The organism is Acinetobacter dispersus (genome assembly GCF_009884975.1).
Lineage (GTDB): Bacteria > Pseudomonadota > Gammaproteobacteria > Pseudomonadales > Moraxellaceae > Acinetobacter > Acinetobacter dispersus.
The window spans coordinates 403,700-519,042 of the sequence record NZ_CP041970.1 but is presented as its reverse complement, the minus strand read 5'-3'; the positions used below and the strand labels follow the sequence as shown (position 1 = coordinate 519,042).

The following is a 115,343-nucleotide window of genomic DNA, read 5'->3' as shown; positions in this document are numbered from 1 at the left end:
TTGCACGTCTTGGGTTACTCCCATTTACTGCTCCCAGATATATAACATTAAAAAGCAATATATCATCCAAACCATCTTGATTATAATCTACTATTACTTTTTGATAGGCAAAAATAGCATTTTTTAATTTAGCAGATGACTCTGAGATTTTTTGATTATTTTCGCACCCTTTAATTACCCTATTTTCTTTAAGTACATAACCATAAATATTATAAGTACATAAATATAAATCTGAGTTGTGTTGCGCAAAACTTAGGGCATCATGTGACCCATCTCTTTTAAATCGGCCTAACTCAGTTCCGTTAATAAAACCACTTTGCAAGCTATCGTAGACTGTAGGGTCAAAAACTGTTGATTTAACAGAAATCACATTCCCAAGTGCATCTAACTTAATCCCATCATATCGACCTGGATTAGATTTATTACGTCCACCGTATGATACAACTAAATCCGTAATACCATCATTATCAAAATCTCTTGCTACAAGATCTTTTAAATAAAACTTTGGTGTCGGAATATCTTTTAACTCTTTATAGAAATCAAACTGCCTCATCCCATTACTATTAAAGGATGAATTAAAAAATAGTATAGAGGAAATATTACCTGCACTCCCCAATCCATAAACAATCAAATCCTCAATGCCATCACCATTAATATCAGCAGTAGTAACCAACCAATCACTATACCCTGCAATTGATGGATGACTAAGGATCGTAGAAATCCTCGCACCTTCCAAGTCAACATTTGTAGAGTATAATTTTAAGCTATTATCTTTTTTAGTTATATAAACCACTTCTTTAGAAACTACATTATTTCTTGTTTTTATTCTTATCGTTTTCATTCCTTCAGCCTCAGGAAGCTTTTCAGGCATGTCACGAACAGGCGTCATCATTAAGTCTTTACCATAAGAATTCCATTCTATTTTAGTAGGTACGACACATGAATTATCCACTCCATCAAAAGTACAGTAATGAATGCTTTTCAGTCGAGTTGTGCTCGCTGTATTCTCATCTATCGAATCATATTGAAAGCTATATTCTCTTTTTAAAATATTATTAGATTTTATATTTATCTTTGCTAACTTTTTATCTAATAGCCTTGTTGCACCATCTTCAATAAACCCACTCTTTTTCTCAGCCTCACTTCGATCGATATATTCAAATTCAATTGAGTTAGTTGCAGCTACAGCACTTGCTCCATTATTGCCCGTATATTTAATCGCTTTGGGATACAGCATCCCTTTAAGCAAATCTTGATACTCTACAGTCCAATAATTACCATTTACATCAGTTACAGAAGTTAAGCCCCATTCGTAAATAACAGGCGCGGCTGTATTCTCTACATATCCACCAGCATTATTTTTAAGGTTTCCTTTTACTGCAGCAGAAAATTCCTGAATGACTCCATTTTTATGTTTTACAATAAATTTTTTGATTACAGAACTACTAGCAGATTCAAGCTCGATGGTAACTTTTGCAAAACTATCACTTTCTAACCGAAATTCTGTCTTAGCTAACTCAGTGCCATCAGGACTGACTCGAATTAATTTTTGGCCATTCAAACTGAAACAAGAATTAGAAAATAAAACTGCACTCAGCTTTTCTTCACGTGAAGATAATGCTGGTGTATAAAGCTTACCATTCTTAAGTTCATTACAACGAATTATTGAGGACAATCCTGATACGCCCCATCCCATACCTAATATTCCATTAGGTGATTGGCCATTATAATTTATACTTAATTGTGGTACGAACCCATTCAACGAAGATGGGATTACAATTGGAATCGAGTGATCGACAACACCCAATGAGTCAATACTCGTAGCCCCCTCCAAACTACTAGCCAACTCTAATTCAGCAGCGTGGCTCTGATGAATTGCAATCAAAATCGATAAGAAAAGTAATTTATATTTCATTTTTTTCGGCTTTCAAAAAGACAATGCAATATAACAAAAAATATATTAATTTACATAAAAACAACGATAAAAAGCCAACCACTTCCACGTGAAATGAGTCCAAAAAACTAAATTAATTAAATTTTTTCTTAAACTATTAGTATTCGTAGTAACCATAGTGCTACAATGCAGCTAAAATATATAACTCTAAGAGACTTCATATGCGTGTGATTTTTTTATCATTATGTTTAGCTTTAAGCTCAACAACACTGTTACATGCTGCTTCAGCCACTTATAAATATGATACTTCAGGCAAACTCATCGCGATTGAATATGATGATGGTACAAAAATAACTTATTTATATGATAATCAAGGCAATATGATCTCTTCAACTTCAACAAAAGTTGACCCTAAAAATTTAGCTTGGTTGCCAGCTGTATTGGACCTTATTCTTGAAGATTAAATTCTAAAATTACCATACATCATACAAACTCTATAATAACGATACCACTAAGTTAATTGATGGTATCGTCATTAAAAACTTATCTATGACAAGCAAGTTTTCACTCTTGCCAAATTGAAACAGTATTTATATCCTCACCATCACCCCAACGTGTACAAGTACTATAACCCTCTATTAAAACTCTTTTATTCATTGCTTGAGCCATCATCAGGGTTGCTAATTGTCTTTTACCTGCTGCACTATTTTCATTTTTTACTATGAAATAACTTTTTGTCGCACATGCAGGTACAGTTCCTTTTCTTGTTCCTTCTACATAAATCCAAACCAAACCATCTACATCTCGTACATGGATTGCAGTAACTTTACCGTCAAATGTACTGGCCCATACAGTATTACCCAGTAAAACTGTTATTATCAAACTCAAGAATACCAATATTTTTTTCATTTCAATAAAACCCAACTAATTTTAAACCTACAATATATACAAAAAAAAACGTAAATATAAATATAAACAAATAATTCGTATATAATTTTTAAAATTTTTTGATCCTATCAAACAAACCACTTCTCTGTAAGTAAAATTTAATAATGGTGCAAAATGTTTAAAAGAATAGTAATTCTCATGTTATTTATTTTAGGAATGACTAGCCAAACCTATGCTGGCGAAGATGTTCAAGGCAGAAAAATCATAGATATAGGCTGTCACAGAGATATTGGTACCTGCTATGTCACGTTAGATGGTCCTGCATTTGGATCATCTTTAAAGTGTCTCCACGGGGCCACAAATCAGTTCCGTTTTGATGATTCAGATAGTGTCAATGGTAGAAGAGCTTATGCATCCTTGTTGGCTGCATTTCTCCAAGGAAAAACAGTTGATGTATTCCTTGATGGATGTAGCGTACAAGGCGCACCTTTAATGCAATATTTTCACATTAAATAATTTACTAAAATATAGTGGTGTTTTTACATGCCAATGTAAAAACATCACTATAACCATAAAATTAATCATTCAATGTGTAATGATAAAAACTAGGAGCTAATTTCCATGGCTCAAAAGCAGAACAATTTTCCACATTAGAGAAATAGAGAGTAACCGTTTATTTGTAAGTTGTGCAATTAACAACATAGCTAAAAAATTTACTGCAGTTCGCGGGAGGAATTTCATTTACTACAGATGAGGTACTAGATAATACTGGATAGCCTAACCCACCAACTGACTGAGCTAAAATATTTCCAGTTTGAGGATTAACTGATACTCCCGAAACAGGTCCTGTACACATTAATGCCATAGCATTACTAGTAGTAAGAATAAAAATTAAAAAAAGTACAATGCGTTTGTATACTTTACTCACAACAACCCCAAAAAATTTAAATAAATCTATTGAATGTTACTTTCTCAGATCTAGCAGAGTAAGCAAAAGTAATTTTACCCAATCAGAAATTAGTTTATTCATAGAAAAAGCTGATAAAAATATAACATACACATATTTAAACAATGGTAGTTCTTTTTCAAGACGAGCTATTGATTCTTTGGAGCTATCTCCATTACTGACAGGCTCATTAATTTACTGATAGGCTCTTTAATTCAAGAACAGTCTCAGTACTATAATTATGAACGATTAATGTATTAATATTAACGAAAAAAATAATATTCACACGAATAAAAACTGTAGTCAATACGAGTAAAAAACATAATACCCGCATCAACCCAACTTAACTTCCAAGCATAATCTTACTGCGTGATTCTAATCATATAAGGTTTAGTATGATAATCCGTTTCATCACAACTATATTGCTGCCCAGTATAAAAAAACCTTAAAACAACTTCTTTATCCATAGCAAAAGCTTGTTGTGCAACTGCCTGAAAAGGTTTAGTCGATGGATTTTGCCAGCTCCCCAAACTTTTCCACCGTTCTTTTCCCGCTTTATCGACAAGTAAAACAATTATTCCCCCATCTTCAGCTTGTATGCTTTTAATTTTATAACTACCACAGTCAATCTGCTCAGCATGCGAAAAAGATGCAACCAAGAGCAAAGCAAAAATAATTTTTTTCAAGATCACCTCGAATAATAAGTAAATTCTCAACAAAGTAGGATTTTTATGGAGACCATAATTATGATACAATATTGTTACAAGAATTAATCATATTTTTCATAATATGTTTGATTTTTAAATATCACTCTTTTCATCATTAACGATATCAAATAAAATGAAGAAACTAATACCGCTTTTTCTTATACTTGCTCAATCTACTTTCGCTGCTGAGACATGGGTTTCTGGAAAAATTACCAATATTACCAGCATAACTGAAGGTCTATTGATTAAATTAGAAGAAGGAAACTTACCTACAGTTTGCAATGGTCATGCAGCATTTGGATGGTTCTTGATTCCTCAGGAAAGAAAAACAATAATTGCGTTAACATTGATTCATTGGTCTCAAGGAAATCGACAAGTAGATGTATACGTTGATCCCAATCAGAGTACAAATAATTACTGTACTGTTCAACAAATCCATCCTCTTTAGTTTTTATTAAAATATAAAGAATAAAACGATAGCTATTTTAAAACTTTCGTTTTATTCCTATAGAAATAAAATTCCTAAAGATGCTAAACATGAGACTAAAATTCAACTATCGACCGATACAATAACGTTAACTATTTTAAGTTCAACGCATAAAAATTTATAAGGTCCATTTTCTAAAGTATAAATCTCAGAATCACTTTCTTAATTCATCAATCTAGCTAGTCGCCCCCCTCATGATCCATTACAATAGCTTCCTTTTGTTCAGCGCATCTTATTTTGAGTAATTCTTCTCCCCAATTAAAACGTGGACTAAAAAACCGCCATATCCAATTGATCGCAATGGGTGGCGCTGTGGGTACAGGTCTGTTTTTAGGTTCTGCTCAAGTGATCCAATCTGCAGGCCCTTCGATTATTTTGGGCTATGCCATTGTTGGCCTGATCGCATTTCTGATCATGCGTCAAATGGGTGAAATGATTGTAGAAGAACCTGTCGCAGGCTCTTTTAGTTATTTTTCACAAAAATATTGGGGAAGATTTGCTGGTTTCTTATCGGGCTGGAATTACTGGGTGGTTTATATTTTAGTGGCAATGACTGAGCTGACAGCCATTGCCAAATATATCCATTATTGGTGGCCACATATTCCTGCGTGGATCTCGACTTTATTTTTCTTCATTGTTGTGACCTGCTTAAATCTAGGCAATGTGAAATTTTATGGTGAATCAGAATTCTGGTTGGCCATTATCAAAGTCGTTGCTGTCATTTCAATGATTTTATTTGGTTTGTTTCTTTTGCTCACAGCAGGTACAGAATCAACTGCAAGCTTCGCAAATCTTTGGCAACATGGCGGATTTTTTCCACATGGTTTCTCAGGCCTGTTTTATATGTTGGCCTTTTTAATGTTTGCTTTTGGCGGCATTGAATTGATTGGTATGACTGCCGCGGAAGCTGAGAATCCAGAAAAAAGTATTCCTCAAGCCATTAATCAAGTGATCTTCCGTATCTTGGTTTTCTACGTGGCTTCACTTGCCATCATCATGTCACTGATTCCATGGAATCAACTTGATCTGGGTGGTTTGGACAAAAGCCCTTTCGTGATGATTTTCAGTCAACTCGGGATTAATTGGGCAGCACATTTACTTAATTTCATTATTTTAACAGCCGCGCTTTCAGTCTATAACAGTGGTATGTATGCCAATAGTCGTATGTTGTACGGGTTGGCGGTACAAGGCAATGCACCTAAAGTTTTTGCAAAAGTCAGTAAGCAAGGCGTACCTATGCCTGCGGTGATCTTTTCATCTGTTTTGATTTTTGGCTGTGTATTACTCAATTATTTTGTGCCAGAACAAGCCTTAAGCCACTTGATGTATATGGCAGTTGCTGCCTTAGTTTTAAACTGGGCCATTATTAGCTTTACCCATTTAAAATTTAAACGCGCCTTTCAGCAAGAAGGCAAAACCGTCAAATTCCCAGCCCTATTCTCACCCCTGAGTAATTATCTGGTTCTGGCATTTATCGTGATGATTTTATACATCATGTGGACCCAAGGCTTTAAGGAATCAGTGATTTTAATTCCAGTCTGGATCATGTTTATGTTCGGCCTATTCAAATTTTTGAAATGGAATAAATCACTTTAATATCTGAACCAAAACACGCATCTACAGCAATCTGTAAATTAAACTGTAGATGCGTTATCTCTCAACAAAAATAAATTAAAACAATATAGGTCTTATTTGTTATCAAGTTAATCCATTTGCTACTATAGCGCTATCCTATTCATTGTCTGACCTAATGTCTGAACCGCAACTTTCTCTAAGCGACTACCTCGCAACAGTACAGGAAATCATTCGCCTGACTTTTGAAGAGCCTGTGTGGGTAAAAGCTGAGATTCGGAATCTGAGTATCAAAGGTGGGCATTACTATCTTGAGCTTGCTGAAAAAGAACAAGGCACAGACAAAGTCATCGCAAGTTGTAAGGCCACGATTTGGAAATTTACTGCGGCTAAAATGGTACTCAAATTTGAGCGTGAAAGTGGCATTGAACTTTCCAAAGACTTGAATGTACTGATTAAAATCAAAGCTCGCTTTGACCCTCAATATGGTTTTTCAGTCAATATTGAAGATATCGACTCTAGTTTTACTCTAGGCGATATTGCCAAACGTTACCAACAGATTCTTGCTCGACTCAGCAGTGAAGGTTTACTTCCTCTAAATAAAGCCTTACCTACCCCTTTTGATATTGAGCATGTGTTAGTGATTGCACCTGAAAATGCTGCTGGATTAGGTGATTTCAAGAAAGATGCCGATGCATTACATAAAGCAGGTGTTTGTGATTTTGTCTATCATAATGCGACTTTTCAGGGAAATACCGCTGCGCACAGCATCATGGAATCTTTAGGTGCAGGACTACGTCAATGGGCAACAGACTACAACTTTCCACCCGACCTGATCGTAATCATTCGAGGTGGCGGTGCAGTCAACGATCTGGCGTATTTAAATGACTATGATCTTGCCGCCCTGCTGTGTAAACGCAAAGTGCCGATTTGGGTCGGGGTTGGACATGAAAAAGATCGAACTATTTTAGATGAAATTGCCCATCGTTCTTTCGATACGCCAAGTAAGGTGATTGCAGGTATTCGTAATTTGATTTCAGAGCGTTCTCTAGAAGTGATGGAACATTTTCAAACTATTAAATTGCTTTCTCAACATCAGATTACTGCTTATCAAAGCCAGAATGACCAATTGATCAATCGCATCAAGTCACAGGCTGAGAATCAAATCAGTACCAGCGAATTGCACCTTCAAGTGGCCAAATCAACACTACAATATTTTGCCAAGCAACAACTAAAAACAGCCTCAACTCAAATCGAGGCTTTAATGCGAGAAACCTTGTTGCAAAACCCGAGAAATGTACTGGCTAAGGGTTATGGCATTCTCCGCTGTGAAAATAAAGCGATTCGCTCAATCCATCAAGCGAGTTCATCCCTATCTATTGAAATGCAAGATGGTTATATCCATGCCAAGCTCACCGAGGTGATTGATCATGACTAAGAAAGAATTAAATTTTAAGGAAGGCTATGCATTATTAAAAAAGAATGCCGCTCTACTCGAAACACAAGAAGAACCTGATATCGATAATTTAATGAAAATCGTCGAAGAGTCAATGACGGCTTATAAAGCCTGTAAATCCAGAGTCGATGCAGTGCAACAGGCCTTGAATGAAACCTTTAAGGACAGTGAGTCATAGAGAACCTAAAAGCCACTTGCTGTGATTAACGATCAGCTTTGACTCACGCCCTATTGTCTTATGTAACAGTCAATTCAAGACTTAAATTAATAACCATAGGTGAATGGCAAACGGCCCAACCAGCACCATCAAGATACCTGCAATCACCATGGTTAAGCTTGCAATCACGCCTTCCTCATTATTACGTTGCTGTGCTCTTGCGGTGCCAAAACCGTGTGCGGCATTACCAAATGCAGCACCATTTGCCACAGCAGAACGAATTTTGGTGATTGCTAGAATGGCATCTCCGCAGATCATGCCGACCAAGCCCGTAATCACGGTGAATAGCGATACTAATGCTGCCGAACCATGAATATCTTCGGCTAAAATCATTGCAAAAGGTGTTGAGATAGAACGAGCCATCAAACTGTTGGTGACTTCTGGACTGAAATGAAAAAGTTGTGCCATCTCATAAGCCGACATTACCCCGACACTCATGCCAACAACAATCGCGATGGATAAAACACCGAGATTTTTACGGATGGTATCGCGATAACGATAAATAGGCACAGCAAAGGCAACCGTTGCAGGCCCAAGCAAATTCACAATCCATTGGGTATCTTGGGCATAGGTCTGATAAGAAATACCAAAAATCGTCATTAATACAATTGTCAGCACTGGCACGCTAATCGCGGGAGAAAACCATAATTTAGGATGTTTCTGATAGAGACGTTTTGCAACCGCATAGGCGACCAAAGTCCAGATCAGACAAAGGATTGACCAGAGATTCATGTGAAATGCCTTTAGATATGCTTATGCTGGAAAGGTTTACCTGTTTGCAAATAGCTTTTAAGACGGTTGTAGTAATGAATAGTCAGGCAGGTGCTCAACATTACCAAAATCGTCCCCAGCGCAATACTCAGTACAATTTGCCAGCCTTCGGTCATAAACAGGGTTTTGTACTGAACCACAGCGACAACCACAGGCACAAAAAACAGTAATAATTCGCCTAGAACCACTGAAGCCCCCATAGCCACTTGATCCATTTTAATAATCTTTAGAAATAGACAGATCAGCAATAACAACATACCTAAAATCCCTGCGGAAATCGGGACACCTAATTGTTGATGTAGGAAATATCCTATACCCCAAAAAGCCGCCAGAATTAAAATCTGTTTGGCCAATGTGAAGAAGCTGTTTGGGGAAGAGGTTTCAGAAACTGAATCAGTACTCATGACAACAAATAAGATGGTGAACTACATCATTATGTTATCCCAGTGGTCTTGGCACAATATGAATTATTCATGTTAAAATTATGCCAAAATGGAATAATATTTTATTCATGATGCTCTCATTCAAATCACTGCAATGCTTTGTCACTTTGGTCAAAACCCAAAGCTTTACCCGTACCGCAGAACAACTCTATCTGACGCAACCGACCATCAGTAAAATTTTGCAGCAGCTTGAGCAACAACTACAGGTACAGCTCTTGGTAAAACCTGAACATGGCCGCAAGAGACAGGTTGAACTGACGGAAATTGGCCATCGCATCTATCAGCATGCGCTTGAGCTTTTGCAAGCCGAACAAAATATTTTTCTGGAAATCGAAAACTACCAGCAATTAAAAACAGGCACTTTAAAGCTTGGGGTTCCACCTTTAGGCTCTCAGCTGCTGACCACTGCCCTGTTTGATTATCATCAACAATGGCCAGAGATCGAGCTTTCCTTCCTTGAAGTCGGTTCCAAAGGAATTGAACAAGCATTACTGAATAATGAACTAGATGTGGGTGTGTTGCTGCATCCTTTTGATCAGCAAATTTTTAATAGCATTGAATTGTGTGATTATCCGTTGATGGTACTATTAAGACGAGATGCAACATGGGCCACACGCAAGAAAATACATCTAGAAGAATTACAGCATCAATCCTTTTTAATGTTCCCTGAAAATTTCTCGCTCAATCGCATTATTCTGGATGCATGCCAGCAACATGGTTTCTACCCAAGCATCGCATGCCGTACCAGTCAATGGAATTTGCTAGCAGATATGGTGCTACAACGTATGGGGATTGCCCTATTGCCGCAATATTATACCGACATGCTTGATCCCGATTTGTTTGCAGCCATTCCACTCGAAAGACCAAATATTCAGTGGCATCTCGCTATGGCATGGAAAAAGAATCTGCCCATCTCTCCCGCAGTACAAGCTTGGCTTGCCGTTATTCATCAACACTTTCAATTGATTAAGTCAAAAATTGATGAATGAAATATTCAAATAAAATTTGCAGAAAAATTCATAAGGCTTTGCCACAAAAATGCTACCCAATCTTGGATTAGCTCACCTACACTGGATTGATCTATTGATGAGATGGCAAATCATAATGAATGATTCAAACTATATTCCAGCCAAAGTTTGGCAATGGACTGGAGACAAAACCGATTTAAATCAACCAACATCAGGTAGTCGCTTTGAGCAAAAATTACCTGTTGGCAAACATCCGCTCCAGTTATATTCGCTTGCCACGCCTAACGGACAAAAAGTTACTATTCTGCTTGAGGAACTGCTCGCATTAGGACATATAGATGCTGAATATGATGCATGGTTAATTAAAATTGGTGAGGGTCAGCAATTCGGTAGTGGCTTTGTGGAAATTAACCCAAATTCTAAAATCCCCGTCTTGGTTGATCATAGTCAAAATCCGCCACTCAGAGTGTTTGAATCAGGTTCAATTTTGCTCTACTTAGCTGAAAAATTTAAGGCTTTCATTCCCACTGATGTTGCTGCACGTACTGAATGTTTGAATTGGTTATTCTGGCAAATGGGCAGCGCACCTTATATTGGTGGCGGTTTAGGACATTTTTATGCCTATGCACCCGTAAAAATTGAATATGCCATTAATCGTTTTGCTATGGAGACAAAGCGCTTATTGAATGTATTAGATCAACATTTGGCAAAGCACGAATACTTGGCGGGTGATGAATATAGCATTGCCGATATTGCCGCTTTTCCGTGGTATGGCAGTGTTGTAAAAGGCTGGGTTTATAATGCGGATGAATTTTTAAGTGTCGATCAGTATAAACATGTGCAACGTTGGGCCGATGCCATTTTAGCGCGCCCAGCCGTACAACGTGGTCGTATGGTGAATCGTACTTTTGGTGATTTAGCTACCCAGCTACATGAACGTCACGATGCAAGTGATTTTGAGAGCAAAACCCAAGATAAGTTGCAATAAGTATTTTTCATCAGATGAAAAAAATAAATAAAAGCCTTTGTTTTTCACAAAGGCTTTTTGAATTTTTGCTGAGGCACAATGCTGGCTCATACGATACATACTTTATTCGACTCCCCATTGGTCAGGGATAAAACGGATTTTCCTCGTGAAGTATGTGAGCATTTGCTTGCCAAACTTTCCAGATGAGGTTAAAGCAGCTTATTGACCTAAAGCCTACCTTGACGCTGTATTACTAGCGAATAAATTCTCATCAAATTTAAATCTGAAACGAACATAAGCACCCTGAATGGTAGTGTCACTATCGACCAGATCATCATCTTTATAACCTGAGAAATTATAACCACCAGACAACCATAGGTTTGCTGCAACGAGGTATCCAAGCTCAGCACCAACGAGAACTCTACGCCCAGAACTCATATCGGACCATAATACGCCAGTATGTACACCAGCATCCCATCTTTCATTGATGTCATACATTGCTCTTGCGCTAAACATATGTGTCATACCCGTAGATGCTAAACCAGAGAATGTGGTTTCCACATTTTTCACAGCATATTGACTCGACAGCGTAAGATCTCGTGTTGGATGATAGTTCAAATGATTCGAGAAAATATAAACATGTTTAAGATAAGGGTTACTTAAATCTGTTTTATTATCATCATAACGGTATTCAACTTTGGCCAACGCATCAAAACGATTGTGCTCCGTATCTCGATAAGCTAATCCTAACTGGAAGCGATCTATTAAACGGTCACCGCTACTGTCATTCTTGCTGTCGGTAAGGCTCACGACATTTTTTGCTAACAATGTCACATCATCTGAATATTTATAAGCAGCACCTAAATTATTCAAAATCGTATCTGACTGATCTGACCAACGTGCTTCAATACGGGCAACAGCTTTCCAGTTTGGATTCTTTAAATATTCAACACCTAAAGATGCCGCTGTACTATCAGAACTTAAATTATTTGCACTTGATAAAGACTTGGTTTGTTCAAAACTTGTATTCGCATAAAAACCTTTTTCAAGTTCCCAACGATTACGCAAACCGATTGCTGCCTCAGCTTCTCGTGCACTAATACCATCGCGAATACGATATTCACTAAAAGCTGTGCCGTTATTGTTATATTTACTATCAAGACCGAATACAGTTACATTGCGTCGTTGATTACTATTGAGATCATAAAGACCGCTAAGACTAGAAACTAATTCATGGCGACCATAGGCACGAAGTTTTGAATTAATTTGATAATTTGCACCCAGTGCAAAAACACGGCGATCGGCTTCCGAAATGTCTTGTTCATATTCAGCAAATACATTTGAACCTTGCCAAGGAAGTTGACTGGTTAACTTAGATCGAACAGTCACACCGTGATATGGCGCAATTTGCGTGGTGTTTAGCGTTGCTGGATTAGATGATTCATCATAATATTTTAAACCAAGCTCTACAGCTAAAATACGATTTATTGCACGCTCAATACTTGCTGAAACACCTTGATTTACGCCACTTAGTTGATCTTCAGTACGAATCGCTTCTAGCTTTGCCAAACCAATTTTATTGAGTTGTACCCGCCCTTTAATTCCACTTTCTTTACGACCCGCTGTAATAGGAGCTGCAGTATTATAAAAACCAGTATCTGCTTGATTATGATAAACCTTCATTTCCAAGTCTTTATAAGCGTAGTTAAGTTCAACTCGCGCAGCATTACCTGATAATTTACCGGTCGCATCAGGTGCGACATTAATCTGTGTTAATGAATTCAAGCCATCATTAATATTCTCTGATCGAGCAAATTCAGCAACTAACTTACCTTTATCATTCGCAAATTTAACAACCGTATTTACACTCGCCAACTGATCTTGAGTCTGTGGATTATTGCTCTTGACATAAGAAGCCCCCACTTTTACTTTATCGGTGACTTTTACAGAACCAGATACGCCACCTACAGTATATTCTTCGCCGCCCTGATCAGATTCAACCGTAATGCGTAGAAATACTGGATTTAAATCAGCATCAACACTTGGAACTGGATCTTTGAGATAAATACTATTACTGAACGTATCGACTTCATAATCAGTAAAACGGGCCAAGGTTGTACGTGCAATAATTAAACCAGAATTGTTCCGATCACGCGTAATAACTTCTACTTTTTCACTATTTTCACGTACATCTTGAGCATTAACACCACCTAAACTATATGGACCAGAAATCCCCATAGCTCGTTGCTCATTAACAACTTGTTGTGTATTGGTCTGTGCAGCAAATGCCGTAACTTTATATTTATCAATTTCGACAGTACTACGCACACCTGTTAAAGAACGGTTATATTGACCTAAAGATAAACCTTCATCATTTTCAGTCCGTGTGACGTAATCACCATACATAGCATATGAACGGCCTTTATCGACACGAATATACAATTTGCTGGTTGATTGAGCATCAAAGCCTTTGGCAGCAGAATCACCATAGACTGGATAATATTCATCAGGACGAATATCACGGAATAATCGTTGCTTCTTATCTTTGTCTGAATCATATGCAAGTGTCAGAAGATATTCACCTTTGACCTTACCTTTCAAAAATAATGCAGCCCGACCCGTTAAATTACGCTTACCATCTTTTGAAGCTGAAATTTCATTTAATTCCTCTTCAAAACCATCGTTTGAATTGGTGCCACTCAGTTCTTTAGGATCAAACTTTTTAAAATTAAGTGAACCTTCAACCATACCCACAGCAATGATTGGTCTTAAATCAGGTAAGAAACGAATAGGTGTGCTTGAATGGAAGATACCACTTTCAACAGATAGAGTGCCTTCACCCGCTTCAATTGGTGCTTGAATTGGAACAAGTAAAGTGCCACCTTCAACAAATACTTGAATACCCGGCTGTTTTGGATCTAAATCAACTAAATCAATTTTACCAATTGAACTGTCTAAGGTAATTGGTGTGCGACTTGATACCAGCGTGCCATGTCGGTCCACAATTTTTAAATTCACATTAAAACGATCACGACCATTCGCTTGCGGAATCGTTTTACTTGGCTCAAGTTGCAGTTTATCTAATTGGTCTGGTGCAATTACTTGAATACGTTTGGTGTCACGTGTGTTCCCCATCATATCCACTTGGCGTACTTCAATTGTGTTATGGCCTGCATTTAAGTCCACACCAATAAAGTCTAAACCTGAAACCTGCATATTCGGTAATACAGCACGTTTACCAATACGCTTTTCAGGCACACGTGTTTCATTTACCCACAGTTCAAGTTGAGTACCAGCCGCACCTTTAACCTGAATAGATGTTTGAGGATAAGGCAATACTTGCCCATCTTTGAGGTTCAAAATTTCTAATTGATTATTCACAGCTGCTTCTAAAGCTGTTTCAAGGTTAATCATTTTTGCAGTATTAGCAGAATCTACAGGTACTTCATTTGGCAATACCAAAGTTGAAGAACTTGGTAAAGCTACAGAAGGCTGTACGCCCGATTTTTCAGGCTCAAATTGTATTTGCTTAATTTCCTTGATTTGTTCTTTTGAAAAATCAAGATTACAGTTCGCCTGAACTCCAACTGCTGAAATACACCCACTCGACGGTTGCCCGCGGACATCAGTAACTTTAGAGAAAATTGGATCAGCTGTTAAATCTGAACGTAATATTTGCTCTAAATTTGTATTATCCTGTTCAATGCTTTTTTTACGCTCTAGCACACGTTCAATTAGAGATTCTGAACATTGCCCTTCACCTTGAGCAATCGCAAAATCTGCCCGATGCAACTCACCACGTTTTAAATCAACAAAACGGCTATTTGGGTCACCAGCTTGACGATTACTAATTAATACCAACTCAGAACCAATAGGTAAACTAGTCCGATCTACTTTTAAAATATGGGTTTTAGCACTAATTCCATAGAAGTCATATTTACCTTCACTATCGGTAATAACATAGCTTCCATCCTCTAAATAGATACGAACACCAGGAACACCTATTTCGCCAGCATCTTGAACACCATTGCCATCACAGTCAGTGAAGACTTTACCTACAATAAAACCATCGGAAATCATCGCACCAGGTGTTACTTCTACCTTTGCCGAAGCTTCATTTGACTCGATACCTTTCGCATCTTTGGCACGCACACGGTTAATCCCATCACCATTGAGTGCATTAGGTCCAATATAAACACGATATTGAACTTTGACTTCTTTATTTGGCGTGAGCGTGCCTAATCCAAGCTTTAAATAAGGACCTTTGCCACCCAATGGATCTTCAACTTTGGTACCGTCAACACGCATCGAACCTTGTACATAAATAAAGCCTCGAGGAAGCGTATCGGTGATTGAGACATTCGCCGAATCTGCAGTCCCACGATTTGCAACAGTAACCGTATATTCTTCAAACTCACCAATCTCAGCCGTCTTATTTGAAGCAGCTTTTTTAACAAATAAAGATGAACTGGTATTTGCGACTTCTGGGTCGATTGGAATATCAATATTAAGTGCTGGATCACCATTATTTAATGTAAACTGCCCCGCATATGACCATTTTAAATCGACTGCTTTGTCTGCTGGAAAGCTTGGATATACAGCGCGATCACTGGCAAAGGTATAACGTGTATTACCCGGAATTGTCTTGGTATCAACAACAAAACTATATGTTCCCGCCTTGACAAGTGGATAAATAAATTCACCTGCACTATTGGTCACTTGTGTTGCGGGTATAGAAGTCTGCTCACCAGTTTGAGCATCAATTTCAAAAGCAACATTACTGCCAATTGGCTGACCATTTTGATCTAATAAAGTAACTGTAGCTCCAGCCACAGGTAAACCCGTTTTAGCATCAAATACAGTGCCATACGGATCCATCAAGACATTTGTATTAATGTCCGTGATTGTTGCTGTAGATTGGCCTTGCGCATCCAAACAATCCGTTAAACTAATATCAACTTTATCGCGTTTAAGCGTTTGTAAAACTGCATCAAATGAAATGCCTTTGTCTGATAACGTGGTTGGTAATGTATAATGAAATACACCAGTATTCACACCCGTTTCGACACCAATAACTTCTTCTACATCACTAGTCTTTGTTGATTTAATTCTAATTTTTACACGATCAGCCGTATAGCGATCAGCATTACAACTTGCATTTTTAGCCTCAATATTCAGCGGTTTATTAACGCTACCCGTGGCTAAAATGTTCTTAAAATCACTTGAGTTATTTGTAATATCAGCAGAGCCACTAACCAATGTAGATGCTACATTTGATAAGATATCTTTCTGGCTATCAGTAACTGCATAAGAAACTTTATAGGTATTTTTTACAGTGGTTTTTGCAATATTGCGATTCATACTGACGACAAGATCAACTTGCTCAGAGGTATTCGCGGCAATTTGTGGAAAACCAACAACAAGCTGGTTGATCTGTGTTACGTCACTTGGGGCGATCGTACTATAACTATTATTTGCAAGCTTATATAAAATTTTAGCTTGCGCATTTTTCGCTAAAGCAGATTTGAATGTGGTATTCGGTGGCAACTCATCGACCAATAACACCATTTTTTGTGTTTGACCATCTACCATTACATCAATAGGACGAGCTGATTTTTTGCCTTGATTGCTAATATTTAATGTGTAATTTAAATCGTAATTCGCACTTGCTGAAGGCTCAAAGGTTTTTTGTTGTACTTCTTTGGTTGCAACTAATTTCGCGCCATAGCTAATTGCACTATCTATCGCATTTGCTGTTGCATTGGTATCTTCAATAACAGTTGCTTTAATCGGCAAGTTAAATTGCTGGCCTTCAGTTAGATTTGAATTTGTGGTGGCAACGACCCACAAATTGACACTCTGTCCTACTTTTAAAGATACAGGTTGCATGACTTGCTGATCAGTTGTATCAAACTGACCATCTTTATTTGTGTCTATGTAAATTTTTATATTGTTTAATTCATTAATTGTTACTGCATCTAGCTGTACATTAACTGGTGCATTACTATTATTCGATAAAGTATTTGCCCATATTACTCTTACATTTGGCTCAGTATCGAGCACAGGCGGTGTAGTTAGAGTAATGGCATATAATGCTGAAACGTTGACTTCTACAGTATTTGAAACCGATTTTTGTTCTTTACCATTTGCAGTGGTAAAAGTTGCATAAGCAACGTTTTGAATCGTACTACCAACTTCAGGAATATTCGCGGCATGACTATACTGCGCAGACAATATAGATATTGTCAGCGTTGATAACATGAAAGACATGTTTTGACATGCTCGAATTTGCTTCTGTTGTAGCACAGCGCTCTACCCTTCAACTAAATAGTCTAAAAAATAAAATTAAAAAATTATGGTATGAGGACACCTGCAAAGCACAATGTCCTCACATTTAATTAATTCATTCCTAATAATCTAAATTTTTGGATGAATATTAATTATTTACTTTGATTACGAACTCCAACACTGCACTTGTATTTGGCACAAGAGGTGTTTTCTCTGCTGCAATAGTTCCTGTTGAACCATCAGTTAACGCTGCAGTTGAAGTACTTAAAGTCGCATTTGTTGCTACTGGAGAAGCACTTGCAACGACTTTTAACGTTGTATAAGCAGGTGTAGCATCGCTGATCACAACATTTGTTACGTCTGCATTACCTTCGTTAGTCGCAGTGATCTTATACTTCACACACTCGCCTGGCTTCGCAGAAACGGTATTTTGAGTATATGAACCTGTAGCAGCGCCAGTTGAACAGTTTGCTAAAGATTGCTCTTTCACTAAACGTACTTGACCACTTGTAACAGTCGTTAAGTCTGTGTTCACTAGATCAGCAACCGACTGACCACCAACAACTGTTGGTTTAATCGTTAATACGACTGCACTTGGCGTTCCAGCTGTTGCATTTGTTGGAGCTTGAACTTTGATGAGTAAGTTTACAGATGCACCACGAGCGATAGTGCCTGATACTGCTGCTAGATCATTACCTGTAACCAATTCGTTCGCATCAGCTACACCGTCATTGTTCAAATCAACGAATAAGCTAGTCACCCAACCATTTGCAGCCTGATCATTGGTAAGTGTAAATGGCAAGCTACCTGCAGCACCCTCAACGATGTTACCGTTGTTGGTTAATGTATGCTTGTAAACAACCGTACCACCCGGTGCAACTTGACCAGTACGGTCATTTTGCAGACTAAGTTTGCGATTCGTTTCTACAGTTACACGATCAGACATTACGTCTGTTAAGCCAGTTGCAGGAGAAGTAACTTTGAAGATAACTTCTTGATCACCAGCTGGAGCATTTGCAGGAGGAGTTACAACTGCAACCAATTGAACACTGCCACCACTTGGGATGTTACCAGTGTTGGTAATTGGGGCACCTGTTGGATTACCAGCACCATCTGCTAAGTAATACTGAACCGTCCAACCTGCTGGTAATGCAGGTGAAGTAGATAAATTATAGTTATCTCCAGTTGCACCTTTATTATCAACAGTTAATGGGAAATTAGTCGCTTGACCTGGTTTAGTAGACTTAGTATCGATATATTGGCCAGTATCCTTACCAGATGCGCCTGCAACGGTACCAGTACTGTTAGTCGCATCACCATTATGTAAGTCAACTGTAGACGCAACGACTTTATCAATCACTAAAGTGATGGTATCGGTACCAGTAGAATTCGTAACAGGTGTTGATGTTAGGATCGTGCTAATTGGTGTCGTTGAAGAATAACCAGAAGGCAGAGTTACCTTAGCAACAACTTGGTAAGCAGCACCACTTGCAACTGGACCAGTATCCGCAATGCCATCACCATTGGTATCAGTTAATGGTGTTACACCATCAGCTTTGAATAATTCAACAATGCTACCAGCAGGTAAAGAGTTTTTATTCACTGTAATGTTAAATGCTTCTGTTACATTACCTGTGTTATGTACGACGATTGGCTCACCGCCACCCGCTGTAATACCAAAAGTAACTGGCGTACCTTGTGTTGTTGACTTGGTAATCACGTCATCAGCTGGGGCTGTAGAAGCTTGTCCATCAGCAAAGGCATCGGTCGTACTATCGTTAATCGTACCTTTTTTAACGCCTAATACTGTTACATCATTCGGGTTAGATGGTGTTTTACCTTCAGTACCTGGACCATCTGGATCTACTTCAGCGATGTTTGTAATTGTGCCAGCTGGTGTATTTTGATTTACGCGAACTTTAAATTTCAACACACCACTACTGTTTGCAACAACAGTAGGAATAACTAATGTAGTGGTTCCTGAAGCGAAGCTATAGCCGTCAGAATCAGCGGTACCATCATTAACCGCAGTACCATTTACTGTCGCAGAACCAGCAACATACGTTAAGCCAGCTGGAAGTACGTCTGTAATGGTAACGTTGGTTGCCGTTGTATTACCTGTGTTTTGGTAAACTAAGCTATATTCAACTTCACGTGCCGTTGGGTTTGATAAAGTTGCATCTACATTGCTAACACTTGCAGATTTTACTAAGCTAATTACAGCACCATTGGTAATTTTAACAGTATCAACGTTTTTGGCAGTTACGCTTGTATCGAAACCACTAATTGCTGAAACAGTTAACTTACCAAGATCACCAGCAGTCACGTTGTTACTGGCTGTTGTCGCTTGTACGATTAAATTAACAGATTCACCAGCCGCCAAAGTAATGCTAGTAACAGGAGTTTGGCTGTCTGGAATACCATCTTTATTTGCGTCAAGATAGACTTTCAAACCACTGAAATCAAAATTATCTGTCGTGTTGTCACGCGTGTCATTGTTCGCGACAGCCACGTTAAAAGTATCACTACCATTACCGGTGTTGGTTAATGTATGAGATAAAGATACCTGACCATTCGCGTTAGCTGTTTTGGTTTGATCTGAGATCAAAGTAAAACTAGCCACTTGCAGTACAGTCGTAGTAACTACGTTTGATGTAACAGTTTTATTAGAACCATTGCTATCAGTATAGCTTGCAGATGCAATGTTACTAATGTTAGTGCCTGCGCTAGGAGCGGCAGCGTGTGCAGTTGGAAGAAAAGCTGCACCACCCGCAACTAATGCAACTGAAGCTGCCAATTGCGTTAGTTTTAAACGTTGAGTTTGATTTGACATTTGGAACTTACCCCTGTTGATATTCAATGTCAGTTTGTTTAATTTTTGGTTTTGTCACTGTTAATACGCGTTTGGGCTGAAACCGTTACAGATTTCCCAGCAGGAAGTTCTGCAATCGTCCAACGTAATGCACGATAATCTTTCAGTGGAACGTTCACCATTTGATTACCCTCTTTGCGTTTTAAAGGCATCGGGGCAAAATTTGTACCGTCTGTACTTGCTTGCGCATTTTCTGGCTCAGACTTAGCCAAAAATAGCGTTTCTACTGGTATTGGCAGCGTAGCAGCCAAGTTTTTAATTTTTCCCGATGTATTATTTGTATACGTTGCACGATACTCGATCACATCGTTTGGCTTTACCTTATTCACCAACTTCGCATTTGGCTTACCTTCAGAATTAAGACTGATAAGGTAAGTTTTCAGCTCCACTGAAACAGGATCTTTAGCTGCTTTTGTTTCAGCAAAAACATTCACAGCTAAAAATAAAGTTGCCGTCCCTAGTAAGTATTTTTTCCATTTACTTTTTAAGTGCATCTCTTTGGCTCCCAAACTAATTTCCAGAGTTCTTTGAACTTTGCTTAGGGCGCTTTTCAAAGAAACTAACAACGGTTACAAAAATACATCATTTACGTGTATTTTTGTTGAAAAAAATCACATTTTTGTAAAAAAAACTTCTACCAGTTCAAGCATTAGCAACTTTTGTACCAACTTTTTAATCAAAGTATGCTGGACCAGTATTTTTTTCGACATATGTGCTTAACTACTGATTACTGCGACACACAAAACCTTAAAGTCCCTGAAGCAGAGGGATTTAAAAGCCCTGTGAGATTCCACTCAAGATAATCGCCAGAACGGCTTGAATTACAAGTATTTCCACTCGGTGTAATGACACAGTTGACACTGCCAAAATTAGTACCAGTTGGTAAACTATCCTTGATTTTGACATTCTGTAATTTCTTCACACTATTGTTCTTATATGTGATTTCATACTCTAAATTATCTTGTTTATTTGCCTGATTATTTGTAACAAACACATTTTGGTCCGCTGAAGTGGATGGACAGCTGGCTACAGCACGGACTTTTTTTGTCAACGTCAAACCGGCACTGCCAATAAGTGTCACATCCTGACGTTTACCTGTTTGCCCCGAAATGGTCTGCGCCGGATTGGTTAGGCTAAATTGATAACCCGCTTGGAGTGTTCCGATATGTTGTGCTCCAGCAACAACATTGCTCGGCACATGCACGCGTTGCACTAAACAAATATCAGCACTTGGCTGTAATAAAATAGAATTTGATACAGTTGGATTAAATAAAACCTCTCCCATATCAACCTGACCATTACAATTTAGGTCACGATAAATTAATGCTTGCCATGGCTGATCAGCAATAGAGTTTGGCTGCTGTGTTTGTGTTTGCAATAGCTGAGTCAGTTGTACTGGAATTTGCGTGGTTAAACGGTGAGGATAATCTGTCACATCGCCAGCAATCGCTGTATGTTGCCCATCCTCATTCAATACAACATTTACAATCACGTCTCCAAAGTTATTTGCCGAATAACTTGTGGCACTGGTCTTTGTTAACGTAATCGTATCTGTTGAGCGCGTGTATCCATTACTGCCACTCACAGAAATATATTCAGGTAAATTCTGCTGAACGATACAGAAAGATGAAGGCAGCTGACTTTGCTCTATTGAAAAAGCATAATCCCCATTAGCATTTGTTACAGTTGAAGCCAATTGTGTGGTACCACAGTTGTTCAGACGAATCGTGCTATTCGCAATTCCAACCTCTCCAGCATCTTGAACTGCGTTATATGCTTTACTTGCATCAAGCGTTGTCCCACTATTATCAACAAATACTCGTCCGGTAATATCCACATAAATAAGCTTGGTATTTGTAAACGTACAGGTAATGTTGGCCCCTTCTTTAATTCGCGCAGCTGGGATCGTCACAATATTATTTACAAGTGTCCAAAAAGTTCCGGTATTACCTGTTGCAGCACTATTCGCATCTGTACAGCTTACACCTGATAAAACATACCCAGCCAAAGCACTTTCAGTGATCGACACATCCGCATTTAGGGTTTGGGCCCATAACTGTTGTGCTGAAATTGCTGTTGTTCCTGCTGTAACAGTGGTTACAGCATCTGTTGTGACTGCTGTTGTACTGTTTGCAAGGTTGGAAAGATTAATATAGTTAAATGTACCTGTGCCATTCACAGAATTTTTAGCAATCTTAATTCTTGCGCCATCAATAATATTAATACTGACGGGAATACCAGTGCTGGTTGCAGTATCATAGTTTGCCGTCGTACAACTGCCACTCAGTGATAATCCAATCGCCCCATATCCACCTGCAGCTCGCTCACTCGCTCCAGAATAAGTGTTGCGGTTGGTGATACGGTAAGTTATTCGGTGATAACCTGGTGTTAAGGCTGAAGACGTAGATGCTGAAACACCTCCACTCAAATAGCTATTTGAGCTATTAACAACAACACCATCCACCATAATATAGCCACTATCATCAATACCAATACTGGTATTACCCATACACATCGTTATCGCTTGTGAGTTGGCAATGTAGACCCCTGTTGTGAATTCCCACGCTCGACGGTTATCACCGATATCTGGCGTATCAATTAAATTGAGCTGTACAGTTGAATTTGCATCTGAGCTCATATTGGTAATAATTCGTTGAATCATTGCAGAAGCATTTGTACTTGATGCTCCATACGTTGAATCACTCGTGCCATTATTACCAGAAATTAAATATCCACCTGTTGGGCTGGCTTGATTAGCAGGCCATGCACTCACAATTGATGAACTCTCATCAGCGTAAGCACCAACCTTAGCAGTCCCCCCCGTACCCTCATAACCGACCCAGAATGCACCATTTCTACGATATTCATTTTGTTGATTCGTCCCCCAAACTTTATAAAGGGTCTCACCAACACCACTACCTGGGTTGAACTCATCACTGGAAACCTTAACTGTCGCTTGCTGTGCTGTCCCTAATGAAGAAGCTGTTGTTGTGCTATAGCTGACTGATAATTGTTTTGTCGCTCCATTTGCCACACTTCCCAACGGACATGTCCAGTTACTACCACTTTGAGTACAAGCTGCTCCCCCAACAACACTAACACCTGTGACTGTTACACCAGTTTGTAGCGCAGCAACATAAGTAGCGATTGCATTGGTTGCATTGTTAGGTCCTTCATTTTTAATATCAATAAGCTGAGAACCAACTCGCCCACGAACAATAGTAGGTAAATTAGGTGTGACGCTGAAGCGCGCTTCCAAAATAGCTGTATCTGCCGTTACTGGCGTTGGATCTACGATAATCGCGTTTACAGAGCTGCTATCATTTGTAGTAGCTGAATCGGTTGAAGTTGCTTCAATCGTTGCTGTATTGGTAATTGTTCCTGCCACTTTGGCAGTTGCTTGAATCACGATGGTACATGTGGCCGAACTTGCACCACTAAATGTCCCCGTTAAGGTATAACCATTCGTATCATTACCAGACAATGTTGGTGAACATGTCGTACCAGTACCTGTCGTTGTTGCGGTTCCAACAAGACTGACTGCCTTTAAATTAGAAGGAATTACATCAGAGAAAGGAGCTAAATAGGCTGAGCCACCAACTGTTGCACTTGTTGGTTTAGTATTACTAATCAACAGCTGATATTGCATAATCGAGTTTATAGGAACATTATTTAATTGAGTTTGTACAAAAGTTCCAGAAGTCCCGACACGTTGACTTTTCACAATAGAAATATCACTATCGGCATCCATACTCGAAACACCGAAGAAAAAGGCATCTGCCCCTGTTGTTGACCATGTTGAACCACGACCATCACCGCGAACATATACATCAAAAGTTAATGAGGTAATTCCCTTACCTTTAATATACACACTTCCGCTCGCACCACCATTCCCACTGGCTGCTTTGATTGTCGTTGCATTATTTGTAATATTATTCCCACTAACCGTAAGCTCTTTACTCCCTGCAATACGGCTCATCACTACAGGTACGCTACTACTTGTTAATGTAAATTCAGCGCCAAAACCCAGTCCAGTAGATGTTTCAGCACCTAAAGCACTTGCTTGTAATATTGGGTTAGTAACAGGACGATTAAAACTAATAACAATCGTCCCCATTTTTACTCTAGAGTTGGTTGAAATCCCCGAACTATTTAATCCACGTGTGGTAATTTCCATAGCCACACCATTATTCGAGGTCACACTGATCCCACCATTTGTGCTCAAACAATCTGCACCATTAGTACAACCAGTTGGTGCATTTTGAAGAGAGGCAGCAAACATATTATCAGCAGGATTACCATACCCATTCAGTGGTTGAAGGATATTTACAGGAGCAACTACATTACTACTATTTGTATCACCGCCCATGAAAAAATCAGGTTTATTAAATTGATTACTATTAGAAGTATATGGAGTCGCGTTGTAGACAGAGTTAGTAATGGTATAGCTTACTGTTGTTGTAGGCGCATATGTCTCACCCGTGTTATCTGATGGGTTATTTCTGTTGAGTAAGAATGTGTGCGTACCTGAAGAAGTCGTTGGCCCCTGTCCAGACCCCGAGCCTGAAAAAATCTCAATTGTTGGAGGCGCAGCTAAGACAACTTGACTGCATAACAAACAACTTATAAGAAGTAATATCCATGTTTTCATCTGAGTAACTGTCTGATTTACCAAACGACCTTTAGAAATATTTTTTTTCATTTTTTGCTTACTGGCCAACATAGCGCACCCCAAAATTAAATTCGTAACTTTGATTTGCAGCCACACTATTTAATGTCCCTGAAACCGCTCCAGCATTCCCAACTGTTGGTGCTGTCATACCACTACATGCTGTACAAATTGGTGATTGAGATAAAACTGTATAGGCGGGTGTCATATCTCTAAAAGTAAATGCACTACTCAAACTTGTTGCACTGGTATTTGTTAAAATCACCTTGTACAACACACACTGGCCTTGACCATTTGCTTGCTTGCCAATATTCAAACTATTTGCTGTAAAAGATTCATCAGCCGTACCATTACAATCAAAGTCACGTGCTTGTAATTTAGTTAGCTTGAGTTGCGTTTGACGTACAGTTGTTACATCAGTAATAGATGCCAATACCTGACCATTGGTGTTATTGGTTAAATTAATCGTGCTGTTATTCGCTTGGGCAAGATTATTCGCCACCAGATTTTTAACTTGAAGCAATAACTTCACTTGAGTATGCGCCGCCAATTTACCTCCAGGTAAGTCAGCTAAGCTTCTTATTGCCAAATCCCCAGCATCAAAAATGCCATTTGCATTCACGTCATAAAATAGAGTGCTATTAAATTCGACCTGATCATTATTCGTAAGAAAACTATAGTTTCCTGTATAGTCCACATCCGTATTATTGGTTAATAGATGACTATAAATAACGGTACCAAGCGGTGAAACCTGTCCGCGTGAATTTGGCGTAAACTCTACTTGAGCGACTGAATTAACACTCTGAATCGTAATCGCATTTTTAATAATATCTTGGCTTGGATTACTACTATTGTTCCCACTGACATAACTTGTAGACAGCACGCGAAAATAGATCGGTGTAGTCAGGCTACTATTCAACTGGTCCACGTCAACAACAGCACAAATCAACTGACTTTCAGCATTATTGAGATATATTGTTTTACCTGTCTCACTACCTAAAACAGTACAATTTGAACCATTTGCAGAAATATAAAAACGAACGCGATTTACACCATTAGGCAGAGCTAAGCTCGTAAAATCACTGCTTGCATTTGCACTAAGCAAATATTCAGTTCCAATGCCTGTATGACTGACTTTTAATGGAAATATAGCTTGCCCACCCGCGACAGGATTGATACTCGTTGATACAGTAACGGTTTTCCATGGATTACCAGCGTTATCAACATTTCCATTACCTAATCCATTGTTTTCTGGACTATTGGTTAAATCAACTAAACGCGCTACGGTTGTGGCAAGTAAATTACCTTGATCTTTAATCAAACTTGTTTTGGTCAGATCACCTAAAGACTGGGCCTGAGGTGAAACTTCAAATGTAGTATCAGCGGTTACAGCATAACTACTCGGTAAACGCACTTTAACAACAATCGGTAAATTAGCGCCTACCGATAATAATCCCGTATCAGGAATACCATCGCCATTACTATCCAATAATGGCGTTACCCCATCCGCACGATAAAATTCAATTTGACTGCCCGCAGGGAAAGTACTTGCTGTCAAGATTAAATTAAATCGATCAGTACTATTACCTGTATTCCAAACATAGTTATTAAAAGTAAGTTGTCCGCCCTGTGCTACAGAAGTCGCAACAACCGTTGCACTATTATTTACATCACTCACACTGCCATTAATTTTGACAGCATAAATTGGAGCGACATTCAGTACAGCAATATTACTTAGATCAGAAATGGTTGCTGTTGCAGCATTATTGTCATGATCATATTGAAAATTGACAGTATTGTTGATTGCACCTGCTGTTGTTTTATTTACTTTAATTTTGAACTCGATATAACCCGTCGCATTTGCCGCAATTGAACTAATCACAGCAGTTACAGTATTTGAAGTAACACTGTAATTTATCCCTGCTGGATCATTGCTGCCTGTGTTCGGATTAACCGTTGTACCATTCCAGTTTTCACCACTGTTAGGTTGATATACCAAACTAGAGTCAAGTGCATCTGTTAATGTTACAGAACCTGTAGCTGTGCTACCTAAATTCTGATAATCCAAACGAACGGTAACGACATCACCATTTGCTACAGTAGTTTGAGAAAACTTTTTACGTACAACTAAAGCAGACTGATTAGTAACGGTTGCCGTATCTGTATTAGTTTTATTCCCAGTCGCATTATTTAAAGAATTTACAGTGAATGTTAATAACCCATTTTGATTAACCGTTGCCCCACTCGGCACATTCGCCGCCACAATAAGGCCAACAGACTCACCTGCACCTAAAGAATAAGAACTAATCGCTGCACCATCAGGTACCCCATCATTATCTTTATCTAAAAATACGGAGAGATTACTAAAGTCATAGTTATCCCCCGTATTATTTGTCACTGCAAAGTTGTATTGATCGACCTCATTACCCGTATTAGTCAAAACATGGTTAAAATATACTGTTTGGCCAGCGACGACATTTTTGCTGTTGTTTGCGGTTAAATTAACAGAATAAACAGGGAGAATAGTCGTTTGGACTAAATTAGAACGGCTCACCTGAACCACAGTAGAACCTTCTTCGGTATATTCACCGATGGCCATATTACTGATGATTTGACGCGTCGGAACTGCAGCAAAACTTGACTGATGTATCCCCAATAAAGTAACGAGCACAATCACCAAAGCGATTATGTTATTGCGGATATTTTTTAATGCATTGATTATATTCATCTTATAGTATCCGCTTAACTTAAGGTGCAACCCGAATAGAAAAATACAATGCAGCCTGCTCCTGTGGTGCAAGTGCTCCAATATTTCCTGATATTTGATCCCCACTCACCGTTACAGAACCTTTACTAATTGAAGGAGGCAAGGTAGTTCGTAAAATACTATAAGCGGGTACAACGTCATTAATCACAACATTCGCTGCTGGTGTTGAACCATCATTTTTAATGGTCAATCGATAAGTTACACATTGATTTGGCTTAATCGTCAATGGGTTACTGGCATACGTCGCGGTAGTGACATTAATGAGTACACAAGCTTCATCTTTAGCCTGTTCTTTCGTTAAACGGAGCTGCGTAGGATCAACTGTTGTTAAATCAGTATTCTGAATTGATGCTAGGTTTAAACCTTGAATTATATTTGTTGCCGATACCACAATATTCACAGCACTGGAAACACCATTTGTCGCTGTGAGTGGTGCTTGAGTTTTTAAAAGCAATTGAACAGAACTTTGTGGATTCAAACCACCTGTAATAGATAAATCTGTAGCAATAGGATCTGTAGGGTCTAATACGCCATTATTATTTGCATCGTAATACAGGGTATAGATGAACCCATCATTGATATTTTGTGGAACTACACTAAGACTTACTTTTCCAGCTGTATCCCCTTCAACAAATGTACCCGTGTTTTTCAATGTATGTAGGTAAACAACCGTACCACCAACATTAACTCGACCTTGTTGGTCATTCGCCAAAGTTAATTTACGTACGGCCACATCAACCTGATCTTTAATGCTGTCACCCTGTGCATTCATAGGGGATTTCATCGCAAACCAAATTGGCAAGCTTGTCAAAGTCGTATTCGCAGGAACCGTTACAACAGCACAATATTGTTTAATCGCACCAGCAGCTAAATTTCCAGTACTTGTAATTTCACCCTGTAAAGTTTGACAAGTTGCATCACCATTATAAAACTTTACTCCCCAATCTGATGGTAAAGTCGTATTGATACTATTGATGTCAATCGTTGTACTTGAAGCGTACAGATTATAATTATTTGAGACAGTGCTATTATTTCGAATAACAAGTGAGAAAACAGCGTTTGCCCCCTTAACAGCATTTTTTACCAGTAATGCCTGTCCACCAGAAGCGGTGACATTTCCAACACCCACACCAGAATTATTACTGTTATATAAATCACTTTCTCCAACAGCCACCGTATTAATCAATCTATCACGTGTACTATTTTTGACACTTGTATCTGTCGCGGAGATCGCCGTAATATCGAAATCCATTGTACTTGTTGAAGTACAATTAGATGGGAAATAAACCCCTAATTTAATTCTTTTTGAGGTGCCATAAGCCAATCCACCAGTGTCGATTATGCCATCACCATTTGTATCTGTGAGCAAAGTACGGCCATCTGCATGATATAAACGAACAACAGCACAACTGGGTACATTACTTTTAACGAGACTTAAATTATAAGTATCCGTCGCCTGTCCTGTATTCCAAACATAGTTATCAAATTGGATTTCTTTTGCTACGCCTCCAAAAGTATTATTTTGGACTTGCAAATTATTTAAGCCACCATTTGGCTCACCATCATCACTTGCGCCACTAGGACTATAGTTAAGTACAACACCTAAGCTTTGTTGAACATTAAAAATTACTGTATTCGTTAAAGTATTTTTCAAAATAGCATTTGATGTATTGTATTGCTGATAATCTGCGGTGTTAGGAATTTTTTCAGCAGCATTCGGATTAACTGTTACTTTAAAACTGACTGAACCCTTGCTCAGCGCAGCCACACTTGCAAGTTCTACATCAACTTGCCCATTATTCACTTTATATTTTATAGGTACATTTGCACCTGTCTCTGCATCATCCGCATCTGTCAAAGATCCAGAACCGTTCCCCCAACTACCACTACCAGATTTATAAGTAACATCTGTGGCCAAGATATCTCGCAACACCAATCTTGCTGCTGCAGTCCCTGTGTTGGCATAGCTCAAAGTGTAGGTAATTTCTGTACCAGTTTTTCCAGTACTGATATTTTGCGATTTCGTGACTTGAATGACAGCATCATCAACCACTTTCGCGGTGTCATTTACCGTCATCACGATTGTATTATCGTGTTGACTTGTTGCCGTTAAAGTAAAGTTAGCAACGTTATTTGCACTCACATTGGTTGGAATACTTCCAACAACAATCAAGGAAGCAAACTCTCCAGCTTCTAAACGAAAACTCGTACTTGAATTAAGTAAATTATTATTGTCATCAGGCTCCCCGTTTTGGTCCCGATCGATGTAAACAGCAATATTTTCTAAATTAAATTGATCATTGGTTAACTGAATAAGGCTTAATTTATAATCATCTACGATGTTCCCCGTGTTTGTTAAAACATGTGGAAAATTAACTTTACTGCCAATAGTGCCAATATTCTGTTGATTACTTTGTAAAGTTAAAGAATAGATCGGTTGAACAGTTAAAATAACTGCATTTGAATTAATAACTTGGAGATTACCTTGCTCATCATAGAAGTCACCACTTGCAATGTTAGTGATTCTACTTCCTGCTTTAGGTTGAGCAAATACAATAGAGCTATGAAATGCTATCAATAAGCCAAATAAAGCGATAAATGAAGTTTTTGAGACAGCACTTTTCTTGAATCGGCTTATCATGTTCCAGAACCCACAAAAATGTAAAGATAGATTTCTTATTGGCAAATTGTACGGATTTATTGACAATTTTCACAAAAGAATACTACAAAAATACAAAGTTGAACACATAAATTAACAAAAGCGTGATTTTTTCACAAAATATACCGCTTGGTAAAAAAAGTTATCGACCACTGCTATTTTTCAAGAAAAGTTTATCGATTAGGGCTATAGACTTACCCGCCCCTTTTATTGTTTTTATTCAAAAATCTGTTGATCTTAAATTTTAAGAAGCTGTCATAGATAAAATTGCATTACTGCCTATTTTAATAACAGTTTAAACTTTTTTAGATTTCATAATCTCTATGTATAAACCCTTCGTTAAAGGTATTTTGACTATATAACTCTTAGATGAAGCAACCGTACAACACAAATTTATCGTACCGCTAAGTGACATTCTTGTAATAACGCTTTGATCAATTGTAAAAATAACGTATCCAATTTTACTTGAAGGTGGCATAACTCTGTTGTGTGAGTTAAAAAAGCTTTTAAACAATTAAAAATGAATTTTATCTTGTTGTTATTATTAAATAATTACCATCTAGTCGCTTTAATAACTTAAATGAGTTAGACCATGTCTATGTCATTTATCAACTTGGTGATAGTGTGGTGATGCTAATGAAGCATTATGTGGAGTAAATCAACTCAGAGAACAATAAAGCAGAGATCACTAAAATTTCGAATATTGCCAAATTTTTTCCAAAGAAAAAGGGAATCAAACTATATGTTTGATTCCCTTCTAAATATTTGGCGGAAGCGGTGAGATTCGAACTCACGGAGGACTCACACCCTCGTCGGTTTTCAAGACCGGTGCATTAAACCGCTCTGCCACGCTTCCATGTGCGTAAGAATACAAAGCTTGCCCTCGTTATACAAGAGAAATTTAACTGCAATGTATTCAAATGCATATTGTTTCATCAATTTTAGAGTTTAGCGGCTAATTCAGCACCATCTCGGATCGCGCGCTTGGCATCTAGCTCAGCTGCAAGCTTTGCCCCACCAATAATATGGTAGTTTGCCGAAGTATTTTCACCTTCTTTTGGCATCAAATCTTTAACAGATTCTTGTCCTGCACAGACCACAATGGTATCCACGCGCAACAATTGATCATGACCATTATGCTCTACCCATAAACCTTCATCGGTCACCGCTTTATATTGCACACCACGTAACATACGCACTGCATGCTTTTTCAACTGTGCACGATGCACCCAACCAGAGGTTTTACCCAAACCGATACCCAATGGTGTTGTTTTACGCTGTAATAAATAAATTTGGCGAACAGGTATTTCCACTTCTGGGCGTTGAGTTCCCCCTTCAGAAATATAATTCGGATTTGGATCAACCCCCCATTCACGTTGCCAGTCTGCCAATGGTTGTGGCTGTGGTTGATGTGGCGGTTTTAATAAAAACTCAGAGACATCAAAACCAATACCACCAGCACCAATCACCGCAACTTTATGCCCAACTTCGGCACCACGTAATACTTCAGCATATGACAACACTTGTGGTGCTGTGCTGCCTTGAATTTTTAGTGCGCGCGGTACAACACCAGTTGCCACGATAACTTCATCAAAACCTTCACGCTCTAACTGTTCGCGACTAGCACGTGTATTTAAACGGACATCCACACCCGTTTGTTTGAGTTGTACTTTAAAATAACGAATCGTTTCATGAAATTCTTCTTTACCAGGCACCACTTTCGCCAAGTTAAACTGACCACCAACATCGTTATTTGCTTCAAACAAAGTTACCGCATGGCCTCGACTAGCAGCAACCGTGGCAGCAGACATACCAGCGACACCACCACCGACAACAGCAATACGCTTTGGCTTTTTAGTTTTAATATAAACCAATTCTGTTTCATGACACGCTTGCGGATTGACTAAACAGCTTACACGCTCATTTTTAAATGCATGATCTAAACACGCTTGGTTACACGCAATACAGGTATTAATTTCATCAACACGATTGGTTGCAGTTTTATTTACCCAATATGCATCGGCCAAGAATGGACGAGCCATTTGCACCATATCAGCCTTGCCAGAAGCAATAATATCTTCAGCGACATCAGGCATATTAATACGGTTTGATGCAATCACTGGAACAGAAACGTGCTGTTTCACCGCAGCGGTATAATCGACAAACGCAGCTCGAGGAACGGAAGTAACAATGGTTGGAACACGTGCTTCATGCCAGCCAATCCCTGTGTTTAACAGCGTAATTCCTGCTTTTTCTAATGCTTTGGCAACCACGATCACTTCTTGCATGGTATTGCCATCATGTACTAAATCAAGCAAAGACAAACGGAATGCAATAATGAATTTTTCACCCACTTTAGCACGGATTGCTTTGACGATCTCCACAGGGAAACGCATACGATTGTCGATATCACCGCCCCAACGGTCAGTACGCTTATTCACATGGCTGCTGAGGAACTGGTTAATTAAATAACCTTCTGAACCCATAATTTCTACGCCATCATAGCCTGCTTTTTTCGCTAAGCTCGCACAACGTGCATAATCTTCAATCGTTGCTAATATCTGAGAATCAGACATTTGGCGAGGTTTAAATGGATTGATCGGTGCTTGAATCGGTGATGATGAAACTGAAAATGGATGATAACCATAACGGCCAGAATGCAAGATTTGCATCAAAATTTTTGCGCCATGCTTATGCACTGCATGGGTAACTAAACGATGATGAGGAATATCCGCCAAGCTATTCATCGTTCCGCCTGCAGGCAGCAACCAGCCCTGACGGTTTGGAGAAATTCCGCCAGTAATGATCAAGCCAACACCACCCTTTGCCCGCTCACCAAAATAAGCTGCAAGTTTAGGATAATTAAAAAAACGATCCTCTAAACCTGAGTGCATTGAGCCCATTACGACACGGTTTTTAATGGTGGTAAAACCCAAATGTAATGGTTTTAAGATATTTGCATAGCTAGTCATGGTATTCCTTCTATAATTTTGGCTTTGCAACTTGTTGCATAGTACTTTAATACTTTTTTATTTATTTGGGATGACTATTTATAAAATTTTCGGTGTTGAAAGAGTCAATTCGACCCTATTCTGTCAATCTTTATGACCTAAATAAATCACAATGCAAATAACCCAGCTGATAGCCGCCCCCAACATTCATCTAAAAAATAAAAAAATCAGCCATATAGAACATGGCTGATTTTGTTTGAGTAAATATTCAATGCTTGTGATTTATTACAATTTATTTTTAGATCTTATAACAAACGCTGTATATCCATCCTTTAACGTTGTTGATTACCTGAATAAGCTAAGCGATTTTTCTGCACTTTCATTTTCAAAGAACTCATCACTATGCCTAAGCAGATAAATGCTGCACCAATTAGGATATTGAGCGTCAAAGCTTCATGCCAAATTAACGAACCAAAAAACAGACTGAGTATTGGAATACACATAATTGAAATTGAAGCCACAAAGGTATCCACCTGACTGACGATCCAGTTCCAAAGTACAAAGGCAAATCCCGTTCCAACCACTGCAATATAAAACAATGCAGACTCACTTAAAGGATTTAACCAAACTTGTGCATCGACAGGTTCGAACAATAAGGCCATAAAAAACATTAAACTTCCACCGAGTAACAGTTGCCAAATGGTCAGTTTGATTTTGTCATAAGCCGCAAAATTCTTTTTGATATAGACTGTCGATAGTGCCCAGAAGAAGCCTGAACCAATCAATAAGACTTGTCCAAGCAATGACATATTCATATGCACATGATGTAATTGAGGCCATAAAATTGCGATGAGTCCTAAAGTTCCTAAAACGAGACCCAAGATTTTCTGCGTATTCAACCTTTCATTTAAGAAGTAATGCGCTAACACAGCAATAAAAATCGGCATAGTAAACACCAGCACAGCTGATAAACCTGAACCCACAAATTGCATGGCAAAGGTTTGTGTTGCATAAAAACCAAAACAGATCAATAAGCTTAAAATGATCAAAGGTTTCCACTCATGGTGTTGGGGAAGAATAGATTTTTTTAAAATCCGTTGTATCAGCATTAATGTCAATGCCGCTAAAATCAACCGTGTAGAGATAAATAGAAATGGTGGAAACACTTGTAGGCTATGTTTGACCAAGCCCCATAAAGATCCCCACACCAAGCATAGCAACGCGATTGCACTCACGACTCTAATATTCACGTGTTGTACTCAACCGATAAAAAGTAAGCTTAGTGTATAAAATAAATAACATCATGAATAATGCTATGTTTTAATAGATACATCATTTTTTTGATACCTGATTCGATTCATCTTTTTTGATAGCACCTTTCGAATTGAAATATTGAGGACTTACCGTGAATATTGATATTAGCGATATCCGATCATTTGTCACTGTGGCTGAGCTGAAAAGCATTACTGCTGCGGCAAATAAGCTCAATTATTTACAGTCCAATATGACTGCGAAAATTAAAAAGATTGAAAATCACTATAAACGCCAACTGTTTATTCGTAAGCCTAAAGGTGTCGAACTGACTGAATCGGGTATGAATTTATATGCCCAATATAAAAAGATGATTTTCACTTGGGAAGAAACTGAAAATAAAATCTATCAGCAAGAAAGCGTTTTACGCTTTGGCACCAATACCAGTCTAGGCGGGATGCGTTTCTACCCCTCTTTTAGTCAGCTCTATGAAGCCTACCCTGGCCTTTCCATCACCATGAAAACAGGTCCAACAGGTTACATTGAAGATGAGGTTTTAGCGGGCAATTTGGATATCGCTTATGCCCTAGGGCATCCTAAACATAAAAATCTGCAATATATTCAAAAAGCGGATGATCAACTGGTGATTATTGGTAAAAACATGATCAACCATGACAGTCTGGAAGAATGTCTGAATCATCAAAATATCTTGCTGGCTTCTGAACAATGCTGCTATGCCACCACCTTAGACAGTATTTACGCGGACTATAATCTCAAAAAGGGTGAACTCACCCATATTTACGATCATGAGGCCTTAATTCACTTTACCCAGTTAGGCATGGGTATCTCGATGATTGCCAAATCCTTGATTGAAAAATATAACATTCAGTACTATCGCGAAACACCTGAACAGTATCGGGATATTGGTCTTTATCTGATTGCACGTCACGATCATGTATTTACCCCGATCGAGAAGCAATTCATTGGCTTAAATGATTCACTCTGAGCTAATTTTAAATGAAAGGTTTAACTTTTTTGAAGTTCAATTGGTAATTTAAAAGTTGGACCTTTTTCCCATTTAAATAAAGAGAAAAACAGTATCATTACTGCAATAACAGTTCCAATTGGAAAATTATTGAGCATAAATACAGTCATAAAGATTGATCCAAATCGGCTGCTTGTACTCCCTGTTTTCACACTTCTGGCACAGACAAAATGAGCAAAAATTAAGGCAGATACCCCCAGAAAATACCCAATAGAATATTGAGGAATATCCACATAGAATCGATAAACAGCTTTATAGATAAAAAGCGTAATTACCACAATTGCTGCCATTTTATGCAACCTAGAAAGAATTTGATTTCGCTGATTGAGCATTTTTATCTACCTTTTTATCATCTTATTCAGATAACTTCACTTATCGTAAAACTTTATATTTTTCCGATGTTAATCTATTTTTCAAATGAAAAAAAAAGAATTCCTTTCCGAACAGAAAAAAAATCGATTTGAAAAGTGATATAGTACGGGACGTATAAATTCTCTTTGGTCACCGAAATATTAGGGTGCCTATTTCGAAATAGTTAGGACTAGCAATGACTGATAATGCAACGATCTTGCAGCATGTACCAGTAGGTAAAAAAGTTGGGATTGCCTTCTCTGGTGGTTTAGACACTTCAGCAGCTTTATTATGGATGAAACAGAAAGGCGCAGAGCCTTATGCATATACTGCAAATCTGGGTCAACCTGATGAAGATGACTATGATGCTATTCCAAAGAAAGCTGAACAGTACGGCGCAGTCAAAGCTCGACTAATCGATTGTCGTTTACAACTTGCGCTTGAAGGTATTGCCGCGATTCAGTGTGGTGCATTCCATATCAGCACGGGTGGTGTTCCTTATTTCAATACCACACCTTTAGGTCGTGCAGTAACAGGTACCATGCTTGTTACCGCAATGAAAGAAGATGACGTCAACATTTGGGGTGATGGTTCAACTTATAAAGGCAACGATATTGAACGTTTCTATCGTTACGGTTTATTGACCAACCCTGCCCTAAAAATCTATAAGCCTTGGCTAGACCAAACCTTTATCGATGAGTTAGGCGGCCGTGCCGAAATGTCGCAATTCTTAATCGATAATGGTTTTGACTATAAAATGTCAAAAGAAAAGGCGTATTCTACTGACTCAAATATGTTGGGCGCGACACACGAAGCCAAAGATTTAGAATACTTGAATGCTGGTATTAAAATCGTAGACCCAATCATGGGCGTTGCATTCTGGAAAGATGATGTTGAAATCCAACCAGAAGAAGTAAGCATTACCTTTGAACAAGGTATGCCAGTTGCATTGAATGGTCAACGTATCGAAGATCCAGTTGAATTCATTCTTGAAGCGAACCGTATCGGTGGTCGTCATGGTCTAGGGATGTCTGACCAAATTGAAAATCGTATTATCGAAGCGAAATCTCGCGGTATCTATGAAGCACCAGGTATGGCTCTGTTACATATCGCTTATGAGCGTTTGGTGACTGGTATTCATAACGAAGATACGATTGAACAATACCGTATTAATGGTTTACGTTTAGGTCGCCTACTTTACCAAGGTCGTTGGTTCGATTCACAAGCATTAATGCTTCGTGAAACAGCACAACGTTGGGTTGCTAAAGCCATTACAGGTACAGTGACTTTAGAATTACGTCGTGGTAATGACTACACCATCATGAACACTGAATCTCCAAACCTCACTTATGAAGCTGAGCGTTTGACCATGGAGAAAGGTGATTCAATGTTTACGCCAATGGATCGTATCGGTCAGTTAACTATGCGTAACCTTGACATTACCGATACCCGTGCAAAATTGGGTATCTATACCGAAACAGGTTTACTCGCAGTTGGTCAAGGTTCTGCAATTCCACAGTTGGAAAACAAATCAAAATAACAGATTGGTAAATTAATTTACCTACTTGAAAAGGCTGAATATTTTTATTCAGCCTTTTTTATTTTATCCAAGAAAATACACAATATTGAATCATTTCATTTATAGAACAATATGTCGCAATTAAAGACTATTTATCATCATTATGAATCGATAATATAAGCATCAAGCAAAACATAATAATTGGGAGATGAAAGATGAATGCTTATCTACATCGTAGTGAAAACCGTGGTCATGTCAAAGCAGGCTGGTTAGATACCTATCATAGCTTTTCATTTGGTAGTTGGTACAACCCGAAATATATGGGGGTTAGTGCCCTTCGCGTGATCAATGATGATACGGTTGCCGCCCATAATGGCTTTGGTACCCATCCCCATGACAATATGGAAATTCTAACCTGTGTACTTGATGGCACCATTTCTCATAAAGACAGTATGGGCAATGAAGGTCAAATCAATGCAGGTGAATGGCAATTGATGAGTGCTGGAACTGGGGTCACCCACAGTGAAATGAACAAGCATGATAAAGCGGTGCATCTGTTACAGATTTGGATTCAACCGAATGTACAAGATGCTGAACCAACTTATCAGCAAATTCATCTAAACCCGAAAGATCATCCAAACCAATGGCACTTGATTGCTGGTGATGAATCTGCGCCAATGTCGATCCGTCAAAATGCTGAAGTGAAAACTGCAGTAATTGAGAAGGATCAACACTTAGAAATTACAGCACAGAAAAAAGTAAACTATGTGCATGTGATTTCAGGCGAAGTGATGATTGCCGATCATTTGGTTAAAGCAGGTGATGCTTTACTGTTTGATGAGACTGCAACGATTACTGCATTACAAGACAGTCAAATGATTTGGTTTGACCTACCTTAAACTCGGTTTAACGTGTACCTCTTACCCTCAAGGGGTACACGTTTTTTTTTAATCATTATTGCTACTACTGCCACAACCGCTTGAGTCTGAACTCAAGTCTGCATTAGAACCACAATCATCTATACGTTGATCATTATTGTCTTGAAATGAATCACAGTTCGAAGTTGTGGAAGAATAAGGATAACTATAATCAGATGTATCCTGTGTAGAATCTGTTTTCTTTGCGAAGAAGGCGAATAAGACTAAGCCAATCACGACGACCAAAATAATAAACATCAGCATCACAATCCCCTATTGCTCCTCCAATCTTTATTTCACTATAGCCTAAATTTCATTCAAAAATAATCGGCATTAAAAAAGCCCGATTAACGGGCTTTTCTACAACCTTGAACATTTTTAAAAACGATCTAAACCGTTTCGTTCGTTGTTAGCTGTGTGTTCAGGTTGTCATATCTTTGTTCATTTAGGCAAGATTTCTCTTAAATCCCAAATAGTATATGACTTCCTTATTGATTAAATTAGCACCAATATTTCACTGGGTCAAGCACCCTTTTGACACTAAAAAAAGCTAGAAAATAATTGATAACCATATCCAATAGAACACTTTAATCACTGAGTACAATAAGAGTTACTCTCTTTAGAGAACTTATAAACTATTTCTTTTTCCGCTCTTTATCAACAAGATATTCAACCACTTGAATCACTTTTTCATCGCCACCCTGAACAATATATTTACCATTTACCACGACAGCAGGTACGCCTGTAAGTTGGTATTTTCGAGCCAATTGATTGGATTCAGCAATTTTTGCCGTAATTGCAAAAGAATCAAACATCGAATTAAATTGTTTCTCAGGTACTCCATATCGAGTAAAAAATTTAGCAAAAGCATCCTTTTGCAAGATCTTTTGATTGCCTGAAAAATTGGCATGGAATAATGGCAAATGGGTACGTTTACGTATACCTAACGCCTCACTCACATAATATGCCCGTGCACCTTGCTCCCACATTGGAGTCATTGCCGCTGGTGTACGCAGAAAATAAATATCATTTGGAATTTTCTTTAACCACGTTTGCATATGTGGTTCTAATTTAAAACAATAAGTGCAACCATACCAAAAGAACTCACGCACCTCGATTTTATCTGGAACAGACGTTTTTTCTGGATTTTGTACAACTGTATAATCTTTACCTGCAACAAAATCTGCTGCCATTGTCTGGGTAGAAAGTACTGCAACAATTGCAGTAAGGCCCGTTAAAATAAATTTTTTCATTAATTCCGCTATCCTCAAAGCCATTTTATAGCGCTTGGGCATTCATAAAAAAGTCATAATTCCAATACTTTATCGTACAAATCTGTTGATATCCTTATAACAGGCGAGTTAGGAGACGATGTAAATATTTTACTCGAGGAACATGTTAGAGTTGCGTGACTTGTAAATTTTTCATTAAATTCAACAATTAAGAAACAGAAAAACAACAGTATAGTAAATCGTTTGTTTATGCTCTTATGTTAGGAAGTATTTTATTGTGGTATAAAAATCCCCAATGAAAAAATTGGGGATTTTTAAGTTTGAAGGAAAAATCTTGATGTAACTAACTTTTATAAAATAATCTACCTACATGTTTGATTGTTCAAAACAACATTACCTAATGTTGCTCCAACTTTATTTTTATATAACACGTCAACTTTATGATCATTTACACCCATATATTTAGAATTGAAAAGCTCTTTACACCATACCTGAACAGCTTCCCTTGTACTCATAAAATCAACTAAATCTTTCTCTTCAGCTTCAGATACATCTACAGTAGGGCTAAACGTTACTGAGGAATAGTGTGGTGTCGTCGAAGCTGATGTAATTTTTACTAGTTCATTTGATTTATAAGCCCACGAACTTGATACTTTCTCATTTGCATTTTTAAAAAAATCCGTAGCTCGCTCAAGATCTATAAATTTAAAATCTGGTCCAATAATCCCTAATTTTGTCAACTCATCATCAGTATTAAAATCTGAATTAGCTGTTACATTTAAACTAAAGGCCAATAGCATTGAAGCAATTAAAATTCTTGTCATAATACAACCCCTATAAACTAGAGATAATTTATCAAAAGGCTAAATTTAAGTCATTAAAAAAAATCATTCTCAGTGAATTTTATTTATATCAAACCATCTGTGTAATCATTCTCCAGTAATTTTAAAATAAATATGCCTTCTAGTTTCTTCTTTTTTTTATCAAACTTAGAACACGATTGAACATCACAAGTAACCTCATGCTCTATTTAAAAACACTTTATCTAAAGCTCAATAAATAATGGCAATTAAAATAAATCCTAAGTATTTGAATATGTAATTATTATTTTTCTCTATCACCAGTGATACAAAAATATTTTACTAACCTTGCATTTGTAGTATGTCAGTACCTCGTCATTCTTATAAGGGGGATCTATTGCTCAAGCAATTCGCTACTTCTCACCTATTCTCCACACTTTAGGTTATATAGTTTAAGAAGCCATTGAAATCTAGAACTTATGGAGTAAAGCTTTCTAAGCAGTAACCTTTCAGGAATAAAGAAAGGTTACCGCTTCTTACGCTTACACTATCATCATAAAGACTCTTCTTAATCTAATAAAAATCATACTTATAGATATGTTGATACTATGACTAGATCATAGTAAATATAGAGAATTCATTAAACATTGGATAATCACTATGTGCCTATAGTGGAATTAAACATTCATAGCTGGAAAATCCAAATAGCCCTCAAGCCCTCCACCAAAAAGCCGTTCAGCATCTAACTTAGCAAGTGGCCAGCCATTTTTTAAACGCATTGGCAGATCTGGATTAGCAATAAATGGACGTCCAAAACCAATCAAGTCGGCCCATCCATTTGCTAAAGCCGTTTCAGCCCGTTCTAATGTGTATTTACCTGCATAAATCAAGGTTCCTTTATAAATTAGTCTTAATGCTTCTTTGAAAGTAATCGGCATTTCAGGTGCATCCTCCCAATCAGCCTCAGCAATGTGAATATAAACGATACCTAATTCATCCAATATTTTCGCTGCACCCAGATAAGTTGCCTGAGGAGTATCATCAATCGCACCTTGAAGTGTGGTCAATGGGGCTAATCGTACACCAACCCTATTCTTACCCACCACATCAACCACTGCTTCAGTCACTTCTCTCAAGAAACGCAATCGATTTGATAATGAGCCACCATATTCATCAGTCCGTACATTAGCCTGAGAATCAATAAACTGATTAATAAGATAACCATTTGCAGCATGTAACTCTACACCATCAAAACCTGCCTCTAATGCATGACGTGCGGCAACTGCAAAATCACGAACAATTTGACTAATCTCACTTTTGGATAAAGCTCGTGGCATTGAATGTTGCACCATTTCCCCTATACCAGCTAAAGCGCCCTTACCCTCAGGATCAATAAATACCTTAACGCCTTCAGCCCTTAGTGCTGAGGATGATACAGGTGCCATACCATTAGGTTGCAAGGAAACATGAGAGATCCTACCTACATGCCATAGCTGAGCAAAAATACGCCCCCCTGCTTGATGCACTGATGATGTCACTTTACGCCAACCAGCGACTTGTACTGATGAATGAATGCCTGGTGTCCATGCATAACCTTGACCCTGCTGGCTAATCTGTGTCCCCTCACTCATTATTAAGCCTGCTGATGCACGTTGAGCATAATATTCTGCCATTAATGCCGTTGGAACATTACCAGCTTCGGCACGTGAACGTGTCATGGGCGGCATCACAATACGGTTTGGTAAAGTTAAATCCCCTAGATTATAAGATGTAAACAACATGGCTCAATGCTCCGTTAATACTTTTGGAAATTTATTCTGTACGGCTTTTAGCTCAGGCAATACTGCATGAAGGTCAACAGCCTCAGCCATTGCATGGTTACCGACATCCCCTAAATGCAAATGGTCACCAGAATCAAAACGTGCGGCTATCTGTGTTGGTTTTTGGGGATCTCGTATTACAGCATCAAAATCAATCACAGCATCAAATACACCACTATGGCGAATCCAATCATTTACTTGTTGACGTAAGTTCTCCTTATCTTGTTGATAATAATTATCTAGTGGCGTCTTTGGTAATGCCCCTTTAAAAGGAGTCAATGTTGCAGCAATCACACGAACACCCCGAATATGTGCTTGTGCTACTAGTTGGCTATAACCTGCAGTTAAAGCTTCTAAAGTCGGCTTTTTTGAGGTCTTGGCAAATGCAGTACCAGGCCAAGAAATATCATTAATTCCCAGCATTATAATCATGCTACTTACCCCAGGTTGAGCCAATACGTCCCGATCCAATCGAGCCAACGCATTCATCCCCATGCCATCAGACAATAATCGCCCACCTGAAATCCCAGCATTTACGACTGCAACACCATGTGGTACTAAACGCTTGGCAAGATAGTCAGGCCATCGTTTATCTTGATCTAAACTTGCAGTTGCACCATCAGTAATAGAATCACCCATAACTACAACTAAGGGTGTTGATTGTGCTATTTCAACTTGGATGTCCGTCAGCAATGGCCGAGCTGTCGTGCTTGTCATAACATCAACACCTTTAAATGTTGATGATGCTGTCTGATCACCTGCAACAATCCAACCCGTCTGGCGACCATCCCAATGAAATGTACTGATTGGCGTTTGATTTGGCAGATAAATACTCACTGCCATTTGAGCTAATGCGGGTAATGTTAATGGCACAGGATCACTTATCACTGATGCACCAGCAGCAATAGTTACACCTGCTTTTCCCGAGAAAGTTACCATCTGCAAACCATCAACTGACATAGCTCCATCTTGCTGTGGACGAGCAATAGTTGCTTTACCAATAATAATTGGCTGTTGACCATAAGTATTAGAGAGTACAATTCTGAAACGTTTTCCACCTACGCTAATTCGTGCAATCTGACGCACAGTCTGGTCATGTAGTGATACTGGCAAGTTAGTAGGAAACAGAAAATCTGTTCCCCACACGGGTTGAGGGCTTGCTTGCCAGGTTGCTACCCAAGATGACATATCTTCTGCAAGTGCTGATTTACTCAGCAATGTACTGCCACCCGCCATTACAACAACCGTCAAAGCTATTGAGACAAGGGATTTAGTACGAGAATTCATCACATTATTCATAACAGTAAATTAATAACTCTTCGAAGATTAAATCATAAATTTAAAGTCAATATTGGAATAGATAGACTCATGGAATATAATTTATGAATTAAATTCACAAATAATGATTATGGCTCGACAAGACATCAATCGCTCTGGGGAGCTAGAAATATTTATTCGAGTCATTGAGTTAGGTGGTTTTTCTGCTGCTGCTCGTGCATGTGGTATGACACCCTCAGCTGTCAGCAAATTAGTTGCACGTCTAGAGAAGCGTTTAGGAACTCGATTGCTTAATCGCTCAACTCGGCAACTTCAGCTCACCCCTGAAGGCTGTGCTTTTTATGAGCGAGGCATACGTATATTGGCAGATCTAGAAGAAGCAGAACGCTGTGCCAGCGAACACAGCACACCAAAAGGTAGATTACGTGTAAATGCCAATGTACCTTTTGGTCATTACTTTTTACTGCCATTAATCCCTGAATTCTTACAATTACAACCTGACATTACATTGGACCTTGTACTCTCCGACGAAGTCATTGATATTTTAGAGCAACGTACAGATGTGGCCGTGCGTGCTGGCCCACTAAAAAGTTCTAATCTAATCGCACGTAAGCTAGGTAGTACACGGAAAATTATTGTGGGTGCTCCAAGCTATTTGGCATGTAAAGGGACACCGACAACTCCATATGAACTCATAAAACATAATCTTTTAGGCCCCAACTATGTACGTGTACAAACAGGTTGGCCTTTTCACGTCAATGGTGAAAAGCTTACTATTCCCATCACTGGTAATACACAAGTGAGCGATGGCGAAGCTTTGCATAAGTTAGCCTTATCAGGTCTTGGTCTAGCTCGCTTAGCTATTTTTCAGGTACAAGATGACATTGCAGCAGGACGATTAGTTCCGATATTGGAAGCCTTTAATCCAGGTGACGTTGAAGAGGTACATGCTGTCTATGTTGGCCAAGGTGGTCATTTACCATTAAGAGTCCGTGCTTTTTTAGATTTTTTAGCGGATAAAGTCATAATTTAAAATATGTAACTGATCCATTGAGATACAAAATCAGCGATGTTGTGCCTGATAGTGGATGCTTCTTTATTGCTGTTCATTTCATATGGCATGATACGAACTTGTATCATGAGTTAAGTATTCAGCCATGATACAAGAATTTTACTTCTGTATAGATTTAAGAGCAGCTATAGAAAGGCATAAAAAAAACCCTAAATCGTTATGATTCAGGGCTTTGGAGTTCATGTAACTTCATAAAAGTTATATGACTTTAATATCTTGGTAGGTATATCCAGACTCGAACTGGAGACCTCTACGATGTCAACGTAGCGCTCTAACCAACTGAGCTATACACCTAGAATGAGAAGCATCATATTCATTTTTTCTGCGCTTCACAAGTTTTTTTGAGATTGTTTCAGTGCAATTGCGCAGTCTTTAAGCAAGCACTTAAAATCTTGAGTATTTACGCTATTCTGCTGCTCTAAAAAAACAATTTGTTGATATAACACAATCGCTTGTTCAAATACCTGTTTGTCTTCAACTTGCGTTGCCAAACGCTGCATCCACACTTGAAAAGTTTCTGCAGGTTGCTTTTGCAGATTTTTGGGCAGTTTCTTTTGAAATTTGAATATAGCTTTTTGATAGCTGTGTTGCTGCCTTGTTTGCTTCCACCAATAGATACCCACATATACCAGCAAAATAGCGAATACACCAACAATCAGCACAATCGCATATGCATAACTTGAATCTAGTCCTAAGCGAGATAACCAGTTCTTCTGTTTTTCTGCATCATAACCAACTACTTTGCTTTGCCATTGATAACTTAAATAATCACTCCAAATCCGCATATTTTTTAGAAATTTAAATTGTTGCAAACGCCAAGCTTTACTTTCATCTCCCCATACAGTTTGATCTTGTGCCAAATAATCCTGCATACCCGTATCAATTCGTTGCGGTGCAATCATGGCTGTTGGGTCAATTCTTTTCCATTTTCCATCTAGATAGACCTCACTCCAAGCGTGCGCATCCAGTTGACGAACCTCCCAACTCTGCCCATCAGGCGCCAATTGTCCACCTTGATAGCCCGTCACTACTCGTGCAGGAATACCTGCATAGCGCATTAACATGACAAAACTAGATGCATAATGCTCACAAAACCCTTTCCGGCTGGAAAACAAGAATTGATCTATACGATCACCGCCTAAAGTCCCTGGCGTCAAAGTGTATACAAAACCATTTTTTCTATACCACGACAACACAGATTGTAGATATTGTTCAGGTTGCTTTTGACTTTTTTCAAACAGCTCATGCGCCAATTGCTGCGCTTTAAGATCCCGCCCCTCATCAAAATTAAGATTTAACTCAAGTTGTCGCGGTGATAAGTAAACCTTTTCAGTCGACATGCGTCCTAACCACAACATTTGTATCGGTACATTACGCTTGATCAGCTTAGATGGGCGAATACTATTGTCTTGATATAACTGTAAATAACGTTCCCGTGGAATCGAATATTCCAAACCCATGATCCAATTGGCTTGCTCATCTGCTGCTAAATATTGATAAGGCACGCTCCTTGGAGTTGACCGTACACTTTTAATTTGCTGATTGAAAAAACTGCTGGTCCATGTGGTTCCATCATATTGATCTAAAACCAAAGCTCTCCAATACAATTCTGGTCTGCTTGGAAACTGCGACATATCTGCCACCACCCGAAAAGCCAATGCTGAAGATTGCGATAATTGCGCAATATCTCCAGGCGACATCCGGTCACTGATTCCTGTCGTAGCCTGATCCTTCTGAATTGGAACCGCCCAAAGCGGTGGCAATCGAGGAAAGAAAATAAATAAAATGAGAAAGAAAGGAATTGCTATACCAACAAATTTAAAAATTTGCTTCACATCTTGTTTAAGTTGGTTTGATGATAGTTTCGTTTGATTAAACAACCCCGTCTGTATCCGATACAAACCCAATAAACACATCACGAAGGCTGTAAATACAATCAGTGCCATCCAAAAAGCTTGGCTATGTAACAATAGGCTGGCACTGACAAATAGAGCAAAATTAAAGACAATCAATAAATCACGGGTGTTTTTAGCTTCTAAACATTTGGCAAATAAACAGGTACTTAAAAAGGCGACGCCCGCTTCTACTCCAAGGATGGTTTGATAATTGATATAAACGATACCTAAAGACAATAGAATAAAAAACACCAAAAACCATTTAGGAAAAGGCACCCAGCTCTGCTTACGATATCTGCGAACCAATAACAGCCAAACTACCGCCCATAATCCCGTTAAAGCAGCAGGTGCAAAAGCGGTTTGCCCAAGTAATACAAAAGCTAAGACAGCTAAAACACAGAAGTAGATTTGCTTAGTCATCATTATGCCTGCGCTAATAAAAGTTTTGCCTTAATTAACTGAGATTGTCCCTGCCCACTTTCCAAGCGTGCATGCGGCAAAATAAGTGCATAATCATCACCTAACTGTTCACATTGCTCGACCAAACCCATCATAAAGCTTAATTTATCTTCATGGCTTTGAGCTGGGATCTGCTGATAGTCAATTTCCAGATGCTGGTGATTGGCCTGAGCTTCAAAGATTTTGGTCAGAAATCCCTGCCCACGTGCGACCTGTTTCCATGCCACATTTTGATAAGAATCACCGTGTTGAAAGCTACGTAACTCTTTAAACTCATCTAAGCTATCTTGGGCAGAAGTTGGCTTATTTTTATGTTCTTTCTGCCAGTCATAGCCCTTTGGGGCGACCCAGACTTTATGTTTTGGATATAAATAAGTCCATGCGCGGACTAATCCTAAGGGATAAGTAGAATAAATTTTAATGGTCTCAAATTCATAAAGTCCGCGTTTTTCTGCGATAACAGGCAACTCAATGCCATGCTGGGTTTGATCTAGATAAACCAATTGCTCTTGAGTTTGCCACTGGATCCTTAGATAACGTGCAGAACGAACAGGTTGTTTAAATAGCAGCTTTAAAATGATTGCTTGATCGACTTGTCCGACTTCAGGAAGCACAATATCAATTTGTAAATCATGTAATTGCTTAAAGGTCAGATAAAAACTAATGCACAGAATGGCGCTGATTAGAAAGCAAAATCCTAAAATCAGATTGTTTGCATAGTTAATTCCAGCAATAAAGGTAATTAGAATCAGGACCAGATATAGAAAGCCTTGCTTATAGATAAAAACCAAAACGTCCTTTTGTCGCAAGATTTTACTGCGATCCACTTGGAAACGTTTTGCGATCCATTGATTGACCTGTTGTTTAAGTCCAGTTTGCATAGTCTGTACTCACCTACATTGCATCAACTGACTGCAACAGTTGTTTTACCTCCATCTCACCCAAACTTAAACGATGTGCAACCACAGCCACAAATACCGTTTGTACATCATCCGTGGTCACGAAGCTACGCCCTTCAACCAACGCATAGGCTTGTGCTGCAGCTTTCAATGCCAATACTCCACGTGTAGACAGGCCATGGCGTTGCTTACGTGTTTCAGCAGCTAAGTCTAAAATATAATTAAGTACGGCGTCACTGAGGAAGATCTGTTTGGCCAATTCACGTAAATGCAAAATATCGGCTTGGTTAAACACAGCATCTAATTGATGAATCAAGACTTGGCGTGAGCTTTGTTGTAACAGTAATTTTTCTGCTTGACGAGATGGATAACCCAATGACAATCGCATCAAAAAGCGGTCTAGTTGAGACTCTGGCAACGCATAAGTTCCACTTTGAAAGAGTGGGTTTTGCGTAGCGAGTACCCAAAAAGGTTGTGGCAACTCATAATGCACGCCATCTACAGTGACAGCCCCTTCTTCCATCGCTTCCAACAAAGCACTTTGAGTTTTGGGACTACAGCGATTAATTTCATCTGCGAGGAGAATTTGGGTAAAAACAGGACCTTGCTTAAATTCAAATACATGTTCTTTCTGATTAAAAATATTGATGCCAATCACATCACTGGCCAACATATCATTGGTGAATTGAATCCGCTGAAAATGTAATCCAGCCAAACGCGCCAAGGCACTGGCTAAGGTTGTTTTACCAAGTCCTGGTAAATCTTCAAACAATACATGACCACCTGCCAGCAAACAGGTCAGTGCCAGTTTGGTTTGTTGCGGCTTATCTAAAATGAGCTGATTGACTTCAATTAAAAATTGCTCAATCTTTTGACCAAAGCTTTTAATATCTAGTTCTAATGCTTGATTTTGTCGTTTTTTGTCTTGAACTGAAGCTTGATCCGTGCCCCACATAATTTTATCCCCAAAATAAAACAGTGCATGTTTCAACATACACTGTTTTGGTTTTTTTTCAACGAAATCAATTGATTTCTAGCAAGGGCATTTTTTCATATTACCGCCCGCAGAAGGATAACGTGCATCGATACAATGACGATAAAATGTCTTTGCATCCATCGGGGTTAAATCTGGATGATGCGCTTTCATATGCTGCACATAGGTTTCGTAGTCAGGCACACCGACCATCAAACGAAAACTCTGCTGCAAACGTTGCCATAACACAGCAATCCGTGACCAATTCTTGGGTGATAACAGCAAATGTTTTTGCGACATGATGGTGAATTTAATAATCTTCACAATCACTGCGCTGCCTCGTCGAGCAATTTTAAAATCCATCGCTACTCTCCTTTGATGCTATTCGCAGTCATCGGGGTTTCTGAATAAACTGCTGGTGCCTCGTTCACTGTTGGTGTAGGGCTCGCCAATGCTCTGCGTACAATACCAATCGAAGCAATGATCATCACAATCGCAACAATCATAAAGAAGCCACACAGTGCAGCATTGATCTGATTTGACATTACAATCGTTTGCATTTCAGCAACGGTTTTGGCTGGTGCAAGCACCTCACCACGCGCAATTGCATCCGAGAAACGATTCGCTTGTGCAAGGAAGCCAATTTTTGGATTTTCATGGAAAATCTTTTGCCAACCTGCTGTCATTGAGGTAATGAATAAGAAAATCGTCGGGACGATCGTAACCCAAACATACTTCTCTTTCTTCATCTTGAATAAAATGACGGTTCCTAAAATTAAAGCCATCGAGGCAAGAATCTGGTTACCAATACCAAATAACGGCCATAATGAGTTAATCCCACCAAGCGGATCAACCACACCTTGGTAAACGAAGAAGCCCCAACCTGCCACCGCGACAAAGGTCCCAACCAAGTTCCCAAAGAATGAACTCGATTGTTTAATCGCTGGAACCACGATACCTACTGTATCCTGTACCATGAAACGACAAGCACGTGTACCCGCATCTACCGCAGTTAGAATAAATAATGCTTCAAACAGAATCGCAAAGTGATACCAGAATGCCATCATTGAGCGGTTGTTGAAAATCTCTGAAATGATATGTGCCATACCAATTGCAAATGTAGGCGCACCACCTGTACGAGATAAGATTGAACTCTCACCGACTTCCTGAGCCAATAAGGTCAACATTTCTGGACTCACCACGAAACCAAGATTACGCACAGCTTCCGCAGCAGTCTCTACCGAGGTTCCTAAAACTGCCGCTGGTGCATTAATTGCAAAGTAAATGCCTGGATCGAGTACTGTCGCACAGATCATTGCCATGATGCCGACGAAAGATTCCATCAACATACCACCATAACCGATCATACGAATATTGACTTCGTTATCGACCAATTTAGGTGTTGTACCTGATGCAACCAAGGCATGGAAACCTGAAATCGCACCACAGGCAATGGTAATAAATAGGAAAGGAAATAAACTACCCGCAAATACAGGGCCTGTACCATCAACAAAATGGGTCACTGCTGGCATTTTCAAATCAGGCATCGCAAAGATAATCCCGATCGCCAAGCCTGCAATCACACCAATTTTAAGGAAGGTTGATAAGTAGTCACGTGGTGCTAATAACAACCAAACCGGTAAAACAGAGGCGATAAAACCATAAATAATTAAGGCCCATGTCAATTGAGTACCACTGAGGGTAAATAACTGCCCCCAATATGGATCTTTTGCAACATCCCCACCATATACAATTGCCGCCATCATCAATACAAAACCAATGATAGATACTTCTGCAATTTTCCCTGGGCGTAGATAGCGCATATACACGCCCATGAATAAGGCGATTGGAATGGTTGCAGCAATACTGAACACACCCCATGGGCTATGCGCCAATGCTTTCACCACGACCAAAGCCAGCACAGCAAGGATAATAATCATCACCCCCAACGTACCTAGCATCACAATCACACCCGCAAAAGTACCGAGTTCTTGTTTTGCCATTTCGCCTAGAGAGCGACCATCACGACGTGTGGAGATAAATAAAACCAGAAAATCTTGTACAGCACCCGCAATCACCACACCGACTAAAAGCCAGATGGTGCCAGGTAAGTAACCCATTTGCGCTGCGAGAATTGGACCGACTAAAGGCCCTGCACCTGCAATCGCGGCAAAGTGATGACCGAATAAAACGAACTTATTGGTCGGAACATAATCCAGACCATCTGCGAGACGATGAGCTGGGGTTAACCGTTTAGGATTTAATTCAAAAACTTTGTTTGCAATAAATAAACTATAGAACCGATATGCAATGCTATATACACAGACTGCGGCAAGAACTAACCAGACCGCATTAACATGCTCACCACGACTAACCGCCAAGATCCCAAATGAAATTGCCCCAACGATGGCAACCAAACTCCAAAGGAGTTTCGAGGGAAGTGTTGACTTTGCTTGTGTTGTCTCCATTCAAAACCTCTCAAATACATAATGCGTGGTTAGGGTCTGTTGACATTTCACTTTACGAGCTATAGCTATCATTGCGACAGAGAACATTTTTAGAAGACATAAAGCATGTCTTATGCAATTTAGCTATTCTAAATAATGAGTAGCGATTACAGCTACGCAAGATAATGTAGTGGCAACAAAAAATGTCAGCAAGCCCTATTAGATTTCCCTTTCCATATTTTCTGTAGAAGAAATATCTTTGTAAGTTTACCTTCTAGCTTCAATTATTTATCTAATACTTTGGCATAAAAAAAGGGATGATTGTTTAATCATCCCTTCGATAATTGTATATCTTGAGTAGCTTGGCTACTCATTCACAATTATGCACGTTCTAGGTAGTCACCAGTACGTGTGTCTACACGAACGCTTTCTTCTTGCTGTACGAATAATGGAACACGTACAACTGCACCTGTTTCAAGCTTCGCTGGCTTACCGCCACCGCCAGAAGTATCACCACGTACACCTGGATCAGTTTCAATAATTTTCAACACAACAAAGTTTGGTGGATTTACGTTCAAAGGTACGCCATTGAATAACATGATCGTACATTTTTCATTTGAATCATCTTTTAACCATTTCGCAGCATCGCCCATTGCTGTTTTATCAGCAGCAATTTGCTCGAAAGATACAGGATCCATGAAGTTCCACATTTCGCCATCGTTGTAGAGGTAATCCATTTCAACTTCTACAATATCAGCTGCTTCTAAAGAATCACCTGATTTGAATGTTTTTTCTAATACTTTACCAGAGCGAAGGTTACGTAATTTCACACGGTTAAACGCTTGACCTTTACCTGGTTTTACATATTCATTTTCCATGATTGAACATGGGTTACCATCAAGCATAACCTTAAGGCCTGCTTTAAAATCATTTGTAGAATAATAGGCCATGAAAGGCGCACTCCAAACTTAAAAATCAAATCTTATGGGCTTGTTTAACATTCATATTTGGTTGCGACAGAGGAGATTTTTTCGACGATACAAGGCATGGATGGTGAAATTTAGTTATTCTAAATGAACCATACATAACGCAGTAGCTACAAAAAATATCCCTGTCCCGTAGGGTTATGGCTAAAATTTCCTCATACTTCGTTATGAAACTTGGCAAGGGAATAGCCATTCCCTACGTTTCACGCCTCGCATGATTAAATTTTAACCAATAACGCAATTCATATATGAACGTTAAACAAGCCCCAATGCTAGACTAGGCACACAGCTGCGGCTAACACTATTTTTACGTATGGCATGATAAACTATTTACATCAAGAGCAAAACTGGCAATCACAACTCAGTGACCTAATTACTGATCCTTTAGAGCTGTTAAATCTGCTTGAGTTATCTACCGATCAACTATTATCAGGGGCAATCCTCGCCTCTGAACAGTTTAAATTGCGCGTCCCGCGTGCATTCGTCGGAAAAATGACCGTTGGCGATCCGCTTGACCCTCTGCTACTACAAGTTTTACCCCATCATCTCGAATTGGAAGAACATCCTGAGTTTGTGACAGATCCTTTAGGTGAAGAAGCAGCAAATCAAATGGCGGGAGTTCTACATAAATATCAATCACGTTTTTTGTTGACCTTAACTGGTGCATGTGCGATTCACTGTCGCTACTGTTTCCGTCGTCATTTCCCGTATCAGGAAAATCTTCCTAAAAATGACGATTGGTTAAATATCAAACAGTATATTGAGCAAAATCCACAAATCAATGAAGTAATTTTGAGTGGTGGTGACCCCCTTACGCTAAACAATCGAAAAATTTCATTGTGGCTAGAACGAGTCGCATCTCTCCCTCAGATTAAGATATTGAGAATTCATTCACGGGTTCCGATTGTGATCCCGAATCGTATTGATGAAGAGCTGATTTCTATATTAAAAAACAGTAGGCTACGTATTGTAGTAGTGGTACACTCAAACCACGCAGCTGAACTCGATGATTTCACTTGCTCGAAGTTGCTACAGTTATCATTCCAGCATATAACCGTTCTTAATCAGGCAGTTTTGCTCAAAGGTGTGAATGATTCTGCAGAAACTTTAAATGCATTGAGTAGCCGTTTATTTGAAGCACGAGTAATGCCCTATTACCTTCATGTTTTGGATAAAGTTAAAGGTGCTCAGCATTTTGATTTAAGATCTTCAGAGATAGATCAGATATACAGTGATGTATTAGCGAGTTTACCAGGATATCTCGTCCCGAAACTCGTCAGGGAAATTGCGGGCGAAAAAAATAAAACACCGCTTTTTGGGGTTCAAACATTCTGAGATTGATAACACAATGATGAATAATGCTTTTTCGGATATTTTCCAAATTCCAACAGTCTTAAGACGGGACAAACTTAGCTTTTGTGATACCAATTCTAAAAGTCTCAATGAATGGATTTCAAATCTATCCATTATGCAGTTGGGTGATACCTCCAAAGCACTGTTTGCAGCTCTGTTAGAGCTGAGTGAATTAGAATGTTCGGAAACTTTACGTTTTGACTTGGTTCAGGTTCTGCATCCGACTATTGAAAATGTTTTAGGTAGCCTAGAAAAGAACTTTTTTAATCAGGGTGTGATTAGCTCAGATCGGAATGAACATATCATTGAACTGGCAATGTTATTGCGTTGCTACTTCGCAGCAATCTATATCAATATTGTGCGTCGCAGTAATGATCAACTTGATCAGCAAAAGTTTTCTATTTTCGCACTGAATCAAAAGAAAAATCTGCAAACGGCGAGAACCTTAGCCACCTTTCAATCGCTACAGCAATTAACCCAACTTCTCTATCAGCAACATATGTTGTATAGCGAACCAGTTGCTGGACAATGGTTAATTGCCCATCAGCTCTATGATGCAGCAGTGACACATAAATATCAGCATACCAACTTAGATCAGTCTCAGGGCAAACCAAGTTCGATTACCAATATTACGCAGGCCTATGCTCAACTGATCTTGATGGATATTTTTAATACCAATCAAATTCGTCAATCTGAAATACAGGCTCTGTTTCAGTGTAGTTTTGACTGGGCAAAAATGGTTCAGATTCTGGCGAAGGAAACCGACCTGACCAAATATGTAGTTGATACCAGCAAAGACCATCCACCGATTTATAATAAAAAGCAAAGTTCTGGCTTCAACCCAAACATCTTTATCAGCACACATAGTTTGTTGGATCATGTCACAGCAACACTTCATAAAAATGCTGAATACATTTCCAAGAATGAAAAAATCTATTTAACACCAGCACTAAAGTTTCATGTGCAAACCATCTTAGGTACAACTGCAGAACGTCGACATGAGCGTTATGAATATTCAGCGCAACTGCATATCTGCTTTGGTCTGCTGACCGCTCACTTCTATTTATCTAAAGCTAAAAACTTTTCCGAAACGTTATTATTAGATCATGGTTATGGCCTGCAAAACGAATCAAAGTTTATGTCGGCTTGGGATAAAAAAAGTACTTCAGATAATCAGGAATCAGCTATTCAGCGCTTGAGCCGTGAAAGCAAAGCCGTTTACCAAGCAGATATACTCGATATCAGTGTGAACGGTTATCGTATTAAATGGTCAGGAGAAGCACCGAAAAACCTAAGAACAGGCGAATACATATTAGTCAAAGAAACATCACATGGACACTGGCGTGGAGGAGTAATTCGTTGGCTCAAACAATCGAGCGAGAAAAGTTTAGAACTTGGTTTAGAAGTATTAGCGCAGGAAATTTTCCCTTGCGCGGTTCGCATACAGGCGGATCGACATGTCAGCAACTATCATCCAACACTTTTATTAAAAAACCAAAATTTGGATGAAACAAAAACAACCTTAATTTTACCAGGTTCACAAATTTTTAGAGAACACCAAGCTGTTCATTTAAGATTGGGGAAAGAGGAAGTCAAAGTGTATTTATTAAACGCACAATTAATTACCCAGAGTTTTGTTCAATTTGAGTTTGAACTGCTAAATGATGAGGAACTCCCTGTTCTTCAAAAATATATGGCACAAAAAAATATGGACACAATTGATCAAGATTTATGGGAAGCATTAAAGTGAGAAATTCTTTACTCTCTAAGAAACTCAAACGGACGGAAACCCGTTTACTGATTATTGATGATAACCAATTACGTTATAATCAAATTGCAGCAATTTTTACGGCACAAGACCATCAAATTCATGCGACATTGCTGGATGATCTTAAAACATTTGAGAAACAGCTGAATTTACCATGGGATATTGTCATTTTTGGTCGTGCTTATGACCTAAAAATTGAACAAACACTTTCTTTGATTCAGGCATCATCACAGCCGAGCCTACCTGTACTACTGTTAGAACCAGATGACTATAATGCTGATCAATATCAGACCTATATTCATAAAGGTATCTATGATGTATTAAACCTTAAATCTCCAGAAAAATTCTACATCAGCATCGTCCGTGCGCTTTCCTATAGCCGCCTAGTACAAGCTGAACATCGTTTATTAAACGAATTGGAAGCAGCACAGTCTCAAGCGCAGTCTTTAGTTGCAGAGAGTCACAAAGCTGTTGCCATTTTACAGGAAGGTATTCATATCAATGTGAATGCTGAATATGCCAATCTCTTTGGTTTCAGCAATGAAGATGAGCTGATTGGTCTACCTATTCTAGACGTGTTACAACCCGAAGATCTAAGTCAATTTAAACTTCGATTTAAAAAGATTTCTCAAGGGCAATTCGAGCATGGTAGCTTTGAGCTCCGCACCCAGAATCCAACAGTAAAAATTAATCCATTACATCTTGAGTTTTTACCTTCAGGTAATGAAGAAGAAATTCAACTGAATATCGAATGCGGCATCCCCTCTCAAGCTATAGCTGCGACACCAGCTGCAGCTGTTACTTCTGAAAAAGTATCAAATTTAAATACAGCGTTTCAGCAGATTAATCGGCAATTGACCAATCACCCTGCCAATGCCAATGCAGTCGTACTATTCAGTCTGAGTAGCTGCCCAAATGAAGTCTTCCAAACAGACTGGCGCGGAACAAAAGCTTATTTTTCCAATATTCAGAACTTTATTAAAGAACAAGTGAATGTCCCTGTTTATCAGGTTGATAGCGCGATATATGTTGCTTTATTTCAAGCTGAATCTAAGAACGTATTAAACTCGCTTCTGATTGGCTTAAATAGCTTGCAAAAGCCACAACTTTTATCGACAGCACAACACACCTTCCCCTTGCATCTTAAGCTGGGCTATTGCGAACTTGCACAAGCAATTCCAGATGAAGCACGCTTTGAACAAATTCTCAGCAAAGCATTTGCGGAAGGATTGCCAGTCTTTAATACGCCAAAAATTGATGCGGATATTGGTCTCACCACAGAACATATTCCAACAGCAGTTCAATTAACTTTATTACAAGGGCTGAAACAGAAACTTGATACAGGTGATATTCATCTTAAATATCAACAACTCTATGATAAGCAAGATCAACACACCCATACTTATGAAGTTTCTGGTGGCTTCATCTTTGATAATCAATGGCAGGATTTAAGTGATCTTGGCGATCTGAAAGATGATCCTGAGTTATCCATTCAACTTGATCGCTGGATACTTGTAGAAGCTTGCAAGCAATTACACAACTTTATTACTCAATATCCAAAAGCCAAGCTGATTGTAAACCTCAACCATCATGTGCTGTTGAATGATAAGAAGTTGCCTGAATTGGTTGCCAAGTTACTGACTATTATTGGCAGTAAACAAGCCCACCCATTGATTTTACAGTTCTCAGAACAGGCACTTCAACAGAACTTATCTCAAGCCCAACCACAAATTGCCTTACTCCGCCAACACGGCGCAGAAATCTCGATTCGTGGCTTTGGTGATTCCTTATATAGCGACACCATGCTACAACAAATTGATGTTCAGTATTTGAGCTTGCATAGCAAACTAACCAAGATGCTAAGCTCAGATAAAGACATGGCAACATTACAAGAGAAAATCCTGCACTTTATTGGTCAAAAGCCAGTGGAAATTTTCTTGATGGAGCTCAATGACATGAATCTATTTGCAAATGCATGGAATGTAGAGGCTCGCTACCTACAAGGTAACTATTTCCAGAAAAAACTTGATCGCTTAACGGATGTACAGGATCAATAACGCCTTCTCAATATTGAGGAACTACTGCAAGTTCCTCAATAAAATAACCTACAGGCATAAAAAAACGGGCATATTGCCCGTTTTTTTCTTTCTTGATATTAACGTTTGATAGAACGTGACATACCAGAGAAACGTTGTTTGAATTTGTCGATACGGCCGCCAGTGTCCACATTCTTTTGTTTACCAGTATAGAATGGGTGGCAAGCTGAACATACGTCAAGGTAAATTGTTTCTTTACCAAGAGCAGATTTAGTTTCGATTACGTTACCACATGAACAAGTAGCAACTAAGTTTTCGTATTTAGGGTGAATATCGGCGCGCATGCTCGATGCTCCTATTTAGTAAGAAAGGCTTAAGCTGTTATCGCAATTGATCACTCTCAAAACGAGGAAAGCAAAGTGTTCACACACTTGCAGATCAACACCACAACAGACCATTTCTTTTGACTCACCGAGACTCTAACGGTCAGAGCAAAGCCAACAAGTGGCAAGCATTATACGCCAAAGAATTAAATTTTGCGAACTATTCCTGCTTTGATTTTGCCCAATGATTCGCAATCACACCACATACCATTAACTGAATTTGATGAAAAATCATGATTGGCAACACAATCATACCCAAAGGTTGCCCAATAAATAGAATTTGGGCCATGGGTACTCCACTCGCCAGTGTTTTCTTTGAACTACAGAAAAAGATCGTTACCTGATCAGCTTGATTAAAGCCCAACCATTTTGGTACATACAAGGCAAGCAGCATAACGATGGTTAATAGCACTGAACACGCAAGCACTAGATACAACAAGGTTAATCCACTGACTTGATGCCACAGACCTGCAACTACAGCACTACTAAATGCACCATACACCACCATTAAGATCGAACCCTGATCAAATGCTTTGACGATACTAGGGACTTTGACCATATATGGAAAAATATAAGGACGTAATAATTGCCCAAGAACAAATGGGACAAGCAACAATAAAGTAATTTGGATAATCGATTTGGTTGGATCAAAACCATGCTGACTTTGACCTAAGATAAAATAACTCACCAAAATCGGGGTAATAAACATACCAATGATATTTGAGAAAGAAGCACTACAGACAGCAGCTGCTACATTGCCCTTAGCCATAGAGGTAAATGCGATTGAGGATTGTACTGTTGAGGGCAAGAAACACATAAACAGAAAACCCCAATACAAGGGCTGTCCTAACAGAGGCTCCAAAACAGGCCTAGCGAGTAACCCAATGACAGGGAAAATTGCGAAAGTAAAAGCAAACACCAACGCATGCATTTTCCAATGCATCATCCCCTCAAGTACCGCCTCACGTGACAGTTTCGCACCATGTAAGAAGAAAAGTATTGCGATTGCGACGGTGGTTAGAATATTAAAATAATGTGCAATTTGCCCCGAAACTGGAAAAAACGTCGCCAGTATTACCATGGTAACCAACAGTATGGTAAAGCGATCCAATGCCAATAATTTCAACATAACGTATCCCTATCTATTCTCTAAGAACTATAAAGCCCAGCATGACTTGTTGACCATTTGATCGAATCATCATACTGGGCTATATAAATAAAGCTAGAGCTTTAGATAAGAAATCTTGGACTTATTTGACCAAAGACTAATTATTATAAGCATCCTGATCTTGTTGAATAAGTTCAACTTTATAACCATCTGGATCTTCAACAAAAGCAATCACCGTAACGCCACCTTTCATTGGACCTGCTTCACGTACAACTTTACCGCCACGTGCCTTGATGTCTTCACATGCTTTATAAGCATCATCAACACCAATCGCAATGTGACCATAGGCATTGCCGAGCTCATAGCTGGTTGTGTCCCAGTTATGGGTAAGCTCAAGCACAGTGTTGCTTTTCTCATCACCATAGCCAACAAAAGCCAATGTAAAACGCCCTTCTTCATAATCACGTTGGCGTAGCAATTTCATACCAAGTACCTCAGTGTAGAACTTTAAAGATTGTTCTAAATTACCTACTCGTAGCATCGTATGTAACATGCGCATAGTTATTCACCTGTCTGTTGAGTTGTTTGGTTTTCATGGTCGCGTAAAAGTTTAGCAACCCAAACCACGAGAATTAAAATTGGAATACCAATTAAAGTTGTCATTAAAAAGAAATTCGGATAACCGATATTGCTGACAATTGTTCCTGAATAACCACCTAATAACTTAGGCGTTAAAGTCATTAATGAACTGAAAATTGCATACTGAACCGCTGTAAATGATACGCTGGTCAAGCTAGACAAGAAGGCAATAAATGCAGCACCAGCAAGACCAGAAGCCAAATTATCCACAATAATGGCTAAATATAACCATAAAGAGCTATAGCTTTTTATCACCTTACCAGAAAGTTCAACGGTCCCTTGCTGAGCAGGATCAATCACAGCAATCGGTTGAATATCTACATTTAAAGCTGCATCAGCATGAGAGGCAGTATCCACACGATATTGTCGCGTTGCTAACAATTGATTCGTAGAATTACTTTTTAAGTTTGCCATAGCTGTAATGGTCTTAGTTGGCGATGCCTGCAAAATTTTGCCATCGATAACGCCAGTAAATAAGCCCTGTTGATCTACCTTAGCCACAAACTCCTGACCGTCTAAAGATAAAATCACTGGACGTTCAGTATCTAAATCTTCAGTTTTAATATTCGCGAGCTGACCTTTAATCACCAAACTTTGTTTTAACTCTTTTGGTGTGAGTTGATCATCACCACTCATTGGCAACAATTGAATCTGAGGCTGTTGCGAACTGATTAAATACGGCACCGCCAATTGAATTTTAGAATCGGCTTGGTTTTGATATTGGGTACTCACCTGAACTGAATCTGCTTTTAATAACGCTTCATTCGGTACTTGTAATTTCCAATAACCGACCTCATCGGTCTGAACTTGATAATGCTGATCACCAACTTGTACTTCTACTTGATCGAGTGGCTTACCCGATTTTACCAAACCGATAAAAATCAAATTGGTCGAGCTAGCTAAGACTGCACCCACAAACATCAATTTCATAATGTTCATGCGTTGTGCCAACAAGCCACCTAAGAAACCACCCACCAAGCTAAATAGCACGCCGTAAATCTTAACGGCTTCCGCAATCTGTTCCTTACTAAAGTTTAGATCTTGATAGAACACATTGGAAATTACCCCTGCAATAATATCAGAGATGCGGAAGAAACCGATCAATAACAATAAAACCAATGCCAGTTTAACGCCATAGCGCTTAAAGAAATCTAGAATCGGTGCAACCCATGTTTCTTTAGCCATTTGCTGATTGACTACACCAGTCTTAACCAGCCCAAAACCAACCAGTAAAGCTGTTGCCGTAGCCGTTAAAAAGCGTAGTGCTTCTAAACCAAATAATGCAGCTGTGTCCTTAATTTCTGCTGACTTTGCGATTGCATCAGTGACATTGCCTGAATAAATATAACTGACAACAAACGTTGCAACCGCAATAAAAAATACAAATACCAAGCGATAATAGTCAGTGGTTTTATAGTGTTTATAAACACGATTCACTTGTGGTTCACGAACACACAAAGTGGTGATAATCCCAACTACCATCACCGCAGCCATGGTCAAATAAGTGTATTTCCAAGCTTCGTAGATGTAATTACCTTTTGCTGTGCCCAAATAGGCGGCCAAAAACAGCGCACCAGCACCAGCAACGATCATCCCAATACGATAACCTGCATTGTAGGTCGAAGCCAAAACGGTTTGCATTTCAGTTTCGGCCAGTTCAATACGGTAAGCATCAATAACAATATCTTGAGTCGCTGCCGAAAAGCCCAACAGTACAGCACCAACCGCCATCTGGATTAAATAGCTTTGACCCAAAGACGGATCAGAAAATGCCATGATACAAATCGCACAGATAATTAAGCATTGTGCAATCAGCAACCAAGCGCGGCGACGACCTAAACTCTTAGTTAAAAATGGAACGGGCAATTCATCAATTAAAGGCGCCCAAACAAATTTAAAAGAATAACCGAGTGCAGCCCAACTAAAGAACGTGACCGCACTTTTATCGATTCCAGCCTCGCCTAACCATAAAGATAGGCTAGAAAAAATCAATAAAATTGGAATCCCCGCAGAGAAACCAAGAAATAACATAATTAGAGCACGGCGATCTAAAAATGCTTTAAATGCAGATGCCCAACTAGAGGCTTGAGTGGTCATTGGTTATTATTTTCCATGAACATGCGTGAATGTGCTTATTCAATCGTTTCTTGCCCTTGCTTGCAAGTTGCTTTATGCAACCATTGTTTTGTTTTGTCGATAAAAAACACAAGTTCGCTTGATCTTTAGACCTAAAACTGTATACCTTTAATTACTCAACTTTAGTTTAATTTGTTGGACAGCAACAGTGACCCAAAAACTCGATCAAATGACGGCAACAACTTTATCTTTAACACCAACAAACACTATTACTGCAAACCTTAATTCATTACCTAGCGCTTTTGAGCAGACGGACATACAACCAACACTGACTAAAACAGCACTACGTGCTGATCAACTGACTCATATCCCAGATTTAGCTGAGATTCCAAGCTCAACCAAACGGATTAAACCGCTCAATAATTTTTTAGGGCAAGATCGAGCCCGCGCCTCAGTTGAAGCTGGAATCTCCTTACCTTATTCAGGTTATAACATTTTTGCTGTCGGTACTGCTGGTCTTGGTAAACGCACCATGATTAAGCGTTTGCTGCAGCAGCACGCCAAATCTATGCCAACACCGAATGATTGGGTCTATGTTAACAACTTCAAAAATCCAAGACAGCCCATTGCATTACGCTTTCCAGCAGGACAAGGCACTAAATTTCAAAATGCGCTGCAACAAGCATGGCAAATCATTTTAAAACAGTTAGAACGTCGTTTTAGCGCAGAAAGCTATCACAATCGTATCGAACGTATCCGTCAAGATACTGGGGACGTACAACAACAAGCTTTGGTTGAACTCACGAAAGAAGGTGAGGAAATCAATTTGAAATTGATTTCTCGTAATGACAAACATGTCTTTATCCCAATGCAGCTCAAAGAGAATGAATATCATGAGTTAACTCAAAATGAGTTAAATGCACTCCCAAGCAAAGAGCGTACAGAAATCAACGCCAATATCCGCTATATGGAAAAAAAGCTTGAGCGTTTAGGCCTACATCTAGGTGATTTAGAAGATGATGCACGTGATCGAGTTTCAAGCTTAAATCGCGATATTGCAACACAAGTCGTGATGCCGCGTATCGAGTCAATCTTAAATAAAAATAAAGAAGTCAGCGGATTAGAACTGTTCTTAAAACATTATGCTGAAGACATTATTGATAATGTTGAGCTGATCTTAGAACAAGAAGAAGATGATTTTACTCCAGCGTTATTTAACCGTGTTCCTTCGCGCTATCAAGCCAATGTGATCATTGCCAACAAACCGAATAGCGGTGCACCTGTCATTTTTGAAGACTTTCCAACGCACTACAACCTATTAGGTCATGTTGAACAATTAACCCATAACGGTACGATTACCACCGATTTCACCTTGATTCGCCCGGGCTCTCTACACCAAGCCAACGGCGGCTTTTTAATGCTTGAAGCTGAGCAGCTACTTGAGCAACCTTATGCATGGCAAGGTTTAAAGCGTGCTTTAAAATCAGGGCAACTGAAGCTCTCATCACTCGAACACATGCTCACCTTAACAGGGAGTATTTCAATTGAACCAGCTTCTGTTCCACTTGATATTAAAGTCATTTTATTGGCAGAACCTGAAATTTATTATGAAATTTTAGAGCTTGAACCAGAGTTAGGCAGTGTCTTTAAAATCCGTGCCGACTTTACCGATACATTACAACGTAATGACAGTAATGAACAAGCGTATATGCAGTTGATCGCTGATTATGTTCAAGCTGACAAGTTACTTCCTTTTGATCGCTCGGCACTTGCAGCTTTACTCACTGACTCTAGCCGCCAAGCCGAAGATCAAAGTTCATTATCACTACATGCCTCAACACTTGGTGATTTAATTCGTGAAGCCCATCATCACGCTTTTAAAGCAGATGACAAGATCGTTATCGATCAGCACGTAAATCAAGCACTGCACCATCGCCAGTATCGTCTCGGTTATTTACGTGAGTTATATTGGCAGGATCTGTCGCGTGGTACTCAGTTGATAGAAACGTCAGGACATCGCCTAGGTCAAATCAATGCGCTTTCTGTGATTCACTATGCCGATGTAGAGTTTGGTCTACCTTCACGTCTGACCGCATCTGTTTATCAAGGCGGCGGTGATATCCTCGACATTGAACGTAGCGTTGAATTAGGTGGTTCACTACACGCCAAAGGTGTACTACTCATGTCCAGCTTCTTAAAAGCACATTTCGGTCGTGAACAAATACTCCACTTCTCTGCAGCTTTAGCATTTGAGCAAAGTTACGGACAGGTCGATGGTGATAGTGCTACCGTTGCTGAACTTTCAGCATTAATTTCTGCTATCTGCCAAATCCCAATTGATCAATCATGGGCAATTACAGGTTCGATGAACCAGTTGGGCCAGGTACAGCCAATTGGTGGTGTCAATGCCAAGATCGAAGGCTTCTACGATGCATGTAAACTGCAAGGCTTAACTGGCAAACAAGGGGTGATTATTCCACGCCAAAACATGCAACACCTGATGTTACGTCAAGACGTTATTGATGCAGTACAAGCTGGGCAGTTCCATGTCCATGCAATTGATACGATTGATCAAGCTTTAGAGATTCTAATGGCACGCCCTGTCGGAACCCTCGACAAGAAAGGACGCTATAGCAAAAACTCGATCTACGCTGCGGTGATGGAACAATTAGAGTATTGGCAAGCGATCGAAGATGGTGAAGCAGTTGAAGATGATGAACCAAAGAAAAAGAAGAAGCGTAAGAAAGCCAAAAAAGAAGCTGCTGAAGTGAAAAATTCAGATGACACAGCTGTCGAAGCAAAAAGCTTAAAATCTCTTAAGCAAAAGAAAAAGCAATAAAAGAAAAAGCCATGTTCCCTAAGGAGCATGGCTTTTTTGTTAGGCTACACCCTGCAAGGAACGCCCACCAGGTAACTGAGCAAAATATTGTTTCAACGCATCAATACAACGATGGACTTTCATTGGGTATTGTTCACGTTTAGACGTCAACGCATGCAAAGTATATGCAGGTAGTTGCCAATCTGGTAAGACCTCAACCAACGAACCACTCACCAATTCTTTCTGAATATCCATATACAAAATACGTGCGATGCCATGACCTTGCTGGCATAAGGATTTTGCTACAAAGACATTATTGGTGCCTAAACGTGATTTCATATCAATGTTTACGACTTCACCACTAATACCATGACGGAATGCAAAGTGTTGATAGCCTTGCATTAGAGTGATTGGCAGTAATTCATGATGACGTAAGTCTTCAGGACGTGTAATCGGTTGTGCTTGATTTAAATAACTTGGCGAAGCAACCAGTACCTGATCTACTCGCGCTAAAGGCACAGCAGCCAGTTGATGATCATCAACTTTTAAGCTCATGCGAATCGCAATATCAATACGTTCTTCAATTAAATCAATATAACGGTGATCCGCTTCAAAATGAATTGCCAAGCCTTTGTGTGCTGACATCCAATGAGAAAGCGCAGGAATGACATGTAAAGCACCCAGTTCAGGCGTTGTTGCGATACGCAGATCTCCGACCAGATCATCACGTAATTCATTAATTCGGATTTTGCCGCGTTCAGCCGCAGCCAACATTTCTTGGCAGCTTAAGAAGAATGCTTGTCCAGCCTCAGTAAGACTGAGTTTACGGGTTGAACGATGAAGTAAAGTGACATCCATTTCTTGTTCTAAAGAACGGATTTGTTGGCTGACCGCGCTGGTTGTAATCCCTAAGTCTCTTGCAGCACCACTAAAAGAGCTCTTTTCTACAACACAGGCAAAGACCCCCATTGCACGCAATTGATCTAGCATAGACTTCCCTCTTACCCTTAATTTATTAATATGCTTATTGTTCTAATGAAAGCAATCTAATTTGAGTATACAAGGAAGTCTATTTATGCACTAGTGGATTATTAATAAATAATTGAAATATTGTTAATAATCCTAGGGTTAATTTGGTAAAACCGTGACAGGGTTCACAGGTTTTCCATCTAAACGGACTTGGAACTCCATCATGACTCGAGAAGCCCCTGAAGAACCCATTTCTGCAATTTTTTGACCAGCAGTCACATTGTCACCACTTTTTACCAACATCTTACTGTTATGTGCATATGCAGTGATATAGCCATCAATATGTTTGACTAAGACCAGATTGCCATATTCCTTTAAGCCATCCGCAGCATAGACGACCTGTCCATTTGCAGCAGCAAAAATTGGATCACCCTCATTACCACCGTAACGCGTTCCTTTTACATTACTCGCCATATTATAGCTTTGAATAATTGGTCCATTTGATGGTTTCACCCAACGTAAACTTGACGCCAAGGTCGTTGATGGATTCACAGGCACGACTGGAACAACAGGTCTTGGTATGACAGGCTGTGTTTTTGGTGCGACAGGCTGCTGAGTCGGCAAGTTAATACTTTGACGCTGAATTGGAGATGTTTGTGTCATTGCTTGCGTAGACGTTGTACGCTGTGCCACCGAGCCCTTTAAGCGCAAAGATTGATTGACATAAATTCGATAAGGCGAAGCAATATCATTCAGCGCAGCGACATCTAAATAGTTCAAACCATAGCGATTTGAAATCGCACTTAAAGTATCACCCGAACGAACGGTGTAGTAGTTCGGTGCTTGCACAGAACGTGTGCCACCATTCACCTGCGGTTTAGATGCACACCCTGTCATCACTGTCACTGTTGCAACCGCCATAGACAAAACGATTGTTTTAATCATCTTCTGTGATATAAAAACCGAGACATGGTTTAAGTGCATCTTCGCCCTCATCGAAAAAACCTTAATATATTTGCGCCTAAGAGTACCAAAAAAGTAAGAAAAAACGAGTTCTGACCTCTTATATTCACAAAGTTATAACATTCAAACGCCTAACCATTTACATGGGCATGTAAATTTTCCAGTACCGCATAGTTCGTCGCATCCATTTGAATTGGAGTAATACTGACATAACCATTCGAAACTGCAAAAAAATCAGACTGAATATCACTAGATACCGCTTGTGGATCCGTAATCGCTTCACCAGCCAATCCAATCCAATAAACTTGACGACCACGTGGATCAACATGACTACTAATTGGCTTTGATTGTGCACGACGACCTTGATAGGTGACCTGCGCCCCTTTAATTTGCTCAACATCAGGAATGTTAATATTAAAGATATGACGCGGTGGCAAAACAGGCAAACCTTTTGCGATAAAGTCATGTACCCATTGTGCAGCGACCGCATAATGCTGTGGATGCTCATAAGCACGTACATTTGATCCAGCTAGCGATACCGCAATTGCAGGATGCTTCATCAATCGTCCTTCAAAAGCAGCGCCTACCGTACCAGAATATAAAACATCATCTCCGAGATTGGCACCACTATTGATTCCACTGACCACCAGATCAAATTCAAAATCAAATAAGCCATTCATGGACAAATAAACACAGTCTGCAGGCGTACCATTCACAGCCCAAACATCTTCAGAAATTTGTATAGGACGTAATGGACGATCTAGCGTTAAAGCACTTGAATAACCACTTCGTTCACTTTCAGGCGCAACCACCACCACCCGACCCAACGGCTTTAATGCTTGTGCCAAAGCTTGTAGTCCTGGTGCGAACACACCATCATCATTTGCAATTAAGATATTCACTAAAATTAATTCTCTATACGGTATCTGCTGGCATCTTCAGCTCTGCCTTGAATGAACAGCTGAAATAACTCAAATAAGGCATGAAACCTAGGCAATGATAACGCTGTTGTCAAGCTTAGTAACCAAGGCACTGCAATTTTTAACCTTGAAGTCCATAAAGACCAAGCACTCAATAATCGCAATATAAAACGAATTAGCACAGGCTAAATAGATCTAACTCATGCTGTAAGCATCAATCAAATGTCAACAACACTTAGATTACTCAACAGTTTTCCCAATTGAATTATTCCTTAAATTATATATATTTATGACTTCATAGTATTAGAAATTTACGTAGCCATGAGACATTTATCTAATTTTATTCGAGTTTTCGGGGTTAGTTTCACACTTTTAACAGCACCAGTTGTTTTTGCTGATGAAGCGGTTTCAATTAAAGAAGCTGATGCATTAATTAAAGATGATATCGCCAATGCACAAGTGCTTATCGAAATGTGTCCTAATTTAATCGGCAAGAATGCCAAGTTTGATCAAAATATCAAAAAAATGATTGGTTCATATCTCAGTAACTATTCAGATAAAACTGCCTCATTAGATAGTTTACAGAAAGATGGCGAGTTCAAAACTTTGTTGAAAGATGCACGTGAAGCAGCGACAGAAGTAGACAAAGCTGAGCAAAAGTCAGTATGTGAAGAAGTTTTAAATTTCGAAGGCTAATCTGCCTTTAAAATTCTGATGTGGTTTTAACGATTGAATAAGTTAAATCCACATCGCTATATCTAATTGATAAAAAGTGCTGATGCTGCTCAAATAACCATTACCAAGCATCAGGTTCACGTACCATATGAATGATGTTGGCTGGGCTAGTAATCCACCCGCCTCGGAATCCTTCAGCTAAGGGTTCAATTGCATCACAACGAACCACACCTGCTGCTTTCAAATATTCAGCAGCTTCTGAAAAATTATCTGTAAACAGTTCAAGCCAAAGTTCAGCTTGACTCATCTCAGGTGCCGCAGCAATCCATAATTTAACAGGTCCAAGTTCAAAGCCTATATCAGGTAGTTTGTCTGTAATTTGTTTAAGGCCAATCACATCACGATAAAATGCAATGGTGGCTTCGAATTGATGTGGTGGAAGTTTAAGCGCGATATCAACACCGCCTGTGAATTTTGGCTTCATCTTATTACTCCTGTTGCATACAGAATTATTATTTTCTTGAGCATTTTTTTATTTACTTCGCGAGCTCACCCTATCGTACGAGCGGTGCAACTCATTCGTATTACAATCCAGTAAATAGATATACCTATCTTAAAACAGCCTACGTTTTAAGCAAAATATGTGCAAGCAAGGATATCAAGACAACTGTACTAGACTTTCATAAGATAGCTGCATTTTATATTCCGTATATTTTCACCCACACTTTCTCCACGGTTCCTACAGCAAACATACATTTTTTAACATGCTTTTATGCTATAAGTTATTCAAATTCTTTAAGTCTTGTTTTGAGTTTGATTTCTTATGAAGAAAAATGTTTTTAAAACACTAGGTCTATCATTGCTCATCGCTTCGAGTGCACTTACTTCAACAGCATTTGCGGCTGACAAAAAGTCAGAAACTGAAAAGATTGAAGTCACGCCAATGTCTGACAGCGTAACCAAGCAAGAACTTGCTGCAATCTATGTGCTTTCTGAAATTTGCCCAAGTCTAATTGGTAAAGATTTAAAATTTAATAAAGCCTACGACAATTTAGTCAAAGCCTATTTGAGCAACGATGCCAATGCTGTGGAAACGCTCAATAAACGCGTGAAAGGCAAAGATTTTCAGGAAGCTTTAAAAGAAGCACGTGCTGATGCAAAAGCAGCTTCTGATAACGACAACCGTCAAATTTGCGATGATGTTCGTAATTATTATTCGAAATAATCCGACCAATTAAGCTTCAGGTTACAATACTGTATGAAAAAGCCGATTTCCCCCATAGAAGTCGGCTTTGCTTTATCCTAAAATGCTAGGCTCGTCTGCTTCATACAAGATATTGGAACCACCTAGAATGACTCAAAAAAGCGCTCTTGCTGCATTACTCCTTTTGCCAAGCTTTTCATATGCAGCAACTGTCCTATCTGCCCCACCAGAACTAAATAATAAATCCTATGTATTAATGGATTATGAGACAGGACAGATCCTCGCTGCCAAAAATGAAAATGAAAAACTGGCACCTGCTTCAATGACAAAAATGATGACAAGCTACATCATTGAGCAGAAACTTTTAAAGGGTGAATTGACTGAAAACGAACAAGTACGCATGAACGAATCTGCGTGGTGTCGTGGTAGCAGTTCTGAATCATGTATGTATGTTCCATTAAATGGTACGGCAACAGTTTTAGAAATGTTACGCGGTATTATTATCCAGTCAGGTAATGATGCTTCTAAAGCAATGGCTGAGCATATTGCGGGCAATGAAGGTACTTTTGCTCACATGATGAACCAAGAAGCAAAACGTGTTGGTATGGTGAATACTCATTTCATCAACTCAACAGGGATGCCAGCTGATGGTCATTATTCAACTGCAAAAGATATGGCGATCCTTGCTCAGCATATTATTAAAGATAGCTCGAAGTACTACCCAATCTATTCTGAAAAAGAATTTACTTTCAACGGGATTAAGCAAGGTAACCGTAATGCTTTGCTTTATACCGATCCAAGTGTTGATGGTTTAAAAACAGGTCATACCAATGAAGCAGGTTTCTGCTTAACCACCTCAAGTAAACGCGGTCCAATGCGTTTGATCTCAGTGATCTTTGGTACACCAAGCATGAATGAACGTGCTAGCCAAACGCGTACATTATTAGCATGGGGCTTTGCAAACTTTGAAACTGCAAACGTTCAACCAGCTAATCAAGTTCTTGCTAAAGCCAAAGTATGGTTTGGTAAACAAGATGAAGTTCAAATCGGTTTAGCTGAAAACTTCAATGTCACCATGCCTAAAGGTCAAGTAGACAAAATCAAAACTCAGCTTGTGGTTCAACCTAAACTGAATGCACCTTTAGCGAAAGGTCAAGTGGTTGGTAAGTTAGTGGCTAGCCTTGATGGCAAAGTGATTGCTGAAAAACCGCTTGTTGCATTAAAACCCGTTGAAGAAGCTGGTTTCTTTGCACGTATGATTGACCATATCAAAATGTTCTTCAGCAACTTATTCTAATTTTTAGAATAGTGAGATTAAGCATTCGTGCTCTTGGGCATGAATGCTTTTTTATTTTATAATTACTCTAAATTTTCCAATCGAAAGCCAATATGCCAAAGAACATTCGTCCCTATCTAGACCAAAAACCTGATGTTGATCCAAGCTGTTACGTAGATGAAATGTCAGTTGTGGTAGGTGATGTCAAATTAGCAGAGAATGTTTCTGTCTGGCCTTTTGCTGTAATTCGCGGTGACGTAAATTCAATTCAAATTGGTAAAAATAGCAATGTACAAGATCACTGTATGTTACATGTCAGCCATAAAAATCAATCTAAACCGAATGGTTCTCCACTCGTCATTGGAGAGGATGTAACCGTTGGGCATCATGTAACTTTACATGGCTGCACCATTGGTAATCGTGTCTTGATCGGAATTAATACCGTTGTTTTAGATGACGTGATCATTGAAGATGATGTGATGATTGGTGCAGGCAGCCTTGTTCCGCCACGTAAAGTGCTAAAAAGCGGTTATCTCTATGTCGGCAGCCCGGTACAGCAAGTTCGTGCACTGACTGAAAAGGAAATGGAATTTTTACCTTATTCAGCACATCACTATGTCAAAGTGAAGGATAATTATAAGAATAGCGAAGTCTAGCTTCGTTATTCTTTTCTTCAATCCTTTATAAATAATAAAAAAATAATGAACTTTTAGAGATATCTAATGAACACTGATCATCCACATAATTGCCCTACTCCTGATGCACTCATTAATACAATTAAACTCAATATTGAAAAGTACGGACTGGAAGTTATAGGAATTAGTGCGACAGACTATTTACCCTCTTTTAGTTATAGTATCGGTTTATTTGAAAGCTATCAGCACCCTGAAATCATATGCTTTGGGTTACCAACGGACTTAGCACATACCATCATCAATGATGTCGCCAATCTGATTAAAAATGGAGAAAAAATTGCTCTCAATCAAGAGTATGGCGATCAAATTTTTAAAGAAACTCGTGCTCAATTTTTGCCTGTAGATGTTAAAAATATTGAAGATTATTTTGGTGCTGCTTTAAATTACTATCAACACGACAATTTTTCCGCTTTGCAATTGGTTTGGGCAGATCGTAATAATAAATTGCCTTGGGAAGATGGGTTTGAGGAAGAATTTATTTATGATCAACCACTCTTAGACCGAAATGCTGATTTTAAGTTCAGAGAAGCTAAAAACCTCGGTATTTTTACCACTCGACAATGGCTAGAGTACGATCAACCAATCTTACGTGTTGTTCACGATACCGATGGTGATTGGCAGTTTTTAACTGGAGATCAACAACCCGATGATATTCGCTTAGTTGCCTTGGAACAAATGATTTTAAAAGACCCGAGTCTGAATGACATTTTTGATCTTGGTTACGGTCAAGTGGCTGAAAGAAATTTCATCGGTGATGGATGGGAAAGATTAGATCTTGATGAACATCAAGAAGAATAATACGATCCCTAAAGACAGATTATCAAGCTTATATGCATGCCACCCTAGTACAATAAAATGTACAGGATGGCACATCAACCTTACTTTCAAAGCGAAGTCACTCAAACCTCACATAAAGAACAATTCACACCTCGGCAGTTATGCAACACCGATGTGCGAGCACTTTTTTTTCTTGTTCCAGGTCCCTCAACCAACGGCCCCGCAAGTTGCTCTGCACTCGATGAGGGTCGCCATTTATTTTTGACTGAGATCTTTTGATGTCCGGTAATCATCGGTTTTAATAACATGGATTGCTGGCAATATGGGCAAGAGGTGTTATCCCTTGCAATACTGGCCATTGGGACATTCTGCTCGAAAATCCCTTCACAATGTTCACATCTAAAATCATACAGTGGCATCTTAAAATCCTTCTTTAGCGATCAATCTTGCATTCACCCAAGACTAACGATGTCCCCAAAACTTATTTTCGTTTAAGGCACCTTGCGGCAAAATATTCTTCTCAAAGATCGAGGTTGGTAAAGAAATTGTGCAAGCACAGTTGGGAATATCCACAATGCCACCAATACGCCCTTCAACAGGTGCAGCGGTCAGCAACATATAGGCTTGAGATCCCGTAAATCCAAAATTCTCAAGATATTTAATCGCTTTTAAACAGGCTTGACGATAGGCAACCGTGGCATCTAGATAATGATTTACCCCATTTTCCACGCTGATCCCTTCAAAGGTTAGCCACTGATCGTAATTAGGTCTGACATTGCTTGGAACAAAGATAGGCGAATCAATATTATATTTTTCCATTCCTCCTTTAATCAGGTCAAAACCAACGCGCGTTACCCCATCCATTTCAATCGCACCACAGAATCCGATTTCGCCATCGCCTTGTGAGAAGTGTAGATCACCCATCGAGAAGCCAGCACCTTTCTGATACACAGGAAAATAAATACGACTGCCCGCAGCTAGATCTTTAATATCGGTATTACCACCATGTTCACGCGGCGGCACTGTACGAGCCGCTTCAACTGCCATCCGATCAAACTCTGCCCCAGTCACACCTCGTAACACCGCAGTTCTTGGATCAGGTGGATTTGCCTGTCCCTTAGGTACCAATAACGCTTCTCTATGGTTCCACTCTTTTAAAAGCTCATGTGAAGGAAGCGTCCCAATTAATCCAGGATGTTTTAAGCCAGCAATACGAACACCAGGGATATGACGTGATGTTGCAAATAATCCTTTTAAATCCCAAATTGCCTTATCTGCTTCAGGGAAATAATCCGCTAAAAAGCCACCGCCATTTTCTTTCGCAAACACACCTGAAAAACCAACTGCTGAGATCGGTTGAATATCCAAAAGATCAATCACCAATAAATCTCCCGGCTCAGCACCCTCAACATAAAAAGGTCCTGTCAAAGGATGTGCTCGAGTAAGATCAACATTTTTTACATCAGAAACATCATCGGTATCTTTAATTTGTGCATCTAGAAAATCTAGACTTTCGATGAGAATTTCTTCTCCGGGTTTTACCGATGTTAAAAATGGAATATCTGGATGCCAGCGATTATGGCCAATCTCTGCTTGTTCTGCTAAAGCGACACCAGGTTTAATTTTAATATGTTGCATAATACTTCAACTCCGTATGCTGTATATGAGTCTAATTCTTCATCTGTTCTACTTCTAAATTGTTGAAAGGCCTGAGCAAACAATACATCGCTTAGACGGAATTATTATTTTTACCTTGCGGTCAAAAAACACACTAGCACATTCTGTTTTTTTGAAGCAATTTCTTTTCGATTCTCAACACATCAAATACACACGGATGGCAGCAAATATTTTTCTTTCACTTTAGCGAAGGAGCCTTCCTATGTAGCCAAAGACAGTCAAATTTTATACCCTTAGGTAAAGGGTATTTATTTCAACCAGTAACTAAATCTGATTGACCAACAACCGCTTTCCCTTTCGCGACACTTCCATAAATATAAAGGCTATCAAGCTCTGTCGTGAATTCTCTAGCAAAAACCGAGATCAAATCTTTTAAAATTGGCTGATATACCTTTTGAATCATCTTTCATTCCTACAAATAAGAGCAACCTCACAGCCTTAAGCTAGTGCTTTGGATTCATGAAACATTTAGATTATTAGTTTAATTGCGCCCCACAAAACTATTTTTGGTATATATTTGGCTGATTTATTTCCATAAAATTTTCAGGCTTTGCCAAATAAGTGAATCCAAACTTACGGTACAAACCATGAGCATCAGCTGTCGCCAAAAGAATCCTTCTTAACCCTTTTGAATCGCACTGATCAAGCAAGGCATTGACGATAAGCTCAGAGTAACCTTTTCCACGAAATGGTGCTTCAACAAAAATATCTGCAAGATATGCAAATGTTGCATAATCCGTGATTGCCCGACCAAAACCAATAATTTGATTATTTCGCATCAAACCTACACATAAAGAGTTTTCAATCGCGCTCTGAACAGCAGTCTTTGGAATACCCTTCGACCAATAAGTATTTCTGAGAAATTGATGAACTACATTAATATCCATTTCATTTTTATTGAGTGTGATTCTAATCTCATCCATATCTTCTGCCTCCTAGCTTTAAAACTTTGTGAACTAGATGTTCCTGACTTCAATTTCAGTGGAAATTGATGATATTTTCTATACAAAAACCTACTCTAGAAACTCACCATAGCCAAAAACTCTTAAATTTTGTAGAATACATTTTTTAAAACCATGATGCTTTCTATGACCGCTTGGACACCTCATGTCACAGTCGCCACTGTTGTCGAAAAAGACGGACGTTTTCTGTTTGTTGAAGAACACAGCGAAGGCTTTGTACATACCGTGTTTAATCAACCGGCAGGTCATGTCGAATGCGATGAAACCATTATTCAAGCAGCGATCCGTGAGACCTTAGAAGAAACAGGTCATCATGTTGAAATTGATCATCTGCTTGGGATTTACACCTATACGCCACCAATGTTTCCCGACCGCACTTATTACCGTTTTTGCTTCTTGGCACATGTCACAGCAGTTGAAGAAAATGCGCAACTGGATACAGGTATTGTTGGTGCAGTATGGATGAACTTGGATGAATTACAAGAAACAGCACGTGCACGTAGCCCACTGGTTTTAAAAGCTGTTGAAGATGCCCTTGCTGGCAAAAAATATCCTTTATCGCTTATTTATGAGCACCCTTTTTCTCCCTTATTAACTTCTCATTTGGATGCTTAATTAGATGCAACAACGTGTCATCGTCGGTATGTCTGGTGGTGTAGACTCCTCCGTTTCTGCCGCATTATTACTTCAACAAGGATATCAAGTTGAAGGTCTTTTCATGAAAAACTGGGAAGAAGATGATGGTACGGATTACTGCACAGCATTGGAAGACTTGGCAGATGCTCAGGCCGTTGCAGATAAAATTGGCATCAAGCTGCATACAGCTAACTTTGCTATGGAATATTGGGATCGTGTCTTTGAGCATTTCTTAGCTGAATATGCTGCGGGCCGCACACCAAACCCAGATATTCTATGTAATAAAGAAATTAAATTCCGTGCCTTCCTCGATCATGCCATGACTTTGGGTGCAGACTTTATTGCAACAGGTCACTATGCACGTCGTGGCACAAGCACACAGAACTCACGTGGCGAAACTTACGCCCCATTGCTCCGTGGTGTTGATAATAACAAAGACCAAACCTATTTCCTGCATGCAGTTCATGGCCGTGAAATTAACAAAACCCTGTTCCCTGTGGGTGAAATTGAAAAGCCAGAAGTTCGTCGTATTGCAGAACAACTTGATTTAGCAACAGCGAAGAAAAAAGACTCAACTGGTATTTGTTTTATTGGTGAACGTCGCTTTACTGACTTCCTTAAACAATACCTACCTGCCCAAGCTGGAAAAATTGTTTTGGAATCAGGTAAAGAAGTTGGTGAACATCATGGCTTGATGTACTATACGCTGGGTCAACGCGGTGGTATCGGTATCGGTGGTATGAAAGGTGTACAAGAAGGTGCATGGTTCGTATTACATAAAGATATTGCCAATAACCGACTGGTGATTGGTCAAGGACATGAACATCCATTGATGCAAAGCACACAGCTTTGGAGTGAGTCGATTGATTGGGTTGCAGGTGAACAGAACATTCCATCGTCTGGATTCCGCTGCACAGCGAAAACCCGTTATCGCCAGCCAGATCAAGCGTGTACAATTTATCGCGATGAACAGACTGAAAATGGTATTCGTGTTGAGTTTGATGAGCCGCAACGCGCCGTGACTCCAGGACAAAGCGTGGTGTTCTATTCTGGAGAGGTCTGCTTAGGTGGTGGTGTCATTCATCATACCAATGCACCTGAACCAGATTTTATTTAAGGAAATTGGAAGCGAAGCATGGTCGAGTTACCCTTTCAGCACACTCAAGCGTTGAATGTTAGACAGAACCGTGCTCTAGCATTGGCCGCAGTCTTTCAGGCAACTCAGTTAACACATATGACTGCGATGGCTGGCCAGCAAAGCATTGGCGATAGTGGTAATTTCTATTTTGAGCTATTGATTAAAGCCAGTCTGAATATACGTCCTACCGCTAACAACGCCACTCAGACCTTAGATTTTTTTAATCAACTTGCAGACATTTCACTCGGTTTAAAAACATTAGAAGGCTGTATTACCCAGCCTTTTAATACCGCACCGAAATCCCGTGTTCCTAAAATGTCGACTGCTAAATTACCCATGTCCTATGCAATGGCTCTGTTGCAGTTGGAAAAGAAAGTTTATAGCAATCCTGAATATGTCAAAATTATAGAAACTGCCCAACAAAAAATATTAAAGCAACTCTCTTTTTTCGATAATAACTATTTACACCCAAGCATCATCGCCAATTTAGCCCAAACCTATGTCGAAACTGCAGGACAAATCAATCCTCGTATTTTAGTCCGAGGCAATGCCGAAGCATTTAAAGACATCAATCATACCAACCGTATTCGTGCAAGCTTATTTACAGGCCTACAGCTGGCACATTTATGGAAGCAGTCAGGTGGCAGCTCATGGAGTATGATCTTTAGTAAACGCAAGTTATTGCAAGATATTCAAGCTCTCGCTCGTTTGCAGTATCAGGTGGTATAGACCGATGCTACAACGAATTTATTTTTATGTTTATTCCAAAATTAAGGAATCTGTATGAATGCTTTAACCGCACTCTCGCCACTTGATGGACGTTACGCTAGCAAATGCGATGCCCTACGCCCTTTTTTGTCTGAGTTTGGTTTAATCCACGCTCGTGTCACGGTTGAAGTGCGTTGGTTACAAGCACTTGCAAATCGTGCAGAAATCATCGAAGTTGCACCGTTTTCAAATGAAACCAATGCAGCTTTAGATGCAATCGTTTCAAACTTCTCTGAAGAAGATGCAAACCGCATTAAAGAAATTGAGCGCACCACTAACCATGATGTAAAAGCGGTTGAATATTTCCTTAAAGAAAAAATTGCCAACATTGATGAATTACAAAATGCAGGCGAATTTATTCACTTTGCTTGTACTTCTGAAGACATCAATAACTTGTCTCATGCTCTTATGCTGAAAAATGGCCGTGAAGTTTTAGTTTCAAGCATGAAGCAACTTCTCAATGCAATTTCAGCTTTGGCAACAACGCATGCTGAACAACCAATGTTGTCTCGTACGCACGGTCAAACTGCAAGCCCAACTACGCTGGGTAAAGAGATGGCAAACGTTGCTTATCGTTTAGCACGCCAAATCAAGCAATTCGAAAATGTTGAATTATTAGGCAAAATCAATGGTGCGGTAGGTAACTACAATGCACATCTTTCTGCATACCCAGAAATTGATTGGGCTGCACATGCACAAGCATTTGTTGAATCTTTAGGCCTAAGCTTCAACCCATACACTACACAAATCGAGCCACATGATTATATGGCTGAATTGTTTGATGCTTTACGTCGTTACAACACCATCTTAATCGACTTTAACCGTGATGTTTGGGGTTATATCTCGCTTGGTTACTTCAAACAAAAGTTAAAAGATGGTGAAGTTGGTTCTTCAACCATGCCGCACAAAGTCAACCCAATTGACTTCGAAAACTCAGAAGGCAACTTAGGTATTGCCAATGCTGTTTTAGGTCACTTAGGTGAAAAACTTCCTGTTTCTCGCTGGCAGCGTGACTTAACTGACTCTACTGTATTACGTAATATGGGTGTTGGTTTTGCGCAAAGCTTAATTGCTTTTGATGCTTGCCTAAAAGGTGTTGGTAAACTTGAACTCAATGCTGCTCGTTTAAATGAAGATTTAAACCAAGCACAAGAAGTTCTTGCCGAGCCAATTCAAACTGTTATGCGTCGTTATAACGTTGAAAAGCCATACGAGAAATTAAAAGCACTTACTCGTGGTCAAGCAATGACACGAGAGATGATGGTGAACTTTGTCAATGGCGATGAACTTGCACAAGTTCCAGCTGATGAACGTGCTCGTTTAGCTGAGTTAACACCTGCAACTTATACTGGTAATGCAGCTGAACAAGCAAAACAAATCAATGATTTGATCAGCAAGATCTAAAACTGATTGACTCGAAAAAGCAGAGCTTCGGCTCTGCTTTTTAGTTTAAGATTGGCAAAAATTTTATTTCAAGTCATCCCCCCAACTCAATTATGGAGGACTCCTCTCAAATTTGGTAATACGATTATTCCCCAGACATAGTCGGCTTGATGAGATGGATGTTGGACACGATGGTCTGGTGCTAAATGAGCACTATATTTGTCTAATAATCCTTCAGCATATTGAATCAGCTCCTCCCATAACTTTACCGTTTCATAGTAATAGTTATATGAAACAAATTGTTCAATTGCATAGATCTCTTGCGGAAATAACTCTAATTTTTGCTGATCAATCATTTAAATTATATAAATCTCAAAATTTTAAATGCCCCGAAGGGCACTTTAGTTATTCTTCACCATCCCAATACCAATACACTTCACCCCAATCTGTTTCTGGCAGCGTTGGCGATATTGCACCTTACGTAAAATAAAGTCTTGTATCTGGTTGTGCAGGAGTAGACCAATAGCCTGTTTTCGTTACTTTTTCTCCACCTTTTTGAGATATTCTTTCTTCATTAAATGCCGAATTGCTGCCACCGTCCTCAACTACTTTTTCCACCAGTATCCATGCCGTTTCTACTTCTTCTGAATTTTCAATTATATCTGGTGTCGTAAAAAGGTCTGGATTCATTTTAAAACACTGAACCGTTGGAGCTAATTTCCAGTCTTCAGGATGCTTGGCAGACATTTTTGTTTCATGTATCAAAAACTTACACGCTGAATATGGTTCAGTAGAACGATAAAAACCTGTCACCATAATTGGTTCATCTGTTTTTACACTTATATTAGGATTTAAATAATATTTAGGTAAAATTGGAGGATACTCTATACCCACATCTCTTTTATATACATCATTTTTTAATAGATCTTTATAGTCCCATTGCGAGTCATAGTAATCACTTGCAATAAAGGTATTATTAGCTCTTATTGATACAATATCCTGTTTAGCTTTATAAATAGCAGCTGAGCCTTTTTCAACATGATCCATCCAATCATAAGGATAATCTCTCCATTGAGCAATAAGAGCATTACGAATGCTACTCATTCTTCTTAATATAGGCAAAAAGCCCTCTTTTAAGTCATCTAAACCATCAACTAAATGATGTAAAACTCCTTTAAAATTTGGTAGTACAATTGTTCCCCAGACATAGTCGGCTTGATGAGATGGGTGCTGAGCACGATGATCGGGCGCTAAATGAGCACTATATTTATCTAATAGCTCTTCAGCATATTGAATCACCCCCTCCCATAACTTTACCGTTTCATAATAATAGCCATAAGAAAGAAATTGCTCTAATAAATAGATTTCTCTTGGGAATAGCTCTAGTTTATTTAAATCAATCATTTAAATTATATAAATCTCAAAATTTTAAATGCCCTGAAGGGCATATTAATTATTCTTCACCATCAAAGACCCAATATTCTTCACCCCAGTCTTTATTATATTTGGGAATTAATGTTCCTTTGGTAAAGTACAAACGCTTCTCCTTTTGGCTAGATAAAATCCAATAACCTGTTCTTGGACATAATTCTCCACCTATAACTTTTAAATGAGGTGTAACGAAAACATCTGTCTCCTCTCCACCAATATCCTCAAACTCACCTTCTACTAATTCAACAAAATACCAACTACAATCAGCCTTAGAAAAAACATTATTTGCAATCAGCTCTGGGGCCAATCTTAATTGGCTATCATAATTTAATTTTACATAACCAAAATCGTCATCTATTTTCTTCTTTTTAATATTTTCAATTGCGAATGTTCTTAGTTCTTCAGATGGAGTCCATGCTGTATATTCATTAAACTTAGAAAACAATTGCTTGCCTAAAGAATTTATTGTACGGCATTCTTCTAACCATCCTCTTTCAAATGTATCAGACTCCTGATAGGTCCAAGCAAATTGTGGTACGCCATATTGATCACCAACAGGGATATATATGCCTGTTTTTGAGATAGGTTCCCCACTATTTACTCGTATATCTGTACGAATTTTAAGCTTAGGTACTTTATGTTCAAAAATTCCCAGTTCTTTAATCACCTCAAATAAACTATATAAATTCCATGATTTTGGAGGCTTAACACAAGAATCGTAATAACTACATAATCTATATAATTCATCAAAGCGCATTTTAAAATCTGTTTCTTCTTCTTCTGACATCCAGTTGGGTTGAAACTCGCCTAACATACGTGCTGTATTATATGCAGGTGTCCAGCCATATTTTTCCTGTTTAGTCTGTTCTATAATCCTAATCAAACCTAATCTGAAATCGAGTAAAGATGGGTAAGCATAGGTGCTCCAATTGGCTGAGGTATCCCCCATTCCCCAACCTTCTTGCAATAGGACACGATCTCGATATTGTTGATCAGCGAGATCAATTACTCCGCCAGTATATTGAATCAAATCGTCCAGTTTGGTCAGTAACATCTCTAAATAGGATCGTGAAGTAACATAATAGATTAGGGCAACTGATTGCTTTTGAAAACGAGTCAATTGCTGTTCTATATTCTGCATTATGAGCATCTCTCAGTTTTATCTATTAATGACTTGTCCAGATATATTTGGAAGACCAATTCTGACATCTTTTAACTGCTCATCAAAATCAGTCATTCCCCAATTTGTATCATAAGGACCATGAATATTCTGTTCTTTAATTTTGCTTCGTACTGCCTGATATTTAGCTTTGTCAGCTGGAGACAAACTATTATAGGCATCTCGTCTTATTGGGGATTTAAGCGATAAACGTCCATAAGTATCCACGGGATAATAAATGGTATTATCAAACTTTCCTTCTTTGAAAATAACCTGTTCCCAACCACCTGATAAATGATAACTATCTCCTAAGGCATCTTTTGTCTGGCTTGAGGCAGGGCCACGCCATACCTTAATTGATTGACCAGCAGGAATATCATAAATTACAAACTGCCCATTTGCGTTCCAATCCGGCCATACTGCAAGATATTTACGCCAAGCTGCTTTCGGATCAGGACTATTTTTAATTTTAATAAAGACTTCTTCTGTGACCCAACACTCACCAAACGCACCATTTGCAGGTGAAGTTACACGGTATAATCTGGCAGGTCCAGTAATAATATCTGCTGACAACCTAGTAAATGAAGCAATATTATAATCAGCCAAAGGAGGATAACCATCCTTTACCATTTCATTAACCATCTTTCTTTTACTAGCAGGCTCTAATGGTGCATGTTCTAAATTCCCCCTACTTAACCAAGTCGGCCGTGGCTTTTTAGTACGCATTAACGTAATGGCACGCGCTTCTGGCAATGTACCTCTAAAGTGAACATTAGTAGTATTTCTCACTGCTGTTCTTTGTAGATATGACTCCATATCTAATCTATAAATAACTCTTGCTAAGGCATCATTAAGTGGTGCCAAAGCTTTTGCCAATGGGGCATCTGCAGCATTTCGAATTTTTCTAACAATGGCGACAGTATTTCTAATTTTATCTTTTAAACCAGGAATATATTTGGCCTTATTTGTTAAATTATCCAATAGCTGAATCCCTCGGTCAAAAGCAGCCAATAGCTCCTTTGCACTAAGCTTATTTTTTACTTTTATAATTTCATTCTTTAAATAAACGAGAATATCCACGTTCGGTAGATATTTTTTAATATAATCTTGTACTTGTTTTTTTCTTAAAAAAGTAATAACCCATGTCATAGCTGAATCGACAGCTTTAACAACGGCTTTTCCTCCGCTTCGTCTTACAAACAAGAAGAAGATTTTTAGAACCCCTTTAACCAAACTCCCTAGGCTTGGAAATAGACCAATTAAAGTAAGGGCCAATGCGACCCAAGCCCACTGATCCGAAATATCTTCATTTAACTTCTTACAATTTGCCACCAAATCGCGAACATCACATATCTGATCCACAAATGGGATCATGGAAATTGCAGCATCAAATACAATTTGCCCTGTACTACGATTATCATTGAAGTCTCCTTCTATGGCTTCTACCATCCACTCCCATATACTTTTTTCCTCTTGAATATCTTTTTGCTCACCAGTCATCCAAGCCAATGCATCTCTAGCTTGTGTAGCATTAGGAATATTATTTGCCATTATTTACATCCCCATAACTACGGATTGATGAGTCGTCTTCAATTTCTAATAACTCTTCTAATCGATTGGCAATTTTTTCTTTACCTTCTTGAGGTTCATATACTACTTTTTTTATGGTTTCAGGTGGTACATTTTCATGCCTAGCAAATCCATTAGCATCTAGTTTTCCTGCTAATGTTGTTCCATTTTTAAAGAAAATTTTATAACCATTATTTGCAATACCCTTTCTTGTTTCAGGGTCACGATAATCCAATTCAATCCAATTCTTTATTTCAGCGCCTGGTAAAGTTATTGGTGTTAACTGAACATTCGCCCCACCCATAAACAAATGCTGCCCTGCCTTCACCTCAAACTTGCCACTGGTAACTGGAAAAATACCTGAACCATTCAGCTTGATCTGAGAACCACCCGCAGTAATTACAATCTCTTTCGGACTGCTGATCTCAATACGATCTTCGGTCGAAATAATCTGAATCCCTTGCTTGGCCAGTAAATCCATACCATCCGACTGAGCATGTGCTTCAAACTTGCCTTTAGCAGCCACTTGCTTAATACCATTCTGTGCAGCAAACACACTGATTCTGTTTTGCGCATGCGTAATCAGATTCTTTTGCGTGCTTAGATTGATACTGTCGCCTGCAAACTGGTTGATCTGTCCCTCTGCAGAAACATGAATATCTTCACTGGTACTTAGACCGATCCCCACAGGTGAGCTTAATAGCAATAAGGCTTTATTAAATTTAGCAATTTTTGCTTCAATCTGTTCTGCAAATGCTTTCAATTGTTCAACGGATTCAATTTCATCGGTCTGCTGGTTTTTGGCCACTTCACTCAGTGCCTTGGCATTGTTTTGATTAGCTTCAAATTGCTGCTTAGCGGATTGAGCATCGAGATGTTCGCCTTGGGCTTGATCCTGTTTATACGTGGAAACAAGTAAGCCTTCACCTGCGCGTACGGCTCCCCATTGATCAGTACGTAGTTCAAAACCTTCGCCACGATCTTCACTTTCTGCTTTGTCTTTCGGATGACTGAGTTTACCTAAGTTAAGTTGGCTGGCAGCATGACTGCTTTGGAGCTGGGCGCTGATCTGTCCAGTGGTGTCATCAAAGCGCAGTTGGTTAAAGCCTTCACCCTGATATTCCTTGGACTTGATCCCTGCCAGTTTCTTGGTGTCTGGCAGCTTACCTGCATTGTCGAACTTGGTTGGACTACGATGTGCTTCATGGATACGTCCCACTACAAATGGACGGTCAATGTTGCCATCAAAGAAGTCGATAACTACGATTTCATCGATACGTGGCAGGAAGCGCGCCCCATAGCCTTCACCAGCCCAAGGCGTCAGTACATCGACCCAAGCTGAATCGGTGTCGTTGTCATTAGCGCCTGCACCACCATCATGGCTATGATCATCATTTCGGGTAAACAGGAAACGAACTTTAATACGGCCCCATTCATCTACATGGATTTCTTCACCACTTGGTCCGACCACTTTGGCACGTTGCGGTGAAGCGGCTGGACGGTGTTGCAATGGGTTAAATTCGGGTACAGTTTTGATGTTGCGGCGTTGCAGGATTAACTGGTTAGCTTGGCGTTCTTCTGTGTTGCTTTGTTGGGTTGGCTGCCAATTGCTTTGTGCTAATAGTTGATTGATCTGTTGATGTAGATCTTTAGGCAAGTTATTTTGGTTATAGAAGTTTTTGCCTGTAATCAGGAATTCTTTGTCTGCACCATCGTGTTGATCAATTTCAGGATGTTCGGCTAATTCAAACCAGTAACCCACATGGGTGTCTCGCACCGTAGTATTCGCAACAAACTGCTTGGATTGTAAGTCGTAGTATTGACTGAGATTCTGATTCAGTTTTTCAATTTGGGCATTGCCCGATTGGGTCGCACCATCTTCACCATTGATATCTTGCATCCAAGCGGGAGAGAAATGCCATGCCTGTTCTAGACCAAGACTGGCATTGTCATGCTGATCACTGTGCTTATGGGTGCTTTGTACACTACCTGCACCTTCTTCCTGTTCTAAGGCATCGGCTTGCCAACGTTGTACATGGACGCTACTGGGCTGTAATGAACGTTGTCCAACTAGGCTGGTCATACTGTCATATTGTTCAGTGGCACTGCTACGGTGATAACGAATCTGTCGACGATCGAGCGCTTGATACTGGCTATTGTCATCAATCAAACGCATTTTTTGTGCTTGGATAGCGGCACTGCTGAGAGGAACTGTGCGCTCAGCTTCGTCGATGAGCCAGTTAATGCCTTCGCTGCGCATGAGACGGGTGAGAAAGTCATAGTCGCTTTCATTGGACTGCATAATGAAAGGTCGGACATCATAGTCTTGACTGAGCCCACTTAAATCTAAACTTAAACTTGATGCAAAGAGTGGACTCTTTTGTTGCCATTCTTTAAAAATGATTTCCACCACATCTCGTACGCTCTTGTTCATAAACACGCGGCTGTTACGGCGTTGTTTCCACAGTGCAGTTGGGTCTTCGAGTGTCAGCTTATATAAAGTTAAGCTACCGTCGGATTGTCCCTGTAAGGCTTGAGTGATAATACCTGTGACACGGGTCAATTGACCTTGATCAGTCACGCTATCAACCGCCGCTTGGCTACCAATAAATTGTTTTAGTGGAATAGTGGCATTGGTCGATAGGCAGATCAATTCTGCCTTAAATCCATCATTCAGTTGATGCTGACCATCAATACGTTGCAGAAAAACCTGCGAATTTAAATTTTGATTAGAAAATTGAATATGAATCGCACGTTTTTGTGCTGTAAGGCCGAGGCTCTCTAACGCTTGAAAGATGTTGTTCAACATTTTTATAGATTTTTTTGCTTAAATTTACGGCATTTTACCGATAGCAATATGCATCTGTCTATACAGTATTGTCTGTTTATGACATTTTTCGTCACCATTATTTCTTGGTTTAAAATAATACTTTTTATATTCATAGATATAAAACATTCTTCAAATACTCTAACTCTAAAAATAATGTAAAAAAGCAAAGCCGAAGCTCTGCTTTATTTAATATGAGTCAGAATGTAGCCGTAGATTAATTCCACTTAAACATAATCAGCCCTACTTGCCTTTAAGATATCCAGTTCTAACATTTTTTTCTTTTTATAACGATAAGCGATCAATAGGCCAATAAACCACACTGGTGAAAGCCCCAATGCAATAAGGGTATCGTGGTCTAAAGCAAGAATCACAATTGTAAATACCAAAAATAGCATCGTCAGCCATGCCATCACCAAACCACCTGGCATTTTAAACTTCGACTGTAAATGTAACTCTGGAAATTTCTTACGATAGCCAATATACGACAGAATAATCAGCATAAAGGTAAATACACATAGAATTGAGGTCAATGCTGAGATAATCGTAAATGCTGTCATCACATTCGGCACAATGAACAAAATAGAGGTTCCAATGGTGACGCAAGTCATTGAGAAAATCAGACCTCGAATTGGTACTTTTTTCTTCGATAATTTACTAAAGCTCTTTGGTGCATCATTATCCAACGCCAAACCATAGAGCATACGACTGGTCGCAAAGATACCACTATTTGCAGAAGATAAGGCTGAGGTTGCAACGACAAAATTAACTAGTCCAGCAGCAATCGGCAAACCAATCAAGGTGAACATTTCAACAAATGGACTTTTTTCAGGTGAAATTTTTGCCCAGGATGTGACCGCGATAATGCATATCAATGCACCAACATAGAACAGTAAAATACGTAATGGGATCGAATTGATGGCTTTAGGTAGAGATTTATGCGGATCTTTAGTTTCAGCAGCTGTAGTTCCAACCAATTCAATTCCGACAAAGGCAAAAATCGCAATTTGGAAACCTGCTAAAAAGCCTGTGACGCCATAAGGAAACATCGATTGAGTTTCAAACACATGGCTCATCGATGCTTTAATACCATTGGGTGAAGTAAAGCCGGTACTGATTAAATAGATACCCGCAAGGATAAACAGAATAATGGCGGAGATCTTAATCAACGAAAACCAAAACTCCAGCTCACCAAACATTCGAACAGCAACAAAGTTCAGTATGGTCAGAATAGCCAACGAGGTAAATGCAGGGATCCAGACAGGAATATCGGGATACCAAAACTGCATATATCCCCCAATCACGATGACATCGGCTATCGCAGTAATAATCCAGTTACACCAATAAGACCAACCAAGGAAAAAACCTGCCCAAGGACCGATATAGGCCGTCGCAAAATCGGCAAATGTTTTAAAGTTGGTATTTGCTAGCAGCAGCTCGCCCATTGCCCGCATAACAAAGAAAAAGAAAAAACCAATAATTAAATAAGTTAAAACAATTGAAGTACCTGAAATACTTAAGGTCTTCCCAGAACCCATAAATAAGCCTGTACCAATTGCACCGCCAATTGCAATCATTTGAATATGACGATTGGTCAGCGAGCGTTGTAATTTTTCTTCGTCTTGCGAACTTTCCTGCAAATCTTCATCCAGAAGTTGCGTTCCTTTATTCTGACTCATGTCATCCTTACTCCAGTTTGCAGCAACCGTTATAAATGCTTCATAAAAATAAAATATTTTTAAAATGCTTTAATTTAAAAGTTCCATCTTTCTAAAATTATTTTGAAATTAATAGCTTAATTAACCCACCTCACTTGTAAATAGTTCGTATTAAATCCCTTTTCTGCACACTAAAACCTGTTGTTATTGATCAAAAGTATTTTAGCCGCAAGCATCATATCTCATCCCCAAACGAGTTGAAGATGATGCTTTTCATTTTCGCTTAATTATTACCCAATTAACATGAAATATACTCTATTATCCTAATCTCACTCCATCTGAGAAAGATATGAATATCGAAGATAGTAAAAAATTATGCATCGATATAAATAAAGAATATGGCTAAAAAATACAGTATAAGTGTTGTGAATTAACATCTAAATCTGTGAATTTTCTACTTATACATAGCCCATCAACGCTTGTTCTGATTTGCAATATTGATATTGAGCAAACGTACCGATGCCCCCTCTTTCACATGTAACTGATGGGCTTGCTCCACACTCAACGTCACTTGGTTTGAGTCTGGCTGACTATAGATTAAAATGGCGCGATAATTTTCATAATCATCATTGGCGACAATATAAGGTTCATCACCGAGCATAATGAGATCAGATTGTTCAATATGGACAGTTAACACATGGCTGTCTTTGATGGCTCTTAGATTCTCGATATCCGCCTGCAAGGTTGCACCCGCATCAAAGATATCGACATAGCCCTTATAACGCAGCCCTTCTTCAATCAAAAGGTTATACGCGGGTTCGGTATTCGGATGAACTGCTCCAATCACCGCCTTCGCTTCATCAGGCAGCATATCGACATAAAGTGGATGCCGTGGCATGAGTTCCGCAATAAAGGCTTTTTTGCCTGTACCGCTTAGATAATCGGCTTTGGTAAATTCCATATCGAAGAATTTATGACCGACTGCATCCCAAAATGGTGAACGTCCATTTTCATCTGAAAATCCGCGCATTTCAGCCACAATGGTTTCTTCAAAATACTGTCTAAACGCTGATAAGAACAAAAACCGAACCTTAGACAAAAACTTGCCATTCTTATTTAAACGATAATCTGGATCTAAAAATAAGGTACATAACTCACTACAGTTAGTGTGGTTATTACTCAGATATAAGGTCGGCAATGATTTATAAACATTCAAAGGTTCGGAAGAATGAACTTGTGTGCCGATATGAAAATTATACCAAGGTTCTTTTAGACCTAAGGCAACCTCGATTCCACAGACACCAACCACTTTATGTAGTGAGGTATCTTCCAGCACAAATAAATAGCCCTGCTCCGACTTATCCAGTTTACCTTCGACCGTTTTAATCGCTCGATCAATCCGTGCAGCCAATATTTCCATATCTGGTTGCAAAGAGGTTAAACCAAAACCTGCTTTCTGTGCCAAGTGGTAAAGATCATGAATATCTTTTTGTTTGATATAACGAATCATCATCATGTCTATTTCCCCTTATTCTCAATCAGAACAAACGAGGCACAGGCTGCGCTGATTGTGCTCTTGAGTAAGACATCCAATTCATTTTTTCTATGCTGAACCATGCACAATCCCGACATGTGTTATTCCTTAATTCTTAAATTTTTCCCTAGCATCAGCTCATTGATGATCGAGCTGGCTTTATTTATCTAAGCCTTTTTTGTGACTTATTTCATCAAGCTGAAATCTAACTTGAATAATCTAAATTGATTAAGAGCTCTGCTGATCACTCTATTATTCAAAAACTAATTGGCACAAAAAATTGAAAATTAAGCAAAAAATGAGCTGTTTTTTAGCATTTTATTTATTGACAGTGACAATATGAAAAAATAAGGAATGGGTCTAAAGTAAAATCAAGTATTCTTCAGTTCAAACCATTCTCGAATCATATCTAAAAATAGTTTCATTCCGATCGAGTGAATACTAATCGATTTATAAACAGCACATGCATGCCATGAAAAAGCAGGATTTTGATAATTTAAGACCGTGACATCCCGCTCCCTTTGTAATGATTGGAATAAATGGCTTGGTCCAGCCGTAATTGCATCACTATGCATGATATGATGAATCAATAAATCGTAGTCATTCACAGTTAAGCAAACTCGTGGTGAATGCCCTGTATGCGTTTGAGCCCTTAACCATTGCATTTTTTGTTTTGAAATTCGCGGTAACGCAAATGGATAATCCAGAAGATGATCAAATGCCAAATGTTGAATTTCAAGTAAGGGATGTCCAGAACGAACGATAAAGTTAATCGGGTCTTGAAACAGCGAAACTGAAATCAAATCATCAGCAAGATCAACATACTCTGTACTTACAATCCCTAAATCTAGAATGCCATTTTCTATTTTTTCAATAATATTCTTGGGGTTATCAACATATAAATGCACTTCAATATCAGGATATTGCTTTGAAAATAAAGGAATCACATCTTTCATCAATGCATGAATAATGACAGGCCCTGTCCCGATATGTATTTCTCCAACTTGACCACTCGAAAGGAGTTTAATCTCCTTATGCAAGGTATCTAACTGCTGCAAAATTTGTGGGGCTTGTTTTAGAATATGCTCGGTATATAAAGTCGGTTTAACGCCTTTACTGGTTCGCTCAAACAAGACCACGCCCAAGTCATGCTCTAATTTTTTAATACTATTGGTTAACGATGGCTGGGTCATACAAAGTGCTTCAGCCGCTTGATTGATCGTTCCAATTTCAGTTAACACCATGATTTGCTGTAGATGTCTTGGCTTAATCATTTCTCATCCCTGAATATTTTATTGTGATTCATAAACATACTAAAAAAGCATTTCCATTCGTCTTTGCCTAAAAATATATCTTAATTTTATTATTTTAGATGCTATTAGGTATATCCAAAAGCTATAACTTCCATACAAAAAATCCATTACACAATATAAATCAAACTTCCTATGCTGCTTCTAGATTAAGCACCTTTAATCCGTTCTGTTTCGATTCAGAAATTAAAGTCATACAAGCAAGGATGTAAAATGAAACACACTTTAATTCCGCTACTGATCAGTAGCGTCGTGATTTCCACCTCGTTTGCAACACAGGCACAAGAAACCACAGCTCAAGCGACTCCTCAAACACTCGAGGCTATTCCGGGTCCACGCTCTTGTTTTTGGGCTCGTGGTCCTGTTAGCGCTGACCCATATATCAATATCGCCTACCCAGATGCCAATGTTTATTATTGGGCAGGTACTTTCACCATTCCTCAAGGAGCAAGTCTTAAACTCAAAGGAGAATTTCCACGTTCACGATATATGTCTTTTATTAGTTATGACGAAGCTGGAAAACCTGTTGAATCGGTTGCAGACTATTTAATCAAGCCAAATAATAACTCTGGTAATCCCTTCGTTTATGGGCAACAACGTAGTCCATCACAACGTGAGTACAGCTTAAACGTATCTGCTACCCCTGTGACAGCACAGCGCAAAGTTGGCCAATTGAGTCAGCCACAAAGTGTTAATCAACTCTATGCGCCTGCTTACGGCAAAAATCAGCAAATGATTTTATATCGAATCTACTTACCTGATAACGGACAAAGCGTCACAGGAGGTGTAAGTTTACCAACACCTCAATTAACGCTTGCAGATGGTCGTGTATTAGAGGGTGATCAAGCCTGCGCACAACTCAAAGCCAATCAGCCATTACAACTTACTTCTGCTGCAGTCAGTATTCCTTCCAATGAATATCGCCAGTTGATCCATCAGGCAGGAAAGCCAGATACATGGCCAGCACAGAATCCAGCACAATGGTTTATTCAACTTGATCGAGAAAGCCTGTTAGGGATATTTACTGGCAAGATCAATGAACAAGCAAGACGCTCTGAAGGTGGCTTTTATCCAAACTTAGATAATCAATACATTAGAACAGTTGTGAATAGAAAATATGGCAAGGTCTTTGTCCTGCGTGGAAAAGCACCTACTGTTTCTAAGACCTTCAACAATAAAGGGCTTTTGACGCAGGGCGATTTGCGTTATTGGTCAATCTGTTCAAATCAAGGTTTTGCCAATACACGCGTCAATGATTGCTTATTTGATGAAGAAATTCCAGTTGATCAAAATGGTTATTACACTGTTGTCGTAAGTCGAGTCGCTGACCGTCCGCGTAATGCCAAACCAGAATGTGGTATCGGTTGGTTACCTATGGCAGAAGATGGAGACGGTGCTGTTGACCCAGATATGACTATTGTCCAGATCAGACACATGCTTGCATCAAGCAGTTTTAAACACACCATTGCTAATGTCGAACAGCAAAAAGATTTAGCTTCGGTGATGGGAGAATACCTGCCAAAAACCAACTATCTGATGCCAAATCAAGTCGAAATTTTTAACCCCTGCTTTAAATAATCAATAAAACCAATCCATACAACACCCAAGAACATAATAAAAACTTGAGTGTTGTATGCCCCAAAAGGAATTTGGAGGCTCCAATGTATTCACGTATTAGACATCACACCTTATCAGCTTTAGTCACAACACCATTTATCATCAATACTGGGTACAGCGCAGGCCTTGATCGCTCTGGACAATCCATTACTGATTTTTTTCAAAATGGAACCTATGCATCCCTCTCTTATAATTATTCTATGCCAGATGTGAGTGGGCAGGATAAAGGACTGAGTAGCCAAGGCAATCCCAATGAAATTCCTAATATTAGTGCCAATAATAGTGCTTTACGTGGCAGCATAAAAACAGATTTAAATGAAAAAATAAGTCTAGGGCTCATTTATGATCAACCTTTCAATATTAACCTTCAACATCGTGGGCACAGCGACTTTGTTTCTCAATTTGAAAATAAACCCGCTGAAGGTACTCAAGCCAAACTAGACAGCCAGAATTTAACAGGGCTTATCGGTTTGAATATCAATAGAAATTTAAGTGTTTACGCAGGTCCTGCCTTAGAAGAAATTGAAGGTAACATCAAACTGCGTGGACAAATTTATAAAGGTAGCGCCAATTACAATGCCGAACTGCACTCTGATTATGCAATGGGTTGGGTAACAGGATTCAGCCTGAAAAAACCCGAAATTGGGCTAAAAGCAGCACTGACTTATCGCTCCGAAATAAAACATCAGACACGCACCACAGAGCAGTTTTCAGTATTAAGTAATGATCTTTACACGCTACCTGTCACATTTACTTCACCAGAATCAGTAAATTTTGATTTTCAAACAGGCCTAAGTAAACAAACCTTACTCAGCGCCAATATCCGCTGGGTGCCATGGAAAGACTTTGAGTTTAAACCAGCCAAATTAGCAGAGCGAACTGCTCCAGCCAGTCCAGATAAAACAGGACTTCCTCTGCTCAGTTATGGAGAAGATCAATGGTCAGCACAAATTGGAATCGCGCAGAAACTTACTGATAAATTTTCAGTCTCAACATCTGTCAGTTGGGATTCAGGTCTTGGTGATCCAGCTAATGCACTTGGGCCAGTTAATGGTTACTGGGGATTCGGGCTCGGGTTCCAATATAATTTTCTACCCAACTGGGCAGTTTCACTTGGCGGAAGATATTTATGGCTTGGAGATGCTCAAGCACAACGTCAGAATGGTGATTTAGTTGGAAGCTTTAGCGATAATCACAGTACGCTTCTAAGTTTAAAATTGGCATACCAAAAGAAATAGACCATAAAAAAGCCCTTGTTTTCACAAGGGCTTTTTTATTTATTTGGCAGAGGATCAAGGACTCGAACCTTGACGAACGGTTTTGGAGACCGTCATGCTACCATTACACCAATCCTCTAAACTGCATGATTAAATCATATATGACTCAATCATAAGAAAGTAAGAAATGCTTACCTTCTTAAATATGGTGGGGGCGAAGAGACTCGAACTCTTACACCTTGCGGCGCTGGAACCTAAATCCAGTGCGTCTACCAATTTCGCCACGCCCCCGATGGGTGTGTATATTAGAGATAAACCTTTCTACTGACAAGCCCTTTTTATAAAAAAACTATGTTTATGAAAGCTAATGCTTTTTTAATATACAGATAGAAACAGCAGACACAAAAAAAGGAACTTTATATAAAGTTCCTTTGAATTTGGCAGAGGATCAAGGACTCGAACCTTGACGAACGGTTTTGGAGACCGTCATGCTACCATTACACCAATCCTCTATAACCACATGATTAAACTCTATTTCGTTTAATCATAAAAAAAGCAAGATACTCTTGCTTTTTAAATATGGTGGGGGCGAAGAGACTCGAACTCTTACACCTTGCGGCGCTGGAACCTAAATCCAGTGCGTCTACCAATTTCGCCACGCCCCCGATGGGTATGCATATTAGTGAGAAACCTACTCGCTGACAAGTCTTTCTATTAAAAAAACCATTCAAATGAACAGATAATATTCAAATCACGCATTTATGTTTACTTTTACAACATATCAAGTTGTTTTAGGCAATCTTTTGCCTCTAAAACTGAATTAAAGCGTTGTTTAATATGCTTTTGCGTGAGGCCATTAAGTAAAGGAAAAAAGCATTGCAATGTAGATGGAAGTTGAATATGTAGTTGCTGGCAATGCAATACTGCCCAATCATGATAAGTACTCGCCTTTAATCGAGATTGAGTGAGCCATTCATACACAATAATCCCCAAGGCATATAAATCACTTTGAATGCTTTTCCCTGCACCCTGAAAAAGCTCTGGTGCCATATAATGTGGTGTTGCATCTAAAGTATGCATCGGATGCCCTATCCGAAAAGATTGCTCAAAATCAATCAGCCGACATGAGTTTTCATAGAAACGAAAATGTTCTGCTTTCAAATCACCATGTACCCACCCGAATTGGTGCAATGCATCCAGCGTATGTAAGGCCAAAAGTATCTTTTGTTTGATCTGTTCAATATTCTCAAAAATAGGAGCTTCAGCAAAAAAAACATGCGAATCAACAGTGATCACCCCTATTCCATCCTGATCTAATCCATTGATAAGATGACACAATGGAATCATTTGAAATGGTAATAAAAACGCTTGTTCTTGCTGCTGACAGTGCTGATAAAAAACTAACTCTCGTTGGAAAGCCTGTGCCAAAACTGGCTGATCATTGGTTTTATGAAATTTCAGCCAATACCGTTGCTGATCAACTTGAAAGGTGTAGACACGTCGCCCAAAGGCATAACTTTGCGCTTTGGTCACTAAGTTTAGATCGTTAAGTTGAATCTTCGGATTAGAGATCCACGTAGTAAAACTCATTCTGCTGCTTTTCTTCCTGCTTCCGCAACGATATTAGACAATGCTCAATGGTTTTTCCAATTCGTGCATGTATTTCAATAGACGCAATTTTCGGCCATGTGGCACGCTCACCTTCTTGCTGCAAGATTTTAAACAGTTTTGGGCGTGGGTTTTTCAGCATATAGCTATAGTGTCTGAGTCCATATTTGGCAATAATATTGACGTCACCATAATAGCGTTGCCCCAAAATGCCATAGCCATGATCCAATACACGACGAATCGGGAAAAAACTGCCCATATGACTGCGTGTTAAATCCATGACTTCCATTGCAATCGCTTTACCTTGACGGCGAACAATTCGTTCAGGCCAACTAAGTACATCTCTACGAAAGCGTTCAGTATCACTTTGCATAAACGGCACGATATGCGGATTGACCTGACTAGCAATGGTGTAATTAATATTATATAAACGAGCCATCTTTTCCTGCGGAAAATCACTGCGCATACTACCATCCACCCACTTGGTATTGGCGAGATATGGCGTATGTTGCCCATCATATCGCTTACTGGTCAGATGCACAGGTGGAAATAACACAGGTACCGCACAAGAAGCCAACACTGCACTCCACACCAATACATTCGGTGCAGTCAGTGCATTCATAATACGCGGATTTTGCGCTGTGTTATAGGGTGCAATCACGATATTTATGTGACGTTTAGATTGTTTATAGGCCTCGGCAAACGTGACATCACCCAAGTTCTGCATCAAAAATTTTTTCAAATACATCACATCGGCAATACCACCATTCGCCCGCAATAATTCAGTTATTTTCCTAAATTTAAAGGCATCACTAAAAAAATGTTCCCCTTGCAGCAATTCAGGAACTTGATCTGGCGTAGAAACCCCTAACATTCCTGTCATGATTGCCCCTGCACTTGAACCCGATAAAACCTGAGGCATCAGATCTTGTTCGATTAAAGCTTTACACACCCCTGTATGAAATAACCCTAGCGTTGCGCCTCCAGAAAACATCACAGCGGGTTGACCATAGGCCTTTTGACATTCTTCAAAAAACTGAATTTTTTCTTTTAGTTGAAAGGTAATACATTCACTCGAAGCCAAGTAACGTAGGCAGTCACTCATTTCCTCAACATAGTTTTCGATGATTTTTTTAGTACCAATATAGGTCTGTGCAAACAACATCGGATGCCCAATATTAGCAAAATCATAAGACAGGCCTTCTCTTAACACATAGATCAGATCTAAAGTCCGATGCTGCATACGATATTTTTTTAATAAGTTATAGCGTTTAGATAAAATTTCCGCATCATAATAAGGCGATTCATTGTCATATTTCCATGCTTCATGACCTGATTCTTCATCTAGTTTAAGTGCAATTTCTTTCCATTCGGTATAAGAACTGGCATGTCTTAAGTGTTCTTGCAACACATCAACCCTATGTGTCTGATATGTATTCTTTTTCTCTTGAACTCTATTGAACATTCGCGATCCTGATTTTCAGCTTATTTTTTATATTCTTGCACCTATACAATGCAAAAAGCAGCCACAACAATCAAGGGTAAAATCGATTTATTTCGATATTTCTGATGATATTTTCTTTATTTCGGTAATAGCAGTGATAGTATCCCTATTCATCATTGAGTTTGGTTTATATGTATGGCTATCCTTGATTTACCCGAATCTATTCTTCAATCGCTATCAAGTGTTTTAACACAGCTTCAGCAAGTTCTCCCTGCACCAAAGCAACCCACTGACTTTTCAGCAATTGCATTCCGCTGGGAAAACCAGCAACTTGTCGCCATACAACAACCTAAGAAAATGCATTTGGAAGACTTAAAAGGCATTGAGCGCCAAAAAGACAAGATCATTCAAAACACTCTACAGTTCCTGAATGGCTTGCCTGCCAATGATGTCTTACTGACAGGTTCTCGTGGTACTGGAAAATCATCGATTGTACGTGCGCTTCTCACCGAGTATTCAACTCAGGGTTTACGCTTGATTGAAATTGAGCGTGATGATTTATCTGATTTACCCAAAATTCAAAAGCTGATTGAACATCGTCCTGAAAAATTTATCGTTTATTGCGATGATCTGGCCTTCAATGCCGAAGATGAAAATTATCGTAGTTTAAAAAGCGTTTTAGATGGTTCACTACAATCTGGCTCAAGCAATTTTATTATCTATGCAACCAGTAACCGTCGTCATTTACTGCCTGAGTTTATGCACGAAAACACACCAGTACGTAAAGTGGATGTCCCGCAATACACCGAGTTGCATCCCCAAGAAGCAATTGAAGAAAAAATTTCGCTCTCGGATCGTTTTGGCATGTGGCTCTCCTTCTATCCAATGGATCAACAGTTGTATTTACAAATTGTAGAGCACTACATTGTTAAAGCAGGTTTGGAATATAACGATCTAGTTCGTGGCGAGAGTTTGAAATGGTGCCAAGCCCGTGGTCAGCGTTCTGGACGCGCAGCCTATCAATTCTCAAAGCACTGGATTGGCTCGCAAAATCTAGAAAAATTGTCAAACAAAGCCTCTGCGTAAATGTCCTGAAAAGCCGTAGCTTTGTCCTTATTTCCGCTTAGCATTGGCAATTGTTTCTCATAATCTAGCTGTCACAGCATGGATTGAGTTTAGGAAACAAGATGAAGAAACAATTGCCACCGACATCCCTGACCAGCAAAATTTTGGGTAAAAGCCTGTTATTGGCACAAGGTACGCTTGATAAAGCAGTAAAATATTCAACAATACCATTTTCAGAACCAGACATCATTCGCCCACGCACTGATGGAAATTTTTATAGCTGGACACATTATGGAATCTTCTTTCCTCTGCTGCCCGAGCCTCATCGTTATTTAAATATTATGATCTTACTGGGTACACCAGGAGCACTTGCGTTTGACCATGATGATATTACCTTAGGCGACCCAAGAAAGACTGCCACGTTTTTCTCTAGTACTGCGGTGGTAGATGAGCATCTACTCAAAGCTTATATCATTCCAGAACAGACCAACATTCAAGACAATGGAACAACTATTGAGCTCGGTGAAGAAGTTTCGATCCAAGGAACTCTACCGAATATTCATCTCAAAGGTGCCTACCATGGACTCAGCTTTGAGTTTGATTTAGATGTGACTGATCAAATCTCATGGTTTATCAAAACCCCGATTTATGATCATTTTAGTTTATTGGCAAACTTCAAAGGTCAGCTTGAGTATCGAGGGAAAATCACGCCTGCCGAAGGCTTATGTACCTATGAATATGCCCGCGCTACAGGTGCGCATGGCGTGGTGAAAAAACTGTTGCCTGAACCGTATAAATTACCACTCGATTTCTTTACCTATCAAATTATCAATTTGACGGATACCACCCAATTATTACTCACTAAAGCTGATATTTTGGGTCAACCAGCAGCCTATACATTGCATGTTCGACATACCGACAAGCCTGCTGAAGTCTATACCAATGTCGAATTCAAGGTGATTGCACATCAAGTTGATGATTATGTTTCGCCAAGTGGTAAGAAAATGCGCTTACCGCAATTATTCTCTTGGTCTGTCAAGGATGATGCTGATCAGAAAATTTTAGATATCACCGCAGAAATTGATAGTCCATTCCGTTATGGTCATGGCATTGGTTATGCCAGTGCTTATACCTTCACAGGTGAATATTTAAATACCTCTGTTCAAGGTCGTGGTTATATCGAATATGTGGATGTAGAAGATCAGAATGCATTTAAGGATTAAATGAACTGAACACGTTGATGAGTCTTTGCTAAAACGTCAAAGGCTCATCATTTCCCTTTGCAATCTAGTTGCTCTGAGGGTTCAAAGTATCAATCATTTGATTGACTGAATCCTTAATCTCCGCTGCCACGTTTGCATCATAACCTTCGACCAAGAATCGGCTAATGAGCCCTTCAATCAGCGTATACGTCACTTCAACCAACATCTCTGTTTTTGAATAAGATTGCAAATATTCCGTAATCAAGTTTCTAATCCAAACTTTATGTTCTTTAGACACAGAGATGATGTCTTGATCACCCAAATGCGACTCAGCCACAGCTCTGACGAATAAACATCCTTTAAAGTTATCTTCTTGAAACCATAATAAGTGCCAATCGATCAACCTGTTCAATGCCTCTCGCCCTGTTGTCTCCGCCACATAACCCAATAAACGCTGCCGAAACTTTTCATCACGTGCTTCCAAGACCGACTTCACCAATTGATTTTTATTTTTGAAATAGGTGTACATCGTGGTTTTTGAACAGCCAGATTCATCTCGAATAAGGTCGACTCCGACACCAACAAAACTATTTTCATAAAATAATTTTTCTGCGGTATGCAAAATTTTATCAGCAGACTTCGACATAAAGATTTACTCATTAAATAATAGTACAGATCTGTACTATTTATAATTTTAGTTCTATTATCGCCATAAAGCAACCCAGTCGTGAGATCACCATGTTATCTTTATTCAACGGTAGAGAACATCTTGCTCCCTTACCCCAATCCATTGATATTATAAGAAGTTTAATTGGCGGCACCTTAAGCATCTTGATCTTGATCCTGCTCAGTAAATTCACCCACAATCTATTTATCATGGCTCCTTTTGGCGCAACCTGTGTCATCTTATATGCCGTTTCACAATCGCCTTTGGCTCAGCCTCGCAATGTAATTTTGGGACATTTTGTCTCAGCATTTATTGGCTTACTGTTTCTTAAAGTTTTTGGTACATCGGCTTTGAGCATTGGTCTTTCTGTCGGTTGTGCGATTGCAGCCATGCAACTTCTGCGTTGTGTTCATCCACCTGCTGGCGCAAATCCATTGGTGATCTTGCTAACCGCCAATACCATTCAATACCAATGGAGTTTCTTATTTTTCCCCGTGTTATTAGGTTCAATTGCACTCGTCATGGTGGCATGGTTGGTCAATAACCTTAAATCAGAAAAGAAATGGCCTGTGTATGGATTGGCTTTTATCCACAGTAAGAAAAATATTGAATGACCCATCTATCGATTAAAGCGCAATGTCAGCGTTTTAATCGATGCCATCCTGTTCATCAAAATTCAATGAAACTCCAATTTCCCCTTGCAAATAATTTACTTTTCAATAAAATTAGGTAGATCGGTATATATAAATAATTTTTTACTATGAACACTAAATCAGCAAAACAAAAAATCTTGGATGCAGCTTCTACATTGTTTTATAACGATGGCATTAGCAATACAGGCATCAATAGCATTACAGAGAAAGCCAATGTGGCAAAAATGTCGCTGTACAATAACTTTGCCACCAAATCAGATCTGATCACCTGCTATATCGAAGCACGCCATCAAGAATGGCTGGATTTATATGAAAAGAGAAAAGCTCAAATCCAAACCCCGATTGACGGTATTTTGGCGGTTTTTGATGCTTATCAGGATCACGCAGAATTTGCTTATGAAAAAGGCTTTCGTGGTTGTGGCCTACTCAATGCAGCCGCAGAATTCCCTGCACATAGTCCTGAACGTTTGGCGGTTAAACAGCATAAAGATGAAATCGAAGCGATTTTAGCGGGTCATTTACAGCAGCTCAGCACCAACCCACAACGAGTCAAAGAACTGGCACTACTGATTTCATTTATCTTGGAAGGTTCCATTGCCCGTGCTGGTTTAGAAAGTTCAAGTGACAAAGTATTTGCTGCAAAACAAATGGTTCAGAAACTATTAGCGCAAGAGGTTTCAAATTGAATACCCCCTCTTTTAGCCTCAGTGCTCATTCTGGTTTTATTGCCGTCCTCATTGCCTCTATTTTATGGGGAACGACAGGCACAGCCGCTTCTTATGCTCCAAATCTAAGTCCCTTAGCGATTGGCGCAATTGCAATGGGTGGCGGTGGTTTATTACAAGCTCTATTGGCCCATAAAAATATCCGCAGTCATTTACCTCAAATTCGCTCTTACTATCCATTATTGTTGATTGGCATGGTCTCGGTTGCGATTTATCCGCTGGCTTTCTATTCATCGATGCGTATGGCGGGGATTACCATTGGTACAGTGGTTTCAATTGGTTCAGCCCCTTTATTTACGGCATTACTGGAAAAGTTCTTTGATAAAAAAGCACTCTCAGGTAAGTGGTTTATTAGCTTTATTTTTGGTGTCGCTGGTGTTTTATTGCTCTCTATAGGGGAATCACATTCCCAAGCATCTGCACATACTATTGCGACAGACCAGAAAAGTATTGGAATTATTCTCGGGCTGATCGCTGCCCTGACTTATTCGTTATATTCTTGGGCCGCGAAAAAGATGATTGATCGTGGAGTCGACTCAAAAGCTTCTATGGGATTAATTTTTGGCTTCGGTGCTTTAATTTTATTACCTACATTATTTTTTACGGGTTCAAACCTTTTTGATGAACCCGTGAATTTGTATGTTATCGGTTATATGATGCTGATCCCAATGTTTCTCGGTTATCTGTTATTTGGTTATGCTTTAAAGACCATTTCAGCCAGTACCGCGACCACACTGACCTTATTTGAACCACTGGTTGCCGCACTATTTGCAGTATTATTAGTCGGTGAACAACTCGCCCCGATTGGTTGGGTTGGTATGGTTCTGATTTTTGTTTGTCTGGCAGTATTGTCAAAAGCAGATCGTTCACAACAATTGGCTTAGAAATTTATCTAAGCCATTAAAATCAAAAGTAAAAAAATTGCTGCTACAAAGCTAAAAGCGATGATTTTCCCGTTAAAACGTAATGCCTGTTTGGCTAATTTTTTAATCGGTTCTTCTTTCTTCAACCCAATGATCGACAAAATGATGCCAATAAAATTACAGATCACCGAGATAATTAATGCCAAGAAAAAGAATAAATGGATGGGCGGCATCTCACAGATTCGATCAGTGGTGCATGGGATACTTAAAACATAAATTGAAAAAATCACTGCCGCAGCAATAATAATGATACTTAACCACGCAGCTATCGTTGCAGCTTTAACAAACCACATTATTTTTCCTTTTTGATATTGAGTGATTGCAGAAAATATAAATTAAAGTTTTATTAGTAATGAATAACAATTGATAATTAGCGACGCAGAAAAATTTTCTCTGCATCGCGTCTAGAGCTTAAATATCAATACTCTTTTGCTAACTTCTCTAATGTCGCGAGCATTTTTTTCACAACACTTCTTTTATGCTGCAACATATTCTTAATATTGCTTGGATTAAAACCCGTCAATTTTGCGACACCACGACTGGTCATGTATTCACCAGTTTTCGCAAAGTGCTTTTCACTTAACTCGGTTTTCGCATTTGAGAATCGAACTGCCAGCTTATAATCATTAAACTCAGACCATGCACCTGTCTTATATTCATCTGCATCATAGCTACTCTTCTGCTGAGTAGGTTTTTCTCGAAGAATATTACTCAAGCGATTAATGACAATTTTTTCTTCACTTTTCTCAATTATTTGATAAAGTTCAGTTTCTTCAAAAGGACGTCCTAAAGCGATGTCTTTTCTATATTGTTCAACTACTTTTTCTTTTGACTCGACCTTTTTCTCACCTTGTTGAGTGAGGCAGAGAATCTTAAATAAAGACTCTAATCGGCCACATGTAAAAATATAAGAAATTTTCAACGTCTATACTCCACGATGAGTTTTAGCTCACCAAAAATAAATAATTTAACAAGATAGCAGTGACTCTAAACTGTCACCGCAGCCTGCATAAAAATGAATGATCTGATTTTTAAATAAAATAATAATGAGGATTGGCTTTAAGCATAGCATCCAAACAAAATTACGAGTGATATCTTAGGTCGGTTGTAACTCAGTCATTGGCCATCTCGGTGTGGTTGTCACAGCCAAATTATCCTGTTGTCCTGCTTTTAAACGCTGATATCCAGCAAAAGCAATCATGGCACCATTATCTGTACATAAAGCTGGTTCAGCGTAATAAACTTGAGCTTTGATCTTTGCCAATGACGTTTCTAATTGTTCACGCAAACGCAGATTGGCACTCACCCCACCTGCAATCACTAAACGTTTTAGACCTGTTTGTTTTAAAGCTTTCACGGATTTTTTAACCAATGTATCCACAATCGCTTCTTGAAAAGACGCTGCCACATCAGCATCTCGATTTTCTTCACCCAACTTTTTCAACTGTACTGAAACAGCAGTTTTCAAACCACTAAATGAGAAGTTTAAACCTTGATGCAACATCGGGCGCGGAAATTCAAACGCTTGCGGGTCACCTTGCAAGGCTAACTTCGCAATATTTGGACCGCCCGGGTAAGGCAATTTCATCATTTTTGCGACTTTATCAAAGGCTTCACCTGCAGCATCATCAATCGACTCACCCAGTAGTTCATATTGACCAATACCGTAAGCTGCCATTAATTGGCTATGTCCACCAGAAACCAGTAACGCTACAAACGGAAATTCCGGTGGAGTTTCCGAAAGTAATGGTGCAAGCATATGACCTTCCATATGATGCACACCAATTGCAGGCTTATTCAATGCAAATGCCAAGGTACGACCAAACAATGCACCTGTCATCAGTGCACCCATTAAACCAGGTCCACGAGTATAAGCAACTGCATCAATCTCTTGTTTCTTGACACCACTTTGCTCAAGCAACTGATTAATTAAAGGAATCATTTTTCGAACATGGTCACGTGAAGCCAATTCTGGTACAACACCACCATATTCTGCATGCAGTTTAATTTGGCTATACAAAACCTGTCCACGTAAGCCGAGCTCGCTATCATAGAGTGCTAACCCAGTTTCATCACACGAAGTTTCTAAGCCCAAAACAATCATTAAACTGCCTTTACAACGATCAAAAATAATATCCGAGCTATTATAGACTTGTGATCTGAGTTGTAAATGAGTAAAATACTGACCTTCACTTGCGATCTAGTGCAATAGTGCGTTAGATCATATCCATCATCTTAGAGGATTTTACATGCCACAAGTTAAGTTGAAAGAAGGCGAACCAGTAGACGTAGCTATCCGTCGTTTCAAACGTTCATGCGAAAAAGCTGGTGTTTTAGCTGACGTTCGTAAGCGCGAATTCTATGAGAAACCAACTCAAGAACGTAAGCGTAAAAAAGCTGCTGCAGTTAAGCGTTATCAAAAGAAATTGACTCGCGAATCTGTACGTACTACTCGCCTTTACTAATTAATTTGTGATTGACTGCTGAAGAGACTATGAATACTTTAAAAAACCAAATTACTGACGTGTTAAAAAATTCAATGCGTGCCAAAGATATGGCAACAGTAACGGTTATTCGTGGTGTACAGGCAGCAATTAAGCAAATCGAAGTCGATGAGCGCATTGAGCTTGACGATGCTCAGGTTCTTGCGGTCATTGAAAAGCAAATTAAACAACGTAAAGAATCGATCAAGGCCTTTTCTGGCGCTGGTCGAGATGATTTAGCTAGTAAGGAACAAGCCGAAGTTGAGGTTATTTCTCAATTTCTACCAGCAGCTATGACTGAGGAAGAACTTGATTCCATCATTGAGCAAACGATTGCTGCTCAAGAAGCTACTAGCATGAAAGATATGGGTAAGGTGATGAATTCTCTACGTCCGATCATAGCCGGGCGTGCCGATCCTGCACAAGTATCTGCCAAAATTAAAGCAAAATTAAGCTAATCTGCTTAACTCTCCTTTATATATTCAACTGCATTAAAAAATTGGATTCATTTCTACAATGAACCCAAAGTCTTTCTTTTATTTAAAATCACACTGAACATTATATTTCGAAAGCATTTGCATCTCTTTCGATTCAGACACCTGTTTAATCAAATCTTGCTTGGTCATACCTGCATACTGTTGCGGTAATGATGAGCGGTTTTGCTCAATCGCATCAGACATATCTTGAATATAGCGCTGATTAATTTGACAATATTTCGCTTGCTGCTCAGGTGTAAACTGTGAGGTTTGTGGATTCAGACTCCGCAAAAAGCTACGAATATCTTGCGCATAGACGCCACGAATTTTATCCACCGAGTTTACATATTGTTCAACGGAAGCCGCTGAGCTGATCCCCACACTGCTTATCGCAAAAATAAAAACTAAAATTTTGTTCATAAATCTTTTAACTTCTCAGCTCTTGCTTACGCACGCCATCTTATCTCAATTCAATAAAATTTGGTTTATGCTCCAGAAAAAATTCTTCTGTCGGAGCTGGTATATTCCCTTCTGTTACCGTACCCAGACGTAAACGAATAATATTGAGTAAATCCGTACGATAGGAATAAAGTGGACTGGCACAGTTTTGACAAAATACCCGTGCCTTATTCGGGGTATGAAAATATTCTTTCAGTTGCTCTTGCCCAGAAATAAGCTCAAATTGAGTTTGATCAATTGGGCTATTCCAACCCGCGATAGAACCTTGTGCTTGTTGGCAATCAGTGCAGTAACATAAAATACTGTTTTCAATTTCCCCATGATATTGATACTGCACTACTCCACACAAACATTGTCCTTTAACCATGTGTCTTTCCTTTAATTGTTTTAATGATTATCTAAAGCCTCATACGTCGCTCATCTTGCATTTGTTTTAACCGAGCGTCAATCTTAGCCGACATCGCGACATTGCCTTTTGCCAGACGTTGCGCATGTAACATCGACTTAATCGCATTTTCTTCATAGCCTGACCAATATTCGGCCTCTGCCCGATAACCCAATACATTAACGGCTTGCAAAGGTGAACTTTTATCTAAATTGGTTGCCTGTTGCAACAATTGCCAACCCTCAATATCACGTTGGTTTTTATGAATAAAACGTTGCACCAATGTTTGTGCCTGTGCAACTTGCTTTTGTCGAATCAGCACCTCTGCCAATTTATAAGATAAAGCTCGATTCTCAGGCATGGTTTTTTGAATTGGATTAATACTATTAAAAGCCTGATCCAATTTATTTTGACCTAAATAGATATCGGTTTGAATCAGCGGTACAAGTACATGATTCTGAAGTTTAGTCTTCACCAAATCTAAATTGGCCTGAGCTTGTGCATAATCGCCCTGCTCCAGATAAAACTTGCTCAGTGCTAATTGTGCAGCTGTATTTTTCTGATTTGCCAGTGACTGTAATTGAATTTCAGTCGCCTGATTCGACACCACCAAGGTGTAAAGCTTTAGAATTTCAAAATCAAGATCATAAATTTTAGACTTTACTTTAGGAAGTTGATTGGCGCGCAGACGTGCTTCACTCATACGTTCTGTTGTTAGTGGATGAGTAAACCAAAAATCAGGTAAAAAACTAACTCGGCTGGTCGCTCGATGCATGGTTTCGAAGTAATCTGCCATACTTTGTGGGTTATAACCTGCCGCAGACATAAACTGCATACCGATACGATCCGCTTCACGTTCCTGATTACGACTATAACTCAACTGCTTATCCATCAATGCGGCTTGAGTACCCATCATTACGGCTGCACCCGCATTGCCGTCGGCTTGAGATGCAATAGCTGCGCCAACAAGAATTCCCGCTAATGCAAGCAAGCCCTGACCCTTAAATGCTTCTTGAGAGCGGCTATAGTGACGCTGTGATACGTGTGCAATCTCATGCGCCATGACACCAGCAATCTCATCCAGATTCTTAGCTGAAGTAATCAAACCCGTATTCAATGCAAATAGACCACCAGGAACAGCAAAGGCATTAATTTGAGGATCTTTGATAATCACCAAGCCAATCGGTTGACCCAGTTGAGTCTGGCTGAGAATGCCTGAAAATACTTGAAAAAACTGACCTTCCAACCATGCATCTTGCACTGTGGGCATTTGCCGATGTACTTCACGATAGACTTTTTCACCAATGAATTTTTCTTTTTGTTGATCAAGTAAACCTATACCGCTGCCAATTTCAGGCACTTCTGTTTGCCCAGCCGTATGGGAAGGTAAAAAGACCTCAGTGTGACTCAATTGAGTTGTGGCCAATAAGCCACAGGTGAGCAGCAACGATCTCAAGTGGTTTCTCTATGATTTTAATAAAGAAATTTAATATAGCATCGAAAATAGGAGAAATTTGCAACAAAGTGTTATAAAAGGCAGAGAAATCCTGCCTTATCTTATGATTTTTGAAATCAGCCGGATTACTCTGCCGCAACGTAACGTTGATCTACACTAAATTTTTCTGGGAATTTGGCATTGATGTTTGCATAAAAAGACATAATTTCAGTCATATCTTTTTCATAATCACCTGTAGGGTAAACAATTTTTCCTACACCCGTTTTTTTCTTGGCATAATCCATATACGCAAGTGCAATCGGCACACCCGCTGTTATTGCAACGTGATAAAAACCTGTTTTCCATTGCTCTTGTTTAGCACGCGTCCCTTCTGGAGTCACAAGCATGACTAACTTAGGATGAGTTTTGAACAGGTCACTCATCAGCTGGACCATACTTGGTCGCGCTTGCCCTTCTTGTTTGACAGTACGATCAATCCCGATGCCGCCAATTGCACGAACAAATGGCCCAAATGGAAATTTCATATAGCTGTCTTTAATGGTCAAGCGTACATTAACGCCCAACGCTTTTAACGCCAAACGCGCATATAAAGCATCCCAGTTGCTGGTATGCGGGGCAGCAATCATGACACATTGGTCAATGTTTAAATCCCAATGATTGTCGATTTCCCAACCCATTAAGCCCAAACTTTGTTCAGCTAATTTCTCGAACACAGACACCCCGACACGAAATCACAAAGGGCGCAAGTGTACCAATATTAATCAACTTAAAAAGATGGAGCCGCACAATAATGCAGCAATCAAGTTGTCTGCATTGTAAGCAATTATTCGAACTTTGGATTCACCAAATAGCGAGGTGTACGATCTTCCAATGCATCAATCAGATTCTGATAAGCCAGATCAACCATTTTTTTGCGTGTTTCTGCTGTTGCAGAGCCCAGATGCGGTACTGTCACTGCATTTGCTAATTCGAATAAAGGAGAGCTTTGCAAAGGTTCTTTGGTATAAACATCTAGACCAGCTGCAAAGATTTTGTTTTGCTGTAAGGCTTGAATCAGTGCGTCTTCATCCACCACCGAACCGCGAGCAATATTCACAAACACTGCATGTTTCTGCATTAAATTAAACTGCTCTGCACCAATCAGCGCCTTAGATTCAGTATTTAAATCAACCGCAACCACAATGAAATCAGACTGTTGTAACAACTGATCTAAGTCACGATATTGCGCATTAAATGCCTGTGCAATTTCGATCTTTTCACGGCGATTATGGTACAAAATATTCATATTGAAACCATAGAAACCGCGACGGGCAATGGCAGCTCCAATATTACCCAAGCCAATAATGCCCAAGGTTTTCCCGAACACATCAACACCGAATTGTTCAGTTGAAACGGTTCGTTTCCATTGACCCTGCTTGGTCCATGCATCTAATGATGGAATTTTACGTGCTGCACTGAGCAATAATGTAAATGCAAGATCAGCGGTCGTTTCTGTCAGTACATGTGGGGTATTGGCAAGCCAAATTTTCTTTTTATTGAGATAGTCGACATCGTAGTTGTCGTAGCCAACGGAAACCGTAGAAATAACTTTGAGTTTTTGTGCGGGAGCTAAATTGCTTTCATTCAGTAAACGCCCTGCGCCAATCATGGCATCAGCATCAACCACCTCAGTTCGAATCTGTTCGTTGATATCACCAAGCTTCGGGTTAAGGACCACCACCTGATAATCTTGCTGTAACTTTACTAAAACATCCTGATCTATTTGGCTGAATACAACGACTTTCTTCATTATTACATTCCGTTCTTTATTGCATAAGTTGCCACAACCGTCTTTTCAAAAGCGGTTGAGCAATCATTTCTTCTAAACTCGCTAAATGTAATATATTAGAATGCTGGATAAAGTCCAGTTGACCTAAGCATAATATTTTCTTATTGGTCGCAGTGGCATCGATAAAACCTTGAATATACGAAGACAGCCCTCTGCTTTCCTGAAAAGCGGCCAAGGGAAATGGCCATTTCAACTCTGCGTATTGACCCAATCTTGCTTTTTGAATATTTTGCCATAATTGCTGTTCTGCATCATTCAACTGGCTACTTTCTAATAAAATGGCACAGTTGTCCAAAACATACATTTGCAACTCAAGAGCCTGAATCTGAGCCGTAATAACAATCTGTTCTTTTTCAACGACAGCTTCTTTAGCGACAGGCTCTACAACAACTTTCGTCTGTTGAGGTATTTCAATTTCGGTAATTGGCGGCGTATGTACAGGTGTAACTGGAGTCTCTTCAACAATCAGTGCCGAATCTAATGCAAGTACTGTCGATTGTGAGACCTCATCAACCACTTGATCTCGCCATAAGTTCGGTGCAGTATTTTTTTGACATACCACTTCTCTAGGAATCCAAACATCGATTCCCAAAGTTGCCAATATGTTTCTCTGCTGCCCGATCATCTTACCTACTCATTCTCTTGATTCACAGTCATTTGCAATACTGTAACATCGCATAGTCTAGCATAAACCAAGTCCCCCTAAATGACTTCCTTTTGCTCAATCACGCCAATACAAATCCAATTGCATAATTAAGAATACATTTCTCGTTAGTTTAGGCAAATATTCAATAACAATAGGCAAGTTTTCATTCGTCGACTTTTAGACAATATTTCATCATTTTGTCGCTTTTACTTTTTATTACTGTTGTATCGAATGCTCAAATGAAAAGGTTGACGCTCTCTATGCTTATTCTTTTTGCTATCGCTGTCGTTCTGCTCATTGCTGGCAGTGCCATGTATGCCCAACAACCCCTATTTGGTAAAATCCCTTCTGGTCAACGCCTACAATTAATCGAGAGTTCTCCCAATTATCGACAAGGCCAATTCCGTAATCTCATCGAAAAATCAGGCATGAGCGAAGGCTCAAATATTGTGGTAGAACTCTACAAAACCTTTATCAAAACCATTCCGCATCGTAACCCCATCGATCCAATTCCCTCCATTAAAACCAATCTCCTCGCTCTTGATCCTAAACAAGATGTCATTATTTGGTTTGGTCATTCTTCTGTATTTATGCAACTGCATGGTAAAACATTCTTGATCGACCCTGTCATGAGTGGCAAAGCGTCCCCTTTCCCTTGGGGTACTCGTGCCTATAAAGGGACAGATATTTATAAGGTTGAAGATTTACCTGACATTGATTATTTGCTGATTTCACATGACCACTATGATCATCTGGATTACGAAACCACACTTAAACTTAAAGACAAAGTCAAATATGTAATTACAGGTCTAGGTGTAGGTGAACATTTTGAATATTGGGGTTATCCCAAAGAGAAACTGATTGAAAGAGACTGGGGTGACAGAATCGAGTTTGATGATGGGATCACCATTATCACTGAAACTACCCATCATGACTCTCGCCGCGCTTTAGATGGCGGTAAAAACCTTTGGGTTTCCTTTGTAATTCAGTCCCCACATAAAAAGATTTTCTATACAGGTGATGGTGGCTATGGCAAACACTTTGTCGAGATTGGACAGAAATACGGTCCCTTTGATTGGGCCTTGATGGAAAATGGGCAATATGATGCTGCTTGGCGTTCAGTGCATTGCCATCCAGATGAAGTGGCTCAGGCCACGGAGGAATTGAAGGCACGTAATATGATTCCCGTACATCATTCAAAATTCAGTTTGGCTAAACATGCTTGGTACGAGCCAATTACCCGTATTGTCGAATATTCACAAAGCAGGAAATATCGTCTTGCTACACCAATGATTGGTGAATTGGTTGAACTGGATAATGATCGCCAATCCTTTAAACAGTGGTGGAAGAATATTCGCTAATTCAATCATGATTGTTATATCAGCCTCATTTCGATGGGGCTTTTTTATGGATATTGCAAAAATCGACAAGCTCATCAAATTAGGCAAACAACTGAGCATTTCAGGTCAATTCGTTTCGTGTTTTTAGGCTTAAATAAAATCATCAAAGATCAAGAAAATGACATCCACATGCCTTTTCTTAAATGATGAATCTTAAACAAAGGTCGTTAAAAATGAAAAATGTATTAGTACTTGGTGCATCAGGTCAAATTGCTCAATGGGTCATCGAGATATTGGCAAATGAACCTAACCTGACCCAAACGTTATTGGTGCGTGATGCAAAGAAATTAGGAACTAATGTGCCAGCCAATGCAAAAGTCATCGAAGCTAATGTTTTGAATCTGGAGCAATTAAAGCAGGCTGTACAAGGGCAAGATATTGTTTACGCCAACCTTGCTGGTGAATTAGAACAACAAACAAAAAATATTATTTCAGCCATGCACAGTGCAGGTGTTCAGCGCATTATTTTGATTAATTCCTTAGGCATTTATGATGAAGTCAAAGGTAAATTTGGTGAATGGAATCAGAATGAAATTGGCAAATACCTTGGCCCATACCGTAAAGCAGCCGATTTATTAGAGGCTTCTGATCTGAATTATAGTATTTTACGTGCTGCGTGGCTCATGGATGAAGATGAAATTGATTATGAAACCACCGCGCGTAATGAAGACTTTAAAGGCACGGTTGTTTCACGTAAAAGTGTCGCAGCCTTAGTGGTCAAAATCATACAAACACCAAGCTTTGCCTCACGGGATAACTTAGGCGTGAACAAGCCCAATACAGATGCAAATCGCCCCTATTTTATGTAAATATGAAAAAATCGGACAATCAGGCACCTGATTGTCCGACTCTGCCAATGTCGGCAGTAAGGGGTCTCAGATTGTTAAATGGCAATCTGTTGTGCTTTTAGGTGCGCCTGTTTTAACGCATCAACCTTTAAAGCAGACATGTCTAAACCTTCTGCATATACAAACTTAACGTCATGAATGCCCATCAATGCTAAAACAGACTGAAGATAAGGCGTTACTGCATCTGTGACCTGTCCAAGATGAATACCGCCACGGCTGCTCATTACGATTGCATTTACGCCTTCAACTAAGCCTTGTGGATAGGTTTCGGTATATCGAAAGGTATGACGAGCACGTGCCACCAAATCAAACCAGTTCTTCAACTGTGTTGGCACATTCAGGTTGTACATTGGTGCACCAATCAGCAATAAATCTGTTGCTTTAAGCTCTGCAATCAATTCATCTGATAACTGAATAATTTTTTGAATCGGTGCTGAAACATGCGCTGCACCACGCAGTGCATGGAAAATTTCCGCATCCAATACAGGCAAGTTAAGTGTAGTTAAATCACGGATGATTACCTCATCCTGTATGCCTTTTTCAGCACGTTGTTGTAAAAATACATCGATCAAACGGCTGGTCTGTGATTGATCACCCATGATGCTTGATTTCAACACCAACACTTTCGCCATGTTTGTTCTCCATATCTTGATGGAGACATGTTACTACTACAACCAAATCACCAGTAGTGATAATATTTCTACTTATTGATTCCTAAATATCTACAATAATGCAAACTGAACTCAGTACGATTTCAATATTTGTGACAGTGGTCGAGGCAGGTAACTTTAGTAATGCCGCAGAACAACTGCATCTAACCCGCTCAGCGGTCAGTAAAAGTATTGCGCGTTTAGAGCAACGCTTAGGTGTGACTTTATTTAAACGTACTACCCGAACCCTCAGCTTAACGGCGGAAGGTACGCTGTTTTATGAACACAGTCAGCGTGCTATTGCTGAAATCCATAGTGCTGAAAGCTTATTAGAGCAAGGTAAAATCAGTGCAACAGGCTTATTAAGAATTTCGGCACCTGTTCTGTTTGGTCAACTCTATATCGCCCCACTAATGGTAGAACTCGCACAGCAACATGCTGATTTGCAGGTGGAACTTTCATTTAATGATCGAACTGTCGATTTGGTCGAAGATGGTTTTGATTTAGCCATTCGTATCGGTGCTTTACCAGATAACCATCATTTGATTGCGAGAAAGCTAGGTGATCATCGGATGCTACTCTGTGCCACCCCTGAATATCTCCAGAAATCAGGCCCAGTGAAGGACTTGGATGATCTACAACAACACATCACGATTGCCTTTCCCTCTTCAGGGCATTTGCCAAAATGGCAACTACAAGATGAAAACAAGCAGCTTTATGCGATCAAGCCCAAAGCAAAATTGATGTTAAATGATATGCAAGCGATTAAAAATACTGTGTTGTCTCATCATGGAATTGCATGGCTTCCCGATTGGCTGATTCACAAAGAATTGCATGATGGCAGTTTAGTTCAGGTCTTGGCAGAGTTTTCCAGTGTCGATTTCCCTATTCATGTGGTTTGGCCAAGTTTGTCTTATATGCCATTAAAAACACGTTTGGCGATTGATCGACTCATTCAGCACTTACCACCAGCTCTATCAAGCAATCGAAATATCCCCTAAAAAAAAGAAAGGCTAAATTCCTTTAGCCTTTGCTTCATATCAATACCGCGATCTCTTTCTTCTTACAATAAAGCAACCTGGGGGAAAATTGCATCTTTGAGTTCGAACTCATTGTTAGGATTTACTATCCCTACGGTTTTATCACTTAAATAAAGCTGATAAGTACTTTCAGCAAGCTGTTCAGCCGTCATCAACACTGCACCGTTATACAATTCATTGATGTCAATCCCACTACCATCTGCGGCAACGTTATGAAACTCACTTTGCGTTCCAGCAGGAGCAAGTACTTTAGCTCGTAATTTTTTCCCTTGAGTACGCAGGCTAAAATCGACACCCTCTGTGAATGAAGAGACATAGAATTTAGTGGCACAATAAGGAATCGCTACATCAACTTCAGCGTATCCCCCCACAGATGACACATTGATTAATACCGCATCTTCATCCACATAGTCTTTGATATAACGCAAAGATAAGTCTGTTAATGCACGAACATTCAAATCCACCATATTCATTACTTTGCTTAGATCTGCATTCCAAGCTAAGTCATAGTCACCAAAGCCGGCATTATTAATCAGTACATCAATTTTATGATGCTTGACTGTGTCATATAACGCAGCCGTTTGCCCTGATACGGCTAAATCAAAGATCTGATTTTCGACTTGAATTGGATAACGGTTTTCTAAATCTTGCTTTATTTGCTCTAAAGCTTCACTGCGACGTGCAACTAAGATCAAATTGAAACCTTGTTGAGCGAATTGATAAGCAAGTGCTTTACCAATACCCGCACTTGCACCTGTAATTAAAGCTGTTTTCATTTTAGGTTTTACCTATTGAATTAATAATCAGTACTTCGAGTTAAAGTTTCATGCTGCTTAATTTCATCTAAATGAGACGTCAAGGTTGGCATCACATAGTCAATCGCATCATTGCCAATCAATAGCTGTTTCGGTGGATTGTCCATCGCCGCCACTTGCATCACCACTTGCGCCAATTTGGCAGGACTGCCCTGTTGCTGTCCATCTGCAGCCGACATCAAGGCCTTGGTATTACCCAATGCTTCGTAATCTTTATGTAGCTGCGTCCCATATTCTGTTGAACTTTCACTTAAAAATTCAGTACGGAAAAAGCCCGGCTCAATCGCAGTAACCTTAATCCCAAAAGGTGCAACCTCATCTAATAAAGCCAAACTAATCGCTTCGACTGCAAACTTTGAAGCTGAATAAAACACCCCATTGGCAACTGCTTTTACTCCAGCAATTGACGAGGTATTGATGATATGACCTGAACGTTGCTGACGCATAACCGGCAATACCTTACGGAGTACGTTAGATGTGCCAAAGACATTGGTGGCAAACTGCTGTTCAATTTGTGCTGCGGTCACCTCTTCAAAACGTCCGAGCAATGGATAACCAGCATTATTGACTAGAACATCAATCTGTCCAAAACGCTTTAGTCCAATCTCTACAGCAGTTTTAACCTGCTGTTCATCACGAATATCAAGCTCCACCAACTCAATCTGATCACTCGGTAAATTTGAATAAATCGCTTTGAGTTTACTTAAACTTCTCCCTGTCGCAATCACCGAGTCCCCTTGCTGAATCGCTGCTTTAACAATTTCAACACCCATTCCGCGTGTTGTACCTGTCACAAACCAAATACGTTTCATTGTGGTACTCCAACATCTCGAAAAAAAACAGGCCACTTTAAAGTGACCTGTTGAGTTACTTTAAGTACAGTGTGATTAAAGTTTTGTGCTAAAGAATGGAACCAATTGAGCAACCGCTTCATCAACAAAATTTAATTTGTCGTAGAGAGACATATGGTTAGCTCCGACTACAACATAAAGTTGCTTATCGGTACTTGCTGCACGATTGATCAAGTCCTCACTCATCCACTTACTGCCCGCTACACTGCCTGCAATTGCCAATAAAGGTTGAGTAAAAAATGCTTCAGCTTTGTTATAGGCATCATAAGTAATGATCTGGGTTAGACTGCGTGCAGTAGCAAAACCAGGTGCATTTGGATGTTCCGCACGTGGGGTATGGTAATACTCCCATGCTTCACGCAATTCTTCATTCGGTGCATCTTCTTCTCTTAATGGTGCAAGTGGAATTGTTGCGATCTCGGCACCACTGGCATCTGAAGTTCGAGCATCTGTACCTGCTTGGATATAAGGGATCGCATCTGCATCTTTAACATTGTTCTCCCAGCCATTACGGAACATTTGACCAATGTTAACTGCACTCACCATACCCACCGCTTTAATACGACGATCATTGATGGCGGCATTTGCGGTATAACCTGCACCTGCACAAATCCCCATCGCACCAATACGGTTATTGTCGACATAAGGCAGTGTTGTTAAATAGTCAATCACTGCACTGACATCTTCAGTACGAACATACGGGTTTT

General features: G+C 39.4%; 95 protein-coding genes, 6 tRNA genes and 3 pseudogenes (2 of these 104 running past the window's edge). 37 read left to right on the top strand and 67 right to left on the bottom strand.

All coding sequences use genetic code 11. From position 1 onward, the window contains the following. Positions 1-1,915: the beginning of a toxin C-terminal domain-containing protein gene (locus FPL17_RS02185; protein WP_159882887.1), read on the bottom strand. Its footprint begins 5,021 nt before the window's first position; only the first 1,915 of its 6,936 coding nucleotides appear in the window; its start codon is at positions 1,913-1,915; its stop codon lies beyond the left edge, outside the window. Positions 1,916-2,115: 200 nt separating this feature from the next. Here FPL17_RS02185 and FPL17_RS02180 point away from each other — a divergent pair, with 200 nt between their 5' ends. Beyond that, positions 2,116-2,358, top strand: coding sequence for an RHS repeat domain-containing protein (locus FPL17_RS02180; protein ID WP_159882885.1), 243 nt, complete (start codon positions 2,116-2,118; stop codon positions 2,356-2,358). A 100-nt stretch (positions 2,359-2,458) separates the two neighbouring features. On the opposite strand, the gene FPL17_RS02175 is transcribed toward FPL17_RS02180, so the two are convergent. Continuing rightward, positions 2,459-2,803 (bottom strand): hypothetical protein, encoded by a 345-nt coding sequence (locus FPL17_RS02175; protein ID WP_159882883.1) that lies wholly within the window; start codon positions 2,801-2,803, stop codon positions 2,459-2,461. A gap of 177 nt (positions 2,804-2,980) precedes the next feature. Here FPL17_RS02175 and FPL17_RS02170 point away from each other — a divergent pair, with 177 nt between their 5' ends. Beyond that, complete coding sequence (locus tag FPL17_RS02170) at positions 2,981-3,298, top strand: hypothetical protein (protein WP_228277584.1); 318 nt, start codon at positions 2,981-2,983, stop codon at positions 3,296-3,298. Between the two features lie 792 nt (positions 3,299-4,090). On the opposite strand, the gene FPL17_RS02165 is transcribed toward FPL17_RS02170, so the two are convergent. Further along, positions 4,091-4,414, bottom strand: a complete 324-nt coding sequence (locus FPL17_RS02165; RefSeq protein ID WP_159882881.1) for a hypothetical protein — start codon at positions 4,412-4,414, stop codon at positions 4,091-4,093. A gap of 154 nt (positions 4,415-4,568) precedes the next feature. Between FPL17_RS02165 and FPL17_RS02160 the strand changes: the two genes are divergently transcribed. The 4 genes from FPL17_RS02160 (at position 4,569) to xseB (ending at position 8,128) form a co-directional block, all read left to right on the top strand. After that, on the top strand, positions 4,569-4,883 hold the full coding sequence (locus tag FPL17_RS02160) for an ABC transporter ATP-binding protein (protein WP_159882879.1): 315 nt from the start codon (positions 4,569-4,571) through the stop codon (positions 4,881-4,883). A gap of 276 nt (positions 4,884-5,159) precedes the next feature. Then, positions 5,160-6,518 carry an amino acid permease gene (locus FPL17_RS02155; RefSeq protein ID WP_159882877.1) on the top strand — a complete coding sequence of 453 codons (1,359 nt, stop codon included), beginning with the start codon at positions 5,160-5,162 and terminating at the stop codon, positions 6,516-6,518. A gap of 154 nt (positions 6,519-6,672) precedes the next feature. Then, entirely contained in the window at positions 6,673-7,932 is a 1,260-nt protein-coding gene (gene xseA / locus FPL17_RS02150) for an exodeoxyribonuclease VII large subunit (protein WP_159882875.1), read from the top strand. Then, positions 7,925-8,128: an exodeoxyribonuclease VII small subunit gene (gene xseB / locus FPL17_RS02145; protein WP_159882873.1), complete on the top strand. Its 204-nt coding sequence runs from the start codon at positions 7,925-7,927 to the stop codon at positions 8,126-8,128. The genes xseA and xseB overlap by 8 nt, the downstream gene beginning before the upstream one ends. 81 nt (positions 8,129-8,209) lie before the next feature. Here the strand turns inward: xseB and FPL17_RS02140 are convergent, their stop codons facing one another. Continuing rightward, positions 8,210-8,899, bottom strand: coding sequence for an LrgB family protein (locus FPL17_RS02140; RefSeq protein ID WP_159882871.1), 690 nt, complete (start codon positions 8,897-8,899; stop codon positions 8,210-8,212). A gap of 11 nt (positions 8,900-8,910) precedes the next feature. Continuing rightward, positions 8,911-9,342: a CidA/LrgA family protein gene (locus FPL17_RS02135; RefSeq protein ID WP_159882869.1), complete on the bottom strand. Its 432-nt coding sequence runs from the start codon at positions 9,340-9,342 to the stop codon at positions 8,911-8,913. Between the two features lie 110 nt (positions 9,343-9,452). Here FPL17_RS02135 and FPL17_RS02130 point away from each other — a divergent pair, with 110 nt between their 5' ends. After that, positions 9,453-10,370 carry a LysR family transcriptional regulator gene (locus tag FPL17_RS02130; RefSeq protein ID WP_159886755.1) on the top strand — a complete coding sequence of 306 codons (918 nt, stop codon included), beginning with the start codon at positions 9,453-9,455 and terminating at the stop codon, positions 10,368-10,370. A gap of 115 nt (positions 10,371-10,485) precedes the next feature. Beyond that, positions 10,486-11,337: a glutathione-dependent disulfide-bond oxidoreductase gene (gene yghU, locus FPL17_RS02125; protein ID WP_159882867.1), complete on the top strand. Its 852-nt coding sequence runs from the start codon at positions 10,486-10,488 to the stop codon at positions 11,335-11,337. A gap of 213 nt (positions 11,338-11,550) precedes the next feature. Here yghU and FPL17_RS02120 read toward each other — a convergent pair whose 3' ends face one another. The 9 genes from FPL17_RS02120 to FPL17_RS02080 all read right to left on the bottom strand — a co-directional run bounded on the left by FPL17_RS02120 (position 11,551) and on the right by FPL17_RS02080 (position 34,772). Next, the gene (locus FPL17_RS02120; RefSeq protein WP_159882865.1) at positions 11,551-17,622 is read right to left on the bottom strand and encodes an SdrD B-like domain-containing protein; all 6,072 of its coding nucleotides are present in this window, start codon (positions 17,620-17,622) and stop codon (positions 11,551-11,553) included. Positions 17,623-17,752: 130 nt separating this feature from the next. Further along, complete coding sequence (locus FPL17_RS02115) at positions 17,753-20,437, bottom strand: beta strand repeat-containing protein (RefSeq protein WP_151716196.1); 2,685 nt, start codon at positions 20,435-20,437, stop codon at positions 17,753-17,755. A gap of 38 nt (positions 20,438-20,475) precedes the next feature. After that, positions 20,476-20,970, bottom strand: a complete 495-nt coding sequence (locus FPL17_RS02110; RefSeq protein WP_005187121.1) for a hypothetical protein — start codon at positions 20,968-20,970, stop codon at positions 20,476-20,478. A 233-nt stretch (positions 20,971-21,203) separates the two neighbouring features. Continuing rightward, a complete protein-coding gene (locus tag FPL17_RS02105) occupies positions 21,204-25,199 on the bottom strand; it encodes a prealbumin-like fold domain-containing protein (protein ID WP_159882863.1) in 3,996 nt (1,331 codons plus the stop codon). Continuing rightward, entirely contained in the window at positions 25,186-27,873 is a 2,688-nt protein-coding gene (locus FPL17_RS02100; protein WP_159882861.1) for a DUF11 domain-containing protein, read from the bottom strand. The genes FPL17_RS02105 and FPL17_RS02100 overlap by 14 nt, the downstream gene beginning before the upstream one ends. 19 nt (positions 27,874-27,892) lie before the next feature. Then, on the bottom strand, positions 27,893-30,553 hold the full coding sequence (locus FPL17_RS02095) for a DUF11 domain-containing protein (RefSeq protein ID WP_159882859.1): 2,661 nt from the start codon (positions 30,551-30,553) through the stop codon (positions 27,893-27,895). Positions 30,554-31,337: 784 nt separating this feature from the next. Beyond that, positions 31,338-31,427 (bottom strand) — tRNA-Ser (locus tag FPL17_RS02090). Between the two features lie 85 nt (positions 31,428-31,512). Next, entirely contained in the window at positions 31,513-33,543 is a 2,031-nt protein-coding gene (locus FPL17_RS02085; protein WP_159882857.1) for an NADPH-dependent 2,4-dienoyl-CoA reductase, read from the bottom strand. A gap of 311 nt (positions 33,544-33,854) precedes the next feature. Next, positions 33,855-34,772 (bottom strand): DMT family transporter, encoded by a 918-nt coding sequence (locus FPL17_RS02080; protein WP_151716201.1) that lies wholly within the window; start codon positions 34,770-34,772, stop codon positions 33,855-33,857. 155 nt (positions 34,773-34,927) lie between these two features. Between FPL17_RS02080 and FPL17_RS02075 the strand changes: the two genes are divergently transcribed. Next, positions 34,928-35,779, top strand: coding sequence for a LysR family transcriptional regulator (locus FPL17_RS02075; protein WP_159882855.1), 852 nt, complete (start codon positions 34,928-34,930; stop codon positions 35,777-35,779). Between the two features lie 20 nt (positions 35,780-35,799). On the opposite strand, the gene FPL17_RS02070 is transcribed toward FPL17_RS02075, so the two are convergent. Beyond that, on the bottom strand, positions 35,800-36,150 hold the full coding sequence (locus FPL17_RS02070; protein ID WP_005183172.1) for a hypothetical protein: 351 nt from the start codon (positions 36,148-36,150) through the stop codon (positions 35,800-35,802). Between the two features lie 215 nt (positions 36,151-36,365). On the opposite strand from FPL17_RS02070, the gene argG reads away from it, so the two are divergent. Together argG and FPL17_RS02060 are read left to right on the top strand one after the other, a co-directional pair. Then, positions 36,366-37,709, top strand: a complete 1,344-nt coding sequence (argG, locus tag FPL17_RS02065) for an argininosuccinate synthase (RefSeq protein WP_004662879.1) — start codon at positions 36,366-36,368, stop codon at positions 37,707-37,709. A 194-nt stretch (positions 37,710-37,903) separates the two neighbouring features. Beyond that, positions 37,904-38,587, top strand: a complete 684-nt coding sequence (locus tag FPL17_RS02060; protein WP_005183176.1) for a pirin family protein — start codon at positions 37,904-37,906, stop codon at positions 38,585-38,587. A gap of 48 nt (positions 38,588-38,635) precedes the next feature. On the opposite strand, the gene FPL17_RS02055 is transcribed toward FPL17_RS02060, so the two are convergent. From FPL17_RS02055 to FPL17_RS02035, 5 genes are all read right to left on the bottom strand, one after another. Then, a complete protein-coding gene (locus FPL17_RS02055; RefSeq protein WP_159882853.1) occupies positions 38,636-38,869 on the bottom strand; it encodes a hypothetical protein in 234 nt (77 codons plus the stop codon). A gap of 371 nt (positions 38,870-39,240) precedes the next feature. Next, positions 39,241-39,858, bottom strand: coding sequence for a thiol:disulfide interchange protein DsbA/DsbL (locus FPL17_RS02050; RefSeq protein ID WP_159882851.1), 618 nt, complete (start codon positions 39,856-39,858; stop codon positions 39,241-39,243). A gap of 341 nt (positions 39,859-40,199) precedes the next feature. Beyond that, positions 40,200-40,661 (bottom strand): hypothetical protein, encoded by a 462-nt coding sequence (locus FPL17_RS02045; protein ID WP_159882849.1) that lies wholly within the window; start codon positions 40,659-40,661, stop codon positions 40,200-40,202. Positions 40,662-41,314: 653 nt separating this feature from the next. After that, a complete protein-coding gene (locus tag FPL17_RS02040) occupies positions 41,315-42,418 on the bottom strand; it encodes an alkene reductase (protein WP_159882847.1) in 1,104 nt (367 codons plus the stop codon). A 3-nt stretch (positions 42,419-42,421) separates the two neighbouring features. Next, on the bottom strand, positions 42,422-43,744 hold the full coding sequence (locus FPL17_RS02035; RefSeq protein WP_159882845.1) for an SGNH/GDSL hydrolase family protein: 1,323 nt from the start codon (positions 43,742-43,744) through the stop codon (positions 42,422-42,424). A 121-nt stretch (positions 43,745-43,865) separates the two neighbouring features. Between FPL17_RS02035 and FPL17_RS02030 the strand changes: the two genes are divergently transcribed. Then, positions 43,866-44,768, top strand: a complete 903-nt coding sequence (locus tag FPL17_RS02030; RefSeq protein WP_159886753.1) for a LysR family transcriptional regulator — start codon at positions 43,866-43,868, stop codon at positions 44,766-44,768. A gap of 256 nt (positions 44,769-45,024) precedes the next feature. On the opposite strand, the gene FPL17_RS02025 is transcribed toward FPL17_RS02030, so the two are convergent. From FPL17_RS02025 to efp, 7 genes are all read right to left on the bottom strand, one after another. Next, positions 45,025-45,101 (bottom strand) — tRNA-Val (locus FPL17_RS02025). A gap of 35 nt (positions 45,102-45,136) precedes the next feature. After that, the gene (locus FPL17_RS02020; RefSeq protein ID WP_159882844.1) at positions 45,137-47,122 is read right to left on the bottom strand and encodes a transglutaminase TgpA family protein; all 1,986 of its coding nucleotides are present in this window, start codon (positions 47,120-47,122) and stop codon (positions 45,137-45,139) included. 2 nt (positions 47,123-47,124) lie between these two features. Further along, positions 47,125-48,042 carry a DUF58 domain-containing protein gene (locus FPL17_RS02015; RefSeq protein ID WP_159882842.1) on the bottom strand — a complete coding sequence of 306 codons (918 nt, stop codon included), beginning with the start codon at positions 48,040-48,042 and terminating at the stop codon, positions 47,125-47,127. Between the two features lie 13 nt (positions 48,043-48,055). Next, positions 48,056-49,015, bottom strand: coding sequence for an AAA family ATPase (locus FPL17_RS02010; RefSeq protein WP_159882840.1), 960 nt, complete (start codon positions 49,013-49,015; stop codon positions 48,056-48,058). 78 nt (positions 49,016-49,093) lie between these two features. After that, positions 49,094-49,396 (bottom strand): YbdD/YjiX family protein, encoded by a 303-nt coding sequence (locus FPL17_RS02005; protein ID WP_005183197.1) that lies wholly within the window; start codon positions 49,394-49,396, stop codon positions 49,094-49,096. A gap of 2 nt (positions 49,397-49,398) precedes the next feature. After that, positions 49,399-51,501: a carbon starvation CstA family protein gene (locus FPL17_RS02000; RefSeq protein ID WP_005183198.1), complete on the bottom strand. Its 2,103-nt coding sequence runs from the start codon at positions 51,499-51,501 to the stop codon at positions 49,399-49,401. Between the two features lie 359 nt (positions 51,502-51,860). Beyond that, positions 51,861-52,430, bottom strand: a complete 570-nt coding sequence (gene efp, locus FPL17_RS01995; protein ID WP_004808248.1) for an elongation factor P — start codon at positions 52,428-52,430, stop codon at positions 51,861-51,863. Positions 52,431-52,784: 354 nt separating this feature from the next. On the opposite strand from efp, the gene epmB reads away from it, so the two are divergent. Genes epmB through FPL17_RS01980 form a run of 3 tightly spaced genes read left to right on the top strand, consistent with a single transcriptional unit; the run spans position 52,785 to position 57,644 of the window. Further along, complete coding sequence (gene epmB / locus FPL17_RS01990) at positions 52,785-53,801, top strand: EF-P beta-lysylation protein EpmB (RefSeq protein WP_004808250.1); 1,017 nt, start codon at positions 52,785-52,787, stop codon at positions 53,799-53,801. A 13-nt stretch (positions 53,802-53,814) separates the two neighbouring features. Next, the gene (locus FPL17_RS01985) at positions 53,815-55,569 is read left to right on the top strand and encodes a hypothetical protein (RefSeq protein ID WP_005183214.1); all 1,755 of its coding nucleotides are present in this window, start codon (positions 53,815-53,817) and stop codon (positions 55,567-55,569) included. Then, positions 55,551-57,644, top strand: a complete 2,094-nt coding sequence (locus FPL17_RS01980) for an EAL domain-containing protein (RefSeq protein WP_159882838.1) — start codon at positions 55,551-55,553, stop codon at positions 57,642-57,644. Before FPL17_RS01985 ends, FPL17_RS01980 begins: the two co-directional genes overlap by 19 nt. Before the next feature lie 98 nt (positions 57,645-57,742). Here the strand turns inward: FPL17_RS01980 and rpmE are convergent, their stop codons facing one another. The 4 genes from rpmE to FPL17_RS01960 form a co-directional block, all read right to left on the bottom strand. Further along, the gene (rpmE, locus tag FPL17_RS01975) at positions 57,743-57,967 is read right to left on the bottom strand and encodes a 50S ribosomal protein L31 (RefSeq protein ID WP_005145945.1); all 225 of its coding nucleotides are present in this window, start codon (positions 57,965-57,967) and stop codon (positions 57,743-57,745) included. Between the two features lie 199 nt (positions 57,968-58,166). Continuing rightward, a complete protein-coding gene (locus tag FPL17_RS01970) occupies positions 58,167-59,135 on the bottom strand; it encodes a bile acid:sodium symporter family protein (protein WP_159882836.1) in 969 nt (322 codons plus the stop codon). Between the two features lie 136 nt (positions 59,136-59,271). Then, entirely contained in the window at positions 59,272-59,673 is a 402-nt protein-coding gene (gene gloA / locus FPL17_RS01965) for a lactoylglutathione lyase (protein ID WP_159882834.1), read from the bottom strand. Between the two features lie 2 nt (positions 59,674-59,675). Next, positions 59,676-61,850 (bottom strand): AmpG family muropeptide MFS transporter, encoded by a 2,175-nt coding sequence (locus FPL17_RS01960; RefSeq protein WP_159882832.1) that lies wholly within the window; start codon positions 61,848-61,850, stop codon positions 59,676-59,678. A gap of 187 nt (positions 61,851-62,037) precedes the next feature. Between FPL17_RS01960 and FPL17_RS01955 the strand changes: the two genes are divergently transcribed. Then, positions 62,038-64,668, top strand: a complete 2,631-nt coding sequence (locus FPL17_RS01955) for a Lon protease family protein (protein WP_005183228.1) — start codon at positions 62,038-62,040, stop codon at positions 64,666-64,668. Between the two features lie 39 nt (positions 64,669-64,707). On the opposite strand, the gene FPL17_RS01950 is transcribed toward FPL17_RS01955, so the two are convergent. The 3 genes from FPL17_RS01950 to surE all read right to left on the bottom strand — a co-directional run bounded on the left by FPL17_RS01950 (position 64,708) and on the right by surE (position 67,481). Next, entirely contained in the window at positions 64,708-65,637 is a 930-nt protein-coding gene (locus tag FPL17_RS01950) for a LysR family transcriptional regulator (protein WP_005183230.1), read from the bottom strand. 138 nt (positions 65,638-65,775) lie between these two features. Then, positions 65,776-66,600: a peptidoglycan DD-metalloendopeptidase family protein gene (locus tag FPL17_RS01945; protein WP_159882830.1), complete on the bottom strand. Its 825-nt coding sequence runs from the start codon at positions 66,598-66,600 to the stop codon at positions 65,776-65,778. A gap of 110 nt (positions 66,601-66,710) precedes the next feature. Continuing rightward, on the bottom strand, positions 66,711-67,481 hold the full coding sequence (gene surE, locus FPL17_RS01940) for a 5'/3'-nucleotidase SurE (protein WP_005145925.1): 771 nt from the start codon (positions 67,479-67,481) through the stop codon (positions 66,711-66,713). 339 nt (positions 67,482-67,820) lie between these two features. Here surE and FPL17_RS01935 point away from each other — a divergent pair, with 339 nt between their 5' ends. Then, positions 67,821-68,195 carry an MCR_0457 family protein gene (locus FPL17_RS01935; RefSeq protein WP_005183237.1) on the top strand — a complete coding sequence of 125 codons (375 nt, stop codon included), beginning with the start codon at positions 67,821-67,823 and terminating at the stop codon, positions 68,193-68,195. A 100-nt stretch (positions 68,196-68,295) separates the two neighbouring features. Here FPL17_RS01935 and FPL17_RS01930 read toward each other — a convergent pair whose 3' ends face one another. Further along, positions 68,296-68,658: a VOC family protein gene (locus tag FPL17_RS01930; protein ID WP_159882828.1), complete on the bottom strand. Its 363-nt coding sequence runs from the start codon at positions 68,656-68,658 to the stop codon at positions 68,296-68,298. A 339-nt stretch (positions 68,659-68,997) separates the two neighbouring features. Here FPL17_RS01930 and FPL17_RS01925 point away from each other — a divergent pair, with 339 nt between their 5' ends. The 4 genes from FPL17_RS01925 to FPL17_RS01910 all read left to right on the top strand — a co-directional run bounded on the left by FPL17_RS01925 (position 68,998) and on the right by FPL17_RS01910 (position 72,147). Next, positions 68,998-69,399, top strand: a complete 402-nt coding sequence (locus FPL17_RS01925; RefSeq protein WP_005183242.1) for an MCR_0457 family protein — start codon at positions 68,998-69,000, stop codon at positions 69,397-69,399. A gap of 127 nt (positions 69,400-69,526) precedes the next feature. Then, a complete protein-coding gene (gene dacC, locus FPL17_RS01920; RefSeq protein WP_005183245.1) occupies positions 69,527-70,675 on the top strand; it encodes a D-alanyl-D-alanine carboxypeptidase PBP5/6 in 1,149 nt (382 codons plus the stop codon). Positions 70,676-70,767: 92 nt separating this feature from the next. Next, positions 70,768-71,310 (top strand): gamma carbonic anhydrase family protein, encoded by a 543-nt coding sequence (locus tag FPL17_RS01915; protein WP_159882826.1) that lies wholly within the window; start codon positions 70,768-70,770, stop codon positions 71,308-71,310. Positions 71,311-71,376: 66 nt separating this feature from the next. Beyond that, positions 71,377-72,147: a DUF4262 domain-containing protein gene (locus tag FPL17_RS01910; RefSeq protein ID WP_159882824.1), complete on the top strand. Its 771-nt coding sequence runs from the start codon at positions 71,377-71,379 to the stop codon at positions 72,145-72,147. A gap of 101 nt (positions 72,148-72,248) precedes the next feature. Here the strand turns inward: FPL17_RS01910 and FPL17_RS01905 are convergent, their stop codons facing one another. The 4 genes and pseudogenes from FPL17_RS01905 to FPL17_RS01890 all read right to left on the bottom strand — a co-directional run bounded on the left by FPL17_RS01905 (position 72,249) and on the right by FPL17_RS01890 (position 74,726). Continuing rightward, on the bottom strand, positions 72,249-72,545 hold the full coding sequence (locus FPL17_RS01905; protein ID WP_151716655.1) for an FmdB family zinc ribbon protein: 297 nt from the start codon (positions 72,543-72,545) through the stop codon (positions 72,249-72,251). Between the two features lie 43 nt (positions 72,546-72,588). Then, positions 72,589-73,764, bottom strand: a complete 1,176-nt coding sequence (fmdA, locus tag FPL17_RS01900; RefSeq protein ID WP_159882823.1) for a formamidase — start codon at positions 73,762-73,764, stop codon at positions 72,589-72,591. Between the two features lie 304 nt (positions 73,765-74,068). Next, positions 74,069-74,206 (bottom strand): annotated as a pseudogene (locus FPL17_RS01895) (nucleotidyltransferase domain-containing protein); the annotation flags it as partial. 97 nt (positions 74,207-74,303) lie between these two features. After that, positions 74,304-74,726 carry a GNAT family N-acetyltransferase gene (locus tag FPL17_RS01890; RefSeq protein ID WP_159882821.1) on the bottom strand — a complete coding sequence of 141 codons (423 nt, stop codon included), beginning with the start codon at positions 74,724-74,726 and terminating at the stop codon, positions 74,304-74,306. Between the two features lie 165 nt (positions 74,727-74,891). Here FPL17_RS01890 and FPL17_RS01885 point away from each other — a divergent pair, with 165 nt between their 5' ends. The 4 genes from FPL17_RS01885 to purB are packed head-to-tail and all read left to right on the top strand — an operon-like array spanning position 74,892 to position 78,711. Next, entirely contained in the window at positions 74,892-75,380 is a 489-nt protein-coding gene (locus tag FPL17_RS01885) for an NUDIX hydrolase (RefSeq protein ID WP_159882819.1), read from the top strand. Between the two features lie 4 nt (positions 75,381-75,384). After that, entirely contained in the window at positions 75,385-76,518 is a 1,134-nt protein-coding gene (gene mnmA, locus FPL17_RS01880) for a tRNA 2-thiouridine(34) synthase MnmA (RefSeq protein ID WP_159882817.1), read from the top strand. A gap of 18 nt (positions 76,519-76,536) precedes the next feature. Next, the gene (gene hflD / locus FPL17_RS01875; RefSeq protein ID WP_005183265.1) at positions 76,537-77,268 is read left to right on the top strand and encodes a high frequency lysogenization protein HflD; all 732 of its coding nucleotides are present in this window, start codon (positions 76,537-76,539) and stop codon (positions 77,266-77,268) included. Positions 77,269-77,322: 54 nt separating this feature from the next. Then, positions 77,323-78,711: an adenylosuccinate lyase gene (gene purB / locus FPL17_RS01870; RefSeq protein WP_005202605.1), complete on the top strand. Its 1,389-nt coding sequence runs from the start codon at positions 77,323-77,325 to the stop codon at positions 78,709-78,711. A gap of 89 nt (positions 78,712-78,800) precedes the next feature. Here purB and FPL17_RS01865 read toward each other — a convergent pair. From FPL17_RS01865 to FPL17_RS01830, 8 genes and pseudogenes are all read right to left on the bottom strand, one after another. After that, positions 78,801-79,046, bottom strand: a pseudogene (locus FPL17_RS01865) (hypothetical protein); the annotation flags it as partial. Between the two features lie 49 nt (positions 79,047-79,095). Beyond that, positions 79,096-80,094 (bottom strand): annotated as a pseudogene (locus FPL17_RS01860) (hypothetical protein). Positions 80,095-80,143: 49 nt separating this feature from the next. Next, the gene (locus tag FPL17_RS01855; protein ID WP_159882813.1) at positions 80,144-81,262 is read right to left on the bottom strand and encodes a hypothetical protein; all 1,119 of its coding nucleotides are present in this window, start codon (positions 81,260-81,262) and stop codon (positions 80,144-80,146) included. Positions 81,263-81,280: 18 nt separating this feature from the next. Then, positions 81,281-82,831 (bottom strand): hypothetical protein, encoded by a 1,551-nt coding sequence (locus FPL17_RS01850; protein WP_159882812.1) that lies wholly within the window; start codon positions 82,829-82,831, stop codon positions 81,281-81,283. Continuing rightward, positions 82,821-85,658 (bottom strand): type VI secretion system Vgr family protein, encoded by a 2,838-nt coding sequence (locus tag FPL17_RS01845; RefSeq protein WP_159882810.1) that lies wholly within the window; start codon positions 85,656-85,658, stop codon positions 82,821-82,823. The genes FPL17_RS01850 and FPL17_RS01845 overlap by 11 nt, the downstream gene beginning before the upstream one ends. Positions 85,659-85,903: 245 nt before the next feature. Further along, positions 85,904-87,355 carry an amino acid permease gene (locus FPL17_RS01840; RefSeq protein ID WP_159882808.1) on the bottom strand — a complete coding sequence of 484 codons (1,452 nt, stop codon included), beginning with the start codon at positions 87,353-87,355 and terminating at the stop codon, positions 85,904-85,906. A 451-nt stretch (positions 87,356-87,806) separates the two neighbouring features. Further along, positions 87,807-88,850, bottom strand: a complete 1,044-nt coding sequence (astA, locus tag FPL17_RS01835) for an arginine N-succinyltransferase (RefSeq protein WP_159882806.1) — start codon at positions 88,848-88,850, stop codon at positions 87,807-87,809. Between the two features lie 389 nt (positions 88,851-89,239). After that, a complete protein-coding gene (locus FPL17_RS01830; protein ID WP_159882804.1) occupies positions 89,240-90,142 on the bottom strand; it encodes a LysR family transcriptional regulator in 903 nt (300 codons plus the stop codon). A 249-nt stretch (positions 90,143-90,391) separates the two neighbouring features. Here FPL17_RS01830 and FPL17_RS01825 point away from each other — a divergent pair, with 249 nt between their 5' ends. Then, positions 90,392-91,756 (top strand): hypothetical protein, encoded by a 1,365-nt coding sequence (locus tag FPL17_RS01825; RefSeq protein ID WP_159882802.1) that lies wholly within the window; start codon positions 90,392-90,394, stop codon positions 91,754-91,756. Positions 91,757-91,839: 83 nt separating this feature from the next. After that, positions 91,840-93,033, top strand: a complete 1,194-nt coding sequence (locus FPL17_RS01820; RefSeq protein ID WP_159882800.1) for an OmpP1/FadL family transporter — start codon at positions 91,840-91,842, stop codon at positions 93,031-93,033. 44 nt (positions 93,034-93,077) lie between these two features. On the opposite strand, the gene FPL17_RS01815 is transcribed toward FPL17_RS01820, so the two are convergent. The 6 genes from FPL17_RS01815 to FPL17_RS01790 all read right to left on the bottom strand — a co-directional run bounded on the left by FPL17_RS01815 (position 93,078) and on the right by FPL17_RS01790 (position 96,085). Beyond that, a tRNA-Trp gene (locus FPL17_RS01815) sits at positions 93,078-93,151 on the bottom strand. Between the two features lie 67 nt (positions 93,152-93,218). Continuing rightward, positions 93,219-93,303: transfer RNA gene (locus FPL17_RS01810), tRNA-Leu, on the bottom strand. Positions 93,304-93,450: 147 nt separating this feature from the next. Next, positions 93,451-93,524, bottom strand: a tRNA-Trp gene (locus FPL17_RS01805). Between the two features lie 68 nt (positions 93,525-93,592). Beyond that, positions 93,593-93,677 (bottom strand) — tRNA-Leu (locus FPL17_RS01800). 106 nt (positions 93,678-93,783) lie between these two features. Then, positions 93,784-94,602 carry a protein kinase domain-containing protein gene (locus FPL17_RS01795; protein WP_159882798.1) on the bottom strand — a complete coding sequence of 273 codons (819 nt, stop codon included), beginning with the start codon at positions 94,600-94,602 and terminating at the stop codon, positions 93,784-93,786. After that, entirely contained in the window at positions 94,577-96,085 is a 1,509-nt protein-coding gene (locus FPL17_RS01790) for a DUF3336 domain-containing protein (protein WP_159882796.1), read from the bottom strand. The genes FPL17_RS01795 and FPL17_RS01790 overlap by 26 nt, the downstream gene beginning before the upstream one ends. Before the next feature lie 174 nt (positions 96,086-96,259). Here FPL17_RS01790 and FPL17_RS01785 point away from each other — a divergent pair, with 174 nt between their 5' ends. Together FPL17_RS01785 and FPL17_RS01780 are read left to right on the top strand one after the other, a co-directional pair. Further along, entirely contained in the window at positions 96,260-97,150 is an 891-nt protein-coding gene (locus FPL17_RS01785) for an ATP-binding protein (RefSeq protein ID WP_005183333.1), read from the top strand. A gap of 101 nt (positions 97,151-97,251) precedes the next feature. After that, positions 97,252-98,352: a DUF6670 family protein gene (locus tag FPL17_RS01780; protein ID WP_159882794.1), complete on the top strand. Its 1,101-nt coding sequence runs from the start codon at positions 97,252-97,254 to the stop codon at positions 98,350-98,352. Positions 98,353-98,416: 64 nt separating this feature from the next. Here the strand turns inward: FPL17_RS01780 and FPL17_RS01775 are convergent, their stop codons facing one another. After that, positions 98,417-98,977 carry a TetR/AcrR family transcriptional regulator gene (locus FPL17_RS01775; protein ID WP_151716669.1) on the bottom strand — a complete coding sequence of 187 codons (561 nt, stop codon included), beginning with the start codon at positions 98,975-98,977 and terminating at the stop codon, positions 98,417-98,419. A gap of 92 nt (positions 98,978-99,069) precedes the next feature. Here FPL17_RS01775 and FPL17_RS01770 point away from each other — a divergent pair, with 92 nt between their 5' ends. The 3 genes from FPL17_RS01770 to FPL17_RS01760 all read left to right on the top strand — a co-directional run bounded on the left by FPL17_RS01770 (position 99,070) and on the right by FPL17_RS01760 (position 101,260). Then, complete coding sequence (locus FPL17_RS01770) at positions 99,070-99,612, top strand: HPP family protein (RefSeq protein ID WP_159882792.1); 543 nt, start codon at positions 99,070-99,072, stop codon at positions 99,610-99,612. Between the two features lie 146 nt (positions 99,613-99,758). Further along, complete coding sequence (locus tag FPL17_RS01765; protein WP_159882790.1) at positions 99,759-100,337, top strand: TetR/AcrR family transcriptional regulator; 579 nt, start codon at positions 99,759-99,761, stop codon at positions 100,335-100,337. Then, positions 100,334-101,260, top strand: coding sequence for a DMT family transporter (locus tag FPL17_RS01760; RefSeq protein WP_159882788.1), 927 nt, complete (start codon positions 100,334-100,336; stop codon positions 101,258-101,260). The genes FPL17_RS01765 and FPL17_RS01760 overlap by 4 nt, the downstream gene beginning before the upstream one ends. An 8-nt stretch (positions 101,261-101,268) precedes the next feature. Here the strand turns inward: FPL17_RS01760 and FPL17_RS01755 are convergent, their stop codons facing one another. The 3 genes from FPL17_RS01755 to tsaD form a co-directional block, all read right to left on the bottom strand. Continuing rightward, positions 101,269-101,592 (bottom strand): hypothetical protein, encoded by a 324-nt coding sequence (locus FPL17_RS01755; RefSeq protein WP_159882786.1) that lies wholly within the window; start codon positions 101,590-101,592, stop codon positions 101,269-101,271. A 125-nt stretch (positions 101,593-101,717) separates the two neighbouring features. After that, positions 101,718-102,221 carry a hypothetical protein gene (locus FPL17_RS01750; protein WP_005183352.1) on the bottom strand — a complete coding sequence of 168 codons (504 nt, stop codon included), beginning with the start codon at positions 102,219-102,221 and terminating at the stop codon, positions 101,718-101,720. Between the two features lie 174 nt (positions 102,222-102,395). Continuing rightward, entirely contained in the window at positions 102,396-103,403 is a 1,008-nt protein-coding gene (gene tsaD, locus FPL17_RS01745; RefSeq protein WP_159882784.1) for a tRNA (adenosine(37)-N6)-threonylcarbamoyltransferase complex transferase subunit TsaD, read from the bottom strand. Positions 103,404-103,548: 145 nt separating this feature from the next. Here tsaD and rpsU point away from each other — a divergent pair, with 145 nt between their 5' ends. Both rpsU and FPL17_RS01735 read left to right on the top strand, forming a co-directional pair. After that, positions 103,549-103,764 (top strand): 30S ribosomal protein S21, encoded by a 216-nt coding sequence (gene rpsU, locus FPL17_RS01740; RefSeq protein ID WP_004652785.1) that lies wholly within the window; start codon positions 103,549-103,551, stop codon positions 103,762-103,764. 29 nt (positions 103,765-103,793) lie between these two features. After that, complete coding sequence (locus tag FPL17_RS01735; RefSeq protein WP_004808327.1) at positions 103,794-104,240, top strand: GatB/YqeY domain-containing protein; 447 nt, start codon at positions 103,794-103,796, stop codon at positions 104,238-104,240. A 78-nt stretch (positions 104,241-104,318) separates the two neighbouring features. On the opposite strand, the gene FPL17_RS01730 is transcribed toward FPL17_RS01735, so the two are convergent. The 6 genes from FPL17_RS01730 to FPL17_RS01705 all read right to left on the bottom strand — a co-directional run bounded on the left by FPL17_RS01730 (position 104,319) and on the right by FPL17_RS01705 (position 109,011). Continuing rightward, the gene (locus FPL17_RS01730) at positions 104,319-104,678 is read right to left on the bottom strand and encodes a hypothetical protein (RefSeq protein WP_151716675.1); all 360 of its coding nucleotides are present in this window, start codon (positions 104,676-104,678) and stop codon (positions 104,319-104,321) included. A gap of 40 nt (positions 104,679-104,718) precedes the next feature. Further along, on the bottom strand, positions 104,719-105,084 hold the full coding sequence (locus tag FPL17_RS01725; RefSeq protein ID WP_159882782.1) for a GFA family protein: 366 nt from the start codon (positions 105,082-105,084) through the stop codon (positions 104,719-104,721). Between the two features lie 31 nt (positions 105,085-105,115). Further along, the gene (locus FPL17_RS01720; protein WP_392390091.1) at positions 105,116-106,528 is read right to left on the bottom strand and encodes a M48 family metalloprotease; all 1,413 of its coding nucleotides are present in this window, start codon (positions 106,526-106,528) and stop codon (positions 105,116-105,118) included. Between the two features lie 155 nt (positions 106,529-106,683). Further along, complete coding sequence (locus FPL17_RS01715; protein ID WP_159882778.1) at positions 106,684-107,271, bottom strand: 1-acyl-sn-glycerol-3-phosphate acyltransferase; 588 nt, start codon at positions 107,269-107,271, stop codon at positions 106,684-106,686. A gap of 110 nt (positions 107,272-107,381) precedes the next feature. Beyond that, positions 107,382-108,347 (bottom strand): 2-hydroxyacid dehydrogenase, encoded by a 966-nt coding sequence (locus FPL17_RS01710; RefSeq protein ID WP_005213362.1) that lies wholly within the window; start codon positions 108,345-108,347, stop codon positions 107,382-107,384. Between the two features lie 16 nt (positions 108,348-108,363). Further along, positions 108,364-109,011 carry a hypothetical protein gene (locus tag FPL17_RS01705; protein ID WP_159882776.1) on the bottom strand — a complete coding sequence of 216 codons (648 nt, stop codon included), beginning with the start codon at positions 109,009-109,011 and terminating at the stop codon, positions 108,364-108,366. Between the two features lie 281 nt (positions 109,012-109,292). On the opposite strand from FPL17_RS01705, the gene FPL17_RS01700 reads away from it, so the two are divergent. Further along, the gene (locus FPL17_RS01700) at positions 109,293-110,393 is read left to right on the top strand and encodes an MBL fold metallo-hydrolase (protein WP_159882774.1); all 1,101 of its coding nucleotides are present in this window, start codon (positions 109,293-109,295) and stop codon (positions 110,391-110,393) included. Between the two features lie 212 nt (positions 110,394-110,605). After that, a complete protein-coding gene (locus FPL17_RS01695; protein WP_159882772.1) occupies positions 110,606-111,241 on the top strand; it encodes an SDR family oxidoreductase in 636 nt (211 codons plus the stop codon). A 74-nt stretch (positions 111,242-111,315) separates the two neighbouring features. Here the strand turns inward: FPL17_RS01695 and FPL17_RS01690 are convergent, their stop codons facing one another. Then, positions 111,316-111,912: an FMN-dependent NADH-azoreductase gene (locus FPL17_RS01690; protein WP_159882770.1), complete on the bottom strand. Its 597-nt coding sequence runs from the start codon at positions 111,910-111,912 to the stop codon at positions 111,316-111,318. A gap of 98 nt (positions 111,913-112,010) precedes the next feature. Here FPL17_RS01690 and FPL17_RS01685 point away from each other — a divergent pair, with 98 nt between their 5' ends. Continuing rightward, the gene (locus FPL17_RS01685; RefSeq protein ID WP_159882768.1) at positions 112,011-112,931 is read left to right on the top strand and encodes a LysR family transcriptional regulator; all 921 of its coding nucleotides are present in this window, start codon (positions 112,011-112,013) and stop codon (positions 112,929-112,931) included. 62 nt (positions 112,932-112,993) lie between these two features. Here FPL17_RS01685 and FPL17_RS01680 read toward each other — a convergent pair whose 3' ends face one another. The 3 genes from FPL17_RS01680 to FPL17_RS01670 form a co-directional block, all read right to left on the bottom strand. After that, positions 112,994-113,746, bottom strand: a complete 753-nt coding sequence (locus FPL17_RS01680) for an SDR family NAD(P)-dependent oxidoreductase (protein WP_159882766.1) — start codon at positions 113,744-113,746, stop codon at positions 112,994-112,996. 20 nt (positions 113,747-113,766) lie between these two features. Continuing rightward, entirely contained in the window at positions 113,767-114,597 is an 831-nt protein-coding gene (locus FPL17_RS01675) for an SDR family NAD(P)-dependent oxidoreductase (protein WP_159882764.1), read from the bottom strand. Between the two features lie 75 nt (positions 114,598-114,672). Next, positions 114,673-115,343, bottom strand: the 3' portion of a protein-coding gene (locus tag FPL17_RS01670; protein ID WP_159882762.1) for an alpha/beta hydrolase. 247 nt of this gene lie beyond the right edge of the window; 671 of the gene's 918 nt are visible here — the last part of the coding sequence; the start codon falls outside the window, past its right edge — the gene reads right to left on this strand; its stop codon occupies positions 114,673-114,675.

What these genes read in the sequence shown, in the direction of transcription:
- FPL17_RS01705 (WP_159882776.1), bottom strand. Translation starts at nt 109,011, where the DNA reads ATGATCGGGCAGCAGAGAAACATATTGGCAACTTTGGGAATCGATGTT.
- FPL17_RS01925 (WP_005183242.1), top strand. Translation starts at nt 68,998, where the DNA reads ATGAAGAAAAATGTTTTTAAAACACTAGGTCTATCATTGCTCATCGCT.
- FPL17_RS01935 (WP_005183237.1), top strand. Translation starts at nt 67,821, where the DNA reads ATGAGACATTTATCTAATTTTATTCGAGTTTTCGGGGTTAGTTTCACA.
- FPL17_RS01970 (WP_159882836.1), bottom strand. Translation starts at nt 59,135, where the DNA reads ATGTTGAAATTATTGGCATTGGATCGCTTTACCATACTGTTGGTTACC.
- FPL17_RS01765 (WP_159882790.1), top strand. Translation starts at nt 99,759, where the DNA reads ATGAACACTAAATCAGCAAAACAAAAAATCTTGGATGCAGCTTCTACA.
- FPL17_RS01755 (WP_159882786.1), bottom strand. Translation starts at nt 101,592, where the DNA reads ATGTGGTTTGTTAAAGCTGCAACGATAGCTGCGTGGTTAAGTATCATT.
- FPL17_RS02095 (WP_159882859.1), bottom strand. Translation starts at nt 30,553, where the DNA reads ATGATAAGCCGATTCAAGAAAAGTGCTGTCTCAAAAACTTCATTTATC.
- FPL17_RS02030 (WP_159886753.1), top strand. Translation starts at nt 43,866, where the DNA reads ATGGCTCGACAAGACATCAATCGCTCTGGGGAGCTAGAAATATTTATT.
- FPL17_RS01905 (WP_151716655.1), bottom strand. Translation starts at nt 72,545, where the DNA reads ATGCCACTGTATGATTTTAGATGTGAACATTGTGAAGGGATTTTCGAG.
- FPL17_RS01690 (WP_159882770.1), bottom strand. Translation starts at nt 111,912, where the DNA reads ATGGCGAAAGTGTTGGTGTTGAAATCAAGCATCATGGGTGATCAATCA.
- FPL17_RS01775 (WP_151716669.1), bottom strand. Translation starts at nt 98,977, where the DNA reads ATGTCGAAGTCTGCTGATAAAATTTTGCATACCGCAGAAAAATTATTT.
- FPL17_RS01950 (WP_005183230.1), bottom strand. Translation starts at nt 65,637, where the DNA reads ATGCTAGATCAATTGCGTGCAATGGGGGTCTTTGCCTGTGTTGTAGAA.
- FPL17_RS02135 (WP_159882869.1), bottom strand. Translation starts at nt 9,342, where the DNA reads ATGAGTACTGATTCAGTTTCTGAAACCTCTTCCCCAAACAGCTTCTTC.
- FPL17_RS02130 (WP_159886755.1), top strand. Translation starts at nt 9,453, where the DNA reads ATGCTCTCATTCAAATCACTGCAATGCTTTGTCACTTTGGTCAAAACC.
- FPL17_RS01885 (WP_159882819.1), top strand. Translation starts at nt 74,892, where the DNA reads ATGACCGCTTGGACACCTCATGTCACAGTCGCCACTGTTGTCGAAAAA.
- FPL17_RS02100 (WP_159882861.1), bottom strand. Translation starts at nt 27,873, where the DNA reads ATGAATATAATCAATGCATTAAAAAATATCCGCAATAACATAATCGCT.
- FPL17_RS02160 (WP_159882879.1), top strand. Translation starts at nt 4,569, where the DNA reads ATGAAGAAACTAATACCGCTTTTTCTTATACTTGCTCAATCTACTTTC.
- FPL17_RS02055 (WP_159882853.1), bottom strand. Translation starts at nt 38,869, where the DNA reads ATGCTGATGTTTATTATTTTGGTCGTCGTGATTGGCTTAGTCTTATTC.
- FPL17_RS01985 (WP_005183214.1), top strand. Translation starts at nt 53,815, where the DNA reads ATGATGAATAATGCTTTTTCGGATATTTTCCAAATTCCAACAGTCTTA.
- FPL17_RS01730 (WP_151716675.1), bottom strand. Translation starts at nt 104,678, where the DNA reads ATGAACAAAATTTTAGTTTTTATTTTTGCGATAAGCAGTGTGGGGATC.
- FPL17_RS02175 (WP_159882883.1), bottom strand. Translation starts at nt 2,803, where the DNA reads ATGAAAAAAATATTGGTATTCTTGAGTTTGATAATAACAGTTTTACTG.
- FPL17_RS01960 (WP_159882832.1), bottom strand. Translation starts at nt 61,850, where the DNA reads ATGACCACTCAAGCCTCTAGTTGGGCATCTGCATTTAAAGCATTTTTA.
- FPL17_RS01680 (WP_159882766.1), bottom strand. Translation starts at nt 113,746, where the DNA reads ATGAAAACAGCTTTAATTACAGGTGCAAGTGCGGGTATTGGTAAAGCA.
- mnmA (WP_159882817.1), top strand. Translation starts at nt 75,385, where the DNA reads ATGCAACAACGTGTCATCGTCGGTATGTCTGGTGGTGTAGACTCCTCC.
- FPL17_RS01785 (WP_005183333.1), top strand. Translation starts at nt 96,260, where the DNA reads ATGGCTATCCTTGATTTACCCGAATCTATTCTTCAATCGCTATCAAGT.
- FPL17_RS01915 (WP_159882826.1), top strand. Translation starts at nt 70,768, where the DNA reads ATGCCAAAGAACATTCGTCCCTATCTAGACCAAAAACCTGATGTTGAT.
- FPL17_RS02170 (WP_228277584.1), top strand. Translation starts at nt 2,981, where the DNA reads ATGTTATTTATTTTAGGAATGACTAGCCAAACCTATGCTGGCGAAGAT.
- FPL17_RS01770 (WP_159882792.1), top strand. Translation starts at nt 99,070, where the DNA reads ATGTTATCTTTATTCAACGGTAGAGAACATCTTGCTCCCTTACCCCAA.
- efp (WP_004808248.1), bottom strand. Translation starts at nt 52,430, where the DNA reads ATGGCCTATTATTCTACAAATGATTTTAAAGCAGGCCTTAAGGTTATG.
- FPL17_RS01820 (WP_159882800.1), top strand. Translation starts at nt 91,840, where the DNA reads ATGTATTCACGTATTAGACATCACACCTTATCAGCTTTAGTCACAACA.
- FPL17_RS01695 (WP_159882772.1), top strand. Translation starts at nt 110,606, where the DNA reads ATGAAAAATGTATTAGTACTTGGTGCATCAGGTCAAATTGCTCAATGG.
- FPL17_RS01930 (WP_159882828.1), bottom strand. Translation starts at nt 68,658, where the DNA reads ATGAAGCCAAAATTCACAGGCGGTGTTGATATCGCGCTTAAACTTCCA.
- FPL17_RS01790 (WP_159882796.1), bottom strand. Translation starts at nt 96,085, where the DNA reads ATGTTCAATAGAGTTCAAGAGAAAAAGAATACATATCAGACACATAGG.
- purB (WP_005202605.1), top strand. Translation starts at nt 77,323, where the DNA reads ATGAATGCTTTAACCGCACTCTCGCCACTTGATGGACGTTACGCTAGC.
- fmdA (WP_159882823.1), bottom strand. Translation starts at nt 73,764, where the DNA reads ATGCAACATATTAAAATTAAACCTGGTGTCGCTTTAGCAGAACAAGCA.
- FPL17_RS01675 (WP_159882764.1), bottom strand. Translation starts at nt 114,597, where the DNA reads ATGAAACGTATTTGGTTTGTGACAGGTACAACACGCGGAATGGGTGTT.
- FPL17_RS02050 (WP_159882851.1), bottom strand. Translation starts at nt 39,858, where the DNA reads ATGAAAAAATTTATTTTAACGGGCCTTACTGCAATTGTTGCAGTACTT.
- FPL17_RS01910 (WP_159882824.1), top strand. Translation starts at nt 71,377, where the DNA reads ATGAACACTGATCATCCACATAATTGCCCTACTCCTGATGCACTCATT.
- FPL17_RS02010 (WP_159882840.1), bottom strand. Translation starts at nt 49,015, where the DNA reads ATGTGGGGCACGGATCAAGCTTCAGTTCAAGACAAAAAACGACAAAAT.
- gloA (WP_159882834.1), bottom strand. Translation starts at nt 59,673, where the DNA reads ATGCGCATGTTACATACGATGCTACGAGTAGGTAATTTAGAACAATCT.
- FPL17_RS01830 (WP_159882804.1), bottom strand. Translation starts at nt 90,142, where the DNA reads ATGATTAAGCCAAGACATCTACAGCAAATCATGGTGTTAACTGAAATT.
- FPL17_RS01840 (WP_159882808.1), bottom strand. Translation starts at nt 87,355, where the DNA reads ATGAGTCAGAATAAAGGAACGCAACTTCTGGATGAAGATTTGCAGGAA.
- FPL17_RS02140 (WP_159882871.1), bottom strand. Translation starts at nt 8,899, where the DNA reads ATGAATCTCTGGTCAATCCTTTGTCTGATCTGGACTTTGGTCGCCTAT.
- FPL17_RS01855 (WP_159882813.1), bottom strand. Translation starts at nt 81,262, where the DNA reads ATGCAGAATATAGAACAGCAATTGACTCGTTTTCAAAAGCAATCAGTT.
- FPL17_RS01735 (WP_004808327.1), top strand. Translation starts at nt 103,794, where the DNA reads ATGAATACTTTAAAAAACCAAATTACTGACGTGTTAAAAAATTCAATG.
- FPL17_RS01700 (WP_159882774.1), top strand. Translation starts at nt 109,293, where the DNA reads ATGCTTATTCTTTTTGCTATCGCTGTCGTTCTGCTCATTGCTGGCAGT.
- FPL17_RS01845 (WP_159882810.1), bottom strand. Translation starts at nt 85,658, where the DNA reads ATGTTGAACAACATCTTTCAAGCGTTAGAGAGCCTCGGCCTTACAGCA.
- FPL17_RS02060 (WP_005183176.1), top strand. Translation starts at nt 37,904, where the DNA reads ATGAATGCTTATCTACATCGTAGTGAAAACCGTGGTCATGTCAAAGCA.
- FPL17_RS01980 (WP_159882838.1), top strand. Translation starts at nt 55,551, where the DNA reads ATGGGAAGCATTAAAGTGAGAAATTCTTTACTCTCTAAGAAACTCAAA.
- FPL17_RS01850 (WP_159882812.1), bottom strand. Translation starts at nt 82,831, where the DNA reads ATGGCAAATAATATTCCTAATGCTACACAAGCTAGAGATGCATTGGCT.
- FPL17_RS02085 (WP_159882857.1), bottom strand. Translation starts at nt 33,543, where the DNA reads ATGACTAGCTATGCAAATATCTTAAAACCATTACATTTGGGTTTTACC.
- FPL17_RS01725 (WP_159882782.1), bottom strand. Translation starts at nt 105,084, where the DNA reads ATGGTTAAAGGACAATGTTTGTGTGGAGTAGTGCAGTATCAATATCAT.
- rpsU (WP_004652785.1), top strand. Translation starts at nt 103,549, where the DNA reads ATGCCACAAGTTAAGTTGAAAGAAGGCGAACCAGTAGACGTAGCTATC.
- FPL17_RS01825 (WP_159882802.1), top strand. Translation starts at nt 90,392, where the DNA reads ATGAAACACACTTTAATTCCGCTACTGATCAGTAGCGTCGTGATTTCC.
- rpmE (WP_005145945.1), bottom strand. Translation starts at nt 57,967, where the DNA reads ATGCGCGCCGATATTCACCCTAAATACGAAAACTTAGTTGCTACTTGT.
- FPL17_RS02035 (WP_159882845.1), bottom strand. Translation starts at nt 43,744, where the DNA reads ATGAATTCTCGTACTAAATCCCTTGTCTCAATAGCTTTGACGGTTGTT.
- FPL17_RS02110 (WP_005187121.1), bottom strand. Translation starts at nt 20,970, where the DNA reads ATGCACTTAAAAAGTAAATGGAAAAAATACTTACTAGGGACGGCAACT.
- epmB (WP_004808250.1), top strand. Translation starts at nt 52,785, where the DNA reads ATGATAAACTATTTACATCAAGAGCAAAACTGGCAATCACAACTCAGT.
- FPL17_RS02020 (WP_159882844.1), bottom strand. Translation starts at nt 47,122, where the DNA reads ATGACTAAGCAAATCTACTTCTGTGTTTTAGCTGTCTTAGCTTTTGTA.
- FPL17_RS01795 (WP_159882798.1), bottom strand. Translation starts at nt 94,602, where the DNA reads ATGAGTTTTACTACGTGGATCTCTAATCCGAAGATTCAACTTAACGAT.
- argG (WP_004662879.1), top strand. Translation starts at nt 36,366, where the DNA reads ATGACTGATAATGCAACGATCTTGCAGCATGTACCAGTAGGTAAAAAA.
- tsaD (WP_159882784.1), bottom strand. Translation starts at nt 103,403, where the DNA reads ATGATTGTTTTGGGCTTAGAAACTTCGTGTGATGAAACTGGGTTAGCA.
- FPL17_RS02115 (WP_151716196.1), bottom strand. Translation starts at nt 20,437, where the DNA reads ATGTCAAATCAAACTCAACGTTTAAAACTAACGCAATTGGCAGCTTCA.
- hflD (WP_005183265.1), top strand. Translation starts at nt 76,537, where the DNA reads ATGGTCGAGTTACCCTTTCAGCACACTCAAGCGTTGAATGTTAGACAG.
- FPL17_RS02105 (WP_159882863.1), bottom strand. Translation starts at nt 25,199, where the DNA reads ATGTTGGCCAGTAAGCAAAAAATGAAAAAAAATATTTCTAAAGGTCGT.
- FPL17_RS01780 (WP_159882794.1), top strand. Translation starts at nt 97,252, where the DNA reads ATGAAGAAACAATTGCCACCGACATCCCTGACCAGCAAAATTTTGGGT.
- FPL17_RS02045 (WP_159882849.1), bottom strand. Translation starts at nt 40,661, where the DNA reads ATGACAAGAATTTTAATTGCTTCAATGCTATTGGCCTTTAGTTTAAAT.
- FPL17_RS01685 (WP_159882768.1), top strand. Translation starts at nt 112,011, where the DNA reads ATGCAAACTGAACTCAGTACGATTTCAATATTTGTGACAGTGGTCGAG.
- dacC (WP_005183245.1), top strand. Translation starts at nt 69,527, where the DNA reads ATGACTCAAAAAAGCGCTCTTGCTGCATTACTCCTTTTGCCAAGCTTT.
- yghU (WP_159882867.1), top strand. Translation starts at nt 10,486, where the DNA reads ATGAATGATTCAAACTATATTCCAGCCAAAGTTTGGCAATGGACTGGA.
- FPL17_RS02005 (WP_005183197.1), bottom strand. Translation starts at nt 49,396, where the DNA reads ATGGATTTTAAAATTGCTCGACGAGGCAGCGCAGTGATTGTGAAGATT.
- FPL17_RS02000 (WP_005183198.1), bottom strand. Translation starts at nt 51,501, where the DNA reads ATGGAGACAACACAAGCAAAGTCAACACTTCCCTCGAAACTCCTTTGG.
- FPL17_RS01945 (WP_159882830.1), bottom strand. Translation starts at nt 66,600, where the DNA reads ATGCACTTAAACCATGTCTCGGTTTTTATATCACAGAAGATGATTAAA.
- FPL17_RS01890 (WP_159882821.1), bottom strand. Translation starts at nt 74,726, where the DNA reads ATGGATGAGATTAGAATCACACTCAATAAAAATGAAATGGATATTAAT.
- FPL17_RS02180 (WP_159882885.1), top strand. Translation starts at nt 2,116, where the DNA reads ATGCGTGTGATTTTTTTATCATTATGTTTAGCTTTAAGCTCAACAACA.
- FPL17_RS02040 (WP_159882847.1), bottom strand. Translation starts at nt 42,418, where the DNA reads ATGTTGTTTACATCTTATAATCTAGGGGATTTAACTTTACCAAACCGT.
- astA (WP_159882806.1), bottom strand. Translation starts at nt 88,850, where the DNA reads ATGATGATGATTCGTTATATCAAACAAAAAGATATTCATGATCTTTAC.
- FPL17_RS02015 (WP_159882842.1), bottom strand. Translation starts at nt 48,042, where the DNA reads ATGCAAACTGGACTTAAACAACAGGTCAATCAATGGATCGCAAAACGT.
- xseA (WP_159882875.1), top strand. Translation starts at nt 6,673, where the DNA reads ATGTCTGAACCGCAACTTTCTCTAAGCGACTACCTCGCAACAGTACAG.
- xseB (WP_159882873.1), top strand. Translation starts at nt 7,925, where the DNA reads ATGACTAAGAAAGAATTAAATTTTAAGGAAGGCTATGCATTATTAAAA.
- FPL17_RS02070 (WP_005183172.1), bottom strand. Translation starts at nt 36,150, where the DNA reads ATGCTCAATCAGCGAAATCAAATTCTTTCTAGGTTGCATAAAATGGCA.
- FPL17_RS01710 (WP_005213362.1), bottom strand. Translation starts at nt 108,347, where the DNA reads ATGAAGAAAGTCGTTGTATTCAGCCAAATAGATCAGGATGTTTTAGTA.